This is a genomic window from Streptomyces lateritius, from assembly GCF_014649715.1.
Lineage (GTDB): Bacteria > Actinomycetota > Actinomycetes > Streptomycetales > Streptomycetaceae > Streptomyces > Streptomyces lateritius.
In genome coordinates this window covers 1-114,463 of the sequence record NZ_BMTO01000008.1, presented here as the reverse complement: position 1 = coordinate 114,463, position 114,463 = coordinate 1, and the positions used below count along the sequence as shown (strand labels likewise).

Annotated in this window: 102 protein-coding genes and 3 pseudogenes (1 of these 105 cut by a window edge); 44 read left to right on the top strand and 61 right to left on the bottom strand. The window is 71.5% G+C overall.

Translation table 11 applies throughout. The features are described from left to right. From IE136_RS17750 to IE136_RS17740, 3 genes are all read left to right on the top strand, one after another. Positions 1 to 491, top strand: the 3' portion of a protein-coding gene (locus IE136_RS17750) for a response regulator transcription factor (protein ID WP_158989251.1). Its footprint begins 205 nt before the window's first position; the window shows 491 of its 696 coding nt (coding positions 206–696); its start codon lies beyond the left edge, outside the window; its stop codon occupies positions 489 to 491. A 254-nt stretch (positions 492 to 745) separates the two neighbouring features. Beyond that, positions 746 to 2,683, top strand: coding sequence for a 2-oxoacid:acceptor oxidoreductase subunit alpha (locus tag IE136_RS17745; protein ID WP_189600837.1), 1,938 nt, complete (start codon positions 746 to 748; stop codon positions 2,681 to 2,683). Beyond that, complete coding sequence (locus tag IE136_RS17740) at positions 2,676 to 3,728, top strand: 2-oxoacid:ferredoxin oxidoreductase subunit beta (protein ID WP_189600836.1); 1,053 nt, start codon at positions 2,676 to 2,678, stop codon at positions 3,726 to 3,728. Before IE136_RS17745 ends, IE136_RS17740 begins: the two co-directional genes overlap by 8 nt. A gap of 64 nt (positions 3,729 to 3,792) precedes the next feature. On the opposite strand, the gene IE136_RS17735 is transcribed toward IE136_RS17740, so the two are convergent. Continuing rightward, entirely contained in the window at positions 3,793 to 4,212 is a 420-nt protein-coding gene (locus tag IE136_RS17735) for a winged helix-turn-helix transcriptional regulator (RefSeq protein WP_189600835.1), read from the bottom strand. A gap of 97 nt (positions 4,213 to 4,309) precedes the next feature. On the opposite strand from IE136_RS17735, the gene IE136_RS17730 reads away from it, so the two are divergent. The 3 genes from IE136_RS17730 to IE136_RS17720 all read left to right on the top strand — a co-directional run bounded on the left by IE136_RS17730 (position 4,310) and on the right by IE136_RS17720 (position 7,297). Further along, entirely contained in the window at positions 4,310 to 5,182 is an 873-nt protein-coding gene (locus IE136_RS17730; RefSeq protein ID WP_158989245.1) for an NAD(P)H-binding protein, read from the top strand. 91 nt (positions 5,183 to 5,273) lie between these two features. Then, on the top strand, positions 5,274 to 6,335 hold the full coding sequence (rarD, locus tag IE136_RS17725; RefSeq protein ID WP_229818935.1) for an EamA family transporter RarD: 1,062 nt from the start codon (positions 5,274 to 5,276) through the stop codon (positions 6,333 to 6,335). Positions 6,336 to 6,424: 89 nt separating this feature from the next. Continuing rightward, positions 6,425 to 7,297: a mechanosensitive ion channel family protein gene (locus IE136_RS17720; protein ID WP_189600834.1), complete on the top strand. Its 873-nt coding sequence runs from the start codon at positions 6,425 to 6,427 to the stop codon at positions 7,295 to 7,297. A 57-nt stretch (positions 7,298 to 7,354) separates the two neighbouring features. Here the strand turns inward: IE136_RS17720 and IE136_RS17715 are convergent, their stop codons facing one another. Further along, positions 7,355 to 7,711, bottom strand: a complete 357-nt coding sequence (locus IE136_RS17715; protein WP_158989241.1) for a DUF6401 family natural product biosynthesis protein — start codon at positions 7,709 to 7,711, stop codon at positions 7,355 to 7,357. A gap of 26 nt (positions 7,712 to 7,737) precedes the next feature. Continuing rightward, a complete protein-coding gene (locus tag IE136_RS17710) occupies positions 7,738 to 9,168 on the bottom strand; it encodes an MFS transporter (RefSeq protein ID WP_229818934.1) in 1,431 nt (476 codons plus the stop codon). 95 nt (positions 9,169 to 9,263) lie between these two features. Here IE136_RS17710 and IE136_RS17705 point away from each other — a divergent pair, with 95 nt between their 5' ends. Beyond that, positions 9,264 to 9,737 (top strand): winged helix-turn-helix transcriptional regulator, encoded by a 474-nt coding sequence (locus tag IE136_RS17705; RefSeq protein ID WP_189600832.1) that lies wholly within the window; start codon positions 9,264 to 9,266, stop codon positions 9,735 to 9,737. 38 nt (positions 9,738 to 9,775) lie between these two features. Here IE136_RS17705 and IE136_RS17700 read toward each other — a convergent pair whose 3' ends face one another. Continuing rightward, positions 9,776 to 10,375, bottom strand: coding sequence for a CGNR zinc finger domain-containing protein (locus tag IE136_RS17700; protein WP_229818933.1), 600 nt, complete (start codon positions 10,373 to 10,375; stop codon positions 9,776 to 9,778). Between the two features lie 21 nt (positions 10,376 to 10,396). Between IE136_RS17700 and IE136_RS17695 the strand changes: the two genes are divergently transcribed. After that, positions 10,397 to 10,849 carry a VOC family protein gene (locus tag IE136_RS17695; RefSeq protein ID WP_158989235.1) on the top strand — a complete coding sequence of 151 codons (453 nt, stop codon included), beginning with the start codon at positions 10,397 to 10,399 and terminating at the stop codon, positions 10,847 to 10,849. A 37-nt stretch (positions 10,850 to 10,886) separates the two neighbouring features. Here the strand turns inward: IE136_RS17695 and IE136_RS17690 are convergent, their stop codons facing one another. Next, the gene (locus IE136_RS17690) at positions 10,887 to 11,384 is read right to left on the bottom strand and encodes a DUF1203 domain-containing protein (RefSeq protein ID WP_158989233.1); all 498 of its coding nucleotides are present in this window, start codon (positions 11,382 to 11,384) and stop codon (positions 10,887 to 10,889) included. A gap of 177 nt (positions 11,385 to 11,561) precedes the next feature. Between IE136_RS17690 and IE136_RS17685 the strand changes: the two genes are divergently transcribed. Both IE136_RS17685 and IE136_RS17680 read left to right on the top strand, forming a co-directional pair. Further along, positions 11,562 to 12,464, top strand: a complete 903-nt coding sequence (locus IE136_RS17685; protein ID WP_229818932.1) for an arginase family protein — start codon at positions 11,562 to 11,564, stop codon at positions 12,462 to 12,464. A 182-nt stretch (positions 12,465 to 12,646) separates the two neighbouring features. After that, a complete protein-coding gene (locus IE136_RS17680; protein ID WP_158989231.1) occupies positions 12,647 to 13,963 on the top strand; it encodes a M28 family peptidase in 1,317 nt (438 codons plus the stop codon). 90 nt (positions 13,964 to 14,053) lie between these two features. Here IE136_RS17680 and IE136_RS17675 read toward each other — a convergent pair whose 3' ends face one another. Both IE136_RS17675 and IE136_RS17670 read right to left on the bottom strand, forming a co-directional pair. Continuing rightward, complete coding sequence (locus IE136_RS17675) at positions 14,054 to 15,280, bottom strand: LolA family protein (protein ID WP_373309083.1); 1,227 nt, start codon at positions 15,278 to 15,280, stop codon at positions 14,054 to 14,056. A 296-nt stretch (positions 15,281 to 15,576) separates the two neighbouring features. Then, complete coding sequence (locus tag IE136_RS17670; protein ID WP_158989229.1) at positions 15,577 to 16,587, bottom strand: polyprenyl synthetase family protein; 1,011 nt, start codon at positions 16,585 to 16,587, stop codon at positions 15,577 to 15,579. A gap of 199 nt (positions 16,588 to 16,786) precedes the next feature. Here IE136_RS17670 and IE136_RS36445 point away from each other — a divergent pair, with 199 nt between their 5' ends. Further along, positions 16,787 to 16,912: a hypothetical protein gene (locus tag IE136_RS36445; protein WP_268247939.1), complete on the top strand. Its 126-nt coding sequence runs from the start codon at positions 16,787 to 16,789 to the stop codon at positions 16,910 to 16,912. A 40-nt stretch (positions 16,913 to 16,952) separates the two neighbouring features. Further along, the gene (locus IE136_RS17665) at positions 16,953 to 18,950 is read left to right on the top strand and encodes a CocE/NonD family hydrolase (RefSeq protein ID WP_189600831.1); all 1,998 of its coding nucleotides are present in this window, start codon (positions 16,953 to 16,955) and stop codon (positions 18,948 to 18,950) included. A 57-nt stretch (positions 18,951 to 19,007) separates the two neighbouring features. On the opposite strand, the gene IE136_RS17660 is transcribed toward IE136_RS17665, so the two are convergent. Then, positions 19,008 to 20,354: an LAETG motif-containing sortase-dependent surface protein gene (locus IE136_RS17660; protein WP_229818931.1), complete on the bottom strand. Its 1,347-nt coding sequence runs from the start codon at positions 20,352 to 20,354 to the stop codon at positions 19,008 to 19,010. A gap of 241 nt (positions 20,355 to 20,595) precedes the next feature. Between IE136_RS17660 and fahA the strand changes: the two genes are divergently transcribed. Then, entirely contained in the window at positions 20,596 to 21,828 is a 1,233-nt protein-coding gene (gene fahA / locus IE136_RS17655) for a fumarylacetoacetase (protein WP_158989225.1), read from the top strand. A gap of 139 nt (positions 21,829 to 21,967) precedes the next feature. Continuing rightward, positions 21,968 to 22,513 (top strand): hypothetical protein, encoded by a 546-nt coding sequence (locus IE136_RS17650; protein ID WP_158989223.1) that lies wholly within the window; start codon positions 21,968 to 21,970, stop codon positions 22,511 to 22,513. 57 nt (positions 22,514 to 22,570) lie between these two features. Here IE136_RS17650 and nuoN read toward each other — a convergent pair whose 3' ends face one another. From nuoN to IE136_RS17580, 14 genes are read right to left on the bottom strand one after another with little or no spacing between them, the layout of a single operon-like run. Beyond that, positions 22,571 to 24,232, bottom strand: coding sequence for an NADH-quinone oxidoreductase subunit NuoN (gene nuoN, locus IE136_RS17645; protein ID WP_189600830.1), 1,662 nt, complete (start codon positions 24,230 to 24,232; stop codon positions 22,571 to 22,573). After that, positions 24,229 to 25,818, bottom strand: coding sequence for an NADH-quinone oxidoreductase subunit M (locus IE136_RS17640; RefSeq protein ID WP_158994561.1), 1,590 nt, complete (start codon positions 25,816 to 25,818; stop codon positions 24,229 to 24,231). The genes nuoN and IE136_RS17640 overlap by 4 nt, the downstream gene beginning before the upstream one ends. Positions 25,819 to 25,823: 5 nt before the next feature. After that, positions 25,824 to 27,764, bottom strand: coding sequence for an NADH-quinone oxidoreductase subunit L (gene nuoL / locus IE136_RS17635; RefSeq protein WP_158989219.1), 1,941 nt, complete (start codon positions 27,762 to 27,764; stop codon positions 25,824 to 25,826). Positions 27,765 to 27,775: 11 nt separating this feature from the next. Continuing rightward, on the bottom strand, positions 27,776 to 28,075 hold the full coding sequence (gene nuoK / locus IE136_RS17630; RefSeq protein WP_069927518.1) for an NADH-quinone oxidoreductase subunit NuoK: 300 nt from the start codon (positions 28,073 to 28,075) through the stop codon (positions 27,776 to 27,778). Continuing rightward, a complete protein-coding gene (locus IE136_RS17625) occupies positions 28,072 to 28,914 on the bottom strand; it encodes an NADH-quinone oxidoreductase subunit J (RefSeq protein ID WP_158989217.1) in 843 nt (280 codons plus the stop codon). The genes nuoK and IE136_RS17625 overlap by 4 nt, the downstream gene beginning before the upstream one ends. Next, positions 28,911 to 29,507, bottom strand: a complete 597-nt coding sequence (gene nuoI, locus IE136_RS17620) for an NADH-quinone oxidoreductase subunit NuoI (RefSeq protein WP_158989215.1) — start codon at positions 29,505 to 29,507, stop codon at positions 28,911 to 28,913. The genes IE136_RS17625 and nuoI overlap by 4 nt, the downstream gene beginning before the upstream one ends. Then, complete coding sequence (gene nuoH, locus IE136_RS17615; RefSeq protein WP_158989213.1) at positions 29,482 to 30,843, bottom strand: NADH-quinone oxidoreductase subunit NuoH; 1,362 nt, start codon at positions 30,841 to 30,843, stop codon at positions 29,482 to 29,484. The genes nuoI and nuoH overlap by 26 nt, the downstream gene beginning before the upstream one ends. Beyond that, positions 30,840 to 33,332, bottom strand: a complete 2,493-nt coding sequence (locus IE136_RS17610) for an NADH-quinone oxidoreductase subunit G (protein WP_189600829.1) — start codon at positions 33,330 to 33,332, stop codon at positions 30,840 to 30,842. Before IE136_RS17610 ends, nuoH begins: the two co-directional genes overlap by 4 nt. Then, complete coding sequence (nuoF, locus tag IE136_RS17605) at positions 33,329 to 34,678, bottom strand: NADH-quinone oxidoreductase subunit NuoF (protein ID WP_158989209.1); 1,350 nt, start codon at positions 34,676 to 34,678, stop codon at positions 33,329 to 33,331. The genes IE136_RS17610 and nuoF overlap by 4 nt, the downstream gene beginning before the upstream one ends. Beyond that, complete coding sequence (gene nuoE, locus IE136_RS17600; protein WP_158989207.1) at positions 34,678 to 35,421, bottom strand: NADH-quinone oxidoreductase subunit NuoE; 744 nt, start codon at positions 35,419 to 35,421, stop codon at positions 34,678 to 34,680. Before nuoE ends, nuoF begins: the two co-directional genes overlap by 1 nt. Further along, positions 35,418 to 36,734 (bottom strand): NADH-quinone oxidoreductase subunit D, encoded by a 1,317-nt coding sequence (locus IE136_RS17595; protein ID WP_189600828.1) that lies wholly within the window; start codon positions 36,732 to 36,734, stop codon positions 35,418 to 35,420. The genes nuoE and IE136_RS17595 overlap by 4 nt, the downstream gene beginning before the upstream one ends. Before the next feature lie 56 nt (positions 36,735 to 36,790). Beyond that, positions 36,791 to 37,522, bottom strand: a complete 732-nt coding sequence (locus IE136_RS17590) for an NADH-quinone oxidoreductase subunit C (RefSeq protein ID WP_158989203.1) — start codon at positions 37,520 to 37,522, stop codon at positions 36,791 to 36,793. Then, complete coding sequence (locus tag IE136_RS17585) at positions 37,519 to 38,073, bottom strand: NuoB/complex I 20 kDa subunit family protein (RefSeq protein ID WP_018528252.1); 555 nt, start codon at positions 38,071 to 38,073, stop codon at positions 37,519 to 37,521. The genes IE136_RS17590 and IE136_RS17585 overlap by 4 nt, the downstream gene beginning before the upstream one ends. A 17-nt stretch (positions 38,074 to 38,090) precedes the next feature. Beyond that, on the bottom strand, positions 38,091 to 38,450 hold the full coding sequence (locus tag IE136_RS17580) for an NADH-quinone oxidoreductase subunit A (RefSeq protein ID WP_003974383.1): 360 nt from the start codon (positions 38,448 to 38,450) through the stop codon (positions 38,091 to 38,093). 690 nt (positions 38,451 to 39,140) lie between these two features. Between IE136_RS17580 and IE136_RS17575 the strand changes: the two genes are divergently transcribed. Further along, positions 39,141 to 39,980, top strand: coding sequence for a C40 family peptidase (locus tag IE136_RS17575; protein ID WP_158989200.1), 840 nt, complete (start codon positions 39,141 to 39,143; stop codon positions 39,978 to 39,980). A 76-nt stretch (positions 39,981 to 40,056) separates the two neighbouring features. Here the strand turns inward: IE136_RS17575 and IE136_RS17570 are convergent, their stop codons facing one another. Further along, a complete protein-coding gene (locus tag IE136_RS17570) occupies positions 40,057 to 40,935 on the bottom strand; it encodes an NAD(P)-dependent oxidoreductase (protein ID WP_189600827.1) in 879 nt (292 codons plus the stop codon). An 84-nt stretch (positions 40,936 to 41,019) separates the two neighbouring features. Here IE136_RS17570 and IE136_RS17565 point away from each other — a divergent pair, with 84 nt between their 5' ends. Further along, positions 41,020 to 42,036 (top strand): helix-turn-helix domain-containing protein, encoded by a 1,017-nt coding sequence (locus tag IE136_RS17565; protein WP_189600826.1) that lies wholly within the window; start codon positions 41,020 to 41,022, stop codon positions 42,034 to 42,036. Here the strand turns inward: IE136_RS17565 and IE136_RS17560 are convergent. From IE136_RS17560 to IE136_RS17540, 5 genes are all read right to left on the bottom strand, one after another. Then, a complete protein-coding gene (locus tag IE136_RS17560) occupies positions 42,002 to 43,285 on the bottom strand; it encodes a geranylgeranyl reductase family protein (protein ID WP_158989194.1) in 1,284 nt (427 codons plus the stop codon). The two genes, IE136_RS17565 and IE136_RS17560, sit on opposite strands and share 35 nt — an antisense overlap. A gap of 147 nt (positions 43,286 to 43,432) precedes the next feature. Next, entirely contained in the window at positions 43,433 to 44,125 is a 693-nt protein-coding gene (locus IE136_RS17555) for a demethylmenaquinone methyltransferase (RefSeq protein ID WP_189600825.1), read from the bottom strand. Between the two features lie 457 nt (positions 44,126 to 44,582). After that, the gene (locus tag IE136_RS17550) at positions 44,583 to 45,227 is read right to left on the bottom strand and encodes an imidazolonepropionase-like domain-containing protein (protein ID WP_158989190.1); all 645 of its coding nucleotides are present in this window, start codon (positions 45,225 to 45,227) and stop codon (positions 44,583 to 44,585) included. 7 nt (positions 45,228 to 45,234) lie between these two features. Next, entirely contained in the window at positions 45,235 to 46,434 is a 1,200-nt protein-coding gene (gene mqnC / locus IE136_RS17545) for a cyclic dehypoxanthinyl futalosine synthase (RefSeq protein WP_158989188.1), read from the bottom strand. 57 nt (positions 46,435 to 46,491) lie between these two features. Next, positions 46,492 to 48,240, bottom strand: coding sequence for a serine/threonine-protein kinase (locus tag IE136_RS17540; protein WP_189600824.1), 1,749 nt, complete (start codon positions 48,238 to 48,240; stop codon positions 46,492 to 46,494). A gap of 145 nt (positions 48,241 to 48,385) precedes the next feature. On the opposite strand from IE136_RS17540, the gene IE136_RS17535 reads away from it, so the two are divergent. Continuing rightward, positions 48,386 to 49,450, top strand: coding sequence for an alpha/beta hydrolase (locus tag IE136_RS17535; protein WP_189600823.1), 1,065 nt, complete (start codon positions 48,386 to 48,388; stop codon positions 49,448 to 49,450). 18 nt (positions 49,451 to 49,468) lie between these two features. Here the strand turns inward: IE136_RS17535 and IE136_RS17530 are convergent, their stop codons facing one another. After that, positions 49,469 to 50,335: a menaquinone biosynthetic enzyme MqnA/MqnD family protein gene (locus tag IE136_RS17530; protein WP_158989184.1), complete on the bottom strand. Its 867-nt coding sequence runs from the start codon at positions 50,333 to 50,335 to the stop codon at positions 49,469 to 49,471. A gap of 260 nt (positions 50,336 to 50,595) precedes the next feature. On the opposite strand from IE136_RS17530, the gene IE136_RS17525 reads away from it, so the two are divergent. From IE136_RS17525 to IE136_RS17505, 5 genes are all read left to right on the top strand, one after another. Beyond that, positions 50,596 to 50,799: a cold-shock protein gene (locus tag IE136_RS17525; protein ID WP_003984261.1), complete on the top strand. Its 204-nt coding sequence runs from the start codon at positions 50,596 to 50,598 to the stop codon at positions 50,797 to 50,799. Between the two features lie 146 nt (positions 50,800 to 50,945). Then, positions 50,946 to 51,344, top strand: a complete 399-nt coding sequence (locus IE136_RS17520) for a DnaJ family domain-containing protein (protein ID WP_189600822.1) — start codon at positions 50,946 to 50,948, stop codon at positions 51,342 to 51,344. A gap of 166 nt (positions 51,345 to 51,510) precedes the next feature. Continuing rightward, a complete protein-coding gene (locus IE136_RS17515) occupies positions 51,511 to 52,026 on the top strand; it encodes a mycothiol transferase (protein WP_158989180.1) in 516 nt (171 codons plus the stop codon). A gap of 633 nt (positions 52,027 to 52,659) precedes the next feature. Next, positions 52,660 to 54,924: an FG-GAP repeat domain-containing protein gene (locus tag IE136_RS17510; RefSeq protein WP_229818930.1), complete on the top strand. Its 2,265-nt coding sequence runs from the start codon at positions 52,660 to 52,662 to the stop codon at positions 54,922 to 54,924. Positions 54,925 to 54,983: 59 nt separating this feature from the next. Further along, positions 54,984 to 57,197 (top strand): FG-GAP repeat domain-containing protein, encoded by a 2,214-nt coding sequence (locus tag IE136_RS17505; protein WP_189600821.1) that lies wholly within the window; start codon positions 54,984 to 54,986, stop codon positions 57,195 to 57,197. 90 nt (positions 57,198 to 57,287) lie between these two features. On the opposite strand, the pseudogene IE136_RS17500 reads toward IE136_RS17505, so the two are convergent. Beyond that, positions 57,288 to 57,623: pseudogene (locus IE136_RS17500) on the bottom strand (ATP-binding protein); the annotation flags it as partial. A 250-nt stretch (positions 57,624 to 57,873) separates the two neighbouring features. On the opposite strand from IE136_RS17500, the gene IE136_RS17495 reads away from it, so the two are divergent. After that, on the top strand, positions 57,874 to 58,077 hold the full coding sequence (locus IE136_RS17495; protein ID WP_229818929.1) for a DUF397 domain-containing protein: 204 nt from the start codon (positions 57,874 to 57,876) through the stop codon (positions 58,075 to 58,077). A gap of 61 nt (positions 58,078 to 58,138) precedes the next feature. Continuing rightward, complete coding sequence (locus IE136_RS17490; protein WP_189600820.1) at positions 58,139 to 60,406, top strand: FG-GAP repeat domain-containing protein; 2,268 nt, start codon at positions 58,139 to 58,141, stop codon at positions 60,404 to 60,406. Here the strand turns inward: IE136_RS17490 and IE136_RS17485 are convergent. After that, a complete protein-coding gene (locus IE136_RS17485) occupies positions 60,366 to 60,968 on the bottom strand; it encodes an SSI family serine proteinase inhibitor (RefSeq protein WP_189600819.1) in 603 nt (200 codons plus the stop codon). The two genes, IE136_RS17490 and IE136_RS17485, sit on opposite strands and share 41 nt — an antisense overlap. Here IE136_RS17485 and IE136_RS17480 point away from each other — a divergent pair. Both IE136_RS17480 and IE136_RS36440 read left to right on the top strand, forming a co-directional pair. Further along, a complete protein-coding gene (locus IE136_RS17480; RefSeq protein ID WP_189600818.1) occupies positions 60,888 to 61,529 on the top strand; it encodes an HAD family hydrolase in 642 nt (213 codons plus the stop codon). The genes IE136_RS17485 and IE136_RS17480 overlap by 81 nt on opposite strands. Positions 61,530 to 61,572: 43 nt before the next feature. Further along, positions 61,573 to 63,600, top strand: coding sequence for a serine/threonine-protein kinase (locus IE136_RS36440; protein ID WP_189600817.1), 2,028 nt, complete (start codon positions 61,573 to 61,575; stop codon positions 63,598 to 63,600). Here IE136_RS36440 and IE136_RS17470 read toward each other — a convergent pair. Both IE136_RS17470 and IE136_RS17465 read right to left on the bottom strand, forming a co-directional pair. Then, positions 63,589 to 64,002, bottom strand: coding sequence for a Zn-ribbon domain-containing OB-fold protein (locus IE136_RS17470; protein WP_158989166.1), 414 nt, complete (start codon positions 64,000 to 64,002; stop codon positions 63,589 to 63,591). The two genes, IE136_RS36440 and IE136_RS17470, sit on opposite strands and share 12 nt — an antisense overlap. Further along, entirely contained in the window at positions 63,999 to 64,451 is a 453-nt protein-coding gene (locus IE136_RS17465) for a DoxX family protein (protein WP_158989164.1), read from the bottom strand. Before IE136_RS17465 ends, IE136_RS17470 begins: the two co-directional genes overlap by 4 nt. 157 nt (positions 64,452 to 64,608) lie before the next feature. Here IE136_RS17465 and IE136_RS17460 point away from each other — a divergent pair, with 157 nt between their 5' ends. Beyond that, entirely contained in the window at positions 64,609 to 65,778 is a 1,170-nt protein-coding gene (locus IE136_RS17460; RefSeq protein WP_268247938.1) for a flavin-containing monooxygenase, read from the top strand. A 67-nt stretch (positions 65,779 to 65,845) separates the two neighbouring features. Here IE136_RS17460 and IE136_RS17455 read toward each other — a convergent pair whose 3' ends face one another. Then, a complete protein-coding gene (locus IE136_RS17455) occupies positions 65,846 to 67,549 on the bottom strand; it encodes a VCBS repeat-containing protein (protein ID WP_189600815.1) in 1,704 nt (567 codons plus the stop codon). 207 nt (positions 67,550 to 67,756) lie between these two features. Between IE136_RS17455 and IE136_RS17450 the strand changes: the two genes are divergently transcribed. The 4 genes from IE136_RS17450 (at position 67,757) to IE136_RS17435 (ending at position 72,758) form a co-directional block, all read left to right on the top strand. Beyond that, the gene (locus IE136_RS17450; protein WP_189600814.1) at positions 67,757 to 69,991 is read left to right on the top strand and encodes an acetate--CoA ligase family protein; all 2,235 of its coding nucleotides are present in this window, start codon (positions 67,757 to 67,759) and stop codon (positions 69,989 to 69,991) included. A 173-nt stretch (positions 69,992 to 70,164) separates the two neighbouring features. Continuing rightward, on the top strand, positions 70,165 to 70,884 hold the full coding sequence (locus tag IE136_RS17445) for an enoyl-CoA hydratase/isomerase family protein (RefSeq protein WP_308432430.1): 720 nt from the start codon (positions 70,165 to 70,167) through the stop codon (positions 70,882 to 70,884). A gap of 63 nt (positions 70,885 to 70,947) precedes the next feature. Continuing rightward, complete coding sequence (locus tag IE136_RS17440; protein ID WP_158989156.1) at positions 70,948 to 72,078, top strand: hypothetical protein; 1,131 nt, start codon at positions 70,948 to 70,950, stop codon at positions 72,076 to 72,078. Between the two features lie 92 nt (positions 72,079 to 72,170). Beyond that, positions 72,171 to 72,758, top strand: coding sequence for a flavin reductase family protein (locus IE136_RS17435; RefSeq protein WP_189600925.1), 588 nt, complete (start codon positions 72,171 to 72,173; stop codon positions 72,756 to 72,758). 40 nt (positions 72,759 to 72,798) lie between these two features. On the opposite strand, the gene IE136_RS17430 is transcribed toward IE136_RS17435, so the two are convergent. Then, entirely contained in the window at positions 72,799 to 74,115 is a 1,317-nt protein-coding gene (locus tag IE136_RS17430; protein WP_189600813.1) for an MFS transporter, read from the bottom strand. 96 nt (positions 74,116 to 74,211) lie between these two features. After that, the gene (locus IE136_RS17425; RefSeq protein WP_189600812.1) at positions 74,212 to 75,501 is read right to left on the bottom strand and encodes an MFS transporter; all 1,290 of its coding nucleotides are present in this window, start codon (positions 75,499 to 75,501) and stop codon (positions 74,212 to 74,214) included. A 49-nt stretch (positions 75,502 to 75,550) separates the two neighbouring features. On the opposite strand from IE136_RS17425, the gene IE136_RS17420 reads away from it, so the two are divergent. Further along, positions 75,551 to 76,522 carry a GlxA family transcriptional regulator gene (locus IE136_RS17420; RefSeq protein ID WP_158989150.1) on the top strand — a complete coding sequence of 324 codons (972 nt, stop codon included), beginning with the start codon at positions 75,551 to 75,553 and terminating at the stop codon, positions 76,520 to 76,522. Here IE136_RS17420 and IE136_RS17415 read toward each other — a convergent pair. The 3 genes from IE136_RS17415 to IE136_RS17405 all read right to left on the bottom strand — a co-directional run bounded on the left by IE136_RS17415 (position 76,486) and on the right by IE136_RS17405 (position 79,768). Beyond that, positions 76,486 to 77,700, bottom strand: a complete 1,215-nt coding sequence (locus tag IE136_RS17415; RefSeq protein WP_158989148.1) for an MFS transporter — start codon at positions 77,698 to 77,700, stop codon at positions 76,486 to 76,488. The genes IE136_RS17420 and IE136_RS17415 overlap by 37 nt on opposite strands. A 36-nt stretch (positions 77,701 to 77,736) precedes the next feature. Continuing rightward, positions 77,737 to 78,786, bottom strand: coding sequence for a Zn-dependent alcohol dehydrogenase (locus IE136_RS17410; protein WP_189600811.1), 1,050 nt, complete (start codon positions 78,784 to 78,786; stop codon positions 77,737 to 77,739). A 67-nt stretch (positions 78,787 to 78,853) separates the two neighbouring features. Then, positions 78,854 to 79,768 (bottom strand): SDR family NAD(P)-dependent oxidoreductase, encoded by a 915-nt coding sequence (locus tag IE136_RS17405; RefSeq protein WP_158989144.1) that lies wholly within the window; start codon positions 79,766 to 79,768, stop codon positions 78,854 to 78,856. A 101-nt stretch (positions 79,769 to 79,869) separates the two neighbouring features. Between IE136_RS17405 and IE136_RS17400 the strand changes: the two genes are divergently transcribed. Next, the gene (locus IE136_RS17400) at positions 79,870 to 80,808 is read left to right on the top strand and encodes a cyclase family protein (RefSeq protein WP_158989142.1); all 939 of its coding nucleotides are present in this window, start codon (positions 79,870 to 79,872) and stop codon (positions 80,806 to 80,808) included. Positions 80,809 to 80,983: 175 nt separating this feature from the next. Here the strand turns inward: IE136_RS17400 and IE136_RS17395 are convergent, their stop codons facing one another. From IE136_RS17395 to IE136_RS17380, 4 genes are all read right to left on the bottom strand, one after another. Further along, entirely contained in the window at positions 80,984 to 81,499 is a 516-nt protein-coding gene (locus tag IE136_RS17395) for an ATP-binding protein (RefSeq protein WP_229818927.1), read from the bottom strand. Between the two features lie 386 nt (positions 81,500 to 81,885). Then, the gene (locus tag IE136_RS17390) at positions 81,886 to 82,818 is read right to left on the bottom strand and encodes an acyl-CoA dehydrogenase family protein (RefSeq protein WP_158989140.1); all 933 of its coding nucleotides are present in this window, start codon (positions 82,816 to 82,818) and stop codon (positions 81,886 to 81,888) included. 7 nt (positions 82,819 to 82,825) lie between these two features. Beyond that, the gene (locus IE136_RS17385; protein ID WP_189600810.1) at positions 82,826 to 83,959 is read right to left on the bottom strand and encodes an acyl-CoA dehydrogenase family protein; all 1,134 of its coding nucleotides are present in this window, start codon (positions 83,957 to 83,959) and stop codon (positions 82,826 to 82,828) included. Then, a complete protein-coding gene (locus tag IE136_RS17380) occupies positions 83,959 to 85,149 on the bottom strand; it encodes an amidohydrolase family protein (RefSeq protein WP_158989136.1) in 1,191 nt (396 codons plus the stop codon). The genes IE136_RS17385 and IE136_RS17380 overlap by 1 nt, the downstream gene beginning before the upstream one ends. Positions 85,150 to 85,281: 132 nt before the next feature. Between IE136_RS17380 and IE136_RS17375 the strand changes: the two genes are divergently transcribed. Further along, positions 85,282 to 86,802, top strand: a complete 1,521-nt coding sequence (locus tag IE136_RS17375; RefSeq protein ID WP_158989134.1) for a class I adenylate-forming enzyme family protein — start codon at positions 85,282 to 85,284, stop codon at positions 86,800 to 86,802. Here IE136_RS17375 and IE136_RS17370 read toward each other — a convergent pair. Next, the gene (locus IE136_RS17370) at positions 86,780 to 87,313 is read right to left on the bottom strand and encodes an EF-hand domain-containing protein (RefSeq protein WP_269783570.1); all 534 of its coding nucleotides are present in this window, start codon (positions 87,311 to 87,313) and stop codon (positions 86,780 to 86,782) included. The genes IE136_RS17375 and IE136_RS17370 overlap by 23 nt on opposite strands. Before the next feature lie 118 nt (positions 87,314 to 87,431). Further along, positions 87,432 to 87,797: pseudogene (locus tag IE136_RS17365) on the bottom strand (STAS domain-containing protein); the annotation flags it as partial. Between the two features lie 221 nt (positions 87,798 to 88,018). Between IE136_RS17365 and IE136_RS17360 the strand changes: the two are divergent. Both IE136_RS17360 and IE136_RS17355 read left to right on the top strand, forming a co-directional pair. Then, positions 88,019 to 88,600, top strand: coding sequence for a sigma-70 family RNA polymerase sigma factor (locus IE136_RS17360; protein ID WP_158989130.1), 582 nt, complete (start codon positions 88,019 to 88,021; stop codon positions 88,598 to 88,600). Beyond that, entirely contained in the window at positions 88,597 to 89,883 is a 1,287-nt protein-coding gene (locus IE136_RS17355) for a zf-HC2 domain-containing protein (RefSeq protein WP_189600809.1), read from the top strand. Before IE136_RS17360 ends, IE136_RS17355 begins: the two co-directional genes overlap by 4 nt. 33 nt (positions 89,884 to 89,916) lie before the next feature. On the opposite strand, the gene purU is transcribed toward IE136_RS17355, so the two are convergent. Then, entirely contained in the window at positions 89,917 to 90,768 is an 852-nt protein-coding gene (purU, locus tag IE136_RS17350; protein ID WP_158989126.1) for a formyltetrahydrofolate deformylase, read from the bottom strand. A gap of 46 nt (positions 90,769 to 90,814) precedes the next feature. After that, a complete protein-coding gene (locus IE136_RS17345; protein ID WP_158994551.1) occupies positions 90,815 to 91,261 on the bottom strand; it encodes an SCO4402 family protein in 447 nt (148 codons plus the stop codon). Between the two features lie 238 nt (positions 91,262 to 91,499). On the opposite strand from IE136_RS17345, the gene IE136_RS17340 reads away from it, so the two are divergent. Beyond that, positions 91,500 to 92,798: an ABC transporter substrate-binding protein gene (locus IE136_RS17340; RefSeq protein WP_158989124.1), complete on the top strand. Its 1,299-nt coding sequence runs from the start codon at positions 91,500 to 91,502 to the stop codon at positions 92,796 to 92,798. 71 nt (positions 92,799 to 92,869) lie between these two features. On the opposite strand, the gene IE136_RS17335 is transcribed toward IE136_RS17340, so the two are convergent. After that, positions 92,870 to 94,291 (bottom strand): hypothetical protein, encoded by a 1,422-nt coding sequence (locus IE136_RS17335; RefSeq protein WP_189600807.1) that lies wholly within the window; start codon positions 94,289 to 94,291, stop codon positions 92,870 to 92,872. A 167-nt stretch (positions 94,292 to 94,458) separates the two neighbouring features. Continuing rightward, positions 94,459 to 95,841: an NsdA family TPR-like regulatory protein gene (locus IE136_RS17330; protein WP_158989120.1), complete on the bottom strand. Its 1,383-nt coding sequence runs from the start codon at positions 95,839 to 95,841 to the stop codon at positions 94,459 to 94,461. Between the two features lie 278 nt (positions 95,842 to 96,119). Between IE136_RS17330 and IE136_RS17325 the strand changes: the two genes are divergently transcribed. From IE136_RS17325 to IE136_RS17305, 5 genes are all read left to right on the top strand, one after another. Continuing rightward, positions 96,120 to 96,785: a bifunctional DNA primase/polymerase gene (locus IE136_RS17325; RefSeq protein WP_158989118.1), complete on the top strand. Its 666-nt coding sequence runs from the start codon at positions 96,120 to 96,122 to the stop codon at positions 96,783 to 96,785. An 80-nt stretch (positions 96,786 to 96,865) separates the two neighbouring features. Then, positions 96,866 to 97,711 carry an ABC transporter ATP-binding protein gene (locus IE136_RS17320; protein ID WP_158989116.1) on the top strand — a complete coding sequence of 282 codons (846 nt, stop codon included), beginning with the start codon at positions 96,866 to 96,868 and terminating at the stop codon, positions 97,709 to 97,711. Then, entirely contained in the window at positions 97,708 to 99,372 is a 1,665-nt protein-coding gene (locus tag IE136_RS17315; protein WP_189600806.1) for a transporter, read from the top strand. The genes IE136_RS17320 and IE136_RS17315 overlap by 4 nt, the downstream gene beginning before the upstream one ends. Before the next feature lie 117 nt (positions 99,373 to 99,489). After that, positions 99,490 to 100,392, top strand: a complete 903-nt coding sequence (locus tag IE136_RS17310; protein ID WP_158989114.1) for an endonuclease/exonuclease/phosphatase family protein — start codon at positions 99,490 to 99,492, stop codon at positions 100,390 to 100,392. A gap of 306 nt (positions 100,393 to 100,698) precedes the next feature. Further along, complete coding sequence (locus tag IE136_RS17305; RefSeq protein WP_158989112.1) at positions 100,699 to 101,154, top strand: subtilase-type protease inhibitor; 456 nt, start codon at positions 100,699 to 100,701, stop codon at positions 101,152 to 101,154. A gap of 92 nt (positions 101,155 to 101,246) precedes the next feature. Here the strand turns inward: IE136_RS17305 and IE136_RS17300 are convergent, their stop codons facing one another. The 5 genes from IE136_RS17300 to IE136_RS17280 form a co-directional block, all read right to left on the bottom strand. Further along, the gene (locus tag IE136_RS17300) at positions 101,247 to 102,716 is read right to left on the bottom strand and encodes a radical SAM/SPASM domain-containing protein (protein WP_189600804.1); all 1,470 of its coding nucleotides are present in this window, start codon (positions 102,714 to 102,716) and stop codon (positions 101,247 to 101,249) included. Continuing rightward, positions 102,709 to 102,963 carry a DUF1843 domain-containing protein gene (locus IE136_RS17295; protein ID WP_158989108.1) on the bottom strand — a complete coding sequence of 85 codons (255 nt, stop codon included), beginning with the start codon at positions 102,961 to 102,963 and terminating at the stop codon, positions 102,709 to 102,711. Before IE136_RS17295 ends, IE136_RS17300 begins: the two co-directional genes overlap by 8 nt. 308 nt (positions 102,964 to 103,271) lie before the next feature. After that, positions 103,272 to 105,425: an RNA polymerase recycling motor ATPase HelR gene (gene helR / locus IE136_RS17290; protein WP_158989106.1), complete on the bottom strand. Its 2,154-nt coding sequence runs from the start codon at positions 105,423 to 105,425 to the stop codon at positions 103,272 to 103,274. Positions 105,426 to 105,832: 407 nt separating this feature from the next. After that, a complete protein-coding gene (locus tag IE136_RS17285) occupies positions 105,833 to 106,810 on the bottom strand; it encodes a hypothetical protein (RefSeq protein WP_229818925.1) in 978 nt (325 codons plus the stop codon). 157 nt (positions 106,811 to 106,967) lie between these two features. Then, the gene (locus IE136_RS17280) at positions 106,968 to 107,378 is read right to left on the bottom strand and encodes a hypothetical protein (RefSeq protein WP_189600802.1); all 411 of its coding nucleotides are present in this window, start codon (positions 107,376 to 107,378) and stop codon (positions 106,968 to 106,970) included. On the opposite strand from IE136_RS17280, the pseudogene IE136_RS35780 reads away from it, so the two are divergent. Beyond that, a pseudogene (locus tag IE136_RS35780) lies at positions 107,377 to 107,622 on the top strand (helix-turn-helix domain-containing protein); the annotation flags it as partial. The gene IE136_RS17280 and the pseudogene IE136_RS35780 sit on opposite strands and share 2 nt — an antisense overlap. A 230-nt stretch (positions 107,623 to 107,852) precedes the next feature. Here the strand turns inward: IE136_RS35780 and IE136_RS35775 are convergent. The 6 genes from IE136_RS35775 to IE136_RS17250 form a co-directional block, all read right to left on the bottom strand. Beyond that, positions 107,853 to 108,476: a transposase gene (locus IE136_RS35775; protein WP_229818924.1), complete on the bottom strand. Its 624-nt coding sequence runs from the start codon at positions 108,474 to 108,476 to the stop codon at positions 107,853 to 107,855. 55 nt (positions 108,477 to 108,531) lie between these two features. Further along, a complete protein-coding gene (locus tag IE136_RS35770) occupies positions 108,532 to 108,807 on the bottom strand; it encodes a transposase (protein WP_229818923.1) in 276 nt (91 codons plus the stop codon). Positions 108,808 to 109,087: 280 nt separating this feature from the next. Continuing rightward, positions 109,088 to 109,510, bottom strand: coding sequence for a hypothetical protein (locus tag IE136_RS17265; RefSeq protein ID WP_189600800.1), 423 nt, complete (start codon positions 109,508 to 109,510; stop codon positions 109,088 to 109,090). A gap of 173 nt (positions 109,511 to 109,683) precedes the next feature. Next, entirely contained in the window at positions 109,684 to 110,910 is a 1,227-nt protein-coding gene (locus IE136_RS17260; RefSeq protein ID WP_189600799.1) for an FG-GAP-like repeat-containing protein, read from the bottom strand. Between the two features lie 124 nt (positions 110,911 to 111,034). Continuing rightward, positions 111,035 to 111,943, bottom strand: a complete 909-nt coding sequence (locus IE136_RS17255) for an alpha/beta fold hydrolase (RefSeq protein ID WP_189600798.1) — start codon at positions 111,941 to 111,943, stop codon at positions 111,035 to 111,037. Between the two features lie 602 nt (positions 111,944 to 112,545). After that, a complete protein-coding gene (locus IE136_RS17250) occupies positions 112,546 to 113,238 on the bottom strand; it encodes an iron-dependent transcriptional repressor DtxR (RefSeq protein ID WP_158989090.1) in 693 nt (230 codons plus the stop codon). A gap of 150 nt (positions 113,239 to 113,388) precedes the next feature. Between IE136_RS17250 and IE136_RS17245 the strand changes: the two genes are divergently transcribed. Beyond that, on the top strand, positions 113,389 to 114,156 hold the full coding sequence (locus tag IE136_RS17245; RefSeq protein WP_158989088.1) for an SIS domain-containing protein: 768 nt from the start codon (positions 113,389 to 113,391) through the stop codon (positions 114,154 to 114,156). On the opposite strand, the gene IE136_RS17240 is transcribed toward IE136_RS17245, so the two are convergent. Further along, the coding region (locus IE136_RS17240) for a transposase (RefSeq protein ID WP_189600797.1) at positions 114,153 to 114,463 on the bottom strand (311 nt) is incomplete at its 5' end. The two genes, IE136_RS17245 and IE136_RS17240, sit on opposite strands and share 4 nt — an antisense overlap.

Here is a 114,463-nt window from a genome sequence, read left to right as displayed (position 1 = left end):
ATGTGCGGATGCCGCCCACCCATACGGACGAAGGCGTACGGGCGGCGGTGCGGCTGCGCAAGGAGTACCCGGGGATCGGGGTCCTCGTCCTCTCGCAGTACGTGGAGGAGCAGTACGCGACCGAGCTGCTCGCCGGCTCCAGCCGGGGCGTGGGCTATCTGCTGAAGGACCGGGTCGCCGAGGTCCGGGAGTTCGTGGACGCGGTGGTCCGGGTGGCCCGCGGCGGCACGGCGCTGGATCCGGAGGTCGTGCAGCAGCTCCTCGGCCGGAGCCGCAAGCAGGACGTGCTGGCGAACCTGACACCCCGGGAACGGGAGGTCCTGGGCCTGATGGCGGAGGGCCGGACGAACTCGGCGGTCGCGAAACAGCTGGTCGTGAGCGACGGCGCGGTGGAGAAGCACGTCAGCAACATCTTCCTGAAACTCGGCCTGTCACCGAGTGACGGGGATCACCGTCGGGTACTCGCGGTGTTGACCTACCTGAATTCCTGACGAGCTGACACGCTGTCAGGTACGGCACTCAGGAGCTCCCGGAGAGGCACCTCCGGGAGTGTCCGAGGGGTGACGGAACGTGACAATTCACGGCAAACGGGCATCTCAAAACGAGGTCCGGGATGCGAGAAGTCCCGAGAAGGCGACCCTCACCGTCGTAGGGTGGGCTTCAGGACGGCCGGTCCGCCGACCGTCTCCCGAGCCCTCTCCGCCTCCGGCGGGGAGACCCCTTGCCGCGAGGGAGGTCCAGTTCAGTGACCAGCCAGGTCAGTAACGAGGCCGGTGAGGCCCTGGTGGGGGAACAGCGCAGCGTCCCCGCAGGGTCCCACCACGGCGAAGAGAAGGAAGTCCGCCGTCTCGATCGGGTGATCATCCGGTTCGCGGGTGACTCCGGTGACGGCATGCAGCTGACGGGTGACCGGTTCACCTCCGAGACGGCGTCCTTCGGGAACGACCTCTCGACGCTGCCGAACTTCCCCGCCGAGATCCGGGCCCCCGCCGGCACGCTGCCGGGTGTCTCCTCGTTCCAGCTGCACTTCGCCGACCACGACATCCTGACCCCCGGCGACGCCCCGAACGTGCTGGTCGCGATGAACCCCGCCGCGCTCAAGGCCAACATCGGCGACGTGCCGCGCGGCAGCGAGATCATCGTCAACACGGACGAGTTCGCCAAGCGCGCCATGGCCAAGGTCGGCTACGAGACCTCCCCCCTGGAGGACGGCTCGCTGGCCGGCTACCGGGTGCATCCGGTCCCGCTGACGACCCTGACGGTCGAGGCGCTGAAGGACTTCGGCCTGCCGAGGAAGGAGGCCGAGCGCAGCAAGAACATGTTCGCCCTCGGCCTGCTCTCCTGGATGTACCACCGGCCGACCGAGGGGACCGAGACCTTCCTGCGGCGGAAGTTCGCCAAGAAGCCGCAGATCGCCGAGGCGAACGTGGCCGCGTTCCGGGCCGGCTGGAACTTCGGCGAGACGACCGAGGACTTCGCCGTCAGCTATGAGGTCGCCCCGGCGACCAAGGCCTTCCCCCCGGGCACCTACCGGAACATCTCCGGCAACCTCGCGCTCTCCTACGGGCTGATCGCCGCGGCCCGGCAGGCGGATCTCCCGCTCTACCTGGGCTCGTACCCGATCACCCCCGCCTCGGACATCCTCCACGAGCTGTCCAGGCACAAGAACTTCGGCGTCCGCACCTTCCAGGCGGAGGACGAGATCGCCGGGATCGGTGCCGCGCTCGGCGCGGCCTTCGGCGGCTCGCTCGCCGTCACCACCACGTCGGGCCCCGGCGTGGCGCTGAAGTCCGAGACGATCGGCCTCGCGGTCTCCCTGGAGCTGCCGCTGCTGATCGTCGACATCCAGCGCGGCGGCCCGTCGACCGGTCTGCCGACCAAGACCGAGCAGGCCGACCTGCTGCAGGCCATGTACGGCCGCAACGGCGAGGCGCCCGTCCCGGTCGTGGCGCCGAGGACCCCCGCCGACTGCTTCGACGCGGCCCTCGACGCGGCCCGGATCGCCCTGACCTACCGCACCCCCGTCTTCCTGCTCTCCGACGGCTACCTCGCCAACGGCTCCGAGCCCTGGCGCATCCCGGACCTCGACGAGCTCCCGGACCTCGCCACCCCGTTCGCCACCGGCCCCAACCACCGGACGGCGGACGGTACGGACGTCTTCTGGCCGTACAAGCGCGACCCGCTGACCCTGGCCCGGCCCTGGGCCGTGCCCGGCACCCCGGGCCTCGAGCACCGCATCGGCGGTATCGAGAAGCAGGACGGCACGGGCAACATCTCGTACGACCCCGCCAACCACGACTTCATGGTCCGCACCCGCCAGGCCAAGATCGACGGCATCCAGGTGCCGGACGTCGAGGCCGACGATCCGGACGGCGCGCGGACGCTCGTCCTCGGCTGGGGCTCGACCTACGGGCCGATCACGGCGGCCGTCCGCCGGCTGCGCCGTGAGGGTCAGCCGGTCGCCCAGGCGCACCTGCGCCACCTCAACCCCTTCCCGAGGAACCTCGGGGAGGTGCTGAAGCGGTACGAGAAGGTCGTGATCCCGGAGATGAACCTGGGCCAGCTCGCCACCCTCGTGCGCGCCCGCTACCTCGTCGACGCACGGTCGTACACGCAGGTCAACGGCATGCCGTTCAAGGCCGAGCAGCTCGCCGCGGCACTCAAGGAGGCCATCGATGTCTGAGTCGCTCCTGAACCTCGTGCCCAAGGCCGAAGCCGCCCAGTCGATGAAGGACTTCAAGTCCGACCAGGAGGTGCGCTGGTGCCCCGGCTGCGGTGACTACGCCGTCCTCGCCGCCGTGCAGGGCTTCATGCCCGAGCTGGGTCTGGCGAAGGAGAACATCGTCTTCGTCTCCGGCATCGGCTGCTCCTCCCGCTTCCCGTACTACATGAACACGTACGGGATGCACTCCATCCACGGCCGGGCCCCCGCCATCGCGACCGGCCTCGCCACCTCGCGCCGCGACCTGTCCGTCTGGGTCGTCACGGGTGACGGCGACGCGCTCTCGATCGGCGGCAACCACCTCATCCACGCGCTGCGCCGCAACGTCAACCTCAAGATCCTGCTCTTCAACAACCGGATCTACGGGCTGACCAAGGGCCAGTACAGCCCGACCAGCGAGGTCGGCAAGATCACCAAGTCGACGCCGATGGGATCGCTCGACGCGCCCTTCAACCCGGTCTCGCTCGCGCTCGGCGCGGAGGCGTCCTTCGTGGCGCGGACGGTGGACTCCGACCGCAAGCACCTCACCGAGGTGCTGCGCCAGGCCGCCGACCACCCCGGCACGGCGCTGGTGGAGATCTACCAGAACTGCAACATCTTCAACGACGGCGCCTTCGAGATCCTCAAGGACAAGGACCAGGCGCAGGAGGCCGTGATCCGCCTGGAGCACGGCCGGCCGATCCGTTTCGGCACCGACCTGACCAAGGGCGTCGTACGGGACCCGGCGACCGGCGATCTGCGGGTCGTCACGGTCACCCCCGAGAACGAGAGCGCCGTCCTCGTCCACGACGCGCACGCCGCCTCCCCGACGACCGCGTTCGCGCTGTCCCGCCTGGCGGACCCGGACACGCTGCACCAGACGCCGATCGGGGTGTTCCGGTCCGTGGAACGGCCGGTGTACGACACGATGATGGCCGACCAGCTGGACACGGCGATCGAGCAGCACGGCAAGGGCGACCTCGGGCAGCTCCTCGCGGGCGGCGACACCTGGACGGTCGTGGGTTAGCCACGCCGGAGAAGTACCGACGACGGGACGGAAGTGAGGGGCGCGGCCGGTACGGCCGCGCCCCTCAGTCGCGCGCGGTGCGCGCCTCGTCGTACGCCTTTCGCGCCTTCTCCACCTCTGGGACCCGCCGCTCCGTCCAGCGTCCCAGCTCCGAGACCTGGCGGGCGGCCTCCGTGCCCAGCTCGGTGAGGCTGTAGTCGACGCGCGGCGGGATGACCGGCTTGGCGTCGCGGTGGACGAAGCCGTCGCGCTCCAGGGTCTGGAGCGTCTGGGTGAGCATCTTCTCGCTGACGCCGCCGATCTCCCGGCGCAGCTCGCTGAAGCGGTGCGAGCGCTCCAGGAGGGTGATCAGGATCAGGACGCCCCAGCGGCTGGTGACGTGCTCCAGGACGAGCCGCGAGGGGCACATCGGGTCCTTGATGTCGGGCTTCGGGCGGGCACCGCCGCCATCCGCTCCGCCACCTGCTCCATCACTTACTCTCATACCAGTACCTTACTTCAAAGTGGGTACTTTCTAATAGTTGGCGCCCGTCGTACGGTGAGTGCGCATCCCGAACGACCCCTCCAGGAGAGAGAGCGCCATGAGCATCGTCGTCACCGGAGCCACCGGACAGCTCGGCCGTCTCGTCATCGACGAGCTGCTGACCCAGGTCCCCGCCGCGTCCGTCGCCGCCGTCGTCCGCGACAAGGAGAAGGCCGCCGACCTCGCGAAGCGCGGTGTCGAACTGCGGATCGCCGACTACGACCGGCCGGAGACCCTCGCGGATGCCTTCGAGGCAGGCGACCGGCTGCTGCTGATCTCCGGCAGCGAGGTGGGGCGTCGCGTGCCGCAGCACGCGGCCGTGATCGACGCCGCGAAGGCCGCGGGCGTCGCCCAGCTCGCGTACACCGGCGTCCTCGGCGGCCCGGAGGCACACTTCGACCTGGCCGCCGAGCACAAGGAGACCGAGCGGCTGATCCTCGACTCGGGCCTGCCGTACACCTTCCTGCGCAACGGCTGGTACACCGAGAACTACACCGCCAACCTCGCCCCCGTCCTCGCGCACGGCGCTGTCGTCGCCAACGCCGGCGAAGGCCGGATCGCCTCCGCCACCCGCGCCGACTACGCGGCCGCGGCCGCCGCCGTCCTGACCGGCCCCGTCGAGGAGCACCGGAACGCGGTCTACGAGCTGAGCGGCGACGTCGCCTGGTCGCTGGCCGAGTACGCGGCCGAGGTCGCCCGCCGGAGCGGCCGGGAGATCGCGTACACCCACGTGCCCGCCGAGACCCACCTGACGATCCTCACCGGCGCGGGCGTGCCGCGACCCTTCGCCGAGATCCTCGTGGACGTGGACCGGGCCGTGGAGCGCGGGGCGCTCGCGCGGCGGACCGGCGACCTCTCCCGGCTGATCGGCCGCCCGACCACGCCGGTCGCCGACACGATCGCCGAGGCGATCGGGGCCGCCCGCGCCTGAAAGTCATGACCGTATTGCGGTACGGACATGACAGGTCGCCCTGCGCGGCGCTACCGTCGACGGGACGGCGCGGCGCAGGGCGGGAGTTTCGATGAAGGAACGCGACGAGGGACGAGCAGGCCTCCTCCACGGGATCGGCGCCTACGGCATGTGGGGACTGGTCCCGCTCTTCTGGCCCCTCCTCAAGCCCGCCGGCGCGATCGAGATCCTCGCCCACCGCATGGTGTGGTCGCTCGCCGTCGTCGGCCTCGCGCTGCTCGTCCTGCGCCGCTGGGGCTGGATGCGGGAGCTGCTGCGCAGCCCGCGCAAGCTGGGCCTGATCGCCGTGGCCGCGGCCGTGATCAGCGTCAACTGGGGCGGCTACATCTGGGCCGTCAACTCCGGCCAGGTCGTCGAGGCCTCGCTCGGCTACTTCATCAACCCCCTCGTCACCATCGCCATGGGCGTCCTGCTCCTGAAGGAGCGGTTGCGGCCCGCGCAGTGGGCGGCGGTCGGGATCGGTTTCGCGGCCGTGCTCGTCCTCGCGATCGGGTACGGGCAGCCGCCCTGGCTCTCGCTGATGCTGGCGTTCTCCTTCGCCGTCTACGGCCTGGTGAAGAAGAAGGTCAACATCGGCGGTCTGGAGTCACTGGCCGCCGAGACCGCGGTCCAGTTCCTGCCGGCCCTCGCGTATCTGCTGTGGCTGGGGGCCGAGGGCTCGGCGACCTTCGGCGCCGAAGGCGCCGGGCACGCGGCCCTGCTCGCCGCGACCGGCATCGTGACGGCCGCGCCGCTCGTCTGCTTCGGGGCGGCGGCGATCCGGGTCCCGCTGTCCACGCTGGGGCTGCTGCAGTACCTGGCGCCCGTCTTCCAGTTCCTCCTGGGCGTCGTCTACTTCCACGAGGCGATGCCGCCGGAGCGGTGGGCGGGCTTCTCCCTGGTCTGGCTGGCCCTGACGATCCTGACGTGGGACGCGCTGCGGACGGCCCGCCGCAGCCGCGCGGCGATCGCGGCGGCCGCGGCGGAAGCGTCGGCGGCCGGGACAGCGGCGGGTGAGACGGGTGCGTCGGCGGGTGCGCCGGTGCCCGCCCTCCCGCTCACCGCACGCGGACACTCCGGCGACGAGACCGGCACGACAGCCCATTCCACCCCATCGGCCCAGCCCGGGCGCTGACCGCAGGCAGCCACGCACGCTCCGGTGTTACGTCGGGAATACGCGGGCCCCAGTCCGTACGGGCCCATCCCGAGCGGAGTGAATGCGTCATGTCGCAGCCCCTCGCACTCTCGGTCGACTTCGGCAGAGGATTCACCGACGCGTGGTCCGCCGTCGCCGAGTTCGTACCGAAGTTCATCGGCTTTCTCGTCATCCTGCTCATCGGCTGGTTCGTGGCGAAGATGATCGCCAAGGTCGCCGACCGGCTGCTGCGGAAGGTCGGCTTCGAGGGAATGGCCGAACGCAGCGGCGTCTCGAACACTCTGCGCGGGTCGAAGTACGACGCCACCGGCATCATCAGCAAGATCCTCTACTACGCGGTCCTGCTGATGGCGCTCCAGCTGGCCTTCGGGGTCTTCGGCCCCAACCCGGTGAGCGTCATGATCAACGGCATCGTCGCCTGGCTGCCGAGGGCGATCGTCGCCTGCGTCATCGTCGTGGTCGCCATGGCCATCGCCCGCGCGGTCCGGGACATCGTCACCGGCGCACTGGGTCAGATGTCGTACGGCAGGGTCGTCGCGACGGCGGCCTGGGCCTTCATCGTCGCGCTCGGCGTCATCGCGGCCCTGAGCCAGGCGGGCATCGCCACCGCCGTGACCGGCCCGGTGCTCGTGGCGGTCCTCGCCACGATGGCGGGCATCATGATCGTGGGCGTCGGCGGTGGTCTGATCACCCCGATGCGGGGACGGTGGGAGCGCTGGCTCGCGGCCGCCGAGACGGAGACGGGTCACGCGAAGGAGCAGCTCTCGGCGTACCAGCGCGGCCGTGAGGACGCGAAGCGCGGAATGCCGGCGCCGCAGGAGCGGATGGACCAGGGCCGAGGACGGGACACGGGTGAGGGCCGCGGGCGCGGGGAGTCGGGGAGGGACCGAGGACCCGACATGGGCCCGGGCCGCGACGAACCCCCGATGGACCCGATGTGACGTCCCGGTCCGACACCCCGGTGCGACGTCCTGACGTGACGGGACGGACGTCCCGGCTCAGGCACCGCCGAGCAGGTCGTGCTCCCGGATCAGCCAGCACACGGCCGTGAGCCGCAGGGTCGCGAAGTCGTACCCGACCGGTTCGGTCCAGTCTGCCTCGGCGAGCCAGTCGGTGAAGCCGAGGACGTAGTCGGAGAGGTCCTCGCGCCGCACGGCCCGCCGCTCGGCCCAGGTCTCGGCCCGGTGCGCCGCCCAGCGCTCCGGCCCCCGCTGGGCGGGGATCAGGGCGTCGCGGACCGCCGCGGCGTGCTGGTCCACGGCAGCCACAAGCCCCGGCTCGAAGGAGAACTCCGAGAGCCGGGGCATGTACGTGGCGGCGACGCCCACCAGCGGGCAGCCGGGCGAATCGTTCATTCCTCCACACTACGGGCGCTTCTCGCCTACGAGACCGTGACCTTGCTCGCAGCCGCGTCACCCCGGATCCCGGCCCCGGACCCGGCCCCGGCGACCTCGACTCGGGACCGCTTCGACCGCCGCAGCCCGGTCGCGGTGACCAGCGCGCCGAGCGCCACCATCACCACCGGTACGACCAGCGCAGCGCGGAACCCGCCGAGACCGCCGCCGGAGATCCCGTACACCGCCGTCACCGCCGAGATGCCGACCGCCGAGCCGAACTGGGTGGCCGTGGTGAGCAGCCCGCTGGCGAGCCCCTGCTCCTCCTCCGCGACACCGTCGGTGGCGGCGATCGTCAGCGGTCCGTACGCCAGGGCGAAGGCGAGACCGGTCAGCAGCAGGGTCGGGAACATCGCCGCGTACGACCAGTCCGGGCCGACCGGCAGGAACAGCGCGTACGAGACGACCGCGAGCACGAACCCGCCGAGGATCACCCGGCCGTTGCCGAAGCGCGCCACGAGCCTCGGCGTCAGCGTCGGGGCGAGCACCGCGTCGACGCCCATGACGACCAGGGCCAGCGCCGTCTCCAGCGAGGACCAGCCGCGCAGCTCCTGGAGGTAGAGCGTGGCCACGAACTGGAACCCGAAGAACGAGCCGACGAACAGCAGCGCCCCCAGGCCGGCGCGGACCGTCGACGCCTTGCGGAGCAGCCCGAGCCGTACGAGCGGGGTGGCGGTCCGGCGTTCGACGGCGACGAAGACGCCGGTGAGGACGAGGCCGGCGACGAGGGCCAGCACGGTCACCGCCCAGCCGTCGAGCCCGTGCTCGAGCCGGACGATCGCGAACGCGAGGAGCAGCATCGCGCCGGCGGCCGTCAGCGCGCCGCCCAGGTCGAACCCGCCGGGCGTCCGCGCGGGCCGCGCCTCCTTCGGGATCAGCCGGAGCGCGGCGAGGAGGATCGCCGCGGCGAGCAGGACCGGAGCGAAGAAGACCCAGCGCCAGCCGAGTTGGGTGAGCAGCCCGCCGATGACGAGCCCGAGGGAGAAGCCGCCCGCCGCCGTGCCGGCGAAGACCAGCAGGGCCTGGTTGCGCTGCGGGCCCTCGGCGTAGGACGTGGTGATGATCGACATCGCGGCCGGGGTCATGAAGGCGGCGGCGACACCGGTCATGAAGCGGGCCAGGATCAGCGTCCAGCCCTCGTTCGCGAAGCCGCCGAGGCCCGAGAAGACGAGGAAGACGGTGAGCCAGCCGAGGAACATCCGGCGGCGGCCGAGGAGGTCGGCGGCGCGACCGCCGAGGAGGGTGAAGCCGGCGTAGCCGAGGACGTACGCGGACATCACCCAGGCCGCGGCGCCGGTGGACAGGTCCAGGTCGGATCTGATGGAGGGCACGGCGACGGCGAGCATGGCGACGTCGACGCCTTCGAGGAAGATCGTCCCGCAGAGGACGAGGAGCAGACTCCAGGCGCGTACGGACACGGCTGTCTCCAGGGCAGGAAGGGGCAGGGTGGTTATCGGCCAGAGGGTCGGTTCCCTCTTGTAACCACCTGCATCCTGCGGCAGCATCAGGTGCCATGGAAGAAGGCACTTCGAAGTCACCGAGTCACTGCGAAGTGACCTATGGAACCGGGCACGTTGAGGACGGCGGGGACACGGACCCGTTCCAGTGGGACACGCGGGAGGACTGTGAGGTACGGCAGATCCTCGACCGAGTCGCAGACAAGTGGTCGTTGCTGGTCATCGCCCTGCTCGACCGGCGCAAGCTGCGCTTCACGGAGCTGCGGCGGGAGATCGACGGCATCAGTCAGCGGATGCTGACGGTGACGCTGCGGCAGCTGGAGCGGGACGGCCTGGTGAAGCGGACGGTGCATCCGGTGGTGCCGCCCCGGGTGGATTACGAACTGACGCCGCTGGGCGGGACGTTGCACACGACGATCCGCTCGCTGGTGACGTGGACGGAGCAGCACCAGAACGAGATCGCGGCGGCGCGGGAGGAGTACGACGCCCGGGAGCGTGCGGAGTCGGAGGCAGCGGCGGTTTCCGTCTGACCCACCACGTCGCCACGTCGCCCCGCCGCCACGTCGCTTCACTCCTGGTGCGTACGGGCCCGGTGGGCGCGGACCTTGTGGCGGTTGCCGCACCGCTCCATGGAGCACCAGCGGCGGCGGCCGGGGCGCGAGGTGTCGACGAACAGCAGGGAGCAGGTGGCGGAGCCGCATTCGCGGATCCGGTCGGCGTCGGCGCCGGTGAGGAGTTCGATCGCGTCGCGGGCGACGGTCGAGAGCAAGGCGGCGGCGGTCGCGCCCGGTGCCCAGGTCCGCTCGCCGTCCGCGGTGATCCGCGCCACGAGCGGGGGGTGGGCGGCGGCCTCGTTGACGGACCCGATGTCTTCCGGCGCGAGGGGCTGCCCGTAGGCGCGGGCCCGGGCGAGCCGCCACAGCGCGTCCCGTATCTCCCGTACGCGCGCGAGTTCGGCCGGCGTGACCGTCGGATCGAGCCCGGGCGCGAGCCGGCACTGCCGGACCCACTCCAGCAGCCCCTCGGCGCGGTCGAGGACTTCGAAGCGGGCGGCCACCGGCCCGGGGCCGCCGGTGACCAGCAGTTCGAGGCAGAGGGCGCCGGCGTCGAAGCGGAACGACTGGCCGTCAGGGTGATTCAGCGTCATCGCCGTTGTGGCCCGCATCATGCAACCACTATAAGTGGTTACATGACAGCGCTCCATTGGAAGCTCGTGATCGACTCCGCCGACCCGCACGCCCAGGCGGCCTTCTGGGCGCGGGCCCTCGGCTATGTGGAGGAGGACCACAGCGCACTCGTCGAGCACCTCCTCGGCCTTGGCGCCGCCCCGCCCGAGGCGACCCTCACGGTCGCCGACCGGCTCGCCTGGCGCGATCTGGCCGCCGTCCGCCATCCGGACGACCCCTTCGAGGAAAAGAGCGGCATGGGCCTCGGCCGCCGCCTCCTCTTCCAGCGCGTCCCGGAGAGGAAGACCGTGAAGAACCGCCTCCACATCGACGTCCACGCCGCCCCCGGCACCCGGGACACGGAGGTGGCACGCCTGGAGGCCCTGGGAGCCTCGTTGCTGCGCCGGGTCGCGGAACAGGGGGGCGAGTGGGTGGTCATGACGGACCCGGAGGGCAACGAGTTCTGCGTGCAGTGAGCTGCGTCGAGCCGCGGCCGAGGGCGTGGTGCGGGGCTCAGGCCCTGCGCACCTCGTAGTGGAAGCAGCCGTGCTCGACCGCTCTGACGTGGACCAGGGCGACCTCGGGATCGGCGAAGGCCTCGGCGAGCGCCGTGTCGAAGCCCTCGGTGGCCGGGTCCGGGATCTGCAGGAGGTGGCCGCCGAGGATGTGGCCGTCGGTGCTGTAGCGGCGCAGGACGCGCAGGGCTCCGGGGCGCGCGAACGGGTACGCCTCCCGGGTTCCGGGGCCCTCGCACGTCTCGGCGTGGATGAAGACCGGGCCCTGTTCGTCGTACGCGCCCGGCTCTGCGCCGGTCACGGCCGCCCAGCGGCGCAGCGGGGCGTACGACACGAGGGCGATCCGCTCGCCGGGGCGGGAGGCTCGCAGGCAGCAGCGGAGCGGAGCCCCGCCCTCCTCGTCGGTGTACGGGACGCAGGGGCGGCCCGCGTCGTCGCGGAGGCGGAGTTCGGCGAGGGCGGCGGGGTCGACGGCGCGTGCGGTGTACGTGGTCATGAACCCAGGCTCACGCGCGCGCGACCTCGCCACCGGCGGCATTCGGACGTGGCGTTCGCCCCACGACGTCCGGCCGGTGACTTCCGATCCGTGCGCCCCGGGCGCGGCACTCGGAGCGGCCCGTCACGTCCCGCGTATCGTCCGCCTGCGGGGGCCCGGAAACCCCGGCAGGAGGTGGTGGTCGTCGTGCGGGAGGCGGAGATCGTCGAGGCGCCGTCCGTGCTCGGGCTGCGGCCGTCCGGGGTGCAGGACTTGCCGGCGGCCCTGCTCGGCGCCGGCCTGCGGGAGCGTCTCGGGGCGGTGGGGGCCGGCAGGGTCGAGGCGCCCGCCTACGACCCCCGGCGCGACGAGGAGACCGGGATCCTCAATCCGGAGGGCATCGCGCGGTACTCCGCCGATCTGGCCGACGCCGTGGACGGCGTCCTCGGCCGAGGGCGCTTCCCCGTCGTCCTGGGCGGTGACTGCAGCGTCCTGCTCGGCGCCCTCCTCGCCCTGCGCCGCCGCGGACGGCACGGCCTGTTGTTCCTCGACGGCCACACCGACTTCTACCAGCCGTCTGCCGAGCCCACCGGCGAGGCGGCCTCGATGGAGCTCGCCCTGGCCACCGGCCGCGGCCCGCGGCTCCTCGCCGACCTCGAAGGCCGCGGCCCCCTGCTGCGCGACGAGGACGTCGTCGCCTTCGGCTTCCGCGACAGCGCCGAGTCGGACGAGGCCGGGATGCAGCCCCTGCCGACCCGGCTGCGCGCGATCGGTCTCGACGAGGTGCGCGCGGTCGGTGCCGGGGCGGCGGCGCGCCGGGCGGTCGGACATCTCACCACCGGCGGCAGAGCCGGATTCTGGGTCCATCTCGACGTCGACGTGCTGGACGACGCCCTCATGCCGGCCGTCGACTACCGCCTCCCCGGCGGTCTGAGCTGGGAGGAACTGGAGACCGTACTCGCCACGGCCCTCGCCGGCGAACACGCCGTGGGGCTGACGGTCACCATCTTCAACCCTCGCCTCGACGCCGACGGGACGAGGGCCGTCCGCCTGGTCGAGTGCCTGGGCCGAGGCTGGTCGGCCCGCCTCGGCGTCCGCTGAGCGAACGCCTCTGACCGGTTTCCGCTCTTGACGGGGTATCAAACTCTCGCTGAACATTCAGCACGCGCAACCGTACGTCGCACAAGCGCACCACGCACAGCTCCAGCGCCTCGTGGCAACCCACGCCCCGGGGCGTCTCGCACGTTCCGTCCCATCCCCAGTTCGGAATTCGGAGCCCCCACATGAACCTCTCCGTACCCAGACGCGCCACCGCGGTCGCCGGTCTCGCCCTCGCCGGCCTCCTGGCCGGTGTCGCGCCCGCCGCCACCGCGCAGCCCCAAGCGGCCCCGGCAGCAGCCGCAGCCGCGCCCGACATCCCGCTCGCCAACGTCAAGCAGCACTTGACGGACCTTCAGTCGATCGCCAACGCCAACGGCGGCAACCGGGCCCACGGCCGTGCCGGCTACAAGGCGTCCATCGACTTCGTGAAGGCCAAGCTGGACGCGGCCGGATTCACCACCACCGTCCAGCAGTTCACGTACAACGGCACCACCGGCTACAACCTGATAGCCGACTGGCCCGGCGGCGACCCGAACCAGGTCCTCATGGCCGGCGCCCACCTCGACTCCGTGTCCTCCGGCGCCGGCATCAACGACAACGGCTCCGGTTCCGCGGCCGTCCTGGAGACCGCGCTCGCCGTCTCCCGGGCCGGCCTTCAGCCCGCCAAGCACCTGCGCTTCGGCTGGTGGGGCGCCGAGGAGCTCGGGCTCGTCGGGTCGAAGTACTACGTCGGCCAGCTGCCCAGCACGGAGCGGGCGAAGTTCTCCGGCTACCTCAACTTCGACATGATCGGGTCGCCGAACCCCGGCTACTTCGTCTACGACGACGACCCCACGATCGAGCAGACCTTCAAGAGCTACTTCGCCGGCATCGGCGTGCCCACCGAGATCGAGACGGAGGGCGACGGCCGTTCCGACCACGCCTCGTTCAAGAACGTCGGCATACCCGTGGGCGGTCTGTTCACCGGCGCCAGCCGGGTGAAGACCAGTGCGCAGGTCCAGAAGTGGGGCGGCACGGCCACGGCCTTCGACCGCTGCTACCACTCCTCCTGCGACACGACCGCGAACATCAACGACACCGCCCTGGACCGCAACAGCGACGCCGTCGCCCACGCGATCTGGAGCCTGTCGGCCGGTACGACCACGCCGCCCGGCAAGGTCTTCGAGAACACCGCCGACGTGGCGATCCCGGACAACGGCGCCGCGGTGACCTCCACGGTCGACGTCACCGGTGTCACCGGCAACGCGCCCGCCACCCTCAAGGTGGGGGTCGACATCGTCCACACCTGGCGCGGTGACGTGGTCGTCGACCTGGTGGCGCCGGACGGCTCGGTCTACAACCTGAAGCCGTTCTCGTCCTCCGACTCGGCGGACAACGTCCAGACCACCTACACGGTCAACGCCTCCAGCGAGGTCGCCAACGGCGCCTGGAAGCTGCGGGCCCAGGACAAGGCCGCGCAGGACACCGGCTACATCAACAGCTTCAAGCTCACGTTCTGATCCCGTAGAACGCGAAAAAAAAGAGCTCCCGGGTGGGTCGGTGACATCAGCCCCGACCCACCCGGGCACCCACTCCCGTACGGAAACCGTCTACTTGCCGGCGTTCGCCGCGTCCACCAGCGCGTCCTTGGTGACCGCGCCGACGTAGACCTTGCCGTCGTCCGTCATCAGGGCGTTGACGAGCTTGGTCTTGAAGACCGTGCCCGAGCCGAACTTCCCGCTGACCCTGTCCCCGAGCGCGTCGAGGAAGCCCTTGACCTCCGCCGGGGCCTCGTCGGTCTTCGGCGCCGGGGAACCGGTCTCCAGCTTCGCGATCGACGTCCAGCCCTCGCCGATGACGTTGAGGCCACCCTTGGAACCGGTGAACTCCTCGAACCCCTTCTCGAGGCCCTTGAGCTCCTCCTCGCCCGCCTTCTCGCGCTCGGCGGCGTCGCCCTCGGTCACCTTCGCGCCCTTCGGCGCCTTGAAGTCGAACGTCGACGCCGCCGGCCGGCCGAAGTCGATCTTCGTGAAGCCCGCGTCGACGACCGGCTTGCCGCCCTCGACCGAGGTGAGCGTGAACTTCAGCGGTGTGCCGTTCCGGGCGTCCACCGCGACCTTCACGGACTCGACCGTCGAGCCGCTCTGCTTCGGCTTGATCACCAGCTGGTACGCGTCCCGGCCGGCGACCTTCGCCGTCCCGCCCACGGTGATCGACGTCGTGTCGCCCGCCGCCTCGAGGATCCGGTCCGCCAGCTCCTTCGGGGTGCCGGGGAGCTCCTTCTCGGGCGCCTCGCCCTTCGCGCCCTCGGTCTTCTCGTGGAACGCCTCGTTCGACTTGCTGTCGTACGCCCACACGTCGTCGCCGTTGTGGATCAGGCTGTACTCGTCCGAGCCGTCCAGGATCGTCAGCTTCTGCCGGTCCGGGCCGTCGGCGGCCACGCGCAGCGTGTGCGTGCCCGAGGCGAGCTGGGTCAGCTTGTCCTGCGGGTCGGCGGACGACGCACCGCCGCCTCCGGCGCCTGCCAGGGCTCCGTCGAGCAGCCCCGCGAAGGACGGCAGCCCCAGGTCGGTGCTCACCTTGATCGTGCCGGAGAGCGTCTGGGTGTCCGAGGCGGCGATCTTCTCGATGAGCTCCTGGGCCGTGATCTTCGGCAGCTCCGGGTCGCCGGACGCCGCGAGGGCCGGGACGAGCCCGATCGTAGCGGCGGCCACGCCGGCCACCGCGACCGGGACGACGTAGCGGCTCGCCCTGCGCCGGGTCGCCGTCTGCGTGGCGCCCGCGCCGCTCATGCCGTCCGCGCCGCCGATACCGTCCGTGCTGTCGTTCGGTGCCATGGTTGTCCTACCTCCGTGGTCGATGACTCCATCTGACCAAATCGGCGGTACGGAATCGTCAGACTCCGGGCTCAACCTCGTGTACTGCTACGGGATGACGGAACCCTGAGACTCCCTGGAGGTCGTGTCCGGAAAGCAGCGGCGTCCGCCCGCAGGGCAGGGCCCGCGGCGTCCGGTGCGGGCGATCGAGAAGGCGGAGGGCCGCCCTCGTACCGGGCGTACTCGGGTGATCCCGGCGACGCGGCGAGTGTGCGTGCCAGGCGTCGCGGGCCAGGCGGGACTTCACGGACACGGCCCTAGCCCGCGCGGTGGACCACCGCGTCGCACAGCTCCGCCAGGGCCGACTTCGGGTACCCGTCGGGCAGCGGCGCCAGCATCGCCCGCGCCTCCTCGGCGTAGCGCACGGTGTCGCGGCGGGCCTGTTCCAGGGCCGGGTGGACCCGCAGCCGCCGCAGGGCCTCCGCGTGCCGTGCGTCGTCGGCGAGGCCGCCGTCGATCAGCTCGACCAGCTCCACGTCCTCCGGGCGCCCGTGGGCGGCCGCGGCGGCCCGCAGGCGGAGGACGGGGAGGGTGGGGATGCCCTCGCGGAGGTCGGTGCCCGGGGTCTTGCCGGACTCGTGGGAGTCGGAGGCGATGTCCAGGACGTCGTCGGCGAGCTGGAAGGCGACTCCGAGCCGCTCACCGTACTGGGTGAGGGTGTCGACGACGCTCTCGTCGGCGCCGGCCATCATCGCGCCGAAGCGGCAGGAGACGGCGACGAGCGAGCCGGTCTTGCCGCCGAGGACGTCGAGGTAGTGGTCGACCGGGTCGCGGTCGCCCTGCGGGCCGGCCGTCTCCAGGATCTGGCCGGTGACCAGCCGTTCGAACGCCTCGGACTGGATTCGTACGGCCTCGGGTCCGAGATCCGCGAGCGTGTGCGAGGCGCGGGCGAAGAGGAAGTCACCCGTGAGGACGGCGATGGAGTTGCCCCAGCGGGTGTTCGCGCTCGGGACACCGCGCCGCACGTCCGCCTCGTCCATGACGTCGTCGTGGTAGAGCGTGGCCAGGTGGGTCAGCTCGACGACGACGGCCGAGGGCACGACACCGGGCGCGTAGGGGTCGCCGAACTGGGCGGCGAGCATCACGAGCAGCGGCCGGAATCGCTTGCCGCCGGCCAGGACGAGGTGCTGCGCGGCCTCCGTGATGAACGGGATCTCGCTCTTGGTGGCGTCGAGGAGCCCTGCCTCCACGGCCGCCAACCCGGCCTGGACATCGGCCTCGAGAGCCTGGTCCCGCACGCTAAGACCGAACGGCCCGACGACGGTCACGAGGGGGTCTCCTGTCTGCTGACGCCTGGTCCAGCGTCTGCTGTCACGCCTGCTGGCACTGCCGACGATCACACGGATTGTCGATGTGTCGCTCGATTCACTCAAGTCAGCGTATCCGGTCGCCTTTCGATCACCATGGGCGCCTTCCCGCCACCCCCGGTATGTTCGTGATCAGCTCATACGATCAGGAGTGCGCCTTTTGTCCCGAACAGTGATCGATATCGACACGGACGGTGAGCGGCCACCGCCCGAGGAAGATCATGCCCTCTTCGCCCCGTCGAAGGACTTGTTCCGGCTGCGCCGCACCACGCACCCCGTCCACTGAGTTCCCCCCGCCCAGGGCCTCCCGAGGAGGTGTCCGCACCGTGAAGATCCGCACCGAGTTCCCGTACGAGACCGTCCACGACGACGTCCGCATCCCCATGGCGGACGGCACACGGCTGTACGCCCGGATCTGGAGGCCGGTCACCGACGCGCCCGTCCCCGCCCTGCTGGAGTACCTGCCCCACCGCCTCACCGACTGGACCGCGCCCCGCGACTGGCAGCGCCACCCCTGGTACGCCGGGCACGGCTACGCCTCCGTACGCGTCGACGTGCGCGGCCACGGCAACAGCGAGGGCCTGCCGGGTGACGAGTACGACGCGACCGAGCTGGCCGACGGCGTGGCGGTGGTGAACTGGCTCGCCGAGCAGGACTGGTGCACCGGCAAGGTCGGCATGTTCGGGATCTCCTGGGGCGGCTTCAACTCGCTCCAGATCGCCGCGCTCGCCCCCGAGCCGCTGAAGGCGGTCGTCACCGTCTGCTCGACCGACGACCGCTACGACAACGACGTCCACTACATGGGCGGCTCCGTCCTCGCCGTGGACATGCACGCCTGGGCCGCGACCATGCTCGCCTTCGTCTCCCGCCCGCCCGACCCGCGGTACGCCGGTGAGACGTGGCGCGAGATGTGGCTGGAGCGCCTGGAGGCGGTCGACCCCTTCCTCCACACCTGGCTCGCCCACCAGACCCGCGACGACTACTGGAAGCACGGCAGCGTCTGCGAGGACTACGGCGCCATCGAGGCGGCCGTCCTCGCGGTCGGCGGCTGGCACGACCCGTACCGGGACACCGTGCTCCGGCTGGTCGAGCACCTCCCCCAGGACCGCGTCCGCGGGATCATCGGCCCCTGGTCCCACCAGTACCCCGACCGGGGCCTGCCGCCGGGGCCGGCGATCGGCTTCTTCCAGGAGACGCTGCGCTGGTGGGACCACCACCTCAAGGGCGCGGACAACGACGTGATGGCGGAGCCGCTGCTGCGCTCCTGGATCAGCGACTCGCACCCGCCCGCCACGGTGTACGAGAAGCTGCCGGGCCGCTGGGTCGCCGACCCCGCCTGGCCGTCCCCGCACGTCACCCCGGTGACGTACGCCTTCCAGGGGGAGCCGGTCCTGGTCCGCTCCCCGCAGCGGACCGGCCTGGACGCCGGGCGCTTCTTCCCCTTCGGCAACGACGCCGACCTGCCGCCCGACCAGCGCGGCGAGGACGCCCACTCGGCCTGCTTCGACTTCGTGGTCCCCGCGGGCGGCCCACCCGTGGAGATCCTGGGCCGGCCCCGGGTGAGCCTCTCCCTGCGCGCGGGCGCCCCCACGGGTCAGGTGATCGCCCGCCTCTGCGACGTCGCCCCGGACGGCTCCTCGACCCTGGTCACCCGGGGGGCGCTCAACCTCTCCGCCCGCCACGGCCGCGACCGGGTGGTGCAGGCGCGGGTCGGGGCGGGCGAGGAGGTCGTCTTCGAGCTGAACGGCATCGGCCACACCTTCCCGCCCGGCCACCGGGTCCGCCTCGCGGTCTCCTCCGCGTACTGGCCGTGGATCTGGCCCCAGCCGGACGCGGAGGGCTTCACCCTCGATCCGGCCCCCTCCCACCTGACCCTGCCCGTCCGCCGCCCCACCCGGGACAGGCTCGTGTGGCAGGAACCGGAGCAGTCCGAACCCCTCGGCGTGAGCTTCCCGGCGACGCTGGAGGAACCCCGCCCGGAGCGGCTGGTGGTACGCGACGTCGCGAAGGGCGAGTGGCGCCTGGAGGTCGACCCCCGCCACGGCGGTACGCGGGTCTACCCGGACGGCCTGGAATGCACCGAGGAAGCCCTGGAGACGTACACGATCACGGAGGACGACCCGTTGTCGGCCCACACCCGCTCGGACTGGTCGATCCGGCTGCACCGACCGGAAATGGCGTGGGACGTCACGATCGACACACGTTCCGAAATCTCGTGCGAGGCGGAGGAATTCGTCACGTCGAACGAGGTGGTGTGCAAGGAGGGCGGGGAAGTCCTCTTCCACCGCACCTGGGAAAAGCGCATTCCGCGTACGGCGGGGTGAACGAAAAGGAAAGTCCCCGCGCCCCGAAAGGGGCGCGGGGACATTCGCTCACTGCTGTCAGGCGTCGACGCCGGCGTTGCGGCGACGGACGAAGAACATCGCGCCGGCGCCGAGGACGACGGCCGCGCCACCCGCCATGGCGATCTGCGGAACCGCCGAGTCGGAACCGGTCTCGGCGAGCGAACCGGTGGTGCCGTTGTTGGTCACCGGCGTGTTCGAGGAACCGCCCTGCTGGGTGGTGCCGGTGTTGCCGGGCTTGGCCGTGGCGTCGTCCACCTTGCCCGGCTCGGTGCCCTTGGCGAGGATGCTGAAGTCGTAGATCTCCACGTCCGGCGTGCCACCGCAGGACTCGTCCTCGTTCCAGAAGTCACCCGCGACGAAGGCGGCGCCCTGGCCGGCCGGGGTGTCCGCGTCGACCTTCAGCCGCAGCTTGACGTCGACCGAGGACTTGGCGCCCACCGCGCCGATGAACAGGCTCTCGCCCGGGTCGACGTCCTGCCACTTGGCGTTGCCGGCGGTGGCCCACTCCAGGTCCAGGTACGTGTCGAGCTCCTTGATGCCCTTCGCGTCGAAGGCGTGGACGGCGGCGTACGGGTACACCTCGTCCATCTTCTTGTCGGTGCCGTTGGTCACCCGCAGGGTGAAGTCGACGGTCGTACCGGCGACGACCTTCTCGGGCAGACCGTGGACGACGGTGGTGAACCGGGACTCGGGGAAGCAGTCCTCGTGCGGCGGCTCCTCCTCGCCCGGCTCCTCACCCTCCTCAGCCAGGGCGTCGGCGAGCGCCTTCTCGGCGGCCTTCAGCGTCTTGAGGGCCACCTCCTTGGTGGACGTCGCCGTGGCGAGCGTGGTGAAGGCGGCGACCTTGGCGTCCTCGAGGGCCTTCACGGCCGCGGTCACCTTGGTGTCGGCGGCGGTCTTGGCGGCGGCGGCGGTCTCCGCGGCCGTCTTGGCCTCGTCGAGCTCCTTCTGTGCCTCGGCCTTGGCCGCCTCGTCGGTGGCCGCGTCCAGCTTGGCCTGGGCGGTGGTGACCTTCTCGTCGGCCTTGACCTTGTCCTCGGCGGCCTTCGCCGCGAGTTCCCTGGTCTCGCGGACGTGGATCTGAAGCCCGTTCTCCGGGTCGATCAGCGCCTCGATCGCCTTCCTGGCGTCGGACTCGGCGATGACGGCGATGTCGTACGCCGTCTGGGCGGCGGTGACCGCGGCCTTCAGCTGCTCGATCGTCGGCTTCTGGTCCTGCGTCTGCGCCGGCGCGGTCGGCTTGGTGTCGGCGAAGGCCGGGGCCGCCGAGAGGAAGACGACCGGTGTCGTCACGGCGGCGGCCACGGCGGTCGCGAGAATGCGGCGGATCTTCAAGGTGGACCTTTTCTGGTCGAAGAAGAAGATGAAAGAAAGGGGGGTCACGCCTGCGGGGGACTTCACGCGAGCGCGACCGTCGCCGAGATCGTATGACCCGAATAAGTCCGCGGAACAGCGGCAATTGGATGCCCTCGGACGCACAGTCGGCACACAGGCCGAATAAAGCCCCTCGAACATGGACAGTTGTGCACATGGGCCCCACTTTTTGTGTGACCCATGTCATCCGCGCCCCGCGCCCCGCCCCGTAACGTGTCCCCCACACCCGTGGAAAGCGAGGCAAGCACCGATGCCCGAGCAGTCCCCGCTCGACCTGGCCGAGGGCGATCCCTTCGGCCCGCACAACCTTCCGTACGGCGTCTTCTCCACCGCCGACGAGCCCGGCCGGCGGAGGGTCGGGGTCCGCATCGGCGGTCATGTCCTCGACGCGGGAGCCGCCGCGCACGCGCTCGGCTCCCCCTACGCCGCGCTGCTCGCCCAGCCCTCTCTGAACGCGCTGCTCGCGGCCGGCCGCACCGCCTGGCGCGATGTGCGCAGGGCGCTGACCGCCTGGGTGACGGTGCCCGCGCACCGGCCCGACATAGAGCCGCTGCTGCACCCGCTGGACTCCGTCACCCTGCACCTGCCGTTCGAGGTCGCGGACTACGTCGACTTCTACGCGAGCGAGCACCACGCCACGAACGTGGGCCGCATCTTCCGCCCCGACGGCGACGCGCTCACCCCCAACTGGAAGCACCTGCCCATCGGTTACCACGGGCGCGCCGGCACGGTCGTCGTCTCCGGCACCGATGTCGTACGCCCCGCCGGGCAGCGCAAGGCGCCCACCGACCCGGCACCGGTCTTCGGCCCGTCGGTGAAGCTGGACATCGAGGCGGAGGTCGGCTTCGTCGTCGGCACCCCCTCCACCCTCGGCACGCCGGTCCCGCTCGGCGACTTCCGTGAGCACGTCTTCGGACTGACGCTGCTCAACGACTGGTCGGCCCGCGACATCCAGGCCTGGGAGTACGTACCGCTCGGCCCGTTCCTCGGGAAGTCGTTCACGACCTCCGTCTCGGCCTGGGTGACCCCCTTGGAGGCCCTGGACGCGGCACGCGTCGACCCGCCGGCCCGGGACGCCGGCCTGCTGCCGTACCTCGACGACTCCGCCGAGGAGGAGCCCGGCGGCTTCGATCTGCGGATCACGGTCCGGATCAACGGCGAGGTGGTCTCCGAGCCGCCGTTCTCCACGATGTACTGGACGGCCGCCCAGCAGCTCGCCCACATGACGGTCAACGGCGCCTCGCTGCGGACCGGTGACCTGTACGGCTCCGGCACGGTCTCCGGGCCCGAGGTGCACCAGCGCGGCTCGCTCCTCGAACTGACCTGGAACGGCCGCGACCCCCTGGAGCTGCCCACCGGCAAGCGCACCTTCCTGGAGGACGGCGACGAGGTCACGCTCGCCGCGTGGGCGCCGGGCCCGGACGGCACGCAGGTCGCGCTCGGCGAGGTGAGCGGCCGGATCGTGGCCGCGCCGGGCGCCTGATCGCGCGCGTCCCGAACGGGTCACCCGGCGTGCGGTGACCCGTTCGGCCGCCCATGCTGCTCACTGTGGGAACAGGGGAGAGCCCACTCGTCCGGCGCCCCGCTCAGGGGCGCGCGCACCCCGCCCAAGGAGCAACGCGATGCCCGTACGCCCCCGTCCGCTCATAGCCACGCTCGCCCTCGCCGCCGCCGTCTCGTCGGCCCTGGTGACGGCTCCGGCCTCGGCGGCGGCCTCGGCCGTGAAAGGCAACGACTGGCCCCACCCGGACCTGACCAAGGCCTACAACGCCACGGTGAAGTACACGTCCGAGCAGGCCGCCCTGAACGACGGCTACCTCCGGACAGACGAGTGCGTCGAGGACCCGACGCTCGGCGGCATGGGCTACCACTACGTCAAGCCCGCGCACATCGGCTCCACCGACCCGACCAGGCCCGCCGCTCTGCTCTACGAGGACGACCACCACGGCAAGCGGCAGCTGGTCGCGGTCGAGTACATCGTTCTCAACACGGGCCAACCGCGCCCGCGGATGTTCGACCGGGACTTCGACGGGCCGGCCGTCCTCCCCGGCCTGGGAAGCCACTACTCCCTGCACGCCTGGATCTTCAAGAAGAACCCGAAGGGCGTGTTCACGCCGTACAACCCGAGGGTGACGTGCGACTGCCCGCCTGACATGGCGAAGCCGTAGGCATGCGTCAGGGCCCGGCCCTCGCTCACGCGGGGACCGGGCCCTGTCAAGCAGTCGCTACCTCACGAACACGCTCGCCTGGCCCGCCAGGTCCAGGAAGTACTGCGGCGCGAGGCCCAGGACGAGGGTGACCACGACGCCCGCCGTGATGGTGGCCGCCGTGAAGGCCGAGGGCACGGCGACCGTGGGGCCGTCCGCCTTCGGCTCGCTGAAGAACATCAGCACGATCACCCGGATGTAGAAGAACGCGGCGATCGCCGACGAGACGACACCGACGACGACCAGCGCCCCCGCGCCACCCTCCGCCGCCGCCTTGAAGACGGCGAACTTCCCCGAGAACCCGGAGGTGAGCGGGATACCGGCGAAGGCGAGCAGGAAGACCGCGAAGACCGCCGCCACCAGCGGCGAACGACGGCCCAGACCGGCCCACTTGGACAGGTGCGTGGCCTCCCCGCCCGCGTCCCGCACCAGCGTGACCACGGCGAAGGCGCCGATCGTCACGAAGGAGTAGGCGCCCAGGTAGAACAGCACCGAGGAGATGCCGGTCGGCGTGGCCGCGATGACACCGGCGAGCAGGAAGCCGGCGTGCGCGATGGAGGAGTACGCGAGGAGCCGCTTGATGTCGGTCTGGGTGATCGCGACGATCGCGCCGCCCAGCATGGTGACGATGGCGACGCCCCACATGACCGGCCGCCAGTCCCACGTGAGGCCCGGCAGCACCACGTACAGCAGGCGCAGCAGCGCGCCGAACGCGGCGACCTTCGTGGCGGCGGCCATGAAGCCGGTGACGGGGGTCGGGGCGCCCTGGTAGACGTCCGGGGTCCACATGTGGAACGGCACGGCGCCGACCTTGAAGAGCAGCCCCATCAGGACCATCGCGAAGCCGATGAGCAGCAGGACGTCGTTGCCCATGGTCTGGGCGAGGGCCGGATCGACGGCGGCGACCGAACCGTCGACGACGTCGGCGATCGTGGCATACGAGACGGAGCCCGCGTAGCCGTAGAGAAGAGCGATGCCGAAGAGCAGGAACGCCGAGGAGAAGGCGCCGAGGAGGAAGTACTTGACCGCGGCCTCCTGCGACATCAGCCGCCTGCGGCGGGCGACGGCGCAGAGCAGGTAGAGCGGGAGGGAGAAGACCTCCAGGGCGATGAAGAGCGTCAGGAGGTCGTTGGCGGCGGGGAAGACCAGCATGCCGGCGACGGCGAACAGTGCCAGCGGGAACACCTCGGTGGTGGTGAACCCGGCCTTGGCCGCCGCCCGTTCCTGTTCGCTGCCGGGGACGGCGGCGGCCTCGGCGGCGAAGGAGTCGACCTTGTGACCGTGGTGGACCGGGTCGAGCCTGCGCTCGGCGAAGGTGAAGACCGCGACGATCGAGGCCAGCAGGATGGTGCCCTGCAGGAAGAGCGCCGGGCCGTCGACGGCGACGGCGCCCATGGCCGCGATGTGGGCCTTGGTGGAGCCGTAGCCGCCGGCGGCGAGGCCGACGATGGCGGCGAAGGCGGCGACGAGGGCCAGGACGGTGAGGAACACCTGGCTGTGGTAGCGGCGCTTGCGGGGCACGAAGGCCTCTACGAGGACGCTGAGGACCGCGGCGCCGACCACGATGAGTACGGGCGAGAGCTGGACGTACTCGATGTGGGGTGCCGGGATCTTGGTCAACGGCTCGGCGGCCGCCGTCCACAGGCTGTGGACAGCTGGCGCGACGGCTGATGCGCTCACTTGGCCGCCTCCACTTCGGGTGCAGGGTCCTTCTGCTGGACGTCGGACATGGTGTGGGTGACCGCCGGGTTGACGATGTCCGTCAGCGGCTTCGGGAACACCCCGAGGAAGATCAACAGGGCGATCAGCGGTGCGACGACGGCCAGTTCCCGCACCCGCAGGTCCGGCATCGCCCGGACCTCCTCCTTCACCGGGCCCGTCATCGTCCGCTGGTACAGGACGAGGGTGTAGAGCGCGGCGAGGACGATGCCGGTGGTGGCGATGATGCCGGCCACCGGGTAGCGGGCGAACGTGCCGACCAGGACCAGGAATTCACTGACGAAGGGCGCGAGGCCCGGCAGCGAGAGGGTGGCCAGACCGCCGATCAGGAACGTGCCGGCGAGCACCGGGGCGACCTTCTGCACACCGCCGTAGTCGGCGATGAGCCGCGAGCCGCGCCGGGAGATCAGGAAGCCGGCCACCAGCATCAGCGCGGCCGTCGAGATCCCGTGGTTGACCATGTAGAGCGTGGCGCCGCTCTGGCCCTGGCTGGTCATCGCGAAGATGCCCATGATGATGAAGCCGAAGTGGGAGATCGAGGCGTACGCGATCAGGCGCTTGATGTCCCGCTGGCCGACCGCGAGCAGTGCGCCGTAGACGATGCTGATCAGGGCGAGGGTGATGATCACCGGGGTCGCCCACTTCGAGGCCTCGGGGAAGAGCCCCAGGCAGAAGCGGAGCATCGCGAAGGTGCCGACCTTGTCGACCACCGCGGTGATGAGGACGGCGACCGGTGCGGTCGCCTCCCCCATCGCGTTCGGCAGCCAGGTGTGCAGCGGCCACAGCGGCGCCTTCACCGCGAAGGCGAAGAAGAAGCCCAGGAAGAGCAGCCGCTCGGTGTTGGTCGCCATCTCCAGCTGCCCGCTCGCCCGCGCCTCGGCGATCTCGGTGAGCGAGAAGTTCCCGGCGACGACGTACAGGCCGATGACGGCGGCCAGCATGATCAGCCCGCCGACCAGGTTGTAGAGCAGGAACTTGACCGCCGCGTAGGAGCGTTGGGCGGCCGCGTTCTCGTCGGAGCCCGCGTGGGCCCGGTCGCCGAAGCCGCCGATGAGGAAGTACATCGGGATGAGCATGGCTTCGAACAGGATGTAGAAGAGGAAGACGTCGGTGGCCTCGAAGGAGAGGATCACCATCGCCTCGACGGCCAGGATCAGGGCGAAGAATCCCTGGGTGGGCCGCCAGCGACTGCTCTTCGTCTCCAGGGGGTCGGCGTCGTGCCAGCCGGCCAGGACGACGAAGGGGATCAGCAGAGCGGTGAGCGCGATCAGCGCCACCCCGATGCCGTCCACGCCCAGTTCGTACCGGACCCCGAAGTCCTTGATCCAGGAGTGGGACTCGACGAACTGGTAGCGGTCGCCACCGGGCTCGAAGCCGACGAGCACGATCGCGGCCAGCGCGAGCGTGACGAGCGAGACGAGCAGCGCCAGCCACTTGGCGGCGGTGCGGCGGGCGGCGGGGACGGCGGCGGTGAGGATCGCGCCGATCGCCGGCACCGCTGCCGTGGCCGTCAGGATGGGGAACCCCGCGTTGACTACTTGGGACATGGCGATCACACCGCCCTCATCAGCAGGGTCGCGGCGATCAGCACCGCCGTACCTCCGAACATGGAGACCGCATACGAGCGGGCGTAGCCGTTCTGCAGCTTGCGCAGCCGGCCGGACAGGCCGCCGACCGAGGCCGCCGTGCCGTTGACCACCCCGTCCACCAGGGTGTGGTCGACGTAGACCAGCGACCGGGTGAGGTGCTCGCCGCCGCGGACCAGGACGATGTGGTTGAAGTCGTCCTGGAGCAGGTCGCGGCGGGCGGCCCGGGTGAGCAGCGAGCCGCGTGGGGCGACCACCGGGACGGGCCTGCGGCCGTACTGGAGGTAGGCGACCGTGACACCGATGACCATGACCGCGACCGTGGCGGAGGTGATGGCCGCGGCGCCGATCGGCGGGTGTCCGTGCTCGAACTTCGTCACCGGCTCCAGCCACTTCACGAACCGGTCGCCGATGCCGAAGAAGGCGCCGGCGCCGACGGATCCGACGGCCAGCAGGATCATCGGGATCGTCATCGACCTCGGGGACTCGTGCGGGTGCGGCATCTCGCCGGGGTGCACCTCGATGCCGGGCTCGACACCGGGCGCCTTGTCCGGGTCGGGCGCCGGCTGCCAGCGCTTCTCGCCGAAGAAGGTCAGGAGCATCACACGCGTCATGTAGTACGCGGTGATGGCCGCGCCCAGGAGGGCGACGCCGCCGAGGATCCAGCCCTCGGTGCCGCCCTTGGCGAACGCCGCCTCGATGATCTTGTCCTTGGAGAAGAAGCCGGACAGGCCCGGGAAGCCGATGATGGCGAGGTAGCCGAGGCCGAAGGTGACGAAGGTGACCGGCATGTACTTCCGCAGGCCGCCGTACTTCCTCATGTCCACCTCGTCGTTCATGCCGTGCATGACCGAACCGGCGCCGAGGAAGAGGCCGGCCTTGAAGAAGCCGTGCGTCACCAGGTGCATGATCGCGAAGGCGTAGCCGATCGGGCCGAGGCCCGCCGCCAGGATCATGTAGCCGATCTGCGACATCGTCGAGCCGGCCAGCGCCTTCTTGATGTCGTCCTTGGCGCAACCGACGATCGCACCGAAGAGGAGCGTGACCGCGCCGACCACGGTGACCGCGAGCTGCGCGTCCGGGGCGGCGTTGAAGATGTCGGCGGAGCGGACGATCAGATAGACACCGGCGGTGACCATGGTGGCCGCGTGGATCAGGGCCGAGACCGGGGTCGGGCCCTCCATCGCGTCACCGAGCCAGGACTGCAGCGGCACCTGGGCCGACTTGCCGCAGGCGGCGAGCAGCAGCATCAGCCCGATCGCCGTCATCATGCCCTCGCTGCTCTCCCCCGTGGACGAGAGCACCGGGCCGAAGGCGAAGGTCCCGAAGGTGGTGAACATCAGCATGATCGCGATCGACAGGCCCATGTCGCCGACCCGGTTGACCAGGAAGGCCTTCTTCGCGGCGGTGGCCGCGCTGGGCTTGTGCTGCCAGAAGCCGATCAGGAGGTACGAGGCGAGGCCCACGCCCTCCCAGCCGAAGTAGAGGAGCAGGTAGTTGTCCGCGAGGACGAGCAGCAGCATCGCCGCGAGGAACAGGTTCAGATAGCCGAAGAAGCGGCGGCGGCGCTCGTCGTGCTCCATGTACCCGATCGAGTACACGTGGATGAGCGTGCCGACACCGGTGATCAGGAGCACGAACGTCATCGACAGCTGGTCGAGCTGGAAGGCGATGTCCGCCTGGAAGCCCTCGACCGGGACCCAGCTGAACAGCCGCTGGTGCAGGGCCCGGTCCTCGGCGCCCTTGCCCACCATGTCGGCGAAGAGCACGGCACCGATGACGAACGAGAGGCCCGCGAGCAGCGTGCCGAGCCAGTGCCCGGTCTTGTCGAGCCGCCGCCCGCCGCACAGCAGGACGGCCGCTCCAAGCAGGGGCGCCGCGACGAGCAGCGCAATCAGGTTATCCACGGGTCAGCCCCTCACAGCTTCATCAGGCTGGCGTCGTCGACCGAGGCCGAGTGGCGGGAACGGAACAGCGACACGATGATCGCGAGCCCGACCACGACCTCCGCGGCGGCGACGACCATCGTGAAGAAGGCGATGATCTGGCCGTCGAGATTGCCGTGCATCCGGGAGAAGGCGACGAACGCGAGGTTGCAGGCGTTGAGCATCAGCTCGACGCACATGAAGACTACGATCGCGTTGCGCCGGATCAGCACCCCGGCCGCGCCGATGGTGAACAACAGGGCGGCGAGATAGAGATAGTTGACGGGATTCACCGGGTGGCCTCCTCTTCGTCCCGGTCCCGGCCGAGCCGCTCCTCGGAGCTCTGCTCGAGGGCCTTGAGGTCGGCCAGCGCCTCGGCGGACACATCACGGATCTGGCCGCGCTTGCGCAGGGTCTGCATCACGGTCAGCTCGGCGGGCGTGCCGTCCGGCAGCAGACCGGCGATGTCCACCGCGTTGTGCCGGGCGTAGACACCGGGCGCCGGCAGCGGCGGCACGTGCGTGCCCTCGCGCACCCGCTGCTCGGCGAGTTCGCGCTGGGTGCGGGCCTTCTCGGTGCGCTCGCGGTGGGTGAGCACCATCGCGCCGACGGCCGCGGTGATCAGCAGCGCGCCGGTGATCTCGAAGGCGAAGACGTACTTGGTGAAGATGAGGGCGGCGATGCCCTCCACGTTCCCGCCGTGGGCGGCGTTGGCCGCGCCGAGTCCGTTGAACTCCGTGAGCGCGGCCTGGCCGATCCCGGCGACGAGCAGGACGCCGAACCCGAGGCCGCAGACCGCGGCCCACCAGCGCTGCCCCTTGATGGTCTCCTTCAGCGAGTCCGCGGCCGTGACACCGACCAGCATGACGACGAAGAGGAAGAGCATCATGATCGCGCCGGTGTAGACGACGATCTGGACGATGCCGAGGAAGTACGCGCCGTTGGCGAGGTAGAAGACCGCCAGGACGATCATCGTGCCGGCCAGGCAGAGCGCGCTGTGGACGGCCTTCTTCATCAGGACCGTGCACAGGGCGCCGATCACCGCGACGGTGCCGAGGACCCAGAACTGGACGGCCTCGCCGGACGAGGTGCTGTACGCCGCGAGGGTCGCGGTCGCGAGGTCGGCGCTCATACGTCCACCTCTTCCGGCTCGCCCTTCTCCCCCTTGGAGGTGGCGACCTGCCGGACCGTGCCGGGCGCGGCCCCGGTGACAAGACCCCGGTAGTAGTCCTGCTCGTCCGTGCCCGGGTGGATGGCGTGCGGGGTATCGACCATGTTGTCCTCCAGGCCCGCGAGGAGCTGCTCCTTGGTGTAGATCAGGTTCTCGCGGGAGGAGTCGGCCAGTTCGAACTCGTTGGTCATCGTCAGCGCCCGCGTCGGGCAGGCCTCGATGCACAGCCCGCACAGGATGCAGCGGGCGTAGTTGATCTGGTAGACCGCGCCGTACCGCTCGCCCGGGGAGTAGCGCTCCTCGTCGGTGTTGTCCGCGCCCTCCACGTAGATGGCGTCCGCCGGGCAGGCCCAGGCGCACAGCTCGCAGCCCACGCACTTCTCGAGGCCGTCCGGGTGGCGGTTGAGCTGGTGCCGGCCGTGGAAGCGCGGCGCCGTCGTCTTCTGCTGCTCCGGGTACTGCTCGGTCAGCCGCTTCTTGAACATGGCCTTGAAGGTCACGCCGAAGCCGGCCACCGGATTCTGGAAATCAGACACCGTCCGTCTCCTTTCCATCACTCTCAGTAGCAGTATCGGCGGCGCCACTGACAACGAGGTCCCGGTCGTGCCGGGGCCGTCGCCGTGGCACCGGCGGCAGGGTCTGTCCGGGCAGCGGCGGTACGGGGAACCCGCCGGCCATCGGGTCGAACGGGGCTTCGGGGCCGGTCTTCTCGGCCTCGCCCTTCGCCCTCTTGTCGCGGAACATGTCCGCGATGAAGGAGAGCAGCAGCACGGCGAGGACCGCCCCGGCGACGTAGAGCACGATCGTCTGGAAGTCGTAGTTCGCGTTCCGCAGCGCGCGGACGGTGGCGACCAGCATCAGCCAGACCACGGAGACCGGGATGAGGACCTTCCAGCCGAGCTTCATCAGCTGGTCGTAGCGGACGCGGGGCAGCGTGCCGCGCAGCCAGATGAAGAAGAACAGCAGCAGCTGCACCTTGAGGACGAACCAGAGCATCGGCCACCAGCCGTGGTTCGCGCCCTCCCAGAAGGTGGAGACCGGGTACGGGGCCCGCCAGCCGCCGAGGAAGAGCGTCACCGACACGGCCGAGACCGTCACCATGTTCACGTACTCGGCGAGCATGAACATCGCGAACTTGATGGAGGAGTACTCCGTGTTGAAGCCGCCGACGAGGTCGCCCTCGGACTCCGGCATGTCGAACGGGGCGCGGTTGGTCTCGCCGACCATCGTGACCACGTAGATGATGAAGGAGACCGGCAGCAGGACGATGAACCAGCGGTCCGCCTGTGCCTCGACGATCGCCGAGGTCGACATCGACCCGGAGTAGAGGAAGACGGAGGCGAACGCGGCGCCCATGGCGATCTCGTAGGAGATCATCTGCGCGCAGGAGCGCAGCCCGCCCAGGAGCGGGTAGGTGGAGCCGGAGGACCATCCGGCGAGCACGATGCCGTAGATCCCGACGGACGCGATGGCCAACACGTACAGCATGGCGATCGGCAGGTCGGTCAGCTGCATCGTGGTGCGGTGGCCGAAGATCGACACCTCGTTGCCGGCCGGGCCGAAGGGGATCACGGCGATGGCCATGAACGCCGGGGCCGCGGCGATGATCGGCGCGAGGATGTAGACCACCTTGTCGGCCCGCTTGACGACGACGTCCTCCTTCAGCATCAGCTTGATGCCGTCCGCGAGGGACTGGAGGAGGCCCCAGGGGCCGTGCCGGTTGGGACCGATGCGCAGCTGCATCCAGGCGACGACCTTGCGCTCCCACACGATGGAGAAGAGCACGGTGATCATCAGGAAGGCGAAGCAGAAGACGGCCTTGATCGCGACGAGCCACCAGGGGTCCGTGCCGAACATGGACAGGTCTTCAGCGGCGAGCAGCGTGGTCATGCCTCCACCTCCGTCGAAGCCGCGGGACCGATACGGACCAGGTCGCCCGGGTGGGCGCCGGTGTCGGAGAGGACGCCGCCGCCCGCCGAGTTCAGCGGGACCCAGACCACGCGGTCGGGCATCTCGGTGACCTGGAGCGGGAAGCGGACGGAGCCCGCGGGGCCGGTCACGGCGAGGACGTCGCCGTCCTTCACCCCGGTCTCGGCCGCGGTGGCGGCCGAGAGGTGCGCCAGGGCGGCGTGGCGGGTGCCGGCCAGGGCGGGGTCGCCCTCCTGGAGCTTGCCGAGGTCCAGCAGGAGCCGGTGTCCGGCGAGGACGGCCTCGCCCTCGGCGGGGCGCGGCGCGGCCTGCGCCGGCTCGACGGGCTCGGAGGCCCGCTCGCCGGTCCAGCCGCCGAGCCGGTCCATCTCCCGTCGTACGGACTTCAGGTCCGGCAGCGCCAGATGCGCGTCCAGGGCGTCGGCGAGCATGTGGAGCACGCGGGCGTCCGTCGGCGCGAGCGGCCGGGTCATCTGCTCGGGCTTGAGCGCCGCCTCGAAGAGCCTGGCCCTGCCCTCCCAGTTGAGGAAGGTGCCGGCCTTCTCGGCGACCGCGGCGACCGGGAGGACCACGTCGGCCCGTGCGGTGACCTCGCTCGGCCGCAGCTCCAGGGAGACCACGAAGGCCGCGTCGAGGGCTTCACGCGCGCGTGCCGGGTCGGGCAGGTCGCGGACCTCGACGCCGCCGACGACCAGCGCGCCCAGTTCGCCGGTGGCTGCGGCCTCGACGATCTGGCCCGTGTCGCGGCCGTAGCCGTGCGGGAGTCCGCGTACGCCCCAGGCGGTCGCGACCTCCTCACGGGCGCGGGGGTCGGTCACGGGGCGCCCGCCGGGCAGCAGCGTCGGGATGGCGCCGGCCTCCAGCGCGCCTCGCTCGCCCGCCCGGCGCGGGATCCACACCAGGGTCGCGCCGGTCGCCGTCGCGGCCCGCACGGCGGCGGTGAGTCCGCCGGGCACGGCGGCCAGGCGCTCGCCGACCACGATGACCGAGCCGCCCTGCCGCAGCGCCTCGGCCGCGGCCGTGCCGGTCTCGTCGAGGCCGACGCGGGAGGTGAGGGCGTCCAGCCACTCGGTCTCGGTGCCGGGCGCGGCCGGCAGCAGCGTCCCGCCCGCCTTCACCAGACCGCGGGTGGCGTGCGAGGCGAGCGCGTACGTCCTCTGGCCCTTCTTGCGCCAGGCCTTGCGCAACCGCAGGAAGACGCCGGGCGCCTCCTCCTCGGACTCGAGCCCGACGAGCAGCACGGCCGGGGCGGCCTCCAGCGAGGTGTACGTGGTCCCGCTGCCGTCCAGGTCCCGTCCGCGCCCCGCCACGGAGGAGGCCAGGAAGTCGGCCTCCTCGCCGGAGTGGACGCGGGCCCGGAAGTCGACGTCGTGGGTGTCGAGGGCGACCCGGGCGAACTTGGCGTACGCGTAGGAGTCCTCGACGGTCAGCCTGCCGCCGGGCAGGACGCCGGTGCGGCCGCGCACGAGGCCGCGGGCCGCCGCCTCCAGCGCCTCGGGCCAGGAGGCGGGCTCCAGCTCACCCGTCTCGGGGTTCCGGACGAGCGGGGTGGTCAGCCGGTCGCGCTGCTGCGCGTACCGGAAGCCGAACCGCCCCTTGTCGCACATCCACTCCTCGTTGACCTCCGGGTCCTCGGCGGCGAGCCGCCGCATGACCTTGCCGCGCCGGTGGTCGGTGCGCGTCGCGCAGCCGCCCGCGCAGTGCTCGCAGACGCTCGGCGAGGACACCAGGTCGAAGGGGCGGGAGCGGAAGCGGTACGCCGCCGAGGTCAGCGCGCCGACCGGGCAGATCTGAATGGTGTTGCCGGAGAAGTACGACTCGAAGGGGTCGCCCTCGCCGGTGCCGACCTGCTGGAGCGCGCCGCGCTCGATCAGTTCGATCATCGGGTCGCCGGCGACCTGGTTGGAGAAGCGGGTGCAGCGGGCGCAGAGCACGCACCGCTCGCGGTCGAGCAGCACCTGGGTGGAGATCGGCACCGGCTTCTCGTAGGTCCGCTTGACTCCCTCGAAGCGGGACTCCGACCGGCCGTGGGACATCGCCTGGTTCTGCAGCGGGCACTCGCCGCCCTTGTCGCAGACCGGGCAGTCCAGCGGGTGGTTGATGAGCAGCAGCTCCATCACGCCGTGCTGGGCCTTCTCGGCGACCGGGCTGGTCAGCTGCGACTTCACCACCATGCCGTCGGTGCAGGTGATGGTGCAGGAGGCCATCGGCTTGCGCTGGCCCTCGACCTCGACGATGCACTGGCGGCAGGCGCCGGCCGGGTCGAGGAGCGGGTGGTCGCAGAAGCGCGGGATCTCGATGCCGAGCTGTTCGGCGGCGCGGATGACGAGGGTCCCCTTGGGGACGGAGATCTCGGCGCCGTCGATGGTCAGCGTGACCGTGTCCTCGCCGGCGGCCTTGGGCGGGCGGGCGGCTTCGCCGCCGGCCGGGTTCGACGTGGTCACCGTCATGCCGTCACCTCCTTGTGGTTGTCCGCCCAGGCGGTCGACTTGGCCGGGTCGAAGGGGCAGCCCCGGCCGGTGATGTGCTGCTCGTACTCCTCGCGGAAGTACTTCAGCGAGGAGAAGATCGGGGAGGCGGCGCCGTCACCGAGCGCGCAGAAGGACTTGCCGTTGATGTTGTCGGCGATGTCGTTCAGCTTGTCGAGGTCGGACATGGTGCCCTTGCCGGCCTCGATGTCGCGGAGCAACTGGACCAGCCAGTACGTGCCCTCGCGGCACGGTGTGCACTTGCCGCAGGACTCGTGGGCGTAGAACTCGGTCCACCGGGTCACGGCCCGCACCACACAGGTCGTCTCGTCGAAGCACTGGAGCGCCTTGGTGCCGAGCATCGAGCCGGCCGCGCCCACGCCCTCGTAGTCGAGCGGCACGTCGAGGTGCTCGTCGGTGAACATCGGGGTGGAGGAGCCGCCCGGCGTCCAGAACTTCAGCCGGTGGCCCGCGCGCATGCCGCCGCTCATGTCGAGGAGCTGGCGCAGCGTGATCCCGAGCGGGGCCTCGTACTGGCCGGGCGAGGTGACGTGCCCGCTGAGCGAGTACAGCGTGAAGCCGGGGGACTTCTCGCTGCCCATGGACTTGAACCAGTCCTTGCCCCGGTTGAGGATCGCGGGAACGGAGGCGATGGACTCGACGTTGTTCACCACGGTGGGGCAGGCGTACAGACCGGCGACCGCGGGGAAGGGGGGACGCAGCCGGGGCTGGCCGCGCCGTCCTTCGAGCGAGTCGAGCAGGGCGGTCTCCTCGCCGCAGATGTACGCGCCGGCGCCCGCGTGCACGGTGAGTTCGAGGTCGAGTCCGGTGCCGAGGATGTCCTTGCCGAGGTAGCCGGCCTCGTAGGCCTCGCGGACGGCCTCGTGCAGCCGGCGCAGGACGGGGACGACCTCGCCGCGCAGATAGATGAAGGCGTGGTTCGAGCGGATCGCGTAGCAGGCGATCACGATGCCCTCGATGAGCGAGTGCGGGTTGGCGAAGAGGAGCGGGATGTCCTTGCAGGTGCCGGGCTCGGACTCGTCGGCGTTGACGACGAGGTAGTGCGGCTTGCCGTCGCCCTGCGGGATGAACTGCCACTTCATCCCGGTGGGGAAGCCGGCGCCGCCGCGGCCGCGGAGTCCGGAGTCCTTGACGTACGCGATGAGGTCGTCGGGCGACATCGCGAGGGCCTTCCGCAGCCCTTCGTACCCGTCGTGCCGCCGGTACGTCTCCAGCGTCCAGGAGTGCGGCTGGTCCCAGAACGCGGAGAGGACCGGGGCGAGCAGTTTCTCGGGGCTGCTGTTGCTGAGCTCGGGTGCCAAGGTCATCACTCCCCCTCCCCACCGGCTGCTTCGCCGCGCGGGTGGCCGATCTTGTGGTGCGACGTCTCGCCCTTGGCCAGGCGCAGTCCGACGAGTGAGGCCGGGCCGGCCCCTCCGGTGGCCTCGACGGCCCCCTCGCGCTCGTCGGGGAAGCCGGCCAGGATCCGGGCCGTCTCCTTGTACGTGCACAGGGGCGCGCCCCGGGTCGGCTCGACCGGGCGGCCGGCCCGCAGGTCGTCGACGATCTTCTTGGCGGACTCGGGGGTCTGGTTGTCGAAGAACTCCCAGTTGACCATCACCACGGGGGCGAAGTCGCAGGCCGCGTTGCACTCGATGTGCTCCAGCGTGACCTTGCCGTCGGCCGTGGTCTCGGCGTTGCCGACACCGAGGTGGGCCTTCAGCTCCTCGAAGATGGCGTCGCCGCCCATCACCGCGCAGAGCGTGTTGGTGCACACCCCGACCTGGTAGTCGCCGGACGGCTTGCGCCGGTACATCGTGTAGAAGGTGGCCACCGCGGTGACCTCGGCGGTGGTGAGGCCGAGGAGGTCCGCGCAGAACCTCATGCCGGTGCGGGTGACGTATCCGTCCTCCGCCTGCACGAGGTGCAGCATCGGCAGGAGCGCGGAGCGGGACCCCGGGTAGCGGGCGATGATCTCCTTGGCGTCCGCCTCCAGCCGGGCGCGCACCTCGGCCGGGTAGTCGGGGGCGGGGAGCTGGGGCATCCCGAGACTCGTCTGTCCGTCCGTCATCGGTCGACGCCTCCCATCACGGGGTCGATGGACGCGACGGCGACGATGACGTCGGCCACCTGGCCGCCCTCGCACATCGCCGCCATGGCCTGCAGGTTGGTGAAGGACGGGTCGCGGTAGTGGACCCGGTAGGGGCGGGTGCCGCCGTCGCTGACGACGTGCACGCCGAGTTCGCCCTTGGGGGACTCGACGGCCGCGTAGGCCTGGCCGGCCGGGACGCGGAAACCTTCGGTCACCAGCTTGAAGTGGTGGATCAGGGCCTCCATGGAGGTGCCCATGATCTTCTTGATGTGGTCGAGGGAGTTGCCGAGTCCGTCCGGGCCGAGCGCGAGCTGCGCGGGCCAGGCGATCTTCTTGTCGCCGACCATGACCGGGCCCGGCTCCAGCCGGTCCAGGCACTGCTCGACGATCCTGAGGGACTGGCGCATCTCCTCCAGGCGGATGAGGAACCGTCCGTAGGAGTCGCAGCTGTCGGCGATCGGGACGTCGAACTCGAAGGTCTCGTAGCCGCAGTACGGGTCGGTCTTGCGCAGGTCGTGCGGGAGGCCCGCCGAGCGCAGGATCGGTCCGGTGGCGCCGAGCGCCATGCAGCCGGCGAGGTCGAGGTAGCCGACGTCCTGCATGCGGGCCTTGAAGATGGGGTTGCCGGTGGCGAGCTTGTCGTACTCCGGCAGGTTCTTCTTCATGGTCTTCACGAACTCGCGCACGGCGTCGACGGCGCCGGGCGGGAGGTCCTGGGCGAGGCCGCCGGGGCGGATGAACGCGTGGTTCATACGAAGGCCGGTGATCAGCTCGTACAGGTCCAGGATCATCTCGCGGTCCCGGAAGCCGTAGATCATGATCGTGGTCGCGCCGAGCTCCATGCCGCCGGTGGCGATGCACACCAGGTGGGAGGAGAGCCGGTTGAGCTCCATCAGCAGGACGCGGATGAGGGTGGCCCGGTCGGGGACCTGGTCGGTGATGCCGAGCAGCTTCTCGACGCCCAGGCAGTACGCCGTCTCGTTGTAGAACGAGGTGAGGTAGTCCATGCGCGTGACGAACGTGGTGCCCTGCGTCCAGGTCCGGTACTCGAGGTTCTTCTCGATGCCGGTGTGGAGGTAGCCGATGCCGCAGCGGGCCTCGGTGACGGTCTCGCCGTCGATCTCCAGGATGAGCCGGAGCACGCCGTGCGTGGACGGGTGCTGGGGGCCCATGTTGACGATGATCCGCTCGTCGTCGGCCTTGGCGGCGGACTGGACGACCTCCTCCCAGTCGCCGCCGGTGACGGTGTAGACGGTGCCTTCCGTGGTCTCCCGGGGGGAGGCGTCATCCAAGGGGTGCCTCCCGGAGGGAGTCGTCGAGGAGTGGTGGTCGGGCGACGGGTGGGCGTTCACGAGTACGACCTCCGCTGGTCCGGAGCCGGGATCTGGGCGCCCTTGTACTCGACGGGGATGCCGCCGAGGGGGTAGTCCTTGCGTTGCGGGTGGCCCTGCCAGTCGTCCGGCATCATGATCCGGGTGAGGGCGGGGTGGCCGTCGAAGACGATGCCGAAGAAGTCGTACGCCTCGCGCTCGTGCCAGTCGTTGGTCGGGTAGACCGTGACGAGCGACGGGACGTGCGGGTCGGCGTCCGGGGCGGACACCTCCAGGCGGATCAGCCGGCCGTGGGTGAGCGAGCGCAGGTGGTAGACGGCGTGCAGCTCGCGGCCCTTGTCACCGGGGTAGTGGACACCGGAGACGCCCGTACAGAGCTCGAAGCGCAGGGCGGGGTCGTCGCGAAGGGTGCGGGCGACCCGCAGGAGGTGCTCGCGCGCGATGTGGAAGGTCAGCTCGCCGCGGTCGACGACCGTCTTCTCGATGGCGTTCTCCGGCAGGAGGCCCTGCTCGTCGAGGGCGCCTTCGAGTTCGTCGGCCACCTCGTCGAACCAGCCGCCGTAGGGGCGGGTGGCCGGGCCCGGCAGCCGGACGGAGCGGACGAGGCCGCCGTACCCGGAGGTGTCGGCGCCGCTCTGGGCGCCGAACATCCCGCGCTGGACGCGGACCTCCTCGCCCTGGTCGCCGCGCTGCCCGGGCAGGTTCTGCGCGCTGAGCTCCTTGTCGGGGTTGGGTGTCTCGTCACTCAACGGAGAAGACCTTTCATCTCAATGGTCGGCAGCGCCTTGAGCGCCGCCTCCTCCGCCTCGCGGGCCGCTTCCTCCGCGTTCACGCCGAGCTTGGAGCTCTGGATCTTCTGGTGGAGCTTGAGAATCGCGTCCATCAGCATCTCCGGGCGCGGCGGGCAGCCCGGCAGATAGATGTCGACCGGCACAATGTGATCAACACCCTGCACAATCGCGTAATTGTTGAACATTCCGCCCGAGGAGGCGCAAACCCCCATGGAGATGACCCACTTGGGGTTCGGCATCTGGTCGTAGACCTGCCGCAGGACGGGCGCCATCTTCTGGCTGACCCGGCCGGCCACGATCATCAGGTCGGCCTGGCGCGGCGAGCCGCGGAAGACCTCCATGCCGAAGCGCGCCAGGTCGTAGCGGCCCGCGCCGGTCGTCATCATCTCGATGGCGCAGCAGGCGAGGCCGAAGGTCGCGGGGAAGACGGACGACTTGCGCACCCAGCCCGCGGCCTGTTCGACCGTCGTCAGCAGAAAACCGCTCGGCAGCTTCTCTTCGAGTCCCATAGGTGCCCCTCAGCCCCTCAGTCCCATTCCAGGCCGCCGCGCCGCCACACGTAGGCGTAGGCGACGAAGACGGTGAGCACGAAGAGCAACATCTCCACGAGCCCGAAGATCCCCAGGGCGTCGAAGGTGACGGCCCAGGGATAGAGGAAGACGATCTCGATGTCGAAAATGATGAAGAGCATCGCCGTCAGGTAGTACTTGATCGGGAAGCGGCCGCCTCCGGCAGGAGTGGGCGTCGGCTCGATGCCGCACTCGTACGCCTCGAGCTTCGCCCTGTTGTACCGCTTTGGGCCGATTAGCGTGGCCATGACCACGGAGAAGATCGCAAACCCTGCCCCGAGGGCGCCGAGCACGAGGATGGGCGCGTACGCATTCACGCTCCTCGCTCCTTCCAGTCGTCCTTGACCGTTGGACCGCACCGGGCATCCGTCTCGCCGCCTCGAAGATCGCGTACATGTGAGGCAGTTCACAAGCCCGTTTGACTCGCATCCTATGCCCGTCGATCTGTGATCTGCGACACGGGGTGCGACACCGACTTTGTGATCTCCACCACGAGGCGAACGATCATGAATTCGGATGAACGGTGATCTTCATACGGGAAGTAGCCAAGTGGGCACGAGACGTGACATCGGCGGGTGTCACCGCTGGTCGGAGGGGGCTTCTCCTAGCAAGAGATGGCCTCTACAGGCAAATTCGCCCTGGACTCGCACGGGTGATAGAGGGGTCACCCCACTCGGCCGGGGGGCGCCGGGGAGCGAAGTGGACGCGTGCGCGCGTTCACGAACGACGGGGCGGGCGCGCGAGTTGGCCGGCCGTGACCTGCGTCACCTTCCTCACGGGCCGTCAAAAGTGGGGCTTGGCCAACGGTGTGAAGAGGTGGTAAGCGACGGTCAATTCGGACCTTTCGCGGAAAACCCGTGATCAAGGGCCTGATAGGCCGTGCCCGAATTGCCCGTTACGGCGTCAATAAAGGTGTCAGGGAAGCGGATTGGATGGTTCCGGTCGTAACTGTGGCGCAACACACGTTTCTTGATGGGAACCGGGAACCCCTGATAGCGGTTGTACTCATGTCCCACACCGCTCACATACCCAGCCACCGGAAGCCCCGCCGCAGCGCTTCGAAGCTCGCGCTCCGTGCCGGAGTTGCCGGTGGCGTCCTCAGCACCATCGCGGTGGCCGGTGCTGCCGGGCCGGCGAATGCCGAGCCGGTGACCGAGACCATCGAGATGCCCACCCTCGGCTCGCTCGACACCGAACTGGCGAGCGCCGTCTCCGCCTCGGCGGAGGCGTCCCACCAGGAGGCCCTCGACCTGAGCCTGCGGGCCCAGGAGGACGCCGCCATCGCCAAGGCCGCCCAGGAGGCCAAGAAGGCCAAGGCCGAGGCGGACCGCAAGGCCGAGGCCGAGCGCGCCGAGAAGGCCCGCGCGGAGGCACAGGAGCGCGCCTCCCGCACCCAGGCACGCACGCAGCTCTCCCCCGCCTCCTCCTCGGGCTCCGGCTCGTCCGACAGCGGCTCCTCGTACAGCGCCGACAGCAGCACGCAGGCTCCCACCGGCTCCGCCGCCGCGATCGTGGCCTTCGCCCGCGCCCAGATCGGCGACGCCTACGTCTCCGGCGGCACCGGCCCCAACTCGTGGGACTGCTCCGGCCTCGTCCAGGCCGCCTACCGCCAGGCCGGCATCGACCTGCCCCGCGTCTCCAGCTCGCAGTCGAGCATGGGCACGTCCGTCTCGCTGAGCAACCTCCAGCCGGGCGACATCCTCTACTGGGGCAGCCGCAGCGGCTCGTACCACGTGGCGATCTACGTCGGCGGCGGCATGTACGTCGGCGCGCAGAACCCCTCCACCGGTGTCGTCGAGCGCTCCCTGGACTGGGACACGCCGTCCGGGGCCGTGCGGATCCTCTGACCGGACCTCCTCCCGTCGTACGACGAAGGGCCGCCACTCCTCCGGGGAGCGACGGCCCTTCGACCCTTTCCGGTGCCTACTTCCGGAATGCCTCGATGATCCGGGCGTAGCTGTCCCCGCCGTGCCCCGCCTCCACCGCGCTCCGCATCAGCTCCAGGTGCAGCCGCGGCAGCCGGCCGTCGACGCCGCGCTCCTCCCCCGCGTGCAGCAGATGCCCGATGGCCGCCACCTGGACGTCGATCGTGGCGTCCGCGCCCGGGTACTCGCCCGCGTCGATCTGCTCGGCGTACCCGGTCATGAACCAGGAGACCGTCTTCAGCCAGCGGGTGGCGACCGCCGTGAAGTCCCGGGCCGCCACCCCGTCGGCGCCCGTGAGGGCCGTGGCGTGCAGCCAGCCGCCGAAGACCGACCACATGAGCCCGAGCAGCCCGGCGTCGTAGAGCGAGGCGAGCCCGGCGTCCGCACCGAGGTCCACCGGGTCGCCCAGCACGGCAAGGGTCGCGCGGTGCCGGGCGAGCAGCTCGGGCCCGCCCGCGTACAGGATCATGTTGGCGCTGTCGCCGATGCCCGGCGGGGTCGTCATGACGCCGCCGTCGAGATAGCCGATGCCGTGGCCCTCCGCCCAGCGGGCGCTCTCCCGGGCCTGCTCGGGCGAGCCGGTGGTGAGGTTGACGAGGACCCGGCCGCGCAGCGCCTCCGCGTGCGGGGCGAGGAGCTCGTGGACGGCCGCGTGGTCGAGGACACAGACGACGACCAGCTCGCTCGCGGCGACCGCCTCGGCGACGCCGGCCGCGCGGGCGGCGCCGCGGGCGACGAGGGGGCCGGCCTTGGCGGCGGTGCGGTTCCAGACGGTGGTGGGGTGGCCGGCGTCCAGGAAGGCGGCGGCGAGCGCCGCGCCCATCTGCCCGAGCCCGATGACGGTGACGTTCTCTTTACGGACGTTCTCTTCGCTCATGCGTCCACGCTCGCAGCGGCGGAATCCGGCCGACAGTGGCAGGACTGACTCTGTCCGCACGGTTCCTGCCATAGGGTCGTCCGTATGAGTGCGGGAGTGGGTCCGGAAGCGGGTCCGGGAGTGGTCGCCATCGCCGTCGTACCGGACCGGCGGGTCGGGACGTCGATGTGGGAGCTGTACGAAATCGCCATCGCCTGCACGGTGTTCGGGAACCCGCAGCCGGACCTCGCGGACCCCTGGTACGAGCTGCGGCTGTGCGGGGAGGCCGGGCCCGGGGTCTTCGCGCTGCGGACGGAGTACGGCCTCGACGGGCTCGCCGGCGCGGACACCGTCATCGTGCCGTCCGTCCCCGACGCGGTCGTGGAGGACGGCGAGGAGGTCCCGCCGGAGCTGGTGGACGCCCTGCGGGCCGCCGCCGCGTCCGGGGCCCGGATGGTGTCGCTCTGCACGGGGGCCTTCGCGCTCGCCGCGGCCGGTCTCCTCGACGGGCGCCGGGCCACCGCCCACTGGCAGCACACCGCCCAGCTCGCCGCCCGCCACCCGGAGGTCCTGGTCGACGACTCCGTGCTCTACACGGACGAGGGGGGTGTGCTGACGAGCGCCGGGGCCACCGCCGCGCTCGACCTCTGTCTGCACCTCGTACGGAAGGACCTCGGGGCCACGGTCGCCGGGCAGCTCGCCCGGCGCATGGTCGTGCCCGCCCACCGTGCCGGGGGCCAGGCCCAGTTCATCGAGGCGCCGCTGCCCCCGAGCGAGGAGGACAGCCTCGGTCCCGTGCTCCAGTGGGCCACGCGGAACCTCGCGCGGCCGCTGACCGTCGAGGAGCTGGCGCGGCGGGCCCGGATGAGCCCGCGCACCTTCCACCGGCGCGTGCAGGAGACCTACGGGACCACCCCGCTGCAGTGGCTTCTCCAGCAGCGGGTGGCCCGCGCGCAGAGCCTGCTCGAATCCAGCGACCTGCCCGTCGAGCGGATCGGCGACCACAGCGGGCTCGGTACGGCGGCGAACCTGCGGCGCCACTTCATCCGGTCGGTCGGGGTGTCCCCGACCGACTACCGGCGCTCGTTCAGGCCTTCGGGGCAACCTTCGACAGGCCGTTGATGATCCGGTCCATCGCGTCGCCGCCCGTGGGGTCGGTCAGGTTCGCCAGCATCTTCAGCGTGAACTTCATCAGGACCGGGTGGGTCAGACCCCGCTGCGTCGCGATCTTCATGATCTTCGGGTTGCCGATGATCTTCACGAAGGCCCGGCCGAGCGTGTAGTACCCGCCGTAGGTGTCCTTGAGGATCTTCGGGTAGTGGTGCAGCGCCAGTTCGCGCTGGGCCGGGGTCGCCCGGGCGTGCGCCTGGACGATGACGTCGGCCGCGATCTGGCCGGATTCCATCGCGTACGCGATGCCCTCGCCGTTGAACGGGTTGACCAGGCCACCGGCGTCCCCGACGAGCAACAGGCCCTTGGTGTAGTGCGGCTGACGGTTGAAGGCCATCGGCAGGGCGGCGCCGCGGATCGGCGTCGTCATGTTGTCCGGGGTGAAGCCCCAGTCCTCCGGCATGGAGGCGCACCAGGCCTTGAGGACCTCGCGCCAGTCCAGCTCCTTGAAGGCGGAGGAGGAGTTGAGGATGCCGAGACCGACGTTGGACGTGCCGTCGCCCATGCCGAAGATCCAGCCGTAGCCGGGCAGCAGCCGGTCCTGCGGACCGCGCCGGTCCCACAGCTCCAGCCAGGACTCCAGGTAGTCGTCGTCGTGGCGGGGGCTGGTGAAGTACGTCCGTACCGCCACGCCCATCGGCCGGTCCTCACGCCGGTGCAGACCCATGGCGAGGGAGAGCCGGGTCGAGTTGCCGTCGGCGGCGACGACGAGCGGGGCATGGAAGGTGACCTCACGCTTCTCGTCGCCGAGCTTGGCGTGCACGCCGGTGATCCGGCCGGTGCGGTCGTCGATGACCGGGGCACCGACGTTGCACCGCTCGTAGAGCCGCGCGCCGGCCTTCTGCGCCTGGCGCGCGAGCTGCTCGTCGAAGTCGTCCCGCTTGCGGACGAGTCCGTAGTCCGGGTACGAGGCGAGATCCGGCCAGTCGAGCTGGAGCCGGACACCGCCGCCGATGATCCGCAGCCCCTTGTTGCGCAGCCAGCCCGCCTCCTCGGAGATGTCGATCCCCATGGAGACGAGCTGCTTGGTGGCGCGGGGGGTGAGGCCGTCGCCGCAGACCTTCTCGCGGGGGAACGCGGTCTTCTCCAGGAGCAGGACGTCGAGTCCCGCCTTGGCGAGGTAGTACGCGGTCGTGGAACCGGCCGGGCCTGCCCCGACGACGATCACATCTGCGCTGTGCTCGGAGAGGGGCTCGGTCACGGCGGGGTCTCCCGAAGGTCGAGGGCAGGTCGGTTGCAGTCTATTGCGGGGGGATCAGGGATCCGGCGGGGCGGGGGCGGCCGGCGGCTCTCCGGCGGGGCGGCCGGCGGCGACCGGGGCTTTCCGGCGGATGAGGGCCGGGCGGCCCTACGGCTTGAAGCCGCGGTGCATGGCGACGATGCCGCCCGACAGGTTCCGCCAGGCCACCTTCGTCCAGCCGGACTTCTGCAGCAGCCCGGCGAGGGTCGGCTGGTCCGGCCAGGACTGGATGGACTCGGCGAGGTAGACGTACGCGTCCGGGTTGGAGGAGACCGCGCGGGCCACCGGCGGCAGCGCCCGCATCAGGTACTCCTCGTACACCGTGCGGAACGGCTTCCACGTGGGGCGGGAGAACTCGCAGATCACGACCCGGCCGCCGGGCTTCGTCACTCGGTACAGCTCGCGCAGCGCCGCCTCGGTGTCCTGGATGTTGCGCAGGCCGAAGGAGATCGTCACCGCGTCGAAGACGCCGTCGCGGAAGGGGAGCTTCGTCCCGTCGCCGGCCGTGAGGGGCAACCAGCCGTGCCGCTTCTTGCCCTCGCGGAGCATCCCGAGGGAGAAGTCGCACGGGACGACGTACGCGCCGGTGGCCGCGAAGGGCAGTGACGAGGTGCCGGTCCCGGCGGCGAGGTCCAGGATCTTCTGCGCCGGGCGCGCGTCGACGGCCTTGGCGACCTCCTTGCGCCAGCGCCGGTCCTGGCCGAGCGAGAGCACGTCGTTGGTCAGGTCGTAGTTCGCCGCCACGTCGTCGAACATCGAGGCGACTTCGTGCGGCTGCTTGTCCAGGGAGGCTCGGGTCACGCTCCCATTCAAGCAGCCCGCCCCCGGCCCTCTCGCGCTGGCCCGCGCGGCTCCCTCCCGGGGCGGGAGCGGCCACACCCGACCGGGGCAAGCCGAGGACGGAGCCGTGCGGTGCCGGTCCCACCCGGCGGGGGCGTGCCGGGGACGGAGGCCCGCGGTGCCCCGCCCGCCGGGGCCACGCCGGTCGTGGACGGGGACGCTCGCCCGGCCGGCCGGCCGGCCGCGGCGTCGCGGTCAGCGGCGGTCGTGGAGCGGCGGCCTTCCAGGGCCGTCGTTCCGGCGGGTGCCCGCGCGGTCGTTCCGGCAGGTGCCCGCGCCGCCACGCCGGGACAGCCGCTCCGTCCCGTACGCCGAAGACGGCGAACCTCGCGTGGTCCACCCGCGCACAGCCGCTGCGGGTGGAGCACCGGGCCGACCGTCTCGTACGGACCGGGCGGCGGCACGACGTCGGGCGCGCTCAGCGGGTCCGGTGGAGGAGCCGGCCGCCGATGACGGTGGCGACGCAGGTGCCCGCCCCGTGGGTCAGGAGGGCGTCTTCGTCCGGCGCGTCGAAGACCGCGAACGTCGCGGCGGCGCCGACCGGCCCGAGCGGCGCCACGATGGCCTCTCCGAGCGGACGGCCGTCCGCGAGGGGGTCCAGCGAGGGCGGACCCGGCGGATCGTCGGAGCGTGGCTCCCGGCCCAGGCCCACACGGGTCACCGCGTCCACGACGGCGGGCCGCCGCAGGTCTCCGGCGACGGCGACCACCCCGTGCGCGAGGAGCCGCTGCACGCCGCGCCGGGCGCTCGCGCCCCAGCGGGATTCGGGCATCTCCAGGGCCGCCAGGGCCTCGCCCGTCAGCGGCTCCGTGCCGAGCTCCCCCGCCTCGCGCGGGTCCGGGTGGTACGCCCGCTCCAGGAGCTCCGGGCCGTACGGATTGACCAGGCCCGGCGTCAGGACGCCGGGCCAGCGGCGGAGCCGCGCGCCGGGGTGGGCGGCGGCCACCTCTTCGTACGGGCCGACCGCGGCGATCTCCCCGCCCCGGACGACGACGGCACCGCCCGGTACGGGCGCCCGGCCGTCACCGGACAGCAGCAGGTCCGCGGCGTGAACGGTCAGCACGGTCGCGTCAGTTGGCGTTCAGGAGCTTCAGCTCGGGGTGGGCCGTACCGCCCTCGATCGCCGTGGACGAGATGTGCGAGACGACGCGCTCGTCGACCGGGTCGTTCGCCGGGTCGTCGTGGACGACGAGGTGCTCGTACGTCGTGGCGCGCTGCGCCGGCACCCGGCCCGCCTTGCGGATCAGGTCGATGATCTCCATGCGGTTCGAACGGTGCTTCGCGCCGGCCGAGGAGACCACGTTCTCCTCCAGCATGATCGAACCCAGGTCGTCCGCGCCGTAGTGCAGCGACAGCTGGCCGACCTCCTTGCCCGTGGTCAGCCAGGAGCCCTGGATGTGGGCGATGTTGTCCATGAACAGCCGCGCGATCGCGATCATCCGCAGGTACTCGAAGAGCGTGGCCTGCGTCCGGCCCTTGAGGTGGTTGTTCTCGGGCTGGTACGTGTACGGGATGAAGGCCCGGAAGCCACCCGTCCGGTCCTGCACGTCACGGATCATCCGCAGGTGCTCGATGCGCTCGGCGTTCGTCTCGCCGGTGCCCATGAGCATCGTGGACGTGGACTCCACGCCCAGTCCGTGCGCGATCTCCATGATCTCCAGCCACCGCTCGCCGCTCTCCTTGAGCGGCGCGATCGCCTTGCGCGGGCGGGCCGGGAGCAGCTCGGCGCCGGCGCCGGCGAAGGAGTCGAGACCGGCCGCGTGGATGCGCTGGATCGCCTCTTCCACCGAGACCTTGGAGATCCGGGCCATGTGCTCGACCTCGGACGCGCCGAGGGAGTGGATGACCAGCTGCGGGAAGGCCTGCTTGATGGCGGAGAAGTGCTTCTCGTAGTACTCGACGCCGTAGTCCGGGTGGTGGCCGCCCTGGAACATGATCTGGGTGCCGCCGAGCTCGACGGTCTCCGCGCAGCGGCGCAGGATGTCGTCGAGGTCGCGGGTCCAGCCCTTGGCGGTGTCCTTGGGCGGTGCGTAGAAGGCGCAGAACTTGCAGGCCGTGACGCAGACGTTCGTGTAGTTGATGTTGCGCTCGATGATGTACGTCGCGATGTGCTCGGTACCCGCGTAGCGACGGCGGCGTACGGCGTCGGCGGCGGCGCCCAGGGCGTGCAGCGGCGCCGAGCGGTAGAGGTCGAGCGCCTCCTCGGGGGTGATCCGGCCACCCTCGGCGGCGCGGTCGAGGACGGACTGAAGGTCGGCCTTCTCGGTCACCGGGTGGTCCCTTTCGGAGGGTGCTGCACTGACCGAGCCAGCCTACGCCAGCGGTTGTCAGGACTTTCGCAGGGTGCCGGTCGGGCGGCCCGCGGCCTCTTCGTCGGAGCGGTAGGCGAGGGTGCCGTCGGCGTTCAGGGTGAGGGTGAAGGAGGACGTACCGCTGGTGCAGAGCCCCGCGGTGCCGGGCCGGTCGGGGTCGGTGCGGTCGGCGACGCGCAGTTCGGTGGCGGTGGCGGAGGTGAGCCGGCCGATGCCGTGGCACCGCACGGTCGTGCCGAGGACGCTGATGACGTGACTGGTGCGGACGACGTCCTCGCCCGTCTTTCCCTTGCCGACGACTGCGGTCAGGTCCCCGTGCGGGGAGCCGTTGCGCTCGGTGGTGGGGCCGGTCCAGCTGCCGACGAAGGCGGCGGGCACGGAGCCGGCGGGGGTGGTGGGGCGGGTGCCCGCCGGAGGGGGCGCCGGGCTCGCCGAGCGCGAGGGGCCCGTACCGGCCGTGTCGGCGTCGCGGCCGCCGGGCATCAGGCCGAGGAGGTAACCGGATCCGAGGGCGACGCCGGCGAGCGCGGCGGTGACGGCGAGCGCGACGGTGCAGCTGACCCGGCGCCCGGCGGCGAGCGAGAGCGAGAGCTTCCGGTGGGGCGCGGGGAGGGGGGCGGGGCCGGTTCCGGCCGGGGCTCCGCGGCCGGGGGGCGTCTTCGGGGCGGCTCGGGGGGTGGGGACGGCGGCGATGGACACGGGGACGCCCGCGCCGGCGTCGGGCCAGGGGCCGGGAGACGGTTCCACCGGCGGGCCGAAGGCTCCCGGGGCGGACACCGAGGGCGCGGTGAAGGGCACCGGCCCCGACTCGTACGGGCCGGGCGCCGGGGCCGTAGGAGACGCCAGAGCCTCGGGGAGCGCGCTCGTCGCGTCCAGTTCCAGCAGGCGTACGGCGGTCCTGCTGACCTCCTCGACCAGGGGGCCCGGCAGCCAGCCGGGCATCATCAGCGCCGCGGCACCGTGCGGGGCGAGGAGCGCCGCCACCTCCTCGGGGTCCGGACGGGCGGCCGGGCCCTTGCTGAGGCAGCCCGCCACCATCTCCCGCAGTTCCCCTCGGAGCCCGGCGTCCAGCTCGGGTTCCTCGTGGACGACCTTGTAGAGCAGCGTGGCCGAGGTGTCGCCGCGGAACGGCGGGGCGCCGGTCGCCGCGTACGCCAGCACCGCGCCGAGCGAGAAGACGTCGGCGGCGGCCGTGGCGCCCTGGCCGAGGATCTGCTCCGGTGCCATGTAGCCGGGCGAGCCGACGGAGACCCCGGTGGAGGTGAGCGAGGCCGTCCCCTCGATCGCGCGCGCGATGCCGAAGTCGATGAGCCGGGGACCGTCGAGGGTGAGGAGAACGTTGGACGGCTTGACGTCACGGTGGACGAGGCCGAGGGCGTGCACGCCCGCCAGCGCCTCGGCGAGTCCGGCGCCCAGGGCCCGTACCGCCTGCTCGGGCAGCGGGCCGACCGTCCCCACGGCCCGGTCGAGCGTCGGTCCGGCGACGTAACCGGTCGCCACCCACGGCACGTCGGCCTCGGGGTCGGCGTCCAGGACGGGCGCGGTCCACCGGCCGCCGACCCGCCGGGCGGCCTCGACCTCGCGCCGGAACCGCGCCCTGAACTGCTCGTCCAGCGACAAGTGCGGATGCACGATCTTCACGGCGACGGTCCGGCCGCCCTCGTTGCGGGCGAGATAGACGCGTCCCATGCCGCCGGAACCGAGTCTGCCGAGCAGCCGGTAGCCGCCGATGGTCCTCGGGGCCTCTGGTTCGAGCGGCTGCATGGTGTCTCCCCCATCGAGCGGCGCGGAGCCCTTCGTGGGCCGGATCACGACGATTCAGCACGGTACCGAGCCAACCGATCGCCCACCACGCCCCTCCTCCCTTCCGTAATCACCCGCCGTGTCCGAAAGCACCCGGAGTCGCACCATGAAACGCCTGTCGAAGCGTCCGCCGAGGCGCCTGCCCAGGATCCTCGCCGCCGTCCTCGCCCTCGGCACCGCGGGCGCTCTCGTCACCGGCTGCTCCGACGAGGGCGAGCCGGTCACGTTCGACACCCCGCGCTCGACGACACAGGCGCACAAGCCGCACAAGCCGAACCAGCGGCAGGCCCGGGTCGCGAACGTCCCCGAGACGCTCTTCCCCACCGGTCCGACGTCGAGTTTCAGGACGGCCAACACCCTGGAGGACGGCACCAAGATCGGTGTCACCACGCTCTCCGGCGCGAAGTCCGGTTTCACAGGCAAGGTGTGGGTGTGGGCCCCGAAGCAGTACTTCGACCCGAAGTACGCGGACAGCGGCTTCCCGGTCCTCGTGGCGCTGCCCGGCGGAAACGGCTATCCGGTGAATTACTGGATGGGCACGGACCTCAAACTCCAGTCCAGCATCACCCAATGGTCGCAGGAGGGTAAAAGCCTGCCGTTCATCGTCGTGATGCCGGTGCTCAACCCGGACGACACGTACTACTACGACGGCAGTGACATCCCGGGGCAGCCGAGAATGGGCACCTGGCTGGCCGAGGACGTGCCGGATTTCGTCCGGGCGAATTTCCGGACGTTCAAGTCCCGTGACGGCTGGGCCTTCATGGGCTCTTCCTCGGGCGCCTTCGCCGGGCTCAAGTCCGTGCTCCAGCACCCGGACAAGTTCAAGGCCGTCATCGCGTCCGGCCCCGACACCGTCCCCGACTCCCCGCTGTGGGCGGGGCACGAGGCCGCGCGCCTGGCGAACGATCCCGGACGGCTGGCGAAGGCGCTGGGCGCGAAGCCGGACACCGAGGAGAACCGGGTCTACCTGGCGTTCCAGATAGGAACGAAGGAGGCCGGCGCCGCCCGGCTGAAGACGTTCATGAAGCAGTACGGCAAGGGCCCGGTGAAGACGCGCCTCCAGGTCATCCAGGGCGGCGGCCACAACGCCAAGGGCTACATCCGGGGGATGGGCGACGGCTCGATCGGGTGGATCAGCCGGCACATGCAGGCCCCGGTCGCCGCACCGTAAGCCGTGGAACAAGGTCCGCTAGCGGGCTCCGAGCAGCTCCACCCGTACGTCCGCCGGGAAGCCGGTCGTCGGACCGGTCCGGCGGGCGAACTCCCGTACCCCCGCAAGCTGCTCGGGACCGAAGCGGAAGTCCAGCGTCCGGAAGTACCGCTCCAGGAGCTCCGCGTCGAAGGACTCCCAGCGCGCGGCCTGCTCGGCGACCTTGGCGACCTCCACCAGCGAGAGGTCGCGCGAGGCCAGGAACGCCTGATGGACCTCGCGCACCGTCTCCGGTTCGCGGGCCAGGAAGTCCTTGCGGGCCGCCCAGACGGCGAAGACGAACGGCATCCCCGTCCACTCCTTCCACATCAGCCCCAGGTCGTGGACCTGGAGGCCGAGCCGCGGCGCGTCGTGCAGGGAGGCCCGCAGCGCCGCGTCGCCGATCAGGACGGCGGCGTCCGCCTCCTGCATCATCAGGCCGAGGTCGGGCGGGCACGTGTAGTAGTCGGGCCGGACGCCGTGCCGCTCGGCGAGCAGCAGCTGCGCGAGGCGCACGGAGGTGCGCGAGGTGGAGCCGAGGGCCACCCGGGCCCCGTCGAGCTGCCTCAGGGGGAGCTGGGAGACGATCACGCAGGACATGACGGGGCCGTCGCAGCCCACGGCGATGTCGGGCAGGGCGACGAGAGCGTCCGCGTTGCGGAGGTATTCGACGAGGGTGATGGGCCCGATGTCGAGGTCGCCGCGCACCAGCCGCTCGCTGAGCTTCTCCGGCGTGTCCTTGGTCAGCTCCAGATCGAGGAGCGTTCCGGTGCGGGCCAGGCCCCAGTAGAGGGGGAGGCAGTTCAGGAACTGGATGTGTCCGACGCGGGGCCGGCTGCGCTGGTGGTCATCGGTTGCATTGTCCACAACGCGAGGCTAGACCCGTCTCGCACGGTGGACATCGGCGGGGCTGCGCGTCAGCGCGCCGCGGGCGCGTCAAACGTGTGGGTGACGTGATCTTTCCCTCTAGTGCGTCGCACACCCTGCGTGCTACGCTCATCGCAAGTTGCAGTTTGGTTTCCCTTGCAGTACAGAGCCTGCGGAGCATGTGACCCGCAGGCTTTTGTAGTTTTCAGACTTCTTTGCAGGTTCTGGAGCAGGGCAACCCTTTGGCCCAAGGAGGGCTTATGGCTACCGGAACCGTCAAGTGGTTCAACGCTGAAAAGGGCTTCGGCTTCATCGCCCAGGACGGCGGCGGCCCGGATGTCTTCGTCCACTACTCCGCGATCAACGCCTCTGGCTTCCGCTCCCTGGAGGAGAACCAGCAGGTGAACTTCGACGTCACGCAGGGTCCGAAGGGCCCGCAGGCGGAGAACGTCACCCCGGTCTAAGTTGCCCGGATCGGCGATCGCGCACGGCTAGAGAAGTACCCAAGGAGCCCCGCTCCGTGCCTTCGGGCACGAGCGGGGCTCCTGCCTCTTTCCCGCCTCTTTCCGGCCGCCTTCTTACGGGGTGGCGGCTGTGCCACGCTGGACGCATGACCGAACGCAAACCGCCCGGCGTCAGCTTCGAGTCATTCGTGGACAAGCAGATCCGCGAGGCGGAGGAGCGGGGCGAGTTCCGGAAGCTGCCCGGCTTCGGCAGGCCGCTCGACGACGACCGCGCCCCGTACGACGAGCTGTGGTGGATCAAGGGCAAGATGCACCGCGAGGGTGCGTCTGTCCTTCCCCCCTCGCTCGCCCTGCGCAAGGAGGCGGAGGACGCGGCGGAGGCGGTGGCCGCGGCCGTCTCGGAGACGCAGGTCCGCCGGATCCTCGGAGAGATCAACACCAAGATCGCCGAGGCGCTGGCCCGGCCGCCGGCGGGCCCGCCGCTGAACCTGAAGCCGTTCGACGTGGAGCGGACCGTCGCGGGGTGGCGAGCGGGCCGGTCCTGATCCGCCGGGCGCCCCAGGATCGGCGGCCGCCTGTGCGGCGTCTCCACCGAGCAGGTGAAACTCGCGTGCCTCCTGGCCGGCCCTCGGCCGGTCCCCGTCCGTTCCCCGCTCGACGACGAGAGTCTGACCGGGCCGCAGACGCCGACCGCCGAGGAGTGAGAACGACATGAAGAGCGCCGACCTGTTGCTGGACGCGTTCGACCGCGTGCGGGAGGCCGTGCACGGAGCCGTCGAAGGGCTGTCGGAAGATGAACTGGCGGTCCGGATCGACCCCGACGCCAACTCGATCGCCTGGCTCGTCTGGCACCTCACCCGCATCCAGGACGACCATGTCGCGGACGCCTTCGGTACGGACCAGGTATGGACGTCCGACGGCTGGAAGTCCCGCTTCGGCCTGCCGTTCCCCGCCCGGGCCACGGGCTACGGCCAATCCAGCAAGCAGGTCGGCCAGGTCCGCGCCCCGGCGGAGCTGCTGCTCGGCTACTACGACGCCGTCCACGAACGGAGCCTGGCGTGCGTCGCGGAGGTCACCAACGCGGACCTCGACCGCATCGTCGACGACTCCTGGGACCCGCCGGTCTCCCTGGGCGTCCGCCTGGTGAGCGTGATCGCGGAGGACAACCAGCACGCGGGACAGGCGGCGTACGTCAGGGGGGTCGTGGAGCGGCAGCGGAACCGGTGACCGGTGCGGAGGCGGCCGCACTCCGTACGCCGTCCCCCGCACCCCGCACCCCGCGCGCGAGCAGGTCGACGTGCACCAGGACGCGACCCGTCGAACGTACAACCATCCTGCTCGATCACATGTCCCATGAGGTGTGGCGCACCGCGCGCCAGTACCTCTGGGAGGAACTGACTTGGTCTCAGGTACGACCGGTCGGGCGGCGGCTCAGCGCCGCCGTCATCACAGTCCTCGCCGTCACCCTCGGCGCGGGCGCTCTGGCCGTCCCGGCGTCCGCCACCCCTGGTGCGGAACGCGCGACGACAGCGGACACGGCGGCGGTCACGCGGACCACCGCACCGATGCCCTTGCCGCCCGGCCACGAGATCCAGGGTGTGACCGCGACGGGCTACCTCCTCTATCGCGAGTACCACGGCTACTGGGCTTGGGCACGGGCCTCGGACGGCGCCCTGACCGCGTTCCCGAAGGACCTCCCGGTGCGGGCCACCGGCTCGGGGGACCTCGTGGCCTTCACCTCCGACTCCCACGCCGAGTCGCAGGACATGTACGCGCCTGATGGAGCGTCATACGCCCCGTCCGGCCTCAGGCACCCCTTCAGATCCCTCAGATTCAGATCCTTCAGAGAGACATACAGACTTGTCGTACGCATACGCGTCCCGGCGCCGACTCACGGCCGCCGTGACCGCCGTCCTCGCCGTCACTCTCGGCGCCACCGCTCTGACCGTCCCCGCGAACGCCGACACCACCGACCGGAGCAGCGTCTCGGCCGCCGCCGGAGCAGCTGCCACCACGGACGCGGTGATATCCATTCCCCGCACCACGCGGATCATCAGCGCCGGCCCGTCCGGCTTCCTCGCCGAGGAGTGGACGGACGCCGGCGGTTACGTCTACCGCTGGACGAGCACCGTGGACGGCACGACCACCGTCCTGCCCGCGCAGGGCTCGTACTTCGGCGGCTTCTCCGACTCCGTCGTGACCAGGGAGCCGACCCGCAGTCTCTACCGCGTGTACGACATGTCGTCGCCGGGTGGCACGTACCAGAGCATCTCCCCCAGCAGCGACCTCTCGCTGCGGGCCGTGGTCGGCACGACGCTCGTCATGTCGAGGTGGAACACCACGGATCACACCGGCGAACTGCGTCTCGTCACGCGGGGGGTCGACGCCCAGTCCGACCGGCCGGTGACCGGCCTGAAGCCGAACCCCCGGATCCTCAAGGCCGAACCGACCTCCGTCTCCACCGCGAACGTCTTCTACACGGCGGTGGACGCCGACGACACTCTCCGTGAGTACCTCGCTGTCGTGGACACCGTCACCGCCTCGGTCGTCGAGCAACGCGAGGTGAGCAGCGTCGCGCACTTCGCGGACTTGGCCTCCTCCGGCTCGCGCCTGGCCTGGGTCGAGGCGCCGACGACCTCCACGGCCCGGCTGATGTACGCCGAGCGCGGCGGTGAGGTCTCCGCCCCGGCCGTCGAGGCGGTCCCCCTGGGCAACCGCATCCACACGCACATCGGTGCCCTGGGCGACTGGATCACCTACGCGTCACCCGGCGCCACCACGGCCGCCCAACCGGACCAGCTCCACGCGCTGACCGCCCTCAACGTCACCAACGGCGCCAAGGTCAAGCTGCTCGACCACGCCATGTCCTCCGTGCCCGCTCCCGACGGCTCCCTGCTCGTGCGCGGCGGGACGGTCGCCGGCGGCGAGGGCGTCTACCGGGTCGCGGTCGGCGAGAACAACGCGATCACCGCCACGCTCATCGCGAGCACAGGCGAGTCGACCGCTCTCAAGCTGCTGGAGGCCAAGACTCCCACCGTCCTGGACCTCGACCAGAACGGCGGCAAGGCGACCCTGGAGTGGACGCTGTCCCGGTCCTCCGCCTCGGGGACCGTGACGCTGCGCCATGTCCGTACGGGCCGGACGGCGGCCAGTCACACCTTCGACTATTCCGGGAACGGGATCTCCACCACGGGGGTCGTCACCGTGAACTGGTCCGGTCTCATCGAGGGTGAGCACGCCCCCAACGGCGACTACACCTGGGAGTTCAACGCCACCCCGACGAACGGGATCGGCCCCGCAATGAAGGCGACCGGCGTCTTCACCGTCGTGCGGAAGGCCAACCCGCACGACTTCAACGACAACGGTTCGACCGACCTGCTCGCCCGGGACGCCTCCGGTGTCCTCTGGCGGGACGACCTCGTCCGCTCGGACACCTCCGCCGGCATCTACGCGTACCAGCGCGTGAAGGTCGGTACGGGCTGGCAGATCTACGACCAGATCGAGGCGGCAGGAAACCTCGCCGGAGCCCCGGCGGGCGATGTCGTGGCCCGCGACACCTCCGGCGTCCTGTGGAGCTACCTCGGCAAGGGCGACGGCACCTTCGCCCCGCGAACGAAGATCGGCACCGGCTGGCAGGTCTACAACAAGATCGCCGCCGGCTCCGACCTCACCGGTGACGGCCGCCCCGACCTCCTCGCCACCGACACCACCGGTGCGCTGTGGCTGTACAAGGGCACCGGCGTCTGGAACGCCCCATACTCCGCCCGCACCAAGATCGGCTCGGGCTGGGGCGTCTACAACCAGATCACGGCCGTCGGTGACATCGCCGGAGGCCCCGCGGGCGACCTCGTCGCCCGCGACAAGGACGGCGTCCTCTGGTCGTACCTCGGCAAGGGCGACGGCACCTTCGCCGCCCGTACGAAGATCGGCGAGGGCTGGAACGCGTACACCCAGCTCGTCGGCGCCGGCGACGTCGACCGGGACGGCCGCGCCGACCTGATCGCGTACGGCCCGGGCGGCACGCACCTGTACAGGGGCACGGGCGACTGGTCGGTGCCGCTCGCCCCGAAGTGGTACACCTCCCTCTACGCGGGCGAGGGAACGAAGTTCAACCCGGTCTCCTGACCACACCTTCGTAGGGCGCCGCCGAACGCGGCGCCCTACGCCTCGGGAAGAGAACAGACTTGACGCACAGACGCACGACGGCCGCGATCCTGGCCGTACTCGCCGTCACGACGGCGACCCTGGCGACCCCGGCGACCCCGGCTGTCGCCGCACCGGCCTCGCCGGCCGGCCAGTCGGTCATGGCGACGACGTCGGGCGCGGAGCAGGAGAACGTGATCCCGTTCCCGCGCGGCGCCGCCATCGTCTTCGCGGGTCCGAGCGGCTTTCTCACGCGGGCGTACAGCGCCACGTCACACGACGAGTACCGGTGGACCCGGTTCTCGGACGGGGTCTCGCCCCTGGTCGCGTCCGGCGGCGAGGTCAGCGGCATCACCGGGACGGATCGGGTCCTGGTCATCCACACGGGAGGTGCCGTCCTCAAGGAGATGGCCACCGGCACGGACGTCCTGACCGTCACATACCGCGAACTCCCCTACAACGCGTGGCCCGTCGGCGCCGTCGAGTCCGCGGTCTTCGCCGCGTACCGCCACAGCGAGGGAGAGACCCTCAGCCTGATCCGCATGATCGACGGTGCCCCGAAGCGGAACGTGGTGAAGGGGCTGCCGACGGACGCCACGGGGTACCTCATCGGTCTCGGCGCCACCACGGACACGGCCAAGGTGACGTACACGACCGGGACGAAGCGGCAGCAGGCGGTCGTGAACCTCGCCACGGCCACGGTCACCGCGACGCATGACCTTCCGGCGGGAACGGCCATCGTGGACGACTCGGCCGAATCGCCCACCCACAAGGCTTGGACGGAACGTTCCGCCACTTCCTCCGACACGACCGTGGTCGTCAAGGAGCTGCAGTCCGGAGCGACGCAGCGCTTCCCGCTCCCGGGTGCGACCTTCCCCGTGGTCGGCCTCGCGGGGAACTGGGTGACCTACGCGAACAAGGGAGGGTCCTACTCCTACGGCACTGACCCCCTCCACGCGCTGACGGCCCGCTCCCTGGAGACGGGAGCCACCCGCAAGCTCCTGGACCACGTCGCCTCTGAGGTCATGGCCCCCGACGGCACGCAGCTCGTGCGTGGCGGGACGCTCGCCCACGGCGAGGGCCTGTACCGGATCGCCCCAGGCGCCGACGGCGCCCCGGTCGCCACACTCATCGCGAGCACGGGCGAAACGACCGAGGTCGCCCTCGTCGGTCACACCATCCCGAGCGTGATCGACGCCGATCGCAACGCCGGCCAGGTCGCGCTCGACTGGAAGCTGTCTCGTGTCAACGTCGACATGACGGTCAACCTGCGGCACACCCGCACCGGGCAGACGTACACCGCCTACCTCCGCCCCAGCCAGGACCCGCTCGCGGCGTCCCGCATCGCCCGCTGGGAGTGGAGCGCCGACTTCAACGGCGACTACACCTGGGAGATCACCGCCAAGCCGCTCAACGGCATCGGCCCCGACCTGCGCGCCTCCGGCGCGTTCAAGGTCGTCCGCAAGGCCGCTCCCCACGACTTCAACGACAACGGCTCACCCGACATCCTCACCCGGGACGGCGTGGGCCGCCTGTGGCGCATCGACACGCACTACCCGCACCAGAGTGGCCAGTTGTGGGGCGAGCGGACGCTGCTGGGGAGCGGCTGGCAGACCTACGACCGGATCGAGGCCACCGGGAACCTCGGCGGCTCGGCCGTCGGGGACTTCGTCGCCCGCGACAAGGCCGGCGCGCTGTGGCTCTACAAGGGCCGGGGCGACGGCACCTTCACCTCCCGGGCGCAGATCGGCTCCGGCTGGAACACCTACGCCCAGATCGCCGGCGGCAGTGACCTGACCGGCGACGGCCGGCCCGACCTCGTCACCACCGACAAGACCGGCGGCCTCTGGCTCTACCCCGGTACCGGCAAGGACACCGCCCCTTTCGCGGCGCGCAAGAAGATCGGCACGGGCTGGGGCGTCTACAACCAGCTCACGGCCACCGGGAACATCGCCGGAGGAACCGCCGGGGACCTCGTCGCCCGCGACACGGCCGGTGTCCTCTGGCTCTACACCGGCAAGGGGGACGGCACCTTCGCCCCGCGCGCCAAGATCGGCACCGGCTGGAACGCGTACAGCCGCCTGGTCGCCACCGGCGACGCCGACAGGGACGGCCGCCCCGACCTCCTCGCGTACGACATCGAGTCCGAGTCCTCGTACCTCTACAAGGGCACGGGCGACTGGCGCGCGCCCTTCCGCCCGCGCGAGCTCGCCGCCCTGGACCGGGGAAGCGAGCCGTTCAACGAGGTCGCCTGACGACGGTCCGGGCGTCCCCGGCAGGGGGATCGTCGCCCAGACCGTCTTCCCGACGGAACGGGGACTGACGCCCCACGCGGTCGCGAGGGCGGCTACGAGCACCAGCCCGTAGCCGCCCTCGTCCGCTGTCCGGACCGGTTCCGGCCGCCGTTCCGCGCGGGCGTCGGAGAGTTCGACGCGGAGGTGGTCGGCGGCGAGGGCGAGGCGCAGCTCGAAGTCACGGCCCTGGACGCGGCCGTGGGTGACCGCGTTGTTGGCGAGTTCGGCGACGACCAGTTCGGCGGCGTCGGTCGCGCTCACGCCCCAGTCGTGGAGCTGCTGCACGGCCAGCAGCCGGGCGAGGCGCGTGCCCCGGCGCGTGGCCGAGAGCCGGAGCGCGAAATCGCCGATGAACTCACCGGCCGGAGTGGGGATTTCGGTCTTCATGCAACGAGCCTGGCCCCCTCGCCCTACGCTGACCAGCGACGACGGGGCGACGCTGAGTAGCGGTACGAGCACGCCAAGAGGGCGGTACGGATGTCGGGCAACCAGGGCACCCAGGAGGAGCGGCCGGAACGGCCGTCCGAGGTCGACGGGACGGCGCACCTGGTCTGGATCGAGAAATTGCTGGGAGAGCTATGAGCACCACGGACCTGTCCTGGTTCAAGAGCAGCTACAGCAGCGGCGAAGGCGGCGAGTGCATCGAAGTCGCCTACGCCTGGCGAAAGTCCAGCTACAGCAGCCCAGCTACAGCAGCTCCGAAGGCGGCGAGTGCGTCGAGGTCGCCGCCCACCCCACCACCGTCCACGTCCGCGACTCCAAGAACCCCCACGGCCCCCAGCTCGCCCTCGCCCCCGCCGCCTGGGCTTCTTTCGTCCGGCCGTACAACCAAAACGCCTGACCAGAGGTCCAACCGGGCGGGGCGCAGACAGCGCCCGGTTGGACCTCTGGAGGAACAGGCCTTGGCCCACGTACGTACGTCCCGACTGCGGCTCGGATCGGCGATCGCCGCCGTCCTGGCCCTGACCGTGGGCACCCCGGCCGTTCCGGCCGTCGCCGCGACACCGGACGGTCACGACGCGGTGGCGGCCGCGACGCAGAACGCGCTGCCCCGCTACCCCGCCGACGCCACGAGGATCGCCGCCGCAGGTCCTGGCGGCTTCCTGACGGCGGGCTCCCCGGAGAAGCCGGAGCTGCGCTGGACGCGGTACGCGGACGGCACCTCGACCGTGCTGTCGACGAGCAGCAACTCGAACGACGGGTCCGCCTCGGACGTCGTCGTGACGGGCGACGCCCCCGCGCCCTTCCAGTACCGGGTCGTGAAGCTGCACGACATGGCCACGGGCGCCGCGCCCGTGACGATCGACCTGAACCAGCTCGGCGCCAACTACGCGTACGTCGAAGCCGTCGGCTCGACGCTCCTCGTCGAGGTGACGAACGCGGACGGGACGCACGAGCTGCACCTCGTGAGCAAGAGCGGCGACACGGTGTCCGACCGCAAGGTCACCGGGATGCCCGACGGTGCCGCCTGGTTCACCGCCACGGGCGGGGTGCCCGGCAGTGCTCTTCTGGCGTACGACCGGGGCGCCCGGGAGATGCCGAAGGGCGGCGGCCGGGCGGTGGTCGACCTGGCGACGGCGACCGTCACCGAGACGTACGAGGGCTCCCAGCCCGGCTATCTCAGCGCCCACCTCGCCTTCTCCGCGACCCACGTGGCCTGGACGGAGTACGTCTCCGGGGTCGGGTTCGAGATCGTGGTGGCCGCGCGGGGTAGCGGAAAGACCGAGCGGATCCTGGTCGGGAAGGTCGAGGAGCTGAGCCTCGGCCTTGCCGGGAGCTGGCTGACGTACGCCGTCCCGACGCGGCTCACCGAGAGCATGGGCAGCGCGCTCACCCCGCTGCGGGCCCGCTCCCTGGAGACCGGGGAGACCGTCACGCTCCTCGACCACATGTCGTCCTCCGTGCCCGGCCCCGACGGCACCCTGCTCGTGCGCGGCGGCACCGTCGAGAAGGGCGAGGGGCTCTACCGCGTCTCGCCCGGCGGGAGCGGCACGCCGCCGGTCGTCGAGCAGGTCGCCACCACCGACGAGCCGACGAAGGTCGCGCTGAACCAGGCCCGCGTGCCCGCCGTCGTGGACTTCGCCGCGAACCGGGGCCGCGTGCAGCTGTCGTGGGAGCTGAGCCGGCGCAACGTGTCGTTCGCCGTCGAGCTGAGGCACACGCGGACGAACCACGTGTGGAGGCAGTACGTTCCGGCCGACCAGACGGTGACCGGCGCCGGTCCCCTCAGTGTCGTGTGGGACGGCTCGTACCACCACGCGCAGGACGACTCCCCGTCCTACACCACCGCCTTCAACGGCGACTACACCTGGCGGATCACCGCGAGCCCGACGAACGGCGTCGGACCGGACCTGGAGGCGACGGGCGCGTTCAAGGTCGCCCGCAAGGCCGCGCCGCACGACTTCAACGACAACGGTTCGCCCGACCTGCTCGCGGTCGACAGCTGGGGTCAGCTGATGACCTACGACAGCCACTACGACGTCCAGGCCGATCGCCTGAGGTGGCCGTACGGCGCGACGCTCGGCAGCGGCTGGAACGTCTACAACCAGCTCGTCGCGCCGGGCGACCTCGGCGGCTCGGCCCGCGCCGACGTGCTGGCCCGGGACAAGAGCGGTGTGCTGTGGTTCTACGCCGGTCGCACCGACGGATTCTCGCCGCGCGTGAAGATCGGCACCGGCTGGCAGATCTACACCAAGGTGGTCGGCGGCGGGGACCTCACCGGGGACGGCCGTACGGACGTGCTCGCCACGGACACGGCGGGCGTGCTGTGGCTCTACCCGGGGACCGGGAACGCCAACGCGCCCTTCTCCGCCCGTAAGAAGGCCGGCACCGGCTGGGGGATCTACAACAAGGTCACCGCCGTCGGCAACATCGCCGGGGGCGCCGCCGGGGACCTCGTCGCCCGCGACAAGGACGGGGTTCTCTGGTCGTACCTGGGGAAGGGCGACGGCACCTTCGCCGCCCGTACGAAGATCGGCGCCGGCTGGAACGGGTTCAGCCACATCGTCGGCATCGGCGACGCGAACAAGGACGGTCGGCCGGATCTGCTCGGGTACACGGCCAAGAACCTGTACGTCTACCCGGGCACCGGCCAGTGGGCAACGCCGTTCGGAGCCCGGTCGGTGCAGGTCAACCCCAACGACGGGGAGCCCGCCGAGTCTCCGTTCTGACGGTTGTGACGGCCCTCGCGTGGGCGGGGGCCGTCTCCGCGTTGAGCTCGCAGGCGTTCGGGAAGGTCTTCTTCCAGTCGAGCGGCTTGCTGTCGAGGGTGCCCTTCGCCGATGCCTCGACCAGGTCGTAGTCCATCGGGCAGTCGGCGGCCGCGACGCCCACCAACTCGTCGAAGTCGTCCCCGGCCTCACGCACGGCGTCGCAGGCGGCTTCCGGGGCCGGGTGGTTGCCGCCGGTGGGGCGACAGCCGAGCCAGGCCTCCTTGGTCGTGCCGGTGGAGCCGGTGACCGTCAGGTGGAGCCGGCGCCAACCGCGACCATATCCCCGATCTCGTGGGGTACGGCCCGGGCGGCTCCCATCTCCACCGGGGGAACGAGGACAACCGGGAGTGGGGCTTCTTCCGTCCTCGTACGCCGATCTCCCTGCCCGGCGACATCGGCACGAGGCACGCGTTCTGACAGGTGTCCTAGCCTGACGGCCATGAACGGCAAGAACTTCGTCCTCTTCGACGTCGACGGCACCCTGATCGACGCCGTCGCCAACCAGCGGCGGGTCTGGCACGACTGGGCCGGGCGGTACGGGCTCGACGGGGACGAGGTGTACGGCGTGGCGCTGCGGACGCGGCCCGTCGAGACGTTCGCGGCCGTCGCTCCGGAGCGCGACCCGGCCGCGTGCCTGGCGCTGCTCCACGAGCTGGAGGACGCGGACGTCCGTACGGGCTCCTACACGGCCTTCGAGGGGGCGGCCGGGCTGCTCGCCGCCCTCTCCCCCGGCTCCTGGGCGCTGGTCACCTCCAACTACGCGCACCGGGTCCGGGGCCGCTTCGAGCGGACCGGGCTGCCGCTGCCGGAGCTGATCGTGGACGCCGTCTCCGTCTCGGAGGGCAAACCCTCCCCGGCGCCGTACCTGCTGGCGGCCGAGCGGCTGGGCGCCGACCCCGCCGACTGCCTGGTGATCGAGGACGCGCCGTCGGGCGTCCGCTCGGGCCTCGCGGCGGGGATGACGGTCTGGACGGTCAACAGCCCCACTCCCCCGGACGGCTCGCACCGGCACTTCCACTCGCTCGCGGAGGCGACTCCGGAGATTCTGACAGCCAACTCTGCTCGGTGTTCTATGACTTGATGACCCGTACCGCTTGGAGGATAGCTCCGCTATCCTGTGGCGCATGCAGGGGGAAGTAGAAAACAGCTCTAATTTAAAGGGCAGCGGGGCCAAGCCGCTGGAGTCGGGCGACCCCCGGCGGATCGGCGCGTTCAGGCTGCTCGGCGTACTGGGCTCCGGGGGCATGGGCCGGGTCTATCTCGGGGCCGTGCCGGGGAAGTTCGCGGCGGTCAAACGGGTGCTGCCCGTTCTCGCCGAGGACGCGGATTTCCTCAGGCACTTCGGGCACGAGCTCGACAACCTCGCCCGGCTGCCGGGCGGGGCCAGCGCGCGGCTGCTGGCGAGCGACCGGACGGCGAAGCCGCCGTGGTTCGCGACCGAGTACATCCCGGGGATCACCCTCAACGAGGCGATGCGGCTGAACGGCGGCCCACTCTCCGGCGCGGCCCTGTGGCGGCTGCTGCGGGGCGCGGCGAGCGGGCTGCGGGCGGTGCACACCGCCGACATGGTGCACCGCGACCTCAAGCCGTCCAACGTGATGCTGACCCGCGGCGGTCTCTCGCTCATCGACTTCGGCGTGGCGCGGGCGGCCGACCAGAGCCGGCTGACCAGGACCGGCATGGTCATCGGAACCCCCGCCTACATGGCGCCCGAACAGGCGGTCGCGGATCCGCGACTGACCGGTGCGGCGGACGTGTTCGCGCTCGGCAGCCTGGTTCTGTACGCGGCGAACGGCCGTCCGCCGTTCGGCGACGGCTCCGGACCTGACCTGCTGTACCGGGTCGTGCACGGCGAGCCCGAGTTCGGGAGGCTCGCCGAGACCGAGCCGGAGCTGGCGGCGCTCGTACGCTCCTGCCTCGCCAAGGATCCCGCGTCCCGGCCGACGGCCGCCGACCTCGTCGGCCTCACGGACGAGCACGTGCCGGAGGACGCCCTGTGGCCCGAGGCGGTCGCCGAGCGGATCACCGAGCGGGCGTCCTTCGCCGCCGAGGCCCCCACGGCCGAACAGCTGGCCGCGCTCGGGGAGACCGAGCGGGCGGCCGAGCAGGGTGAGGACGTCGTGACGACACCGCTCACTCCGCAGAGGCAGAGGCCGAAGGAGCCGACACCTCCACCCGACCCCGCCGTCGCCACCGGAGCCGCCACCTCCGACAAGCGGCCCGAGCGGCGCAACCGCTTCCTCATGCTCGCCGTACCCGTCGTCGTGGCCACCGGCACCACCCTGACCGTGGCCCTCGGCCCCTATGTGATCGGCCCGCGGGGCGACGGGCCCGGCATCTCCGCGGCGCCGCCGTCCACCAGCTCGTCCGCGCCTGCCCCGGCCGACCGCACGCCCTCGCCCGGGGCCCCGTCCTCCCGCCCGCCGGGCTCTCCCTCGACCCCCGGCTCCGTACCGCCGCCCGGCGGCGGCGCGGCAGGTGGTGGCGGCGGTGCGGGCGGTGGTACGGCGGGCGGCGGCGGTGGAGGGGCCACGGCGGGCGGCGGCGGGAGCGCGGGCTCGGGCGGCTCCGGCTCGTCGGACTCCTCCGGCTCGCCCACCTCCTCCGGTGGTTCGAGCGGCTCCGGCGGCTCGGGCGGAGGCTCCGGCAGCCCGGGCGGCTCCGGCGGAGGCTCCGGCGGTTCGACCACGCGTCCCGCTCCTCCCCCGCCCCCGCCGCCCTCGTCGGGCGGCGGCGGTTCGGCGCCCTCGGGGACGTACTCCCTGGAGAACGCCTCCAACGGCCAGTGCCTGGCGGAGCAGGACGCGGGTTTCACCATCCTCGCCAGCACGGCGGAGTGCGGCTCCCCGAGCAGCAACGGCGGCACCATGTCGTACGCCTGGACCTACTCCCCCGGCGCGAACGGCACGTTCCGCCTGGTCAACAGGAAGAGCGGCCGCTGCCTTCAGCCCTCGGGGAACTCCAGCATGACGGTCACCGCCTGCAACGGCTCCAGCCTCCAGTCCTGGAAGATCGGCACGTCGACGTCCTCCGGGCGGACCATCAAGAACATGAACAACGGCGGTTGCATGGTGACGGGCCCCTTCGTGATGACGTACACCTGCGACCCCGGCAACCGCAGCCACCTCTGGCGGAACATCTCACCCGTGTGAGCGGGGGCCGAAGACGGGGACGGTGACGTCCCCCTCCTCCCGGAAGCCGACCTCCAGTTCCATGCCGATGCGGAGGTCGGCTTCCGGCACGTCCACGATCCGCGTCATCATCCGCGGGCCCTCGGCGAGGTCGACGACCGCCGCGACGTACGGGACCCGGTCGCCGAACGGTGGGAGGTCGTTGCGGTGGACGACGGACCAGGTGTAGAGCGTGGCCCGGCCGCTCGCGGACTCCCACGTCACGTCCTCGCTCCAGCAGTGGGGGCAGAACTCGCGGGGGTAGTGGTGCGCCCTGCCGCAGGCGGCGCAGCGGCGCAGGAGCAGGCGGCCTTCGGCGGCGGCCTGCCAGTAGGGGCGGGTGAAGGCGTCGACGTCCGGCAGGTCGTACCGCGCGGCCGTCATCCGAAGAGTCCGGTCGCGTGGTCGAGGGACCAGGTCTGCCAGGACATGGCGAAGAGGGCCACCAGCGAGATCAGCGCCATCATCGCGTTCTGCCCCTGCTCGGCCCAGTCGTGGATCATCAAGACGAGGTAGAGGAGGTTGAGGAGCAGGCCGCCGACGAGCGCGATCGGGGTGAGGAAGCCGGTGATCAGACCGAGGGCGAGGGCGAGTTCGGCGTAGACGACGACGTGCGCCATGAGCTTCGGACGCGGGGCGACGACGGTGTCGAAGCCGCTGCGGACAGCCGCCCACCGGTGTTTCGCCGCGATGTCGGCCGCCCACGCGATGCCCGTGCCCCGCTCGAACCAGCCCTTCCTGTCCTTGTGGCGCCAGCTCTCCAGCCACCACAGGCCGAGGCCGATACGGAGGACGGCGAGCCATTCGGCGCCGGTGAGCCAGATGGTCTTCATCTCTTCCGGTTCCCTCCCTCGGGCACTATCTGACGGTACGTCAGTTCAGCGGACTTCACACCGTCCGCGCAAGACCCGTGCAGGCGTGACCGATTCGCAACCGATTCCCCTCTTGACCGAGACCCAACAAGTGAGCATGTCGTTACGCTGGGCATTCATGTCCCACACCCCCCAAGACCGTCCCGACCACCCTGTCTACGTCGTCGGCGGAGGACCCGGCGGCCTCGCCGTCGCCGCCACCCTGCGCGAGCGGGGCGTACGGGCCGTCGTCCTGGAGAAGACCGACGCCGTCGGCGCCTCCTGGCGCGGGCACTACGACCGGCTGCGGCTGCACACGACCCGTCGCCTCTCCGCGCTTCCCGGGCTGCCGATACCCCGCTCCTTCGGACGCTGGGTCGCCCGCGCCGACATGGTGCGCTACCTGGAGAAGTACGCCGAGGTGCACGAGCTGGAGATCGTGACGGGGGTCGAGGTGTCCCGGATCGAGCGGGCCGAGGACGGCGAGAACTGGGTCCTGCACGCCACGGGCGGGCGCCTGCTCACGGGGCGGGCGGTCGTGGTCGCCACCGGGTACAGCCACACCCCGCGCGTGCCCGAGTGGCCCGGACTCGCCACGTACGGCGGTGAGATCACGCACGCGAGCGCCTACCGCGGCCCGGCCGCGTACCGGGGCCGTGACGTGCTCGTCGTCGGCGCCGGGAACACCGGGGCGGAGATCGCGGCCGACCTCGCCGAGGGCGGCGCCGCCCGGGTACGGCTCGCTGTCCGCACGGTCCCGCACATCGTGCGCCGCTCCACGGTCGGTTGGCCGGCCCAGCGCACCGGCATCCTGGTGCGCCGACTGCCGGTCCGTCTGGTCGACAGGGCGGGTGCGCTGACGGGCCGCCTGTTCGGGCCGGACCTCTCGCGCCAGGGGCTGCCCCGGCCGGACACGGGCCTGTACTCGCGGGTGCGCGAGGGCGCGATCCCGGTGCAGGACATGGGGCTCGTCGACGCGGTGCGCAAGGGCACGGTGGAGATCGTGGGCGCGGTCGAGTCCTTCGACGGGGACAAGGTCGTCCTCGCGGACGGCACGCCCCTCACCCCGGACGCGGTGATCGCCGCGACCGGCTACCGCAGGGGCCTGGAGGGCCTGGTGGGGCACCTGGGCGTGCTCGACGAACGGGGCCTGCCGGTGGTGCGGGGCGCCCGGACGCCCCGGGAGGCGCCGGGTCTGTACTTCACCGGCTTCACGAACCCGATCAGCGGGATGCTGCGGGAGCTGGCGATCGACGCGGAGAAGATCGCGCGGCGGATCGCGAAGAGCGGCAGCCGGGCCGCGACATGACGGTGGCATGACGATGCCCCGCCCCTCGGGAGACGGGGAGCGGGGCATCGGCTGATGGGGGTCGGGATCAGAACGTGGTGATGCCGCTCCAGCCCCAGCCGAGCTTCACGCCCGCCTTGAGACCACCCGCACCATTGCCGTCGTACCGCCACAGGACACCGGAGGTGTCACGGGCGATCACGTCCGGGGAACCGTCGCCGGTGAGGTCACCGGCCCCTGTCAGGGTGAGGTTCTTCCAGCCCCAGCCGATCTGCTCCGGCTCCACCATCCCGGAGGTGAAGCGGAACAGTTCGCCGGTGGTCTTCTTGCCGAGGACGTTCTGGCGGCCGTCGCCACCGCCCCTCAACGCACCGACGCCCGTCAGCTGGTAGCCCTGGTACTCGGAGCCGAAATCAGTGCGTGGCTGGAGTCCGCCCCGGCCGTCGCCGCGGTACTGCCACAGCGCACCGGCGGAGTCGATGGCCATGAGGTCGGGGAAGCCGTCGCCGCTCATGTCGCTGGTGCTGGTCAGACGGAAGTCCTTCCAGCCCGTGCCGATCTTCACCTTGGGCTCGAAGGTGCCGGAGACGTTTCCGTCGAGCCGCCACAGCCCACCGGCGGCGTCCTGGGCGATCACGTCCGGGCGGCCGTCGGGGTTGAGGTCGCCGGCGGCCGTGAAGCGGTAGCCCTTCCAGCCCCAGCCGAGCTTCACTCGGGGCTTGAGACCGCCGGTGCCGTTGCCGTCGTACCGCCACAGGACGCCCGAGCCGTCGACGGCGAGCAGGTCCGGGACGTCGTCGCCGCTGTAGTCGCGCTGGAGCGCACCGGTGGGGGTGGCGCCTCGGGGCGGCGCCCAGCCGATGTCGTCGGCGGTCGCGTCGGCGCCGGTCAGCACCTTGGCCGGCCGGGCCGAGTTGCTGTTGGACTGGGTGACGGTGGCCTGCTGCTTCGTGCCGCCGGAGACGTAGGCGACCTGTTCGCCGTCCGGAGACCACTCCGGGAACATGACGTTCTCGCCCTTGGTGAGCTCGTACTCGACGCCGTGGGTGAGCTCCTTGACGTGCACGTCGTACGAACCATCGTCACCCCGCGCGAAGGCGATGCTCCGCCCGTCCGGCGAGAACGTCGGGTGGAGGCCCTGGGTGACGGGCTTCGGTTCGCCGCCGACGCGCGGGTCCCAGAGGTGGATCGTGCTGCCGCGCAGGAAGGCGATGCGCCCGTCCCAGGCGACGTCCACCTGGGTGTCCCAGGTCTTCTCCGGAGAGGCGAAGACGTAGCCGAGGCCGGTGCCGTCGACGTTGACCCGCATGAGGCGGAGGCTGTCCTGGCCTGCACGGGCCCTGAAGCTCAGGTAGAGCTGCTTGCCGTCCGGGGTCCAGTCGAGCGCGTCAAGCCAGCCGTCGGGGCTGTCGATTTCCATGCGGATGGGCCGGGCGTTCGTGCCGTCGGCGTTCGCGACCCAGATGTCGGGGCGGCTGTCGTGGCTGATGAAGGCGATGCGTAGGCCGTCGGGCGAGAAGGTCACATCGGTGATCATGGCCCCGGACAGGCCCGGGCCGGTGGGGACCAGCTTACGCCGGTCCGTGCCGTCGGCGTTGACCGTGACCAGGGTGCTCGTGTGGTAACCGTCAACGTACTTGTACTCGGTGAAGACCACGCGCTGCTGCGGCACGGCCTCGGCAGCGTGTGCGGGTGCCGCCGTGACCGTGGTGAGCGCGGCGGAGGAGGCGAGGACGGCCAGTGCGGCGACGAGGGCGCGGCGGCGGCCGGGGAGGCGGGCAGTTCGGGTCAAAGTTCCCCCAGGGCAGAGTCTCGGGCGCGGTGGATCACGCGGTCCGGAAGGAGGACACGCCGACCCGTCGAATGGTTGTACGGGGCGATGCACCGTTCCGGACCGTCTCACATCGACGACCCCGCCCCCATTCCTGACTGACCATCAGTTCGCTAATCTGACTGAGCGTCAGCTCTGTACGGACGGGCGGAAGGGTGGACCGGAACCATGCTCGGATCGACTCACGGCACCTTCACCAACGATCTCCGGGCCCGCGTGGTCGCCTGCGGAGAGCCGCCCCTGACCGCCGTGCACGGCACCATCACCGCCCCCGGTGACCGGGACGTCAGCGGACGGCCGCTGCACGCCCCCGTCCCCGACCTCGACCGGTTCTTCCGCCCCCGGTCCGTCGCCATCGTCGGGGCCTCCGACGCCGAGGGACGGCCCAGCACCGGCATCACCCGGCAGCTCATCGCCTGGGCGGAGCGGGTCGGGGCCCGGGTCCACCCCGTCCATCCGACCCGTACGACCGTCTTCGGGCTCGGCTGCTCCCCGTCCGTCGGCGCGCTGGCCGCCACCCTCGCCGAACCCGTCGACCTCGCCGTCCTGCTGGTCGCCGACCCGCTGCCCGTCGTCGAGGAACTCGCCGAGGCGAAGGTGAGGTTCGCCGTCGCCTTCGCCTCCGGTTTCGCCGAGACCGGGCAGGACGGCGCCGAAGCGCAGGAGCGGCTCGCCGCCGCCGTACGGCGCTCCGGAATCCGGCTCCTGGGGCCCAACACCAACCTCAACGCCTTCGAGCGCTTCCGCGAAGACCTCGACGGGCCCGCCATCGCCCTGATCACCCAGTCCGGCCACCAGGGCCGGCCCGTCCACACCCTCCAGGAGCTGGGGGTGCGGCTCTCCCACTGGGCGCCCACCGGCAACGAGGCCGACCTGGAGACCGCCGACTTCCTCTCGTACTTCTCGCAGCTGCCCGAGGTCGGGGCCATCGCCTGTTACGTCGAGGGCCTGAAGGACGGGCGCGCCTTCCTGCTCGCCGCCGACCGGGCCGCTCGGCGCGGGGTGCCCGTCGTCGCGGTGAAGGTCGGCCGGACCGAGACCGGGGCGCGGACGGCCGCCTCGCACACCGGCAAGCTCACCGGCGCCGACCAGGTCGTCGACGCGGCGATGCGGCAGTTCGGGGTCATCCGGGTCGACGGGCTCGACGAGCTCCAGGACACCGCCACCCTGTTGGCCCGGGCCCGCAAGCCGGTAGCCGACGGGGTCGTCGTCTACTCGATCTCGGGCGGCACCGGCGCCCACTTCGCCGACCTCGCCACGGCCGCCGGGCTGACGCTCCCCACCCTCTCCGAGGGCAAGCAGGCGGAACTCCACCAGTGGATACCGCCGTATCTCCACGTCGCCAACCCGGTCGACAACGGCGGGCACCCGGTCGGGGACCGGCGCGGCCGGAAGATCATCGACGCGATCCTCGCCGACTCGTCCGTCGGCGTCCTGATCTGCCCCATCACCGGGCCGTTCCCGCCGATGAGCGACAGGCTCGCACAGGACCTGGTGGACGCGGCGGAGGCCACCGACAAGCTGGTGTGCGTGGTCTGGGGCTCGCCGGTCGGAACCGAGGCGGCCTACCGCGAGACCCTGCTCGGTTCCTCGCGCGTCGCCACCTTCCGTACGTTCTCCAACTGCATCGGGGCCGTGAAGGCCTACCTCGACCACCACCGCTTCACCACCGCCTACCGCTCCCCCTTCGACGAGGCCCCGCGCACCCCCTCCCCGTCCTTCCGCAAGTCGCGGGCCCTGATGCGCCCGGGACGGCAGCTCAGCGAGCACGCGGCGAAGCAGCTGCTGCGGGCGTACGGGATCCGGGTACCGCGCGAGCAGCTGGTCACCAGCGCGGCCGCCGCCGTCCGGGCGGCGGGCCTGGTCGGCTACCCGGTGGTGATGAAGGCGTCCGGCACGCGGCTCGCTCACAAGTCGGAACTGGGCCTGGTCAAGGTCGGGTTGACCTCGGCGAGCCAGGTGCGGGACGCGTACCGCGAACTCACCGACATCGCCCGCTACGAAGGCGTCGACCTCGACGGCGTCCTGGTCTGCCAGATGGTCGGGCGCGGGGTCGAGATGGTGGTGGGCGTGACCCGCGACCCGCTCTTCGGGCCCACGGTCACGGTCGGACTCGGAGGCGTCCTCGTGGAGGTCCTGAACGACACCGCCGTCCGCGTCCCGCCCTTCGGCGAGCCCCAGGCCCGGGACATGCTGGGCGAGCTGCGCGGGCGCGCCCTCCTGGACGGGGTGCGAGGAGCGCCGCCGGCGGACGTGGACGCCCTGGTGGAGGTCGTGCTGCGGGTGCAGCGGATGGCCCTCGAACTCGACGGCGACCTCGCCGAACTGGACATCAACCCGCTGATGGTGCTGCCGCGCGGGCAGGGGGCGGTCGCCCTCGACGCGCTCGCGGTGTGCCGCTAGCGAGCGCGCCTGCGGGGCGTCGCGCACCAGACGCCGCGGGCCCTGCCCTGCGGGCAGACGGCGCCGCTTTCCGGACACGACCTAGGAACCTGGGGAGACCTGTGGACGTGGAGGACGTACTGCACGGCGTCGACAACGGCGTCTCGTGGATCACGCTCAACCGGCCCGAGGCGATGAACGCCGTCACCTGGGACCAGCGCGAGCGGATCATCGCCCTGCTCGGGGAGGCCTCCGCCGACCCGCACGTACGGGCGGTGGTACTGACGGCGACCGGCCGCGGCTTCTGCGCGGGCGCGGACCTGCGCGGGGCGCCTTCGGGTGGACCGCGGGTCCCCGGTGACGTGGCGCGGACGATCCGGCTCGGGGCGCAGCGCCTGATCGGGGCCGTACTGGACTGTGAGAAGCCGGTGATCGCGGCGGTGAACGGGACGGCGGCCGGGATCGGCGCGCATATGGCGTTCGCCTGCGACCTGGTGCTCGCGGCCGAGCCGGCGACGTTCGTCGAGGTCTTCGTCCGACGGGGTCTGGTGCCGGACGGGGGCGGGGCGTACCTCCTGACCCGGCTGGTCGGGCCGCGGCGGGCGAAGGAGCTGATGTTCTTCGGGGACGCGATCGGGGCGGCGGAGGCGCGGGAGATGGGGCTCGTGAACCGCGTGGTCCCGGCGGAGGAGCTGGGGAAGACGGCCCGGGAGTGGGCCGAACGCCTCGCCCAGGGCCCGACCCGGGCCCTCGCTCTGACCAAGCAGCTGGTGAACGCCGCCCTGGAATCCGACCGGTCGACGGCCTTCGCGGCGGAGGCGGCCGCGCAGGAGATCAACATGACGACACGGGACGCGAACGAGGGTGTGGCGAGCTTCGTGGAGCGGCGCTCGCCCCACTACGAAGGTCGATAGCGCGCACACCTGCGACGACGTAGGTTGGCCCCTCAACTTCCTTACCAAGAGGGGTTACATCACATGAGCACTTTCGGAACGGGACCTGTCAGCCGGAGGAGTCTCATACGGCTCGGTGGGGGCGCCGCCGCCGGCCTGGTGGTCGGCGGCCTCACCGCTTCGACGGCGCAGGCGCAGATCGCGGCCGAGGGCGCCACGGCGCTGCCCACCTCGCTCGCCTTCGACCTCGCCGACCCGTCGGACGCCCTGTTCATGCACAAGCAGGCCTGGTGTCCCACCGTGATGCAGTGCGCGGGCTACGACCACCTCAACAAGCACTGGTACGTCGCCCAGGTCATGTACAACCCGGGTGACGGCGTGCCGTACGCGACGCGCAAGCTCGAGGGTGACATCGCCATCACCAAGCTGAGCGCCGACGGCTCGACCAAGCTCGGACGGATGTACCTGCGCGGCTTCGGGCACGGCGCCCAGATCGGCATCGAGACGACGGCGGTGGGCTCGGCCCCGTACATCTGGATCGAGTACGACTCCAAGCCGAACTCGGACGACACGGGCTTCGGCAGCAGGCTGTGCCGGATCAAGTACGTGGGTCCGGCCGCCGACCAGCCGCCGCGCAGCTTCCACTGGGACGTCGCGGCGGACCGTACGGCCATGGACTTCAAGGACCGTACGCCCGACCCGCTCAAGCTGCCGGGCGCCGGCACCACGCTGACCTCGCCGCGGCCGGTCGTCGACATGCAGCACCGCCGCGTGCTCGTGCGCTTCAACCGCAACGGTCAGCTGCAGTGCGCGGTCTGGGACCTGGACACCGCGGCCGCCGCCCCGCTCGGCGCGCCGCTGCACCACTTCGCGGACCTGCCCCGGCCGGTGTACGACGCGCAGGGCTTCTGCCTCTACGGCTCGTACATGTACATGTACGAGGGCGAGGCCTACGCCTCCGGCGGGCCGACCGACACCACGGACGTGGGCACCACCCACATCACCCGCGTCGACCTGAACACCGGGGTCTCGGAGCGCGGCCTCACGCGCGCGCTGAAAAGCCTCGTCTTCCGGGAGCCTGAGGGCATGAACATCATGCTCGTCCCGGACCCGGCCCGTCCCGGCGCCTTCCTGCCCCGGCTGACCTTCGGCTTCGCCTCGGGCGAGTCGGGCGACCGCCGGGTGAACATCGCGTACAAGGACGCCCTGATCTGACCGAGGCCGGCCCCCGCCGGACGGGGGCCGGCCCGAGGGTTCCTATCTGACGACACGTCAGCTTCAATGACGGTGTGATGGGACACGCTGGGATGGCGGCCACCGCCGTCCGATACCTCAGGTCGGCCGGATCGCCCACGGCCGTGCAAGCACCCTCCGGGCCACGGCCGCGGCTGCGGGCGGTACGGGAGGACGAACGGCTGCCCGTCGACCCGGCCGAGTTCCGGCGGGTCCTCGGGCACTTCGCCAGTGGTGTCACCGTCGTGACCGCCCCCGGGGCCGAAGGGCCGGCCGGGTTCGCCTGCCAGTCCTTCGCCTCCCTGTCCCTGGACCCGCCCCTGATCGCCTTCATGGTGGCGCGCACCTCGACGACCTGGCCCCGCATCGCCCGGGCCGGGGTCTTCTGCGTGAACATCCTGGGAGCGGACCAGGGGCAGTTGTGCCTGGGCTTCGCGAAGAGCGGCGCGGACAGGTTCGCGGGGGTGGGGCACGCCCCGGCCCCGGTGACGGGCTCGCCGCGCCTGGAGGGCGTACCCGCCTGGGTCGACTGCACGATCGCCCAGGTGCACACGGGGGGCGACCATCTCATCGTGGTGGGCAGGGTGGAGGCCCTGGGCGCGGAGGAGACAGACGGGCCGCTGCTCTTCCACCGGGGACGGTTCGGCCGGTTCACCGCGTGAGGGCGGTCAGGGCGTGAGGGCGGTCACCGCGTGAGGGCGGTCAGGGCGTGAGCAACGGCTCCGGCACCGCCGGGCGGCGGCGGATCACCAGGGCCATCAGGGCCGCCGCGGCGCACAGCGCGCCCGACGCGTACCAGACCACGTCGTACGAGCCGAAGACGTCCCGCGCCAGGCCGCCCGCGAAGGCGACCACCGCCGCACCCACCTGATGGGAGGCGAGGACCCAGCCGAAGACGATGGCGCTGTCCTCGCCGTAGTGCTCGCGGCACAGGGCGAGCGTCGGCGGGACCGTGGCCACCCAGTCCAGTCCGTAGAAGACGATGAAGAAGACCATCGGCGGGTGGACGGACGGGGCGAGGAGCATCGGCAGGAAGAGCAGCGACACCCCGCGCAGCGCGTAGTACGTGGCCAGCAGCCGCCGCGACTCGAAGCGGTCGGTGAACCAGCCCGAGGCGATCGTGCCGACGACGTCGAAGACCCCGATGACGGCGAGCAGCGAGGCCGCCGCGGTGATCGGCATGCCGTGGTCGTGGGCGGCCGGCACGAAGTGGGTCCTGACCAGGCCGTTGGTCGAGGCGCCGCAGATCGCGAAGGTGCCGGCGAGGAGCCAGAAGGGTCCGGTACGGGCCGCCTTGAGGAGGACGGTCACCGCGCGGCGGGCGGCGCCCTGCACCGGCCCGGGCTTCGGGACGAACTCGGCCGCTCCGTACGGCGCCAGGCCGACGTCCGCCGGGTGGTCGCGCAGCAGCAGCCACACGAAGGGGACGATCACGAGGGCGGAGAGCGCGACGGTCACCGAGGCCGGTCGCCAGCCGTGGTTCTCGACCAGCCAGGAGAGCAGTGGCAGGAAGACGAGCTGGCCGGAGGCGCCGGCCGCCGTCAGGATGCCGGTCACGAGCCCGCGCCGGGCCACGAACCACCGGTTGGTCACGGTGGCCGCGAAGGCCAGTGCCATCGAGCCGCTGCCGAGGCCGACGAGGACTCCCCAGAACAGGACGAGCTGCCAGGCCGCCGTCATCCACACGGTGAGCAGCGAGCCGAGCGCGATCACGCTCAGCGCGACGGCGACGACCCGCCGGATGCCGAACCGGTCCATCAGCGCGGCGGCGAACGGCGCCGTCAGGCCGTACAGCGCGAGGTTCACCGACACGGCGAATCCGACCGTGCCGCGCGACCAGTCGAACTCGGTGTGCAGCGGTTCGATCAGCAGCCCGGGCAGGGAGGCGAAGGCCGCGGCGCCGATGATCGTGACGAAGGTGACGGCCGCGACGAACCAGGCGCGGTGCACTCGGGGCGTACGGGGGAGGACGGGAGGCGTTGCGGCGCTCTCGGTTGTCTGGGTCACGTCACTCAGCATCGCGACCGGCTCCCCTGGCGACCACTGGCCCGGATGACAGCTTTCACAAGAATCGGGCCAAGGAGATCAGCACAGTCGGCAGCACCGCACGCGGCACTACACCCGCGGCAGCGTCCTGATCGGCCTCACCACCAGCAGCGCCACCACCACCAGCACCGCGATCCCGGCCCCCGCCAGCAGAACCGCCTCCGCGCCCACCGCCTCCGCCACCGGCCCCGCGAGCGCGCGGCCCGCCGCCATCATCAGCAGCGATCCGGCCACGTCGTAGGCGTGCATGCGGTTCAGCGCGTCCTGCGGCACATGGGTCTGGACCGACGTCGACCACATCACCAGCCAGAACGCGAACGCCGCCCCGCCCAGGAACTGCCCCACCCCGAGGACCGTCACGGACGCCCCGGAACCGAGCAGCACGAGGTTCACCGGCAGGCCGAGCAGCGCCACCGCCCCCGCCGCCAGCGGGCGGCGCGGGCGCAGCCGCAGGGCGAGGAGCCCGCCGGCCGCGCTGCCCGCGCCGTTGACCGCCATCAGGACGCCGTAAGCCGCCGAGCCGTGCTCACCTGTCACCAGGGTGGCGGTCAGCGGGACCAGCGGCCCCGCGACCGTCAGTCCGTAGACCGTCCAGATCGCGATGACCCCCCACAGCCAGCTCCGGGCCCGGAACTCCCGCCAGCCGACGGCCATTTCGGAGCCGAGCGAGCCGCGTGCCGCCGTGTCTCCCGGGGCGGCGGGGATCCGCGTCAGACCGAGGCAGAGAGCGCTGACGGCGAAGGTCAGGCCGTTGGCGGCGAAGGCCGCCCCGGCGCCGGAGAGCGCGACGAGGAGACCGGCGACGGCCGGACCCGCCATGGTCATCAGGGACTCGACGACCCGCAGGAGGGCGTTGGCGCGCTGCACGTCGGGGGCGATGCGCGGGATGGTGGAGGCGACCCCGGGCTGGAAGAGCGCGGCGCAGACACCGCTGACGGCGGTGAGCGTGTACACCGCCCACAGCGGCGGGCTGCCTGCGGTGAAGGAGACGGCGAGGACGGCCGCTCCCGGCAGCCGCAGCACATCCGCGAGGATCATCATCCGGCGGGCGGTGAAGCGGTCCGCGAGGACGCCGCCGAAGACGACGAAGAGCGCGAAGGGGCCGATCCAGGCGCCGAGGGCGTAGCCGACGGAGGAGCCGGAGTGCCCGGCGCCGAGGAGCCCCGCGGCGAGGGCGACGGGGACCGTGCCCTCGCCGAAGACGGCGGCGGCCCGGGCCAGGAAGAAGAGCCGGAAGTTGCGGTTCCAGAGGGGAGCCGCCCCGGCCGGTACGGCGGCGTCCGCCGCCCCGTCCTGTAGGGGAACGGTGCGCCGGGCCTCAGACTTGTACGGGTAGTGCTCCGATTGCTCGTCCGTCACGGACCCGACTTGTAGCAGCAAGTGGTCTGGACCACAAAGGGATTTCCTCGTGCCGCACCGTATCGCCGTCCTCGCCCTGCCGGGTCTGCTCCCCTTCGAGCTGGGCATTCCGCACCGGATCTTCGGCCGCGCCAAGGACCCCGAGGGCCGGCCGCTGTACTCGATCGTGACCTGCGCCCCGGTCGCGGGCCCGGTCCCCACCGACGCGGACTTCGCCGTCCACGTGGAGCACGGACCGGAGGCGCTGGCGACGGCGGACACGGTGGTCGTCCCGGCCTCGTACGAACTCGGCCCGGTCCACGAGGAGGGCAGGCTGACCGACGAGCTGGCCGCCGCGCTCGCGCACATCCGGCCCGGGACGCGGCTCGTGTCCATCTGCACGGGCGCCTACGTGCTCGCCGCCGCCGGCTACCTCGACGGGCGCCCGGCCACCACGCACTGGGCCTCGGCCGCGCACTTCCAGCGGCTCTTCCCGAGCGTACGGGTCGACGCCGACGTCCTGTTCGTCGACGACGGGGACGTGCTGACCTCGGCCGGGGTCGCCGCCGGGATCGACCTGTGCCTGCACATCGTGCGCCGGGACCACGGTACGGCCGTCGCCAACGAGGTGGCCCGCAGGACCGTCGTACCGCCGCACCGCGACGGCGGACAGGCCCAGTACATCGCCCGCCCGCTCCCCGAGCCCGGCTCCGCGACCACGACGGCCGCCCGGGCCTGGGCGCTCGCGCACCTGCACGAGCCGATCCAGCTGCGGGACCTGGCCGTACGGGAGTCGATGAGCGTACGGACGTTCACGCGCCGCTTCCGTGAGGAGGTCGGCGTCAGCCCCGGCCAGTGGCTCACCCGGCAGCGTGTGGAGCGGGCCCGGCACCTCCTGGAGTCGACCGACCTCCCCGTCGACCAGGTGGCGCGCGACGCCGGCTTCGGCACCCCCCAGTCCCTCCGCTCCCACCTCCAGGCGGCCATCGGCGTCACCCCGACGACCTACCGCCGCACCTTCCGCGCCGGTGCGGTGGGCTGAGCGGCCGGCTGCCCGGCGCTCTCGATCCGCCGCTCCCCCACCGCGCCGATCGCCGTCAGGAGCAGGGTGAGGCCGACGCCGAACAGGATGGCGGTCGAGGGGGCCACCACCGTCAGCAGGCCGCCCGCGAGTGAGCCGCTCGCCGCGTAACCGGCGCCGACGGCCGCGTACATGACCGAGTAGCCGGCCGCCAGGGCGCTCGGCGGCAGTATCTGACGCAGGGCCAGGTTGCGGGTGAGCATCGCCGGGGCCTGGAGGAGGCCGGCCAGGGTCAGGGCGACGGCGATCGTGCCCGCGGAGGGCAGGACGGCCATGAGGGCGACGCCCGCGGCGACGCCGAGGATGAGCACGAGGGACTGCACCGGCAGCCGGCCCGGCCAGCCGCTCCGGAGCCCGTAGACGAACGCCCCCACCGCCGAGCCGATCGAGAAGCCGGCGAGGAGCGGGCCCGCCCAGCCGATGGCGATCTCCCGCTGTTCGAGGAGGGCGGGCAGGATCAGCTCGGCGAGGGCCAGCAGGGTCAGGCTTCCGGCGCCCATGACGTAGACCGGCCAGGCCCGCAGCAGGACGCGCCGCATCGGCTCGCCGCCCTGTTCCTGGCTCTCGGCCCGCCAGCCGGGGGGCAGCGCCCACAGCCCGGCGACGGAGGCCGCCATCAGCCCGCCCTGGAGCAACAGGGGCACCGCGGGGTCGACGCCGAGCGCCAGGCCGCTCACGAGCGCGGGCGCGAGGGCCCAGATGACGAAGGTCTGCACGGACTCGATGGAGAGCGCCTGGGTGACGGCCTTCTCCGGCACCAGGCTGGTGAGCAGGGCGCGCAGAGCGCCGGGCGAGGCGGCGGGGCCGGCCCCCGCGAGGAAGGCGAGCAGACCGAGGACGACGGGGTGCGCGTCGGCGGCGAGGCCGAGTCCGGCGAACCCGACCGCGCCCACAACGAGCCCGATCGCCAGATGCGGCCGGGCGCGCTCGGCGTTCAGCCGGATGCCGAGGACCGGAGCGGCGACGATCTCGCCGATGACGTACGCGGCGGCGAGCACCGCCCCGAGGGTGTAGCCGCCCGGCCGTTCCCGCACCAGGAACACGAGCGCCAGCGGCGCCATCGCCACGGGCAGCCGGGCGGCCAGGGCGACGGCCGACCAGGTGAGGACGGGGCGGGTGAGGAGCTCGCGGTACGCCATGGTCACGACCGTAACCGCCGATCACCCGATCACCCGCTAAAAGGTGAGGACTCCGCGCGCGAGGCGTCCTTGTTCGGCGTCCTCCACCGCCTTGGCGAAGTCCTCCACCGGGTACGTCCCGGTGACGAGTTCGTCGAGGAGGAGGCGGCCTTGGCGGTACAGCTCGGCATAGAGGGCGATGTCCTTCTGCGGGCGGGAGGAGCCGTAGCGGCAGCCGAGGATCGACTTGTCGAGGAACATGGCCGCGGGCGGGAAGCTCACCTCGGCGGTGGGCGCCGTCATGCCGAGGATGATCGCCTGGCCGTGGCGGTCGAGCAGGTCGATCGCGGTACGGACGAGGCCGGTGTGGCCGACGCACTCGAAGACGTGGTCGGCGCCGGTGGGCAGGATGTCGCGCACCCCGTCGGCGGCGGCGAGGAAGTGCGTGGCGCCGAACCGCCGTGCGACGGCCTCCTTGGCGGGGTTGGTGTCGACGGCCACGATCGTGAGCGCGCCGGCGATCCGGGCGCCCTGGAGGACGTTGAGGCCGATGCCGCCGGTGCCGATGACGACGACCGTCTCACCCCGGTCGACCTTGGCCCGGTTGAGGACGGCTCCGACGCCGGTGAGGACGCCGCAGCCCATGAGGGCGGCGGAGGTGAGGGGGATGTCGGACGGGATCTTCACCGCCTGGACGGCCTTGACGACGGTCCGCTCGGCGAAGGAGGAGTTCGAGGCGAACTGGAAGAGAGGCCGCCCGGCCCGGGAGAAGGGCTGCCCGGGCCTGCCGATCGCCTTGCGGCACATGGTGGGACGACCACGGTCGCAGTCGGCGCAGGCGCCGCAGTTGGCGAGGGTGGAGAGGGCGACGTGGTCGCCGGGGACGACATGGGTGACGCCGGGGCCGACGGCCTCGACGACGCCGGCGCCCTCGTGGCCGAGGACGAGGGGGGCCGGGAAGGGGATGGTGCCGTCGACGACCGCCAGATCGCTGTGGCAGACCCCGGCGGCCCGTACGGCGACGCCCACCTCGCCGGCCCCGGGCTCCCGCACCTCCAGATCCCCCACAACCTCCACGCGCACCCCGTCAAACACCACTCCACGCATGTACGTCTCCTTGTCCGTGGGGAGGCGGGGGTCTCCTCCCCCGCCCCTACGTGTTCGAGCGCGAGCCCTACGCGTTCGGGCGGGAGCCGTCCGCCGCCGCCCTGGCCATCTCCTCCAGGCGCGCCAGCATCGGCATCGGATCCACCCCCACCGTCCCCGGCAGAAAATCCGCGATCCGTTCCGGCGTCCAAGCCCCCGGTTCCGCGTACGCCGCCCGCAGTTCCCTCGGCTGCGCCCAGACCGCGATCTTCGGGCCGGCGATCGTGTAGACCTGGCCCGTGATCTTCTCCGTCCGCGCCCGCTCCGACAGGAGGTAGACGACGAGCGCCGCCACGTCCTCCGGCTCGCCGATCTCCTTCAGCTCCATCGGCACGTTCGCCGACATCCGGGTCCGCGCCACCGGCGCCACCGCGTTCGCCGTCACCCCGTACTTGTGCAGGCCGAGCGCCGCCGACCGCACCAGCGAGATGATCCCGCCTTTGGCCGCCGCGTAGTTGGCCTGGGCCACCGAACCCTGGTGGTTACCGCTGGTGAAGCCGATCAGCGTGCCGCCGCCCTGCTTGCGCATCACCGCGCTCGCCGCCCGGAAGACCGTGAACGTCCCCTTCAGGTGCGTGGCGACGACCGGGTCCCACTCCTCCTCCGACATGTTGAAGAGCATCCGCTCGCGCAGGATGCCCGCCACGCACACGACCCCGTCGATCCGTCCGTACGACGCCAGCGCCGTCTCCACCACCCGCGCGCCGCCCGCCATCGTCGAGATGTCGTCGGCGACCGCCGTCGCCGCCCCGCCCGCCGCCTCGATCTCCTTGACGACGGCCTCGGCGATCTCGCTCGTCGGCTCCCCGCCCTCGATGGAGACCCCGTAGTCGTTGACGACGACCTTCGCGCCCTCCGCCGCGCACGCGAGGGCGACCGCCCGGCCGATCCCCCGCCCCGCCCCCGTCACGGCGACGACCTTGCCTGCCAAGAAGTTCCCCACGCCCGGCCCCTTCCCGCATTTTCTGACGGTCCGTTAGATTTACCGTAGAGCTGGATTCTACGACCCGTCAGATACTGGAGAACAAGACCCCGGAGGCCCCGATGTCACTCCCCTCCTCCCTCCCGCCGGAGTTCCACGACATCGCCAAGCGCGTGAACAACTGGGGCCGTTGGGGCCGGGGCGACGAAATAGGCACCCTCAATCTGATCACCGACGAGGTGGTGCGGGAGGCGGTACGGACCGTCGTCTCCGGGCAGCGCGTCCCCCTGGCCCTCGACCTGAAGCAGGACGGCGTGCAGACCGGGGTGATCCCCGGACGGGTCAACCCGCTCCACGTCATGATCCAGATCAACCAGGAGCTCTTCGGCCCCGGCACCGTCGCCACCAGCGACGACGCCGTGACCTTCGGACTCCAGGCGGCCACCCACTGGGACGCGCTCACCCACGTCTCCCACTCCGGCAAGATCTACAACGGCCGGCCGGCCGCCACGATCACCCCGCACGGACGGTCCGGGTTCAGCGGCATCCACACCGCCCGCCATCTCGTGAGCCGTGGCGTCCTGCTCGACGTGGCGAGCGCCAAGGGCCTGGACCGGCTGCCCGGGGACCACGCCGTGACCCCGGAAGACCTGGACGAAGCGGCGGAATTCGGCCGGGTGACCGTACGGGCCGGCGACATCGTTCTCGTACGGACCGGGCAGATGCGCGCTTACCTCGCCGGGGACAGGCACGGGTACGCCTTCCCCTCCCCGGGCCTCTCGATCCGTACGCCCGAGTGGTTCCACGCCCGCGATGTCGCCGCCGTCGCCAACGACACGCTCACCTTCGAGATCTTCCCGCCCGAGATCGAGAACCTCTGGCTGCCCGTGCACGCGCTCGACCTCGTCGAGATGGGAATGCTCCAGGGTCAGAACTGGAATCTGGAAAGTCTGTCCACAGCCTGTGCACAGAGCGGGCGGTACGCGTTCCTGCTCTCCGCGATGCCCGAGCCCTTCGTGGGCGGTACGGGCACACCGGTGGCCCCGGTCGCCCTGCTGTGAACTCGCGCGGAGTTTCGCGCGGGTGGCGGCGCACTCGCACGCGCCCCGAGCACGGCACGGTGTCCGCCACCCGGCCGCGACCCGTGCTCGTCGAGGGCAGCACGATTCACGCGCTCCCTCGTCGTCCCCTCACGACGAATCGCTCACCCCAGAGTGAACAAATCGGCACGAACCGTCAACAGCGCGCCGATGAGACGGAAGCGGAAGCCGAAGCGGAGGGTGTGACCGGTGTGAGCGGTGTGACCGCCGTCGGCGCCACCGGTGCCGGGGTCGCCGGGACCGGGACCGGGACCGTACGGTCCACCTCGCACCAGATGCTCTTGCCGGCGCCCTCGCGCTGCCAGCCCCACCGGTCGGCCAGGCCGTCCACCAGCTCCAGGCCGCGCCCGTTGGTGTCCTCGCCCTCGGCGTGACGCTGCCGCGGGGGCCGGTCGCTCGCGTCGGCGACCTCCACCCGTACCGTCCCGGCATCGGGACAGCCCGCGGCGAACAGCATCCGCAGCACGGCCGGACAGCCCGTGTGGACCACCGCGTTGGTGACCAGCTCGGAGATGAGCAGCACCAGCGTGTCGGTCAGCGGCTCGTCATCCCCTATGCCCGATCCGGCGAGCCTCGAACGCGCCCATCTCCGGGCTCGTCCCACCTCCGCCGGGTCCGGCCCGACCTCCAACTGAACCTGAAGCACCTGCACCGTTCACACCATCCGAACCGGCGGACACATCGCCTCGCGCCCCACAGCCATCGACGCCCTTACAGAACGTGATTCCCTTGTGGAACAGCATGGTTGACGTACAGTCACCGCAACAAGCGCTTCGGGCATATTCCAGCGCGAAGGAGTACGCATGGTCCATACTGTGCGACGCACGCTGCGGGGAGTCGAACAGGAGGGCGTGAAACGCCTCCAGGGGGCGCGAGCGGCGGGCATTCCCGGCGCCGGAGCCGCCGCACGGGCGACACCGGGAGTGTCCGGGTTCACAACCACTCGCATCCCACGGAGAGTACCGGAGCGGGACCCCGACTCCGGGCCGTGACGGCCCGGCCGAAGGACACAACCCGATATCGACGTTCCGTGACCCCTCAGGCCGCCTCCGCGGGCGTGCCGAGGAGCGCCGCCGCCTCCCGCTCCTCCGCGGCGGCCGCCGGGAGCCACCGCTCCGCCCGGACCCAGGCCCGTTTGAGGTGGAGATGGACGTCCGCCTCCCAGGTGAAACCCATGCCGCCGTGCACCTGCAGGCAGTCGCGGGCGCAGCGCACCGCGGCTTCGTCGGCGAGGAGCTTGGCACCGGCGATCTCGACCGGGTCGGCGGTGACGGCCGCCGCGTAGACGGCGGCGCGGGCGACCTCTGTTCGTACGAGCATCTCGGCACACAGGTGCTTGACCGCCTGGAAGGCGCCGATCGGCTGCCCGAACTGCGCCCGCTCCCGCGCGTGTTGCACGGCCGTCTCGGTGGTGCGGGCGGCGCTTCCGAGCTGCTCGGCGGCGGCGAGGAGGATCGCGTCGGCCGGAACGGGCCCCGGGCCGGCGACCGGGAGCCGGTGCAGGGGGGTCAGCGGGTCGACGGAGCGCACCGGCTCGGCGCGCCGGCGCACAGCCTCCACGGACTCGCGCCCGCCCCCGGCCCCCACGGACTCATCCACCACCACGTCCGCCTCGTCGAGCCAGTCCACGAGCGCCCCGTCGGGGCGGGTCACGACCGTCTTCCCCTCCGCCGCGCCCGGCACCTCGCCCGCCGCCAGATGCGTCGCGATCAGCGGTCCCGGCAGCAGGGCGCGCCCCGCCTCCTCGAAGAGGAGGACCGCCTCCGGCAGGCCGAGGCCGACCCCGCCCTCCTGCTCCGGCAGCCGGAGCGCGAAGAACCCGGCCACCCCCAGCTCCCGCCACAGCGCCCGGTCCAGCGTGCCGCCGGCCTCGACGGCCGCCCGGAGCGCCTCCCGGTCGAAGCGGCGCTCGAGAAGCGCCCGCACCCCCGCCTTCAACGCCTGCTGGTCCTCGGTGAGCCGGAAGTCCATGGGTGGGTCACCGCCCCTTCGGCAGGCCGAGGATGCGCTCGGCGACGATGTTTCGCTGGATCTGGGAGGTGCCGGCGGCGATCGTGTACGAGAGCGAGGACAGCCGGTCCAGGTTCCATTCACGCCCCAGGTCGAGCGCGTCCGGGCCGAGGACGGCGGCGGCCGTGTCGTACAGCTCCTGGCGGGCGTGGGAGTAGCGCAGCTTGAAGACGGAGCCGCCGATGCCCGGCACCCCGCCCGACGCCTCGGCCTCGCTGACGTTCCACTGGGTGAGCCGCCACAGCGCCCGGAACTCGGCGCTCAGCCTGCCGATCCGGCGGCGCAGGACGTCGTCGTCCCAGGCGCCGCTCGCGCGCGCTGCGCGGGCGAGTTCGGCCAGGACGCGGCGGCAGGCGACGACCTCGCCGACGAAGGCGGTGCCGCGCTCGAAGGAGAGGGTCACCATCGTGACCCGCCAGCCGTCGTTCTCCTCGCCGATCCGGTTCTCGACCGGGACCCGCACCTCGTCGAGGAAGACCTCGGCGAACTCCGTCGAGCCCGCGAGGGTCCGCAGCGGACGCACGGTGATGCCGGTGGCGTCCATGGGCATCGCGAGCCAGGTGATGCCCCGGTGGCGGGGCGCCGACGCGTCCGTACGCACCAGAAGCTCGCACCAGTCGGCGACCTCGGCGTGCGAGGTCCAGATCTTCTGCCCGGTGACGACGTACGCGTCCCCGTCCCGGACCGCCCTCGTCCTGAGCGAGGCGAGGTCGGACCCGGCGTCGGGCTCGCTGAAGCCCTGGCACCACACCTCGTCGCCGCGCAGCACGGGCGGCAGCCACCGCTCACGCTGCGCCTTCGTGCCCTCGGCCGCGATCGTGGGCCCGGCGTGCAGCAGCCCGACGAAGTTGGCGCCGACGTAGGGGGCCCCGGCCCGCTCGGACTCCTCCAGGAAGATCAGCCGCCGGGTCGGGGAGGCGTCCCAGTGCACGTCCGCGTACCCGGCGTCGTACAGTCCGCGCTGCCAGCCGCAGTCGTACGCGCGCCGGGCCGGCCAGTCCCGCGGGTCGGGGCGCGGCGGCAGGGCGGGCAGGACGGAGGCGAGCCACTTCCGCAGCCCGGCCCGGAACTCCTCCTCCTCTTCGCTGTACGCGAGGTCCATCAGACGATGCCCAGTCCGAGCATCCGGATGGCGTTGCCGCGCATCAGCTTGTAGACGGTCTCGTCGTCGAGTCCCTTGACGTGGTCGAGGGCCACCTCCTTGGTGTGCGGGAAGGTGGAGTCGACGTGCGGGTAGTCGGTCTCGAAGGTGGCGTTGTCCCGGCCGACCACGTCGAGCGAGGCGATGCCGTGCTTGTCGCGGAAGAAGCAGCAGAACATCTGCCGGTAGTAGTACGTGGACGGCGGCTCGGGAACCAGGTCGCGGACGCCGCCCCAGGCACGGTGCTCCTCCCACACGTCGTCGGCGCGTTCGAGGGCGTACGGGATCCAGCCCATCTGGCCCTCGCTGTAGGCGAGCTTGAGGGTGGGGAACTTCACCAGGACGCCGCTGAAGAGGAAGTCCATCATCGAGGCCATGGCGTTGTTGAAGCTCAGGGACGCCTGGACGGCGGGCGGGGCGTCGGGGGACGCGGCGGGCATCTGGGACGACGACCCGATGTGCATGTTGACGACGGTGCCGGTCTCCTGGCAGACGGCGAAGAAGGGGTCCCAGTAGCCGGAGTGGATCGACGGGAGCCCGAGACAGGTCGGGATCTCGGAGAAGGTCACGGCCTTCACGCCCCGGGCGGCATTGCGGCGGATCTCGGCGACCGCCAGGCCGATGTCCCAGAGCGGGATGATGCAGAGCGGGATGAGCCGGCCGCCGCTGTCGCCGCACCACTCCTCGACCATCCAGTCGTTGTAGGCGCGTACGCAGGCGAGGGCGACCTCCTTGTCGTGCGCCTCGGCGAAGGTCTGGCCGCAGAAGCGCGGGAAGGTCGGGAAGCAGAGCGAGGCCTCGACGTGGTTGAGGTCCATGTCCTTGAGCCGCTCGACGGGGTCCCAGCAGCCGCGCCGCATCTCGGCGCGGGTGATGCCCTCCAGGGTCATGTCCTCCCGGTCGAAGCCGACGGCGGCGATGTTGCGCTTGTACGGGAACTTCAGGTCCTCGTAGATCCACCAGTCGGTGGGCGGGCCGTCCGGGTCCATCGTGATCCGGTACTTCCCGCCGACGTAGGCGAGCTCCCCGATCCCGGCGGTGAGCGGCTTGGGTCCCCGGTCGCGGTATCTGGCGGGCAGCCAGGTCTCGAAGAGGTGCGCGGGCTCGATCACGTGGTCGTCGACGCTGATGATGCGGGGCAGTTCCGTCATGACCCCTCCATTTTCTGATGGCCCGTCAGATACGGTTCCGCCTCAGGCTAGCCGCGCACCCCTGGACCGACAAGGACCGACCCCTCTACGCTCTCGACACGATCTGACGGACAGTCAGTCAAGGGAGTCGTCGTGACCGACATCGCACACGCCCTGGGCGAGTCCCGCACCCTCTGGGAACTCGTCGACCGCCGCGCCGCCCTCACGCCCGACCGGCCCGTCCTGCTCCAGGGGGACAGGAGCCTCACCTTCGGCGCGCTGCGCGACCGCGCCGAACGGTGCGCCGCCGGGCTGTACGACCGGGGGGTCCGCCCCGGGACCGTCGTCGCCTGGCAGCTGCCGACCCGGATCGAGACCGCCGTCCTCACCTTCGCCCTGGCCCGCCTCGGGGCCGTGCAGTCGCCGGTCATCCCCTTCTACCGGGACCGGGAGGTCGGCTTCGCGCTGCGCGAGTCGAAGGCCGAGTTCCTCGCCGTCCCCGGCGTGTGGCGCGGCTTCGACCACACCGCGATGGCGCGGCGGCTCGGCGCCCGCCGGGTCTTCGAGGCGTACGACTCCCTGCCCGACGGCGACCCGGCCGTCCTGCCACCGCCGCCGGCCTCCGGGACGGACGTCCGCTGGATCTACTGGACCTCGGGCACGACCTCCGACCCCAAGGGCGTCCTGCACACCGACCGCTCCCTCATCGCGGGCGGCTCCTGCCTCGCCCACGCCCTGAAGCCGACCGCCGACGACGTGGGCTCCATGGCCTTCCCGTACGCCCATATCGCCGGGCCCGACTACACGGTGATGCTGCTGCTCTACGGATTCCCCGCGGTGATGTTCGAACAGTTCGCGCTGCCCGAGGCGCTCGAGGAGTACCGCAGGCACGGTGTGACCGTGGCGGGCGGGTCCACCGCCTTCTACTCGATGTTCCTCGCCGAGCAGCGCAGACAGCCGGGCAGCCCGATCATCCCCACCCTGCGGCTGCTCGCGGGCGGCGGGGCGCCCAAGCCGCCGGAGGTCTACCACGCGGTCGTACGGGAGATGGGCTGCGCGCTCACCCACGGCTACGGCATGACCGAGGTTCCGATGATCACGATGGGCTCACCGGACGACACCGCCGAGAACCTGGCGACGACCGAGGGCAGGCCCCCGGAGGGCATGGAGATACGGATCGCGGAGGGCGGCGAGGTACGGCTCAGGGGCGAGGCGGTCTGCCAGGGCTATCTCGACCCCGCGCAGACGGCCGCCGCCTTCGACGAGGACGGCTTCCTCGTCACCGGCGACGTGGGACATCTGACCCCGAGCGGCCATCTCGTCCTCACCGGGCGGATCAAGGACATCATCATCCGCAAGGGCGAGAACATCTCGGCCAAGGAGATCGAGGACCTCCTCCACGAGCACCCGGCGGTCGGCGACGCCGCCGTCGTCGGGCTCCCCGACCCTGAGCGCGGTGAACGCGTCTGCGCGGTCGTGGAGCAGCCGCCCGGGGCCCCGGCCCTCACCCTCGCCGCCGTGACGGACTTCCTGCGCGCGGCGGGCCTCTCCGTCCACAAGCTGCCGGAACGGCTGGAGGTGGTGGAGGCCCTGCCGCGCAACGAGACGCTCCGCAAGGTCCTCAAGTACAAGCTGCGGGAGCGCTACTCCGTCACGAACGCTCCTCCGTCATGAAGTAGCGGGCGAAGGCCGTCACGGCCGCCTCCTCCTCGACCGCGCCCGCGTCGTCGGTCGGCAGGGAGGCGGCGCCCAGCGCCGCCGCCTCCGGGGCGATGCCGAGGGCCCGAAGCGCGCGTTCCACCTCCGCCGGGGTGGGGGCGAGGGCCAGCAGGGCGTGGAGGAAGGGGCGGGCGATCTCGGCGAAGCGCTCGGGATGGTCGTGCAGCCGCTTGACCGCGCCGCCGGCGAACTCCTGCCGGCTGACGCGCTGGTCGCCGTCGACGTCGGCGATCCCCGCCATGCCCTGCCAGAAGGCCTCGGCGCCGGTCACCAGCGCCTGGCCCTTGTCGCAGCGGAAGGACGTGTCGAACTCGGTCAGCAGCCGTTTCGCCGCCGTCGTGAAGTCCTCGCGCGAGATGGTCCCGTCGCCGTCCTGGTCGAACGCGGCGAAGCGGGAGGCGATCCTGCGCCGGTAGAGCTGCTCGGGGGGCTGCTCCGATTCCTGCTCGGGTTCCATGGGCTCCATGTGCGCGACCTTACGACGCCGGGGCCCGCTACGCCGAGAGGGGCGGAACGGTCAGCCTTCGGGTGGGAGAGGGCTGCTCGGGAACGGACGCAGTCTGCCCCGCGAGGTACTCCACCTCCAGAGGCCGCGCGCGCTCGTCGACCGCGTCGGCGGCGTCCGCGTACACGTCGAAGAGGCGCCGGACGCCGAGCGCGGCCAGGACCCGGTTGACGTGCGAGCCTTCCAGAGCGCCGCGCGCGGGCAGGACCAGCCTCAGCCGGCCGCCGCAGGAGCGCATCAGCCGGCGGGAGGCGATCAGCACGCCCACCCCGCTGGAGTCGCAGAAATCGACGCCCGCGAGATCGAGGACCACGTCGTGCCGGCCCCCGGCGACGGCGTCGTGCACGCGTCTGCGGACCGTGGGCGAACTCACCAGATCCAGTTCGCCGCGGACATGCAGCACGGTCCAGGGGCCTTGCTCGTCTTCGCCGACATGGATCGTCACAGATCGCGCCCTTCAAAACGGAGGCTGTGCTTCCTGTCCCCTCCCGCTGCCCCACGGCCACGAAACGAAACCCCCGGTGTGAAAGGTGGCGCTTTCCCTACCACCCCGCGGCTCCTGGGGGCGTACTTGTCACAAAGGAGAGTGCGCTGTCGCCGGGGCGCACTACTTTGGGGGATGAACTCGGACCGGGAGGGCCACCGAAGAGCACCGGAGGGCTTCGTATGGCGAAGGACACACCACCGCGCTGGGACCGCCGGATGCAGCAGCGGCTGGCGCGCGGGGAGGCCGCCGCGCTCGGGGAGTTGTACGACCGATTCGCGTCGCTCGTGCACAGCCTCGCCCACCGCGTGCTCGACGACGACAGCGCCGCCGACCTGGTCACCCGCGAGGTCTTCGGCTACATCTGGGAGAACCCCGACGCGTACGACCCCAAGCAGGGCAACCTGCGCTCCTGGATAGCCCGGCTGACCCAGCGCCAGGCCGTCCACCGGCTGCGGCAGACGGAGGCGACGGCGTACGCCGAGACCGGCGAGGGCTCTGCGGAGGAGCTGGAGCAGAAGGTGCGCCGGGCGTCGGTCGCGGCCCGCGCGGACTACATCGTGACGTCGATGCCCGCGCCGTTGCGCGCCGCTCTGGAACTGGCCTATTTCCAGCGGCGCGACTATCGCCAGACGGCGGCGGACCTCGGGGTGACGGAGGACGAGGCGCGGCGGCGGCTGCGGCTCGGGCTGCAGTTGCTGTCGACGGCGAACACCCGTCCGCTGGAGGGGTCCTCGCCGCCAGGCCCCGGACGCGCGTGGTGAGCGGGGCGAACGGCGACCCGGAGGAGGTCGCGCGCGCTCCCCGGATACCGGGGCCCCGGTGGGCGGCGGACGACCACGCGGACCTGTCGGCGTCCGGGGCACCGCCGGAGGTTCCCGTAGAGCCCGTGGAGGCGGAGGAACCGACACGGGCCGACGAACCGGCACGGGCCGCGGAACCGGTGCCGCCGTCGCACGGGGTGCTCAAGTCTCTCCTCGGGGCGTGGGCGCTGTCCGCGTGCTCGGCGGAGGAGACGCAGGCGGTCGAGGCTCACCTCACCGAGTGCGCCCCGTGCGCGGACGAGGCGCTGCGGCTGCGCGACGCGGTCGGGCTGCTCCACGCCGGGCGGGACCTCGACCTCGACCCGCTGCTGCGCTCCCGCGTCCTGGAGAACTGCCTGGGGCGGCGCCCCGCCCGTATCCCGGTGCCCGCCTGGGCCTGTCCGTACGACGCCGAGACGGCCCGGCTGGACGCGCTGCTGCGGGACATCGGCGAGTCGGAGTGGCACGCCCCGGTGCGCCTGAAGTGGTTCGAGGGCGAGCGGCCGGCGAGCCGCCGGACGACCGTCGCCGGGGTGATCGGGCATCTGATGACGGTGGACGGCCTGGTGTCGACGGCGCTCGGTCTGGACGACCCGCTGGGGCCGGGGGCCGGGGAGGCGTCGCCGACGGAGCGCACCGAGGCGTACTGGCAGGGCGCTGAACATCCGCCGACGCGCGGGGTGCGCGAGCCGTGGCGCGACCAGAGCCACACGCTGATCCGGACGGTCTCGTTCGCGGGACGAGGTGTCGCGGACCTGACGGTTGCGTACGGGGGCTTCGCGCTGCCGATGCGGGACTCGCTCCTCGAGCGGGCCTTCGAGTGCTGGGTGCACGCGGACGACATCGCGAACGCGGTGGCGTATCCGTACGAGCCGCCAAGCGGCGCGCATCTGCACGACATGATCGACCTGGCGGCGCGGCTGCTCCCGGCGGCGCTCGCCGGCCGGCGCCGCGGGGGCCTCGCCGCTCCGCCGCGCCATCTGGTCGCGGCGGGCGCCCCCGGCCGCTCGCTCCACCTGGAGGTGGAGGGCTCGGGCGGAGGCCACTGGTACATCGCCCTGGACTCCCCCGCCGCCGTCGCCTCCCCGGATCACGCGGTGGCCCAGGTGGCGATGGACGGCGTCGAGTTCTGCCAGCTCGTGGCGGGCCACGTCCCGCCGGAGGAGGCCGCCGCCGGCAAGGACGGCGACCGGGAGGCGATCCGCGACGTCCTCTTCGCGGCGGCGTCTCTCAGCAGGCTGTGAGAGCGGCGTCTCTCAGCAGGCTGTGAGAGGCGTCTACGTGAAGACGACGGTCCGGCGGCCGTTGAGCAGGATGCGGCGCTCGGCGTGCCACTTCACCGCACGGGCCAGCGCCTGGCACTCCACGTCGCGGCCGACGGCCACCAGCTGGTCGGGGGTGACCTCGTGGCCGACGCGCTCGACCTCCTGCTCGATGATCGGGCCCTCGTCGAGGTCGGCCGTCACGTAGTGGGCCGTCGCGCCGATCAGCTTCACGCCGCGCGCGTGCGCCTGGTGGTAGGGCTTGGCGCCCTTGAAGCTCGGCAGGAAGGAGTGGTGGATGTTGATGATCCGGCCCGACAGCTGCTTGCACAGGTCGTCGGAGAGCACCTGCATGTAGCGGGCGAGGACCACCAGCTCGACGTTCTGCTCGCGCACCAGGTCGAGCAGCTCGGCCTCGGCCTGCGGCTTGTTCTCCTTGGTGACCGGAATGTGCCGGAACGGGATGTCGTACGAGCCCACCAGCTCCGCGAAGTCCGTGTGGTTGGAGACGACCGCGACGATCTCGACCGGCAGCGCCCCGATCCGGGAGCGGAAGAGGAGATCGTTCAGGCAGTGCCCGAACTTCGACACCATCAGCACGACCCGCATGCGCTCGTCGGCGCGGTTGATCTGCCAGTCCATCGCGAAGGAGTCACCCACCGCGGCGAAGCTCGCCCGCAGCTTGTCCACGGTGACCGGGGCCTCGGCCGAGAAGTGGACCCGCATGAAGAAGAGACCCGTGTCCCGGTCCCCGAACTGCTGGCTGTCCTCGATGTTGCAGCCGGTGATGAACAGATAGCTCGACACGGCGTGCACGATGCCCTGTTTGTCCGGGCAGGAGAGCGTGAGGACGTACTGGTCAGTCATCCTCGTAGGGTGCCATATCCGGCCGGCCGGGCAGGGTCCGCGTCCGTCAGGCGGACCGCGTCATGATACGGAGCACGTCCAGCGAGCGCGGGGGCGTGTCCGGGTCCTCGCCGTCCGCCGACGCCATCCGTACGTGTGCCTCGCGGGCGGCCCGTACGGCCTCCGGCCACCCGTGGTGCTCCATGTAGGCGGAGAACGGGGCGTCGGGACCCACCTGGTGCATGATCCGCAGCACGCGCAGCACGGCCACGTCCACCAGGGCGGCCTCGCCCGAGTCGCGGAAGATCGTGCCGACGTACTTCTCGGCGGACCAGTTGTCCAGCCAGGTGTCCTCGACGAGCCGGTAGACGGCGTCGGTGACGTCGCCGTACCCGTCGTGGCCGGCCAGCCAGGTCGTCTCGTGGAACCCGGGATCGGAGAGCATGTGCAGCGCCGAGCGCACGTTGCTGCGCCAGCGCCACCACGGCATGTCGTTGAGCGGCATGCCGCCCATGGTGGAGGAGCGACGGCCGCGACGGGAAGAGTTCACCGAACTGGAGACTGAACCGGAGTCTGGACCGGAGACGGGACTGGACACCTTTCGATCGTACGTTCCGCCTCGGCGCGAGCGGACCGGCCCCCTCCCCCCGCGTCCCCCGCCGCCGGTCCGCCCCGGTAATTCACCTTCACGTCACTCCACGTCGAACCATGCTCACTCCGGCGTTACCCATGAGGCGGAAATGTGCATGCCCATGACCGGTAGGCGACTGACCTCACTCCTCGCGTATGTCACGACGGCGGCGGCCGGGGCGTCGCTGCTCAGCGGCTGCGGCGTGCTCCCTGGGACCACGGGGGGATCCAGGGAGCCCGTCACGGTGATGACCTGGGCCCCCGACGGCACGCGGGCCACCAACATGCCGGGCATGCCCGCCATGGCCCAGGCCTACGCCCGCTGGGCCAACGCGTCCGGCGGCATCGACGGCCACGAGCTCCGCATCCTCACCTGCAACGAGCAGAACACCTCCGCCGGCGCCGCGGCCTGCGCCCGCCGGGCCGTCCGTGAGAAGGTCGTCGCCGTCGTCGGCTCCTACAGCCAGAACGGGCGCGCCTTCATGGCGCCGCTGGAGGCGGCGGGCATCCCGTACATCGGCGGCTACGGCATCTCCGAGGACGAGTTCACCAGCCCGCTCTCCTACCCCGTCAACGGCGGCCAGGCCTCGCTCATGGCCGGCCACGGCATGCAGCTGGCCGAGTCCTGCCGCAAGGTCTCCCTCGTCCGGCCCGACACCCTGGCCGGCGACAAGCTGCCCGACCTGCTCGACTCCGGCCTGCGCAAGAGCCGGCACGGCGGCGCCACCGACATCCCCGCGGTCGAGGACGCCGGCGAGTACACCCAGCAGGCGGGCCGGGCGCGTACCAAGGCCGGGCGCGAGAACGGCTGCGTCGCCGCCGTCCTGGGCGAGCGCACCCAGACGTTCTTCGACTCCTTCCGGCGCCTGCCCGGCCCAGGGGACGGGGGCGCGCGGCCGGACCGGGGGACCTCGGACGACGAGAGCGCCGACGCCGTCCGGATCTCCTCCGTGCTCGGCAGCGTCAGCCAGCCGGTCATCGACCGCACGGGCGGCGCGCGCAGCCCCTTCGAGGGCGCGTACGTCACCGGCTGGTACCCGGAGGCCAACGACGCGCGGTGGGCGCCGATGCGGAAGGTGATCCAGCAGCACGCGTTCGCCGACAACCGGGTCGACCCCGCCGACGCGGGCGTGCAGACGACCTGGATCGCGTACACCGTCCTGAAGAAGGTCGTCGAGTCGCTCGACCGGGACTCGGTCACGGCGGGCGCCGTGTCGCACGCCCTCGACCGGGGCGTCGCCATCGACACGGGCGGCCTGACGCCCGAACTGCGCTGGCGGTACGAGGACTTGCTCGGCGCCCCCGGCTTCCCCCGGATCGTCAACCACCAGGTGACCTTCCAGGTGGTCCGCCAGGGGCGGCTCGTGGCACAGAAGCCCGGCTTCGTCGACGTCGGCGAAACCGTCCTCACCGCCCCCTAGAACGCCCGCCCGGGGCCACCCCCTAGGCCGCGTCCGTAAAGCCCCGCCTGGCCCGCGACGCCTGGCATGGCCTAGAGCTGGGTGGGCGTCCGCTTCGAAAGGCCGTACTTCTCGGCGGTCGGGTTCCACAGCCCGGCCGCCTCCTTCTTGGCGGTCGTGGCCTCACCGCTCTTCTTGTTCGCCTCGACCGCGTGGTTGGTGCTCCGGGCCTTGCCGCCCTTGCACGCCTTCTTGCCCTTCATCTGGTCGGCCCAGGCGGCGTAGTGGTCGTCGGCGGACGCCGAGGCCTGCCACGCCTTGGTGAGGGAGGCCGTCAGGGCCGTGTTCTGCGGCAGCTTGTCCACCGTCAGACCCTGAAGCCGGGTCACCAGACCCCGGCGCTGCTGGGCGGCGCCGCGCAGGTCCGTCGCGGCCTGGTCGAGGTTCTTGCACTGCTTGATGGCCTCGACCGAACGGATCACCGCGTCACGGCTGTTGTTGCTGTCCGCGAGCAGCTTGTCGAGCGCCTGCGCCTGCGGTTCGGCCGGGTCGGCGGACTTCTCGGTCGAGGTGTCGACGGGGGCGCTCGAACTGGCGGCGACGTTCTGGCCCGGGTCCTTGTCCTTGTCGTCCCCGCCGCTGAGCAGCGCCCCGGCGCCGAGGCCGACGATCGCGCAGCCGACGACGACGGCGGCGATCAGCGCGACGGGCGACTTGCGGCGCGGCGCGGGGCCGTCGTCGTACCCGTCCTGGTAGCCGTCCTGCGGGTAGGCGTCCTGGAACGGGGACGGCTGCGGCGGAGGCGTGTGCGGGTGAGGCGTGTGCGGCGCGAACTGCTGCTGCGCGAAGCGCTGTTGTTGCTGCGGCTGCCGAGGCGGCTGCGCCATGTGCGGCGGCTGCTGCATGTGCTGCGTCGCGTCGCTGCGGAAGAGGTTGTCGAACTCCGCGGGCGGCTGCCGCTCACCGGGCATCTGCGGCGGTACGGGAGCGATGTACTGCGTCGCGTCGGAGGCGCCGGCGGGCTGCTGGGCGGGAGCGGCCTGCTGGTGCAGCGGCCCGGTGCCGAGGAACTGGGTGTCCGAACCGCCCTGCGGGGCGACGGGCGGGATGTGCTGGGTCGCCTGCATGTCGGCGGCGGCGGGAGGATAGCCGTACCCGCCCTGCGGCGGGTACGCGGCGGGTATGGAGCCCGGCATCGGCCCGGGCAGGGGGCCGGGACCGGAGGACGGCGGCGCGCTCTGCGGCGGGACGGGCGCGATGTACTGCGTCGCCTGCATGTCCGAGCCGCCGCCCGGCTCGGCCTCGGGCGGCAGGGGCTGCGCCGGCGGCAGGGGCTGGGCGCCCTGCCCCTGCGGTGCCCCACCGGGGCCCCAGGCGCCGCCCCACGGCTGCCCTCCGGCCGGGCCTGCGGCCGGGCCGGTCTCCACGCCACCCTCGGCGGGCAGCACGACACCTTCGTGCGTGGGCCGCACCGCCGGATACTGCGGCTCCGGACCCTGTCCGCTTTGCGTCACCGGGACTCCTACTGATGGACCTACGGAATCGTCGGTTCACGCTACCGGGTGCGTCCGGCGCGGCGCACACGCGTGTGAGACCGGTTACAGACCCACGACGAACGTGCCCGCCGCCTCCGGGCGGACGCACCTCCTTCCGGGCCCGGGCGTCCCGCCCGCTGCCTCCGTCACGCCGCGTGCAGCGCGAGGCGCGAGCCGAACTCCTGGACCGCCGGCTCCCCCGCGTACGGCTCCAGCCGTTCCTTGAGGTCGTCCAGATACTCGGCCCCGCGCGAGGACCGCAGCGTCGCCAGGAGTTCCAGGGCCCTCGTGCCGGTGTGGCAGGCCTGTTCCACCTCCCGCCGCTGGACCTGCGCCGACGCGAGCAGGACCAGGCCGATCGCCCGGCGCCGCGCCCGGGTGGGCGGATGGCCGCTCAGCGACTCCTGGGCCGCCCGGGCCGCCTCCTCCGCCTGCCCGAGGTCGCGGTGGCAGTGGGCCAGCTCGTCCGCCAGGTACGCGTGATCGAAGTGCGCGATCCAGTCGGGGTCGTCGCCCGACTCCGGATCCGCCTGCTCCAGGGCGCGTACGGCACGGCCCGCGACCGCCCCGAAGGAGTGGGCGTCCCCGAGCAGCGCGTGCCCCCGGGCCTCCGCCGCGTAGAACATCGCCTCCGCGCGCGGCGAGACCCGCCCCCGCGCCCCTTCCTGCGCCGCCCGCGCCAACTGGGCGATCTCCCGGGGATTTCCGAGCTGGGCCGCCAGATGGCTCATCGAGGCCGCGAGCACGTACCCGCCGTACCCCCGGTCACCCGCCGCCTGCGCGAGGCGCAGGGCCTGGATGTAGTACCGCTGCGCGAGACCCGGCTGCCCGGTGTCCACCGCCATGTACCCGGCCAGCTCCGTGAGCCGCGCCACCGCCGCGAACAGCTGCCGTCCGACCGCCTCGCGGTACGACCCCGAAAGCAGGCCGGCGACCACGCTGTTGAGGTAGTGCACCACCACCGGCCGGACGTGCCCCGAGCCGAACCTGCGGTCCAGGTCGACCAGCGCCTCGGTCATCGCCCGGACCGCCTCCACGTCGGAGACGCCCACCCGCGCCCCAGCCGACCGGGCCACCTGGGCGTCCGCGCCCGTGATCAGCCAGTCCCGGCTCGGCTCGACCAGCGCTGAGGCCGCCACCGTCGAACCGGAGAGGAAGTCCCGGCGCCCCACGTCGCTGCGCCACAGCTCGCAGACCTGCTCGATCGCGCCGAGCACGGTCGGCGCGAACTGCAGCCCGACCCCGGCTGCCAGGTTCCTGCCGTTGGCCATGCCGATCTCGTCGATCGTGACCGTCCGTCCCAGCTTCCGGCCCAGCGCCTCGGCGATGATTCCCGGCGCCCTGCCGCGCGGCTGCTGCCCGCGCAGCCAGCGCGCCACCGACGTCTTGTCGTACCGCAGGTCGAGGCCGCGCTCCGCGCCGACCATGTTCACCCTGCGGGCGAGCCCGGCGTTGGAACAGCCGGCCTCCTGGATGAGCGCCTGCAGTCTTTCGTTCGGCTGACGAGCGACGAGTGGTCTGGCCGCCATGAAGTACCCCCTGAGGCCGGTGTGCGAGCGAGAGAACTGATCACTGCCCGGCGGATATACGGTCAATGCCGATATGAACACGCGAAACCGGACGCTTCGACCACGGTCGGGTGGCCGACCCCCACGTGTGGCTACCCCTCCACCGCTCCCCGGCCGCACGCGCGCCCCCGTCCGTGCACCCATGCGCCCCGCCGTGCAGGATCGATGCGCCACACCGCTGTCCGCCCCGCCCGTAACCCCGGGTGACGGCGGGAGTTGAGCTGACCGTGGAAGAGACCATGGGAGTCACGGAAGCCGCACGCATCCCCAAGCAGCGAGGAGAGCAGCTGCTGGACTGCGCCGTGCGGTATGCGGAAGAGCGGCACTGGGACGTGTTTCCCGGCACCTGGCTGGAGGCCGTGGAGGGCAGGGAACGCTGCTCCTGCGGGGCCGAGAGCTGCGTCACGCCCGGCGCCCACCCGGCCCGGCCCGACTGGTCGACCCAGGCGACCGGCAGCGCCGTCGGGGCGCGCCGCATGTGGTCGAAGCAGCCCAAGGCCTCGATCCTGCTGCCGACCGGCCGTGCCTTCGACGCGATCGACGTGCCCGAGTCGGCCGGCTTCCTGGCGCTGGCCCGGATGGAGCGGATGGAGCTCACGCTCGGTCCGGTGACCTGCACCCCGGACCGCCGGATGTTCTTCTTCGTGCTGCCCGGCGCCGCCACGAAGGTCCCCGACCTGGTCCGCAAGCTGGGCTGGGTCCCGGCCTCCATCGACCTGATCACCCGGGGCGAGGGCCACTTCGTCGCGGCGCCGCCCACCCGGGTCGGCGGCCATGGGGCCGTGCAGTGGGCGCGGCGGCCCACTCCGGCGAACCGCTGGCTGCCCGACGCGGAGGAGCTGATCAGCCCGCTCGCGTACGCCTGCGGCCGGGAGGCGGCGGCCGCGAGGTCACGCAGGCCGTAGAGCCGCGGGCGGAGGTCCCGCGACGTGACCCTTAGGGTGTGGCCGTACCGATACGGGGACCACCAAGGGGTTGACGGGCCATGCCTGACCAGGCATTTGACGGAACGTATGAAATGGCGGGCGACGCACCGGACGGCGGTGCGGTGCCCGCCGTTCGCGTCGAGGGGCTGTGGAAGCGCTTCGGGCAGCAGATCGCGGTGAGCGGCATCGATCTCGCGCTTCCCGCGGGCAAGTTCATCGGGCTCGTCGGGCCCAACGGCGCGGGCAAGACCACCACCCTTTCCATGATCACCGGCCTGCTGCGGCCGGACCACGGGCGGGTCCTGGTCGCCGGGCACGACGTGTGGCGCGACCCGGAGTCGATCGCCGAGGTCAAGGCCCGGATCGGGATCCTGCCGGAGGGGCTGCGGCTCTTCGAGCGTCTCTCGGGCCGTGAACTCCTCGCCTACAGCGGCCGGTTGCGCGGGCTGCCCGGTGCCGAGGTCGACAAGCGCGCCGACCAGCTGCTCGACGTGCTGGACCTGGAGGGTGCGCAGAACAAGCTGGTCGTGGACTACTCGACCGGCATGCGCAAGAAGATCGGGCTGGCGGCGGCGCTCCTCCACAACCCCGAAGTCCTCTTCCTCGACGAGCCGTTCGAGGGCGTCGACCCGGTCTCGGCGCAGACCATCCGGGGTGTCCTGGAGCGGTACACCGGCTCGGGCGCGACCGTCGTCTTCTCCAGCCACGTGATGGAGCTGGTGGAGTCGCTGTGCGACTGGGTCGCGGTGATGGCCGCGGGCCAGATCCGTGCGCAGGGTCCGCTCGCCTCCGTACGCGGTGACGCGCCGTCGCTGCAGGCCGCGTTCCTGGAGCTGGTGGGCGCCAACGGGCGCGAGGCCGCCGGGGACTCTCTGGACTGGCTGGGCGGGGGTGGCGCCCGATGACCACGGCCGCCCCGGCATCCCCGGCGTCCCCGGTTTCCCCCGCGTCCCCCGCCTCCCCGGCGTCTCCTTCCCTCACCGCCGTCTTCGTCCGGCTCAAGCTGTCGCTGCTGCGCAACGGACTGCGGCAGTCGGCGGGCCGCACCGCCGCGTACGTCACCTCGATCGTCGTCACGGTCGTCTTCGCGGCGGCCATGCTGCTCGCCTTCGTGCTGATGCGGGGCAGCGCGGACGCGGACTCGGTCGCGGTGCTGCTGACCGCCGTGCTCGCGCTCTGCTGGGCGGTGATGCCGCTGTTCGTACCGGGCGGGGACGAGACGCTCGATCCGTCCCGGCTCGTGATGCTGCCGCTGCGGCCCCGGCCGCTGGTGCGGGCGCTGCTCGTCGCCTCGCTGGTGGGCAGCGGGCCGCTGTTCACGCTCTGCATAGCGCTGGGCGCGGGCGGCCTCGCGCTGGCGCGGGGCGCGGCCGGTGTCGTCGCCGCCGTGGTGGCGGTGCCGCTGGTCGTCCTCGTGTGCGTGGCGCTGTCGCGGGCGGTGGCGGCGGCCAACGTACGGCTGCTGACCTCACGCAAGGGCCGTGACCTGGCCGTCCTGAGCGGTCTGTTGATCGCGGTCGGCATCCAGCTGGTCAACTTCGGTGCCCAGCGGCTCAGCCGGGCCGGTGGCCTGTCCTCGCTCGAGCCGGCGGCGGCGGTCGTGGGCTGGCTGCCGCCGGCCTCGGCGATCGCGGCGGTGGACTCGGCGAGCGAGGGCGACTACGCGGTGGCGGCAGGGCAGTTGCTGCTGACCGTGGTCGTCCTGGTGGCGCTGGTGTACTGGTGGCAGCGGAGCCTGGTGAAGCTGATGACGACGCCGGACGGCTCGACGATCGGCGCCGCCTCCGGCTCCGGCGCGCGGGACCGGAGCGGTACGGGTCTGCTGGCCCGGCTGCTGCCGGGCGGACGCACGGGCACGGTGATGGAGCGCACCCTGCGCTACGTCTGGCGTGATCCGAAGACGAAGGCGGCGTGGATCAGTTCGCTCGCGATCGGCGCGATCGTGCCGCTCTTCAACGCCTTGCAAGGCACGGGCTCGGTCTACTTCGCGTGCTTCGCCTCGGGCATGCTCGGCATCCAGATGTACAACCAGTTCGGGCAGGACACCTCGGCGTTCTGGATGGTCGCGCAGACGATCTCGACGGCAGCGGACGCGTACGCCGAGCTGCGGGCGCGGGCCCTCGCCCTGCTGGTGATCACGCTGCCGTACACGGCCGTGGTGACGGCGGCGACGGCGGCGGTCCTGGGCGACTGGTCGTCGCTGCCGGACGCGCTGGGCGTGGCCTTCGCCCTGCTCGGGGCGATGGTGGCGACGGGGGCGGTGGCCTCGGCCTCCTTCCCGTACTCGATCCCGCAGGACAGCGCGTACAAGAACGTCGCTCCGGGGCAGGGCGGTCTGGCCTGGATCTCGATCCTCGGCGGCATGCTCGCGGCGGCGTTGCTGTGCGCCCCGGTGATCGGGGCGACGATCTACCTCCACCTCGCGGACGAGGAGTCCCTGCTGTGGCTCCTGCTGCCCGGCGGCACGCTCTACGGCGCGCTGCTCGCCTGGGCGGGCCTGAAGCTGGCGGCGCCGCGGACGGCGGGCCGGCTGCCGGAGATCCTGACGGCGGTCAGCAAGGGCTGAGCCACGAGGGGCGGTGGGTCACCGGTTCGGCCCACCGCCCCCCGGGCGACACTGTGACGGCCAATTGCGTGCCGCACAGGCACTTCTGAGTCACAGAGAGACCCGGTGAACCAGTCCATGCTTTCCGTACCTTCCCTGCAGAGAGCAGTCCGGCGGGTGACGGCGCTCGCCGCCGCCGTCCTGCTGATGACCTTCGGCATGACCTCGGCCGCCCAGGCCGACGTCGTCTCGCCGTCGACCGCGCCTTCCGTGCGGATGCTGACCTACAACTCCTGCGGCGCCTCCTGCGCGCACACCGGTGTCACCGCGAGCGAGTGGGCCGGGACCATCGAGAGCGCCGTCGACAACTGGTCCGCGGACACCCTCATGCTCACCGAGACCTGCTACGGGCAGTACGCCGCCCTGCGTGACCGGCTCACCGGGTACGCGCCCGCGTGGTACGCCACGAGCAGCGGGCCCAGCGGGTGCGGCAAGTGGGACACCGACAAGCGCTTCGGCATGGCGGTGTTCGTCAAGACCGCGTCCGTGGAGCGGCTGACGGCGGAGCTGCCGGCCAACCCGGAGGACAGCAACCCGCGCGGTCTGCTCTGCGCCAAGGGCGCGGTCGAGGGACGCACGACGCTCTCCTGCGTGACGCACCTGTCGCACGTCGGCGACGCCGGCCGTCTGGCGCAGGCGCAGGCGGTCCGCAAGCAGGTCGACGCCTGGGCGGGGACTCTGCCGGTGATCCTGGCGGGCGACTTCAACGCGGCCCCGGTGAGCCCCGAGACGAGCGAGTTCTACGGCTTCCAGGGAGGCACGGGCCGCTACGGCGAGGTCGACGAGGCCGACCAGGACCACTTCACCTCCGGCTGCACGGGCACGTACTGCCGCTCCGGAGAGACGACGCACCCCAACGGCAAGCTGGACTACATCTTCGTCTCGGCGGACCACTTCAGGTCCGTCCAGGGCGACGCCATGGGCAAGACCGCGAACATGTCGGACCACAACCTCCTCCGGGGCGCGGCGGCCTGGGAGTAGCCGGTCCGAACCGTGGCCTTCCGGTCGACCGAGCGGTGCGACAAATGTTCCAGAAGTGAACCAATTTTCGGAAACCCCAGGTCAGCGGGTCGTTCGAGGTTGCACCACTGAGGAGATCTTCTCCGTCGGGGACGCCTCGACGGCCGGGCGCACCCCGCCTCAGCTGCCCGAACGACCAGTCGGTCGGGGTCGCGGGAGCGATACGGAACGGAAGCGGCCGGAAAACGGCGGCGGATGTGCGATCACGCTCAGCGCCGACAAGACTCCCTTCCGCAATCGCACCCGCATCCGAAAAGGAGTCATTTCGTGCGTTACCTCCGCAGCACACGTGCCGCCACCGCCGTCGCCGCCGCGACCGGCCTCGCGTTCGTCGGTACCGCCCTCACGGGCAGCGCGTACGCCGAGCCCGCCGCCCAGCCGGCCTCCCTCTACCCGCCGTCGGCGATCGTGCTCACGGTCGGCCAGGGGGAGTCCGCCGCGACCGCCTCGGTCCAGCGCGCGGTGACCCTGGAGTGCGCGCCCCTGCCGGGAGGCAGCCACCCCTCGCCCGCCGAGGCCTGTGCCGAACTGGCCGCCGCCGACGGCGACCTGGCCCGGCTCGCCGCCTTACCGGGCGACCGCCCGTGTACGCGCGAGTGGGCCCCGGTCACGGTCACCGGCGACGGCGTGTGGGAGGGCCGGCGGATCAGCTGGTCGGCCACGTACGGCAACCCGTGCGAGATGCGGTCGAAGGTGGCGGAGAGCGCCGTCCTCTCCTTCTGACCGACCGCGAAGATCTCCGAGGCCGTCCCCTCGGCAGCGGACGGGCCCCCACCCTCGGGTGGGGGCCCGTCCGCTTCCCGGAACGGAGCCGGTTACCGGGTGAGGTCTCGCATCAGGCTGGTGAGCCGGGCCGAGGCGTGGCGGGCCTCGTCGAGTGCGCTCTCGTAGGCGCGCCGGCGCTCCTGGACGTCCGCCCCGCAGTGGGGGCAGAGCCGCGTGCCGGAATACACGTAGCAGTTGCAGCCACGGCACAGGTCGAGGGACGGCGAGTGCGGAGAGGCGTGTTCCCGCTCGGACGGGGGTTCCGGCGGAGCCGGGTGCCGCCGGTGGGCTTCCGTCGCCGGGTCGGCCCGGGGAGCGTCCGGATCGGGTTCCACCACGATGTCGAACCGGCCGTGGTCGAACGAGGTTCCCGGGGCGGGCAGCCGGCGGACCACCCGCTCGCGCTTGCCCTGCTTCTTCAGCTCGGACGCCCGGTAGTGGCAGTACGGGTTGTTTCCCGGCCGCCCCAGCAGGGAGTGCGAGGTCCAGGTGCAGCCGCCCTCGCAGACGTCCGCGTAGTAGCAGCTCGCACAGAATCCCCACATCTCCTGGCGGCGGCTGTTCCGCGCGAACGACAGCTGGGGCGCGGAGGCCCAGATCTCCGCGATGCCGGTGTCGCGCACGTTTCCGCCCGCGTAGGACGTGGTGGGGAGTGACGGGCAGCCCTTGATCGTCCCGTCGGCCTCGATGCCCAGAACGTTGCGGCCGGCGAAGCACCCCGTCCAGTGCTCGGCAGCATGGCCGCTGCCCCGCAACACCGCCTCGTAGGGGCCGAAGTATCCGACGTTGTTGCCCGGCTGCAGCAACAGGCCGTCGGCCAGGCCCGTCGTGTGGAGCTCCGCGAGCAGCGGCATCAGCTCGTTCATCAGATACGGCTGCATCAGCAGCTGGTGGTTGTCGGCGGCTCTGCCCATCGCGACCGTGAGCTGGACCTGCCAGTTGCGCACCCCTACCGCGACGAGTTCCCCCAGCAGGTCACGCAGCTGGGGGATCACGGCGGCGGTGATCTGCGTGTTGGCGCTCGTTCTGATCCCCTGCGCGCGCAGCCTGGCGAGGGCGTCGATCGCGGCGTCGAACGACCCGGGACGCCCCCGCAGGTGGTCGTGCAGGGGCGCGAGGCCGTCGACGGAGACGCCGCAGGCCACGAGCCCGGCCTCGGCGGCTTGAGCGATGCGCGTGTCGGTGAGGTGCCAGGCGCCGGTCTGCAGCGTGCACTGCATCCCCGCGTCCGAGATGGCTCTGACGATCTCCACCCAGTCCCGTCGCAGGTACGCCTCGCCGCCGATCAGGGTGACCTCGCGCGCGCCGAGCTCGTGGAGTTGTCGAACGACGTCCAGGCATTCCTGAGTCGTCATCTCGTCCGGGCGCTTGGCGCCCGCACGCGACCCGCAGTGTCTGCATTTCAGGTTGCAGGCGAGGGTCAGTTCCCAGACGGCGTGCACGAGCCGGTGGTCGCGGACGTCGGGGGTCCTCAGCCACCGGTTGGGTGCGACGGGTGCGTCCGGTCCCGCGTCACCCATCTGTTCGGCCCGCTTGGCCTGCTTGGTCCAACCGGGTGATCGCCGCCTCCAAAGCGGCCAGTGCTTCCTTCACCTCGTCGTACCGATCTGCTGTGACGGGTGCGAAATCAACCTCGTACAGAGCTTTTCTGGCCGCCTCGGCGACAGCCTTCATGTGCTGCAGATCGTTGCCGGCGATCGCGTCGTGGATCGGCGGCCCGTAGGGGGGTACGGGGCCGCTCTGGGATGCGTCTTCGCTACGGGTCACGTCGACTCACCGCTGCTCGGTGGGGCTGCAGCAGTCGCCGTGCAGCATCCCTGCCCGCACGTGAACCAGCCTTCCCCGCCGGGCACGGTCCGCGTGCGAACGGCGAACTGCGGGGACCCTGAGATTTCGGGGGGACCATCCATCGCACCTGAAGACACAGCCGTCCCTCCTCCCTTGTGTCGGATCGTTGTCGGCAGGTGCACAGTCACACCATTTCCATGCCACCAAACATCCGCGCAGCCGAATGGAGGGGGATGGCGACGGCCGGCGCCGGAGCGGTCCGACCGCCACAGTCCGTGCGGACGCCCCTAGGTGAGGACGACGAGCTGCCGGGTCGCCCGGGTCATGGCGACGTAGCGGTCGACCGCTCCTTCGACACCCTCGCCGAACGCCTCCGGGTCGACGAGGACGACCAGGTCGAACTCGAGCCCCTTCGACAGCTCCGGGGTCAGTGACCGGACGCGGGGCGTCTCCCGGAACGTGGAATCGCCGATGACGCAGGCGATCCCGTCCTCGTGCGCGTCGAGCCAGGTGTCGAGGATCGAGTCCAGCTCCTCGACCGCCCCCTGAACGACGGGGATGCCGCTGCTGCGAATGGACGTCGGCACGTTGGCGTCCGGGAGGACCGCGCGGATGACCGGCTCGGCCTCCGTCATGACCTCTTCGGGCGTCCGGTAGTTGACGCTCAGGGAGGCCACGTCGATCCGGTCGAAGCCGACCCGCTCCAGCCGTTCCCGCCACGACTCCGTGAACCCGTGCCGGGCCTGCGCGCGGTCACCGACGATCGTGAAGCTGCGGGACGGGCAGCGCAGCAGCAGCATCTGCCACTCCGCGTCGGTCAGTTCCTGCGCCTCGTCCACGACGATGTGCGCGAACGGGCCGGCCAGCGGCTCCGGCTCGGCGGCGGGCAGTGCGGTCTCGTCGACCAGACTCTCCCGCAGGTCCTGCCCACGCAGCATCGTCACCGCGCCCTCGCCGTCGTCGTCGGCCGCGAGCACGTTGTCGATGACACCGGCCATGCGCTCGCGTTCGGCGGCGAGAGAGGCCTCGTGCCGGCGCCTGCGCCGTGACGCCGCCGGGTCACCGAGCCGCTGCCGGGCCGCGTCCAGGAGCGGCAGGTCGGACACCGTCCATGCCCGGGCGTCCGCGCGGCGCAGCTTGCGAACGTCGTCGGGGCTCAGCCAGGGAGCACACATCCGCAGGTAGGCGGGTACGGACCACAGGTCGCCCACCAGGTCGGCCGCCTCCAGCAGCGGCCAGGCGCGGTTGAGGGTCCCGACCAGCTCCTCGTCGTGCAGCAGCGCCTTCCGGAACAGTTCGGGCGAGACCTCGCCGTCGTGCTTCTCCATGAGGATCGTGACCAGCTCCTCCCAGATCTGCTCACGCGCGTCGTTGTGCGGAGTCCCGGGCTCCACCGCCTCGAACGCCTCGGCCCACTCGTCGGCGCTCAGCCAGACCTCGGACCAGGGGGTCGTGACCGCCATCCCCTCGGTGGGCGGCGTCTCGTAGAACCCGACGGCCTTCTCGATCGCCTTCACCATGTCCGCCGACGACTTCAGGCGCGCCACCTCCGGGTCGCTCTCGCTCACCGCTCCGGCTCCCTCGGCGACCAGGTCCCGCACGGTGCAGGTCCGCACGCCCTCCTCCCCGAGACTGGGCAGGACATCGGCGACGTACGCGAGATAGGGCTGGTGCGGACCGACGAAGAGCACGCCGCCGCGCCGGTGACCGAGGCGGGGGTCGGAGTAGAGGAGGTACGCGGAGCGGTGCAGCGCCACGACGGTCTTGCCCGTACCCGGGCCGCCGTCGACGACGAGGGCGCCACGCGATCCCGCCCGGATGACGGCGTCCTGGTCGGCTTGGATGGTGGCGAGCACGTCCCGCATCCTGGCCGACCGCTCGCTGCCCAGGCTCGCGATGAACGCGGACTGGTCGTCGAGCGCCGCGTGCCCTTCGAGCCCGTCGGCGGTGAACACCTCGTCCCAGTAGTCGCTGATCCGGCCGCGGGTCCAGCGATACCGGCGGCGGCTCGCCAGACCCATCGGGTTGGCGTGGGTCGCCGCGAAGAACGGCTCGGCCGCGGGGGAACGCCAGTCGAGCAGCAGCCGACGCCCCTCGCTGTCGGTGAGCCCGAGCCGCCCGATGTACACCGGCTCGGGGTCGTCCGCGCCGACGACGCGCCCCAGACACAGGTCCAGGCCGAAGCGGCGCAGGGCGCGCAGCCGAGCGGTCAGGCGGTGGACCTCCATGTCACGCTCCATCGCCTCCCGGCCGACGCCGCCGGGCGCCTTGCGCGCGGCGTCGAGCCGGTCGGACAGTTCGGCGATCGCCTGCTCAAGGCTCTCCGCGATGGCGGCGAAGTGCTTTTCGTCCCCGTCGATCAGCTTCGCGTCGGCCTTGGGGGCGAGGCGCCCGGAAAGGTCGAACACACTGGTCGTCACACGCACGTCTGGAATCCCCATTTCCGCAGGTCTTTGGCCTGAGGCGAGTGATTCTGGGGCATGACGGGGGCCTTGCCGCAAGCCCCCCTGTGCGCTATAAGTTGAGAGTGGCAAGGAGTGTGTACGCCTCCTTGTGATCCTCTTCGCATCGCTCCCGTTCCCTCAGTCCTCCGTTTCGAGTGGGCGGCGGGGGCGGCGGCATCTACGCGCTCACCAGACCCAACCCGTTGGCGCCAGCGCATACGAGCGCGACGAGGAACACCCCCTCTCCCCGGACCCGGAACCGGATGATGCCGGCCGGAGGGACTCGACCAGCCTCTCCGCCACCTACGCCGGCACCGACCAGGCCCCGGATTCCGAACCGCGACGACATGCGCCCGCCGATCGCACACCCCTGACGGCCTCGCGGACGACGACACGCACCCTCCCTAGGTGCTCGGGGAAGCCTGCTGCACGAGTTGTCGCCAGGAGGGCCGGGGGGCCGCGCCGGGCCGGCTCTCGGGGGTGGTCCGACGGCGTGCCGATTCGGTACGGCAGGGGCGGCAGCGGGTCTCATCGGCGACGGGGCGGAACACGTGGTCGTCACCGGGCCCGTCACAGATCACGAGCGCTCCCGGGGCGGGTGAGGCAGCCTGGGTGTCCGGTGCGGCAGGCGCGGGCGGAGAAGCCGGCGGCAGTTTCTGGACCAGCCGGTGACGCAGGAAGCCGACCGCCGAGCGGACGCCGCCACGCGGCAGGCCGTGGGTGAGGGCGTGGCGAAGATCTGCCGCGGAGACCCCGCGCCGGAGCCATTCCGCCGCCATCTCGGCGAGACCACGTGCCTCTCGGACTCCGAGCATCAGGTCCCTGTGATCATGTCGCAGCAGGAGCAACACCCGCTCGGCCAAGGCGACTTCCGGGGCGGCGGCCGGCCCGCCCTCCGGTGCCGGATCCGGGTTCGCGTCCGGTTCGTCCTGCCGCCCCGCCGGCTCCGCGTCCGCTCGCGGCGCCGGGCCCGGCGCCGGCTCCTGCTCCGGCTTTTCGGGGGGTGGGTGGGGAAGGTTCTTCTTCCCTCCGTCTTCTTCTTCCGTAGGAGGGCAGCCGACGCAGGGGCCGTTCGGGGCACCGACGGTCGGATCGGGGAGAGTCGGCGACCGGCCGTCGCGGACGGCGCCAGCCTCCTCACGCGTGAGGGTGACGTTCGAGAGCAGTTGGTCGGTGACCCAGTGCCCGCGTCCGCCCTGCCACCTCCACTCGTGGAGGAAGCCGCACGCCGTCAGGCACTCCTTTGCCTTCTGGTACGCCCGGGGCTTCATACCCAGGGCTGCCGCGTGCTCGCCGAGGGGCTTGGCGGCCACGCTCTCGGGGAGTCCCTGGACGTAAATGATCAGAATCTTGGCGTCGTTGGTGAGACGGGGATGACGCACGACATCGTGCGAGACCTTCGTGAAGCACCGTACCGGCGCGATAGCATGCCGAAGCATTTCTGGTGGAGCTCCAGTCCACTAGTGGTGAAGGCCCTCGGATCCTGGTGTTGGCGCACCACCGAGGGCCGCTCCATTCTCACGGAGCGTGATGTCGCGGTCACCGTACCGCATCAATGACCATGTTGTGCAACAAGTCCGGTTCCACGAAGGGGTCTTCGGCCGTGGGCCGGGACCGCCAGTCCAGGGGCCAGGTCGAGCCGTGGAGCGCGGGGATGCCGACGAAGGCCAAGCCCCGGCCGCTCCGGCTCAGCGCCCGCGCGGGAGCCGGCCAGGCGTGGGCGGCGGCCGACCCCGGCGGCAGCAAAAAGTACAGGTTCTTCTCGCCGGTGGCCTCGCGGACGATCGGCCCGGCCTGGAAGTCCGTGAACTCCATGAGCCGGTACGCCACGTCCTCACCGAGGAACCCTCCGATCCGTACGGCGTCGAAGTGCACGCCCGCGTGGCGGAGGGCATGACCGGTGGCGGGCACCCAAGAGGGCACGCCGTCAAGTGACTTGCGCGAATTCATGACGCCAGCTTTCCGGCCCAGCTCTACTGTGACCAGCGCCACAGGCCGTTTGTGGCGGACTGTGCACTCGGGGAGGTGGTCTGTGAACAATGTGAACACGGGCGGTCCAGGAGCCGCGAAGGCCTTCGGGAGGCTCCTGCGCTTCTACCGCGAGCGAGCGAAGGTGTCGCAGGACTTGCTGGGCAGGGAGACCGGATATTCCAAGTCCCAGGTGGCGATGATCGAGCGCGGGGAGCGGCGCCCGAGGGGCAGATTCGTCGTGATCGTGGACGAGCTGCTGGGTGCACAAGGTGCACTTCTGGAGGTCGCGGAGGAGGTGACGGCGAGTGGGGTGGCGGCGTGGTTCGAGGACTACCTGGCGGAGGAGCGGAGGGCCTCCGCCATCCAACGGCCTGCGTGGGTCGCCGGGGCGGTGCCCGGCTCGGTGGTTCCCGCCTGGAGGGAAGGGCTCGCTCTCGACTCACCGGCGCCGGACTACCAACGGCTCGTGGAGGTCCTGGCGGGGAGCGGGGAGGAGATGGACTGCCGGCAGTTCGCGGCGGCCTTGGGTCTGGAGGTGGTCGCGGCGAAGGTGGAGGGAGTGCGGTCGAAGGTGAAGCGCCCGGCCGCGCGGGGCTGGATGGCCGAGAAACGTCCGGGGATGTTCAGCGTGCTCGCCGGGCGAGCCGGCGGCTCATGACCATGCTCATCGACCACCGGATCATCGCCCTCGGAGGTGTCGGTGCGGGTCTCGTAGTCGCGGACCAGGCGGCGTGAGTGCATCAGCCATGCGAACGTCCGTTCCACCAGCCACCTTTTCGGCAGCACCACGAAGCCCGTGGCGTCGTCGGTGCGTCTGACCACCGTCAGCGCGATCCGCAGGACATCGCGGGCGAGGTCGACCAGGCGTCCGGTGCAGCCGCCGTCGGCCCACACCAGCGAGATGCGCCAGTGCCGCATCCGCAGCCGCTCCAGCAGCGTCCGGCCGGCCTCGCGGTCGGTGACGGATGCGGCGATGACCATCACGGCCAGCAGAAGCCCGAGGGTGTCCACGACGATGTGCCTCTTGCGGCCGTTCACCTTCTTCCCGCCGTCGAACCCCCGGCTGGCAACCGGCACCGACGCGGCCCCTTTCACCGACTGCGCGTCGATGATCCCGGCGGTCGGCTCCGGATCACGGCCCGACGCCTCGCGGACCCGGTCGCGCAGCCGGGTCGTGGAACTCGGCGACCAGGCCCTTGTCCCGCCAGCGCCGGAAGAAGGCGTAGACGCGGTCCCATGCGGGGAAGTCCGCAGGCACCGCTCTCCAGGCAATGCCGCCCGCAACCAGGCAGCGCACCGCGTCGACCAGCTGCCGGTGGCAGTAGCTCTCCGGCTGCCCGCCCCTTCCCTCCAGCCAGGCGGGCACGGGCATCGCGTCGCGCACGACTGCCCACTCCGCGTCGGTCATGTCCGAGGGGCACCTCGGACGCCTGTGCGGCCGGTCCCCGGCGTTCCCCGAACCGGTGAGCGAGCAATCACACGACATGGGCGCGGAGTTGGACGGCAATGTCACGGAGACGGAAAACTGCGGCACCAGGGGCCTCCTGTTGCTCGACTGGATTCGACACCCACGAGCTGTACGGGAGGCCCCACTTTCATGCCCTGCCGACCAGGAGATCGCCCGACCGAGTCGGCAGACTCGAACTCACGATCACCAAGATCGATAGAGCAACCGCTAGTTAGCGCACTCAGCGCACGAAGTCCGTTACTGTGCCGTGGTTGTCGGGAGAGGTCAGGCCCCAGAGGATCAGCCCCACGATGATTACCAGCAGGATCAGCCCCGGCACGTTCTCGGGCCCCCAACTGACGGGCTGCCGAACCGGTGGGCCGGGTGTGGCGTCGTCGCGTGCAGCGTCGGAGTCGGCGCGCTGCCAGGGCGCGACATCGGCCTCGCCCCGGGCGATCCGCGCGGCCACGTGGCGTACGTCGGCCGCGTGGTAGGTCGGCTCGCGGGTCAGGTCCGGGGAGGGCGCAGCCGAGGTACGTACGCTGTTGGCCCGCGCCACGGCCCTGATGCTGCTCGGCCTGATCTGCGGCCAGATCTCCCGGACTTCGGCCTTCGTCAGCCAGTCTTCCCCGTCCTCAAGGTCCTGCTCGTCCGCTGCCCCCATTCGAAGTCCGCCCCCTCGCGCCCGCCGATCACCCTTGGCTTGATACCCAGACCGCCGAAAGATCACCCTGCCGGGCAGTCACACTCGAACTCACGCCCACCGTGATCGGTGGAGAAACGACTTCCGAGGGCCTCCACCCGGGGGGTGGAGGCCCTCATGTCACCGTCACTGGATCAGAAGATGCCGTTCAGATGCCACCAGTCCGTGCCCTCGACCGAACCGGGGGCAAGGGCGCCGGTGCCGGTGCCCTTGTACATGACCAGGCAACCCACCCCCCGGCACGCCTCGTTGTAGTAGTTGGCGTTGGTGATGGTGGCGATGTCGTTGTGACCGTCGCCGCCGAAGTCGCCGACACCGAGGATCGTCTCCATAGAGTTCCAGCCGCCGGAGCCGATCAGGACGCGGGCGCCGAAGGCGCTGGTCTTGCCCGGGTAGAGCCAGAGCTTGCCGGTGGAGGCCTCGCGGGCGACCAGGTCGCTTCGGCCGTCGCCGTTCATGTCGCCCGCGCCGACCAGCGCGTTCATGGCGTTCCAGCCGCCACTGCCCAGGAGCGTACGGGCTCCGAGGGTGCCGGTGGCCGTGCCGGGATACAGCCACAGCTTGCCGGTGGACTTCTCCACGGCGACGAGGTCCGAGCGGCTGTCGCCGTTCAGGTCGCCGAAGCCGACGAGCCGGCTCATGGCGTTCCAGCCGCCGGTGCCGATCAGCTTGCGGCTGCCGAGCGTGCCGGTTCCGGTGCCGGGGTACAGCCACAGCTTTCCGGTGGCCGTCTCGCGGGCGATGACGTCCTCTCGGCCGTCACGGCTGTAGTCGCCGTGCCGGACGAGGGCGTTGAAGACGTTCCAGCCGCCGGTGCCCACCAGCTTCACGGTGTTGTCACCGGACAGGAACCACAGGCGGCCGGCCTTGTCCCGGACGAGAACGTCCGCACGCCGGTCCGCGGTCAGGTCGCCGAAGCCTTTGGCCGTGGGGGTCGCACCCGCGTACCAGGTGGTGGGGTGGGCCGGCAGGACACACTCCCGCTCGGTGGGGACGAACTTGAGCGAACTGACGGAATTGCTTCCGGGGCCGCCCCACTCGGTGCCCGCCGGGTCGGGCTCCCGCGTGGAGACCATGCCGTTCATGCCGTAGTTCTGGTCGTCGTACATACAGACGAACTTGGACGTGCGGTTGACGACCGAGCGGAACGTGTTGTCCCAGGCGCCCAGCGTCGCCGTGTTCACGTTCGTCTTGTACATCGTGCCGGTGCCGTTGTCGGTCTTCCACGCACAGAAGTAACCCGACGGGCAGTCGCTGATCGCGGCCTGCGCGGGCGTCGAGCCCGCGCTGAGCAGACCGAGCGAGGTGAGCCCCAGCGTCGTGGCCACCGCGGCCAGGCGCCGCAGCAAAGTTGCGCGCATTCATTCCCTCCCAGGTGCGGCGCGGAGAGGTCCTCGACGCGCCGCGAGGGCACCGTACCCTGCCCCAAGGACACCCCTCAGCGCGGGTCCACGTCTCGCGAAGGCCCACGCGGAGGTCTGGGCCTCACGACGTGAGCACGCCGGTCAGGAACGGGTCGATCGCGGCGCGCCATGCGTCCGCGTGGTCGCGTTCGTAGTGGAGGAGGTGGCCGGCGTCCGGGATCTCGGCGTAGGCGCCGTGGGGGAGGACGCGGACCATCTCCTGGGCCTCCGCGCGGCCCAGTTCGCCGTCCAGGCCGCGGACGACGAGGGTCGGGCAGCGGACCTGGGCGAGGGAGTCCCAGTGGGCGTCGTGGACCCAGGTGGCGCGGGAGGTCAGCATCTGGGCGGGGTCGAAGACCGGGTACCAGCCGTCGGGGCCCTCGGTCATCACCTCGGCGAAGAACTCGCCGCGGGCCGGGTTGGGCCGCTCGACCCAGGGGTCGTCCTCGGCGAACCACTTCCGTACGTCGGCGAGCGAGGCGAAGGGCACGGGCCAGCGGCGGAACCAGTCCTGCCACTCGCGCTGCGAGGCCGCCCCCAGGGCCGATGCCCGCATGTCGCAGATGACCAGGGCTCGCACCAGGTCCGCTCGCTCGGCGGCGAGCTGCCAGGCGGTCAGGGCGCCCATGGAGTGGCCGATGAGGGTGACCGGGCCGAGGCCGAGCTGCTCGATCGTGGCGACGGCGTCGGCGACGTACACCTCGCGGGTGAAGGGTCCCGCGGCGGGCTTGTCGCTGCCGCCGTGGCCCCGCTGGTCGAGCGCGACCGTCCGGTGGCGGGCGGCGAGCCAGCGGGCGGTGGGGGCCCAGTGGGAGGCGCGCCCCATGAGGCCGTGGAGGAGTAAGGCCGCCGAGCTCCCCGCCCGCGCACGGGGATCGCGATCGTCTCGCGGGCGGGCCCGCCCCCGCCCCTTCTCATGCCCCTGCTCCGTGAACTCCCAGGCAGCCAGGCGTACGCCGTCGGCTCCGGTCACGTCGAGACGTCGGACCATGTTTCCTGGCACCCCCTCTTTCCCATCGAGCGTGTCGAGCGCCGCCAGACTATCGAACCTGTATTCGAAAATGTGGTTCTGCCGCGTAACACCCCTCGTTCGAGTGACGGCGCTCAAGGGTTGACGCGCGCCGCCGAGGGGAGATCTTCAGCGGGAGGCGGACCGCTCGGGGAAAAACGGTCCGCGGGAATGACCCTGGGAGCTCGGGGCTCCGGGTCAGCACAGGGGAGGACAGGCCCCGGCGCCCATGGGCGCCGGGGCCCTCTGTCTGAAGACGCACCACCCCGGACGCCTGCATCGCACACCCCTCCCCGGCCGTACGGCTGAACCAAGACTGGCACGCCGAGGGGTGGGGCGTGGTGATTCCGCCGTAAATCGGGCCGCGGAGTGCGACGGCGCACGACGACGGAGCGGCACGCGCGTCACAGCGGGACACTGGGAGGGCGTGACGGGGCGGCTGCTCCGCCGCGCGAGGCCGAAGGGCCTGACGGCCGCGCGCGGAACACCGCCTCACGACAAGGCGCCGAGGCCTTGAGACCTAGGCCGAATCCGTAAAGTCGCGCCTGGCCCGCGGGCAGACGGCGCTACCTTCCGGATGCGACCTAGCGCTTGGCGACGAAGACGTGCGCCGCCACGTCGGAGCCCAGCTCGGCCGCCTCGCCGCTGCTGCCGACGAGGATGCCGCCGGCCGACTCCGTCACGCTCACCACGGAACCGGGCTGTACGCCCGCCCGCCGCAGGGTGTACATCAGCTGGGCGTCCGTCTGGATCGGCTCGCCGATCCGGCGGACGATCACCGTCTTGCCCTCCTGGCCCGGGTCCAGCTCGGCCAGCGACACCATGGAGTCGTCCAGGAACGCCTCCGCCCCGGCCTTCTCGCCCAGCTCCTCCAGACCCGGGATCGGATTGCCGTACGGCGACTCCGTCGGGTGCCGCAGCAGCTCGAGCACCCGCCGCTCCACGGCCTCGCTCATCACGTGCTCCCAGCGGCAGGCCTCGGCGTGGACCTGCTCCCACTCCAGGCCGATCACGTCGACGAGCAGGCACTCGGCGAGGCGGTGCTTGCGCATCACGCGCGTGGCGAGACGGCGGCCCTCCTCCGTCAGTTCCAGATGACGGTCGCCCGCGACGGTCACCAGCCCGTCGCGCTCCATCCGGGCCACCGTCTGGCTCACCGTGGGGCCGCTCTGGTCGAGCCTCTCCGCGATCCGGGCGCGCATCGGGACCACACCTTCCTCTTCGAGCTCGAGGATGGTGCGGAGATACATCTCCGTCGTGTCGATCAGTCCGGACATACGTGCCCCTCGATGAGTCGTGCGCTGGCCCTGCACCAATTCTGACGCATCGCACCGACAACCGTGCCGCGCCCGGACAAGGCGGTATTGACAGAGCAATGGTCCAGACCGCACCGTGATCCGCGACACCAGCGAGAAGGAGCTTCGGGAATGGGCGACAGCGCGCGCGAGTCCAAGCTGGCCGGGCAGTTCTTCGACGCCGCCATCGGCCTGCTGCGGCAGGTCCGCGACGAGGACGCCGGGGAGATCGCCGCCGCGGGCACCGCGATCGCCGAAGCCGTCGCCGCCGGCGGCCGCCTCTTCGCCTTCGGCGCCGGCCACTCCTCGCTGGCCGCCCAGGACGTCGTCTACCGGGCGGGCGGACTCGCCCTGATGAACCTGCTCGCCGTGCCCGGTGTCGTCGGCGTCGACGTCATGCCCGCCACGCTCGGCTCCGCCCTGGAACGGGTCGACGGCCTCGCGGGCGCGGTCCTCGACTCCTCGCCCGCCAAGGCCGGAGACGTACTGATCATCATCTCGCTCTCCGGTCGCAACGCCCTGCCGGTGGAGATGGCGATGAACGCGCGGGCGCTCGGCCTCACCGTGATCGGCGTGACCTCCGTGGCGTACGCGACGGAGACGAAGTCCCGGCACGTCTCGGGGACGTTCCTGAAGGACCACTGCGACATCGTCCTCGACTCCAAGATCGCCGTCGGGGACGCGGAGCTCACCCACGAGGGCATCGAGGCACCGTTCGCCCCCGCTTCCACCGTCGTCACCAGTGCGCTGATGCAGGCCATGACGGCCGCGGCCGCCGAGGAGCTGGTCCGTCTCGGCATCGAGCCGCCGCTGCTGCGCTCCGGCAACGTCGACGGCGGACACGAGTGGAACGGACGCGTGATGAACGAGTACCGCGACCGCATCTTCTTCCGTCACTAGTGACCTGAGTCGGAGATTCGTCGGCAGTAGGCGGCTACTTTGTCGAGGATCTCGTCGGCGGTCTTCGTCCAGACGAACGGCCTGGGGTGCTCGTTCCAGTCGGCGAGCCAGGAACGGATGTCGCGTTCGAGGGCCTGGACGGAGCGGTGGACACCGCGCTTGAGCTTCTTCTGTGTCAGCTCGGCGAACCACCGCTCCACCACGTTCAGCCAGGACGAACTCGTCGGCGTGAAGTGCATGTGGAAGCGCGGGTGCGCCAACAGCCACTTCTTGACGGCGGGCGTCTTGTGGGTGACGTAGTTGTCCA

Excerpts from the sequence above, each read along its gene's own strand:
- IE136_RS17740 (WP_189600836.1), top strand. The coding sequence starts at position 2,676 with ATGTCTGAGTCGCTCCTGAACCTCGTGCCCAAGGCCGAAGCCGCCCAG.
- IE136_RS17735 (WP_189600835.1), bottom strand. The coding sequence starts at position 4,212 with ATGAGAGTAAGTGATGGAGCAGGTGGCGGAGCGGATGGCGGCGGTGCC.
- IE136_RS17730 (WP_158989245.1), top strand. The coding sequence starts at position 4,310 with ATGAGCATCGTCGTCACCGGAGCCACCGGACAGCTCGGCCGTCTCGTC.
- rarD (WP_229818935.1), top strand. The coding sequence starts at position 5,274 with ATGAAGGAACGCGACGAGGGACGAGCAGGCCTCCTCCACGGGATCGGC.
- IE136_RS17720 (WP_189600834.1), top strand. The coding sequence starts at position 6,425 with ATGTCGCAGCCCCTCGCACTCTCGGTCGACTTCGGCAGAGGATTCACC.
- IE136_RS17715 (WP_158989241.1), bottom strand. The coding sequence starts at position 7,711 with ATGAACGATTCGCCCGGCTGCCCGCTGGTGGGCGTCGCCGCCACGTAC.
- IE136_RS17705 (WP_189600832.1), top strand. The coding sequence starts at position 9,264 with ATGGAAGAAGGCACTTCGAAGTCACCGAGTCACTGCGAAGTGACCTAT.
- IE136_RS17700 (WP_229818933.1), bottom strand. The coding sequence starts at position 10,375 with ATGATGCGGGCCACAACGGCGATGACGCTGAATCACCCTGACGGCCAG.
- IE136_RS17695 (WP_158989235.1), top strand. The coding sequence starts at position 10,397 with ATGACAGCGCTCCATTGGAAGCTCGTGATCGACTCCGCCGACCCGCAC.
- IE136_RS17690 (WP_158989233.1), bottom strand. The coding sequence starts at position 11,384 with ATGACCACGTACACCGCACGCGCCGTCGACCCCGCCGCCCTCGCCGAA.
- IE136_RS17680 (WP_158989231.1), top strand. The coding sequence starts at position 12,647 with ATGAACCTCTCCGTACCCAGACGCGCCACCGCGGTCGCCGGTCTCGCC.
- IE136_RS17675 (WP_373309083.1), bottom strand. The coding sequence starts at position 15,280 with ATGGCACCGAACGACAGCACGGACGGTATCGGCGGCGCGGACGGCATG.
- fahA (WP_158989225.1), top strand. The coding sequence starts at position 20,596 with ATGCCCGAGCAGTCCCCGCTCGACCTGGCCGAGGGCGATCCCTTCGGC.
- IE136_RS17650 (WP_158989223.1), top strand. The coding sequence starts at position 21,968 with ATGCCCGTACGCCCCCGTCCGCTCATAGCCACGCTCGCCCTCGCCGCC.
- IE136_RS17640 (WP_158994561.1), bottom strand. The coding sequence starts at position 25,818 with ATGTCCCAAGTAGTCAACGCGGGGTTCCCCATCCTGACGGCCACGGCA.
- IE136_RS17625 (WP_158989217.1), bottom strand. The coding sequence starts at position 28,914 with ATGAGCGCCGACCTCGCGACCGCGACCCTCGCGGCGTACAGCACCTCG.
- nuoI (WP_158989215.1), bottom strand. The coding sequence starts at position 29,507 with ATGGAAAGGAGACGGACGGTGTCTGATTTCCAGAATCCGGTGGCCGGC.
- nuoH (WP_158989213.1), bottom strand. The coding sequence starts at position 30,843 with ATGACCACGCTGCTCGCCGCTGAAGACCTGTCCATGTTCGGCACGGAC.
- IE136_RS17610 (WP_189600829.1), bottom strand. The coding sequence starts at position 33,332 with ATGACGGTGACCACGTCGAACCCGGCCGGCGGCGAAGCCGCCCGCCCG.
- nuoF (WP_158989209.1), bottom strand. The coding sequence starts at position 34,678 with ATGACCTTGGCACCCGAGCTCAGCAACAGCAGCCCCGAGAAACTGCTC.
- nuoE (WP_158989207.1), bottom strand. The coding sequence starts at position 35,421 with ATGACGGACGGACAGACGAGTCTCGGGATGCCCCAGCTCCCCGCCCCC.
- IE136_RS17585 (WP_018528252.1), bottom strand. The coding sequence starts at position 38,073 with ATGGGACTCGAAGAGAAGCTGCCGAGCGGTTTTCTGCTGACGACGGTC.
- IE136_RS17575 (WP_158989200.1), top strand. The coding sequence starts at position 39,141 with ATGTCCCACACCGCTCACATACCCAGCCACCGGAAGCCCCGCCGCAGC.
- IE136_RS17570 (WP_189600827.1), bottom strand. The coding sequence starts at position 40,935 with ATGAGCGAAGAGAACGTCCGTAAAGAGAACGTCACCGTCATCGGGCTC.
- IE136_RS17565 (WP_189600826.1), top strand. The coding sequence starts at position 41,020 with ATGAGTGCGGGAGTGGGTCCGGAAGCGGGTCCGGGAGTGGTCGCCATC.
- IE136_RS17540 (WP_189600824.1), bottom strand. The coding sequence starts at position 48,240 with ATGCAGCCGCTCGAACCAGAGGCCCCGAGGACCATCGGCGGCTACCGG.
- IE136_RS17535 (WP_189600823.1), top strand. The coding sequence starts at position 48,386 with ATGAAACGCCTGTCGAAGCGTCCGCCGAGGCGCCTGCCCAGGATCCTC.
- IE136_RS17525 (WP_003984261.1), top strand. The coding sequence starts at position 50,596 with ATGGCTACCGGAACCGTCAAGTGGTTCAACGCTGAAAAGGGCTTCGGC.
- IE136_RS17520 (WP_189600822.1), top strand. The coding sequence starts at position 50,946 with ATGACCGAACGCAAACCGCCCGGCGTCAGCTTCGAGTCATTCGTGGAC.
- IE136_RS17515 (WP_158989180.1), top strand. The coding sequence starts at position 51,511 with ATGAAGAGCGCCGACCTGTTGCTGGACGCGTTCGACCGCGTGCGGGAG.
- IE136_RS17480 (WP_189600818.1), top strand. The coding sequence starts at position 60,888 with ATGAACGGCAAGAACTTCGTCCTCTTCGACGTCGACGGCACCCTGATC.
- IE136_RS36440 (WP_189600817.1), top strand. The coding sequence starts at position 61,573 with ATGCAGGGGGAAGTAGAAAACAGCTCTAATTTAAAGGGCAGCGGGGCC.
- IE136_RS17470 (WP_158989166.1), bottom strand. The coding sequence starts at position 64,002 with ATGACGGCCGCGCGGTACGACCTGCCGGACGTCGACGCCTTCACCCGC.
- IE136_RS17465 (WP_158989164.1), bottom strand. The coding sequence starts at position 64,451 with ATGAAGACCATCTGGCTCACCGGCGCCGAATGGCTCGCCGTCCTCCGT.
- IE136_RS17460 (WP_268247938.1), top strand. The coding sequence starts at position 64,609 with ATGTCCCACACCCCCCAAGACCGTCCCGACCACCCTGTCTACGTCGTC.
- IE136_RS17450 (WP_189600814.1), top strand. The coding sequence starts at position 67,757 with ATGCTCGGATCGACTCACGGCACCTTCACCAACGATCTCCGGGCCCGC.
- IE136_RS17445 (WP_308432430.1), top strand. The coding sequence starts at position 70,165 with ATGAACGCCGTCACCTGGGACCAGCGCGAGCGGATCATCGCCCTGCTC.
- IE136_RS17440 (WP_158989156.1), top strand. The coding sequence starts at position 70,948 with ATGAGCACTTTCGGAACGGGACCTGTCAGCCGGAGGAGTCTCATACGG.
- IE136_RS17435 (WP_189600925.1), top strand. The coding sequence starts at position 72,171 with ATGGCGGCCACCGCCGTCCGATACCTCAGGTCGGCCGGATCGCCCACG.
- IE136_RS17430 (WP_189600813.1), bottom strand. The coding sequence starts at position 74,115 with ATGCTGAGTGACGTGACCCAGACAACCGAGAGCGCCGCAACGCCTCCC.
- IE136_RS17415 (WP_158989148.1), bottom strand. The coding sequence starts at position 77,700 with ATGGCGTACCGCGAGCTCCTCACCCGCCCCGTCCTCACCTGGTCGGCC.
- IE136_RS17410 (WP_189600811.1), bottom strand. The coding sequence starts at position 78,786 with ATGCGTGGAGTGGTGTTTGACGGGGTGCGCGTGGAGGTTGTGGGGGAT.
- IE136_RS17400 (WP_158989142.1), top strand. The coding sequence starts at position 79,870 with ATGTCACTCCCCTCCTCCCTCCCGCCGGAGTTCCACGACATCGCCAAG.
- IE136_RS17390 (WP_158989140.1), bottom strand. The coding sequence starts at position 82,818 with ATGGACTTCCGGCTCACCGAGGACCAGCAGGCGTTGAAGGCGGGGGTG.
- IE136_RS17385 (WP_189600810.1), bottom strand. The coding sequence starts at position 83,959 with ATGGACCTCGCGTACAGCGAAGAGGAGGAGGAGTTCCGGGCCGGGCTG.
- IE136_RS17380 (WP_158989136.1), bottom strand. The coding sequence starts at position 85,149 with ATGACGGAACTGCCCCGCATCATCAGCGTCGACGACCACGTGATCGAG.
- IE136_RS17370 (WP_269783570.1), bottom strand. The coding sequence starts at position 87,313 with ATGGAGCCCATGGAACCCGAGCAGGAATCGGAGCAGCCCCCCGAGCAG.
- IE136_RS17360 (WP_158989130.1), top strand. The coding sequence starts at position 88,019 with ATGGCGAAGGACACACCACCGCGCTGGGACCGCCGGATGCAGCAGCGG.
- purU (WP_158989126.1), bottom strand. The coding sequence starts at position 90,768 with ATGACTGACCAGTACGTCCTCACGCTCTCCTGCCCGGACAAACAGGGC.
- IE136_RS17345 (WP_158994551.1), bottom strand. The coding sequence starts at position 91,261 with ATGGGCGGCATGCCGCTCAACGACATGCCGTGGTGGCGCTGGCGCAGC.
- IE136_RS17340 (WP_158989124.1), top strand. The coding sequence starts at position 91,500 with ATGACCGGTAGGCGACTGACCTCACTCCTCGCGTATGTCACGACGGCG.
- IE136_RS17330 (WP_158989120.1), bottom strand. The coding sequence starts at position 95,841 with ATGGCGGCCAGACCACTCGTCGCTCGTCAGCCGAACGAAAGACTGCAG.
- IE136_RS17325 (WP_158989118.1), top strand. The coding sequence starts at position 96,120 with ATGGGAGTCACGGAAGCCGCACGCATCCCCAAGCAGCGAGGAGAGCAG.
- IE136_RS17320 (WP_158989116.1), top strand. The coding sequence starts at position 96,866 with ATGCCTGACCAGGCATTTGACGGAACGTATGAAATGGCGGGCGACGCA.
- IE136_RS17315 (WP_189600806.1), top strand. The coding sequence starts at position 97,708 with ATGACCACGGCCGCCCCGGCATCCCCGGCGTCCCCGGTTTCCCCCGCG.
- IE136_RS17310 (WP_158989114.1), top strand. The coding sequence starts at position 99,490 with ATGCTTTCCGTACCTTCCCTGCAGAGAGCAGTCCGGCGGGTGACGGCG.
- IE136_RS17300 (WP_189600804.1), bottom strand. The coding sequence starts at position 102,716 with ATGGGTGACGCGGGACCGGACGCACCCGTCGCACCCAACCGGTGGCTG.
- helR (WP_158989106.1), bottom strand. The coding sequence starts at position 105,425 with ATGGGGATTCCAGACGTGCGTGTGACGACCAGTGTGTTCGACCTTTCC.
- IE136_RS17280 (WP_189600802.1), bottom strand. The coding sequence starts at position 107,378 with ATGAATTCGCGCAAGTCACTTGACGGCGTGCCCTCTTGGGTGCCCGCC.
- IE136_RS35770 (WP_229818923.1), bottom strand. The coding sequence starts at position 108,807 with ATGACCGACGCGGAGTGGGCAGTCGTGCGCGACGCGATGCCCGTGCCC.
- IE136_RS17265 (WP_189600800.1), bottom strand. The coding sequence starts at position 109,510 with ATGGGGGCAGCGGACGAGCAGGACCTTGAGGACGGGGAAGACTGGCTG.
- IE136_RS17260 (WP_189600799.1), bottom strand. The coding sequence starts at position 110,910 with ATGCGCGCAACTTTGCTGCGGCGCCTGGCCGCGGTGGCCACGACGCTG.
- IE136_RS17255 (WP_189600798.1), bottom strand. The coding sequence starts at position 111,943 with ATGGTCCGACGTCTCGACGTGACCGGAGCCGACGGCGTACGCCTGGCT.
- IE136_RS17250 (WP_158989090.1), bottom strand. The coding sequence starts at position 113,238 with ATGTCCGGACTGATCGACACGACGGAGATGTATCTCCGCACCATCCTC.
- IE136_RS17245 (WP_158989088.1), top strand. The coding sequence starts at position 113,389 with ATGGGCGACAGCGCGCGCGAGTCCAAGCTGGCCGGGCAGTTCTTCGAC.